Source organism: Staphylococcus sp. GDB20D11A, from assembly GCF_016893255.1.
Classification (GTDB): Bacteria; Bacillota; Bacilli; order Staphylococcales; family Staphylococcaceae; genus Staphylococcus; species Staphylococcus aureus.
Map to the genome: position 1 here is coordinate 115,343 of NZ_JAFEPJ010000018.1, position 115,343 is coordinate 230,685.

Annotated in this window: 109 protein-coding genes and 4 pseudogenes (2 of these 113 running past the window's edge); 10 read left to right on the forward strand and 103 right to left on the reverse strand. The window is 32.1% G+C overall.

All coding sequences use genetic code 11. The features are described from left to right. Positions 1-119 carry the 3' end of an aspartate kinase gene (locus tag JV528_RS11115; RefSeq protein WP_000868645.1) on the forward strand. The gene continues 1,264 nt to the left of window position 1, outside the view, so 119 of the gene's 1,383 nt are visible here — the last part of the coding sequence; its start codon lies beyond the left edge, outside the window; the stop codon is at positions 117-119. Positions 120-172: 53 nt separating this feature from the next. On the opposite strand, the gene JV528_RS11120 is transcribed toward JV528_RS11115, so the two are convergent. Beyond that, complete coding sequence (locus tag JV528_RS11120; RefSeq protein ID WP_001803470.1) at positions 173-748, reverse strand: hypothetical protein; 576 nt, start codon at positions 746-748, stop codon at positions 173-175. Between the two features lie 330 nt (positions 749-1,078). Here JV528_RS11120 and JV528_RS11125 point away from each other — a divergent pair, with 330 nt between their 5' ends. Continuing rightward, positions 1,079-1,933: a hypothetical protein gene (locus JV528_RS11125; RefSeq protein ID WP_000011829.1), complete on the forward strand. Its 855-nt coding sequence runs from the start codon at positions 1,079-1,081 to the stop codon at positions 1,931-1,933. A 142-nt stretch (positions 1,934-2,075) separates the two neighbouring features. On the opposite strand, the gene nucI is transcribed toward JV528_RS11125, so the two are convergent. Further along, positions 2,076-2,609 carry a thermonuclease NucI gene (nucI, locus tag JV528_RS11130; protein ID WP_000841351.1) on the reverse strand — a complete coding sequence of 178 codons (534 nt, stop codon included), beginning with the start codon at positions 2,607-2,609 and terminating at the stop codon, positions 2,076-2,078. A gap of 138 nt (positions 2,610-2,747) precedes the next feature. Here nucI and JV528_RS11135 point away from each other — a divergent pair, with 138 nt between their 5' ends. Then, on the forward strand, positions 2,748-2,936 hold the full coding sequence (locus JV528_RS11135) for a hypothetical protein (protein WP_001027143.1): 189 nt from the start codon (positions 2,748-2,750) through the stop codon (positions 2,934-2,936). Between the two features lie 112 nt (positions 2,937-3,048). Here the strand turns inward: JV528_RS11135 and JV528_RS11140 are convergent, their stop codons facing one another. The 6 genes from JV528_RS11140 to JV528_RS11165 form a co-directional block, all read right to left on the reverse strand. Continuing rightward, positions 3,049-3,651 carry a response regulator transcription factor gene (locus JV528_RS11140; RefSeq protein ID WP_000623460.1) on the reverse strand — a complete coding sequence of 201 codons (603 nt, stop codon included), beginning with the start codon at positions 3,649-3,651 and terminating at the stop codon, positions 3,049-3,051. Next, entirely contained in the window at positions 3,648-4,739 is a 1,092-nt protein-coding gene (locus JV528_RS11145; RefSeq protein ID WP_065315842.1) for a sensor histidine kinase, read from the reverse strand. The genes JV528_RS11140 and JV528_RS11145 overlap by 4 nt, the downstream gene beginning before the upstream one ends. Positions 4,740-4,742: 3 nt before the next feature. Next, on the reverse strand, positions 4,743-5,474 hold the full coding sequence (locus JV528_RS11150) for an ABC transporter permease (protein WP_000603962.1): 732 nt from the start codon (positions 5,472-5,474) through the stop codon (positions 4,743-4,745). Next, positions 5,443-6,351, reverse strand: coding sequence for an ABC transporter ATP-binding protein (locus JV528_RS11155; RefSeq protein ID WP_078061104.1), 909 nt, complete (start codon positions 6,349-6,351; stop codon positions 5,443-5,445). The genes JV528_RS11150 and JV528_RS11155 overlap by 32 nt, the downstream gene beginning before the upstream one ends. Before the next feature lie 171 nt (positions 6,352-6,522). Then, entirely contained in the window at positions 6,523-8,004 is a 1,482-nt protein-coding gene (gene cls, locus JV528_RS11160) for a cardiolipin synthase (RefSeq protein WP_204254834.1), read from the reverse strand. 56 nt (positions 8,005-8,060) lie between these two features. Continuing rightward, on the reverse strand, positions 8,061-8,258 hold the full coding sequence (locus tag JV528_RS11165) for a hypothetical protein (RefSeq protein WP_001186127.1): 198 nt from the start codon (positions 8,256-8,258) through the stop codon (positions 8,061-8,063). A 270-nt stretch (positions 8,259-8,528) separates the two neighbouring features. Here JV528_RS11165 and JV528_RS11170 point away from each other — a divergent pair, with 270 nt between their 5' ends. Next, a complete protein-coding gene (locus JV528_RS11170) occupies positions 8,529-9,554 on the forward strand; it encodes a threonine aldolase family protein (protein WP_000622710.1) in 1,026 nt (341 codons plus the stop codon). Between the two features lie 552 nt (positions 9,555-10,106). On the opposite strand, the gene JV528_RS11175 is transcribed toward JV528_RS11170, so the two are convergent. The 7 genes and pseudogenes from JV528_RS11175 to JV528_RS14900 form a co-directional block, all read right to left on the reverse strand. After that, positions 10,107-10,298, reverse strand: a complete 192-nt coding sequence (locus tag JV528_RS11175) for a hypothetical protein (protein ID WP_001053371.1) — start codon at positions 10,296-10,298, stop codon at positions 10,107-10,109. 6 nt (positions 10,299-10,304) lie between these two features. Continuing rightward, positions 10,305-10,954: pseudogene (locus JV528_RS14690) on the reverse strand (polymorphic toxin type 50 domain-containing protein); the annotation flags it as partial. 70 nt (positions 10,955-11,024) lie between these two features. Beyond that, entirely contained in the window at positions 11,025-11,147 is a 123-nt protein-coding gene (locus JV528_RS14805) for a hypothetical protein (RefSeq protein ID WP_000027069.1), read from the reverse strand. A 331-nt stretch (positions 11,148-11,478) separates the two neighbouring features. After that, positions 11,479-11,757: a hypothetical protein gene (locus tag JV528_RS11190; RefSeq protein ID WP_000440736.1), complete on the reverse strand. Its 279-nt coding sequence runs from the start codon at positions 11,755-11,757 to the stop codon at positions 11,479-11,481. Continuing rightward, positions 11,724-11,840, reverse strand: a pseudogene (locus tag JV528_RS14695) (hypothetical protein); the annotation flags it as partial. The pseudogene JV528_RS14695 and the gene JV528_RS11190, both read right to left, overlap by 34 nt. Positions 11,841-11,916: 76 nt before the next feature. After that, positions 11,917-12,168: a hypothetical protein gene (locus JV528_RS11195; protein WP_000585096.1), complete on the reverse strand. Its 252-nt coding sequence runs from the start codon at positions 12,166-12,168 to the stop codon at positions 11,917-11,919. Positions 12,169-12,297: 129 nt separating this feature from the next. Continuing rightward, complete coding sequence (locus JV528_RS14900) at positions 12,298-12,381, reverse strand: hypothetical protein (RefSeq protein WP_031774819.1); 84 nt, start codon at positions 12,379-12,381, stop codon at positions 12,298-12,300. A 348-nt stretch (positions 12,382-12,729) separates the two neighbouring features. On the opposite strand from JV528_RS14900, the gene JV528_RS14700 reads away from it, so the two are divergent. The 3 genes from JV528_RS14700 (at position 12,730) to JV528_RS11205 (ending at position 13,803) form a co-directional block, all read left to right on the forward strand. Then, the gene (locus JV528_RS14700) at positions 12,730-13,053 is read left to right on the forward strand and encodes a hypothetical protein (protein WP_224089150.1); all 324 of its coding nucleotides are present in this window, start codon (positions 12,730-12,732) and stop codon (positions 13,051-13,053) included. Between the two features lie 280 nt (positions 13,054-13,333). Further along, on the forward strand, positions 13,334-13,597 hold the full coding sequence (locus JV528_RS14705) for a Mu transposase domain-containing protein (protein ID WP_224089142.1): 264 nt from the start codon (positions 13,334-13,336) through the stop codon (positions 13,595-13,597). Next, entirely contained in the window at positions 13,597-13,803 is a 207-nt protein-coding gene (locus JV528_RS11205) for an ATP-binding protein (protein ID WP_001791412.1), read from the forward strand. The genes JV528_RS14705 and JV528_RS11205 overlap by 1 nt, the downstream gene beginning before the upstream one ends. A 431-nt stretch (positions 13,804-14,234) precedes the next feature. Here JV528_RS11205 and JV528_RS11210 read toward each other — a convergent pair whose 3' ends face one another. The 10 genes from JV528_RS11210 to hflX all read right to left on the reverse strand — a co-directional run bounded on the left by JV528_RS11210 (position 14,235) and on the right by hflX (position 23,155). Then, complete coding sequence (locus tag JV528_RS11210) at positions 14,235-14,651, reverse strand: hypothetical protein (protein ID WP_000477488.1); 417 nt, start codon at positions 14,649-14,651, stop codon at positions 14,235-14,237. A 511-nt stretch (positions 14,652-15,162) separates the two neighbouring features. After that, on the reverse strand, positions 15,163-15,348 hold the full coding sequence (locus JV528_RS11215; protein WP_000006110.1) for a hypothetical protein: 186 nt from the start codon (positions 15,346-15,348) through the stop codon (positions 15,163-15,165). 430 nt (positions 15,349-15,778) lie between these two features. Then, positions 15,779-15,889, reverse strand: a complete 111-nt coding sequence (locus tag JV528_RS11220; protein ID WP_204254835.1) for a hypothetical protein — start codon at positions 15,887-15,889, stop codon at positions 15,779-15,781. 695 nt (positions 15,890-16,584) lie between these two features. After that, a complete protein-coding gene (locus JV528_RS11225) occupies positions 16,585-16,791 on the reverse strand; it encodes a hypothetical protein (RefSeq protein WP_001002342.1) in 207 nt (68 codons plus the stop codon). A gap of 295 nt (positions 16,792-17,086) precedes the next feature. Further along, entirely contained in the window at positions 17,087-17,311 is a 225-nt protein-coding gene (locus tag JV528_RS11230) for a hypothetical protein (protein WP_078061103.1), read from the reverse strand. 688 nt (positions 17,312-17,999) lie between these two features. Next, positions 18,000-18,197: a helix-turn-helix domain-containing protein gene (locus JV528_RS11235; RefSeq protein WP_001659797.1), complete on the reverse strand. Its 198-nt coding sequence runs from the start codon at positions 18,195-18,197 to the stop codon at positions 18,000-18,002. 492 nt (positions 18,198-18,689) lie between these two features. Continuing rightward, a complete protein-coding gene (gene glnA, locus JV528_RS11240; protein ID WP_001126603.1) occupies positions 18,690-20,030 on the reverse strand; it encodes a type I glutamate--ammonia ligase in 1,341 nt (446 codons plus the stop codon). Between the two features lie 18 nt (positions 20,031-20,048). After that, positions 20,049-20,417 carry a MerR family transcriptional regulator gene (locus JV528_RS11245; protein ID WP_000624945.1) on the reverse strand — a complete coding sequence of 123 codons (369 nt, stop codon included), beginning with the start codon at positions 20,415-20,417 and terminating at the stop codon, positions 20,049-20,051. Between the two features lie 242 nt (positions 20,418-20,659). Then, positions 20,660-21,898, reverse strand: a complete 1,239-nt coding sequence (locus tag JV528_RS11250; RefSeq protein ID WP_065315572.1) for a methionine gamma-lyase family protein — start codon at positions 21,896-21,898, stop codon at positions 20,660-20,662. Between the two features lie 18 nt (positions 21,899-21,916). After that, positions 21,917-23,155 (reverse strand): GTPase HflX, encoded by a 1,239-nt coding sequence (gene hflX / locus JV528_RS11255; protein ID WP_000068615.1) that lies wholly within the window; start codon positions 23,153-23,155, stop codon positions 21,917-21,919. 111 nt (positions 23,156-23,266) lie between these two features. Between hflX and JV528_RS11260 the strand changes: the two genes are divergently transcribed. Then, entirely contained in the window at positions 23,267-23,743 is a 477-nt protein-coding gene (locus JV528_RS11260) for a glutathione peroxidase (RefSeq protein ID WP_000448078.1), read from the forward strand. A 221-nt stretch (positions 23,744-23,964) separates the two neighbouring features. Here the strand turns inward: JV528_RS11260 and hfq are convergent, their stop codons facing one another. The 16 genes from hfq to JV528_RS11340 all read right to left on the reverse strand — a co-directional run bounded on the left by hfq (position 23,965) and on the right by JV528_RS11340 (position 42,985). Continuing rightward, the gene (gene hfq / locus JV528_RS11265) at positions 23,965-24,198 is read right to left on the reverse strand and encodes an RNA chaperone Hfq (protein ID WP_000561359.1); all 234 of its coding nucleotides are present in this window, start codon (positions 24,196-24,198) and stop codon (positions 23,965-23,967) included. 14 nt (positions 24,199-24,212) lie between these two features. Then, positions 24,213-25,148 (reverse strand): tRNA (adenosine(37)-N6)-dimethylallyltransferase MiaA, encoded by a 936-nt coding sequence (gene miaA / locus JV528_RS11270; protein WP_014532618.1) that lies wholly within the window; start codon positions 25,146-25,148, stop codon positions 24,213-24,215. A gap of 17 nt (positions 25,149-25,165) precedes the next feature. Then, positions 25,166-26,080 carry an alpha/beta fold hydrolase gene (locus tag JV528_RS11275; RefSeq protein WP_000136942.1) on the reverse strand — a complete coding sequence of 305 codons (915 nt, stop codon included), beginning with the start codon at positions 26,078-26,080 and terminating at the stop codon, positions 25,166-25,168. A 149-nt stretch (positions 26,081-26,229) separates the two neighbouring features. Next, entirely contained in the window at positions 26,230-27,903 is a 1,674-nt protein-coding gene (locus tag JV528_RS11280; RefSeq protein WP_001218598.1) for a glycerol-3-phosphate dehydrogenase/oxidase, read from the reverse strand. Positions 27,904-28,060: 157 nt separating this feature from the next. Continuing rightward, positions 28,061-29,557 carry a glycerol kinase GlpK gene (gene glpK, locus JV528_RS11285; RefSeq protein ID WP_204254836.1) on the reverse strand — a complete coding sequence of 499 codons (1,497 nt, stop codon included), beginning with the start codon at positions 29,555-29,557 and terminating at the stop codon, positions 28,061-28,063. 129 nt (positions 29,558-29,686) lie between these two features. Then, the gene (locus JV528_RS11290; protein WP_001103747.1) at positions 29,687-30,505 is read right to left on the reverse strand and encodes an MIP/aquaporin family protein; all 819 of its coding nucleotides are present in this window, start codon (positions 30,503-30,505) and stop codon (positions 29,687-29,689) included. 474 nt (positions 30,506-30,979) lie between these two features. Beyond that, positions 30,980-31,522, reverse strand: a complete 543-nt coding sequence (locus tag JV528_RS11295; protein WP_001077635.1) for a glycerol-3-phosphate responsive antiterminator — start codon at positions 31,520-31,522, stop codon at positions 30,980-30,982. A gap of 5 nt (positions 31,523-31,527) precedes the next feature. After that, positions 31,528-33,537 carry a DNA mismatch repair endonuclease MutL gene (gene mutL, locus JV528_RS11300; protein ID WP_204177660.1) on the reverse strand — a complete coding sequence of 670 codons (2,010 nt, stop codon included), beginning with the start codon at positions 33,535-33,537 and terminating at the stop codon, positions 31,528-31,530. Between the two features lie 12 nt (positions 33,538-33,549). Further along, positions 33,550-36,168 carry a DNA mismatch repair protein MutS gene (gene mutS, locus JV528_RS11305; protein WP_000073341.1) on the reverse strand — a complete coding sequence of 873 codons (2,619 nt, stop codon included), beginning with the start codon at positions 36,166-36,168 and terminating at the stop codon, positions 33,550-33,552. A 302-nt stretch (positions 36,169-36,470) separates the two neighbouring features. After that, a complete protein-coding gene (thiW, locus tag JV528_RS11310; protein WP_000842277.1) occupies positions 36,471-36,962 on the reverse strand; it encodes an energy coupling factor transporter S component ThiW in 492 nt (163 codons plus the stop codon). 26 nt (positions 36,963-36,988) lie between these two features. Further along, positions 36,989-37,354: a YlbF/YmcA family competence regulator gene (locus JV528_RS11315; RefSeq protein ID WP_000282386.1), complete on the reverse strand. Its 366-nt coding sequence runs from the start codon at positions 37,352-37,354 to the stop codon at positions 36,989-36,991. Next, positions 37,355-38,899, reverse strand: coding sequence for a tRNA (N6-isopentenyl adenosine(37)-C2)-methylthiotransferase MiaB (miaB, locus tag JV528_RS11320; RefSeq protein WP_001001521.1), 1,545 nt, complete (start codon positions 38,897-38,899; stop codon positions 37,355-37,357). 133 nt (positions 38,900-39,032) lie between these two features. Continuing rightward, positions 39,033-39,326: a thiamine-binding protein gene (locus tag JV528_RS11325; protein ID WP_000655666.1), complete on the reverse strand. Its 294-nt coding sequence runs from the start codon at positions 39,324-39,326 to the stop codon at positions 39,033-39,035. A 94-nt stretch (positions 39,327-39,420) separates the two neighbouring features. Continuing rightward, positions 39,421-40,287, reverse strand: coding sequence for a 2-oxoacid:ferredoxin oxidoreductase subunit beta (locus JV528_RS11330; protein ID WP_000190138.1), 867 nt, complete (start codon positions 40,285-40,287; stop codon positions 39,421-39,423). Next, positions 40,288-42,048, reverse strand: coding sequence for a 2-oxoacid:acceptor oxidoreductase subunit alpha (locus tag JV528_RS11335; protein ID WP_000804326.1), 1,761 nt, complete (start codon positions 42,046-42,048; stop codon positions 40,288-40,290). It abuts the gene before it with no gap. Positions 42,049-42,187: 139 nt separating this feature from the next. Beyond that, on the reverse strand, positions 42,188-42,985 hold the full coding sequence (locus tag JV528_RS11340) for a TIGR00282 family metallophosphoesterase (RefSeq protein ID WP_001222105.1): 798 nt from the start codon (positions 42,983-42,985) through the stop codon (positions 42,188-42,190). Positions 42,986-43,158: 173 nt separating this feature from the next. On the opposite strand from JV528_RS11340, the gene JV528_RS11345 reads away from it, so the two are divergent. Beyond that, entirely contained in the window at positions 43,159-43,374 is a 216-nt protein-coding gene (locus JV528_RS11345) for a hypothetical protein (RefSeq protein ID WP_000026308.1), read from the forward strand. 296 nt (positions 43,375-43,670) lie between these two features. On the opposite strand, the gene rny is transcribed toward JV528_RS11345, so the two are convergent. The 47 genes and pseudogenes from rny to ylqF form a co-directional block, all read right to left on the reverse strand. Then, positions 43,671-45,230, reverse strand: coding sequence for a ribonuclease Y (rny, locus tag JV528_RS11350; RefSeq protein ID WP_001050913.1), 1,560 nt, complete (start codon positions 45,228-45,230; stop codon positions 43,671-43,673). A gap of 353 nt (positions 45,231-45,583) precedes the next feature. After that, on the reverse strand, positions 45,584-46,627 hold the full coding sequence (recA, locus tag JV528_RS11355) for a recombinase RecA (RefSeq protein ID WP_000368166.1): 1,044 nt from the start codon (positions 46,625-46,627) through the stop codon (positions 45,584-45,586). A gap of 165 nt (positions 46,628-46,792) precedes the next feature. Then, on the reverse strand, positions 46,793-47,944 hold the full coding sequence (locus JV528_RS11360) for a CinA family nicotinamide mononucleotide deamidase-related protein (RefSeq protein WP_000020352.1): 1,152 nt from the start codon (positions 47,942-47,944) through the stop codon (positions 46,793-46,795). A gap of 226 nt (positions 47,945-48,170) precedes the next feature. Next, complete coding sequence (gene pgsA, locus JV528_RS11365) at positions 48,171-48,749, reverse strand: CDP-diacylglycerol--glycerol-3-phosphate 3-phosphatidyltransferase (protein ID WP_001025095.1); 579 nt, start codon at positions 48,747-48,749, stop codon at positions 48,171-48,173. Between the two features lie 33 nt (positions 48,750-48,782). Continuing rightward, on the reverse strand, positions 48,783-49,175 hold the full coding sequence (locus JV528_RS11370; RefSeq protein WP_000859443.1) for a helix-turn-helix domain-containing protein: 393 nt from the start codon (positions 49,173-49,175) through the stop codon (positions 48,783-48,785). Between the two features lie 18 nt (positions 49,176-49,193). Continuing rightward, positions 49,194-50,021: a YmfK family protein gene (locus JV528_RS11375; RefSeq protein WP_000214889.1), complete on the reverse strand. Its 828-nt coding sequence runs from the start codon at positions 50,019-50,021 to the stop codon at positions 49,194-49,196. Positions 50,022-50,125: 104 nt separating this feature from the next. Continuing rightward, positions 50,126-50,830 carry an elongation factor P 5-aminopentanone reductase gene (gene ymfI / locus JV528_RS11380; protein WP_000646222.1) on the reverse strand — a complete coding sequence of 235 codons (705 nt, stop codon included), beginning with the start codon at positions 50,828-50,830 and terminating at the stop codon, positions 50,126-50,128. Then, positions 50,830-52,116 (reverse strand): EF-P 5-aminopentanol modification-associated protein YfmH, encoded by a 1,287-nt coding sequence (gene yfmH, locus JV528_RS11385; RefSeq protein ID WP_000664769.1) that lies wholly within the window; start codon positions 52,114-52,116, stop codon positions 50,830-50,832. The genes ymfI and yfmH overlap by 1 nt, the downstream gene beginning before the upstream one ends. Further along, positions 52,116-53,381 (reverse strand): EF-P 5-aminopentanol modification-associated protein YfmF, encoded by a 1,266-nt coding sequence (gene yfmF / locus JV528_RS11390; RefSeq protein ID WP_000089937.1) that lies wholly within the window; start codon positions 53,379-53,381, stop codon positions 52,116-52,118. Before yfmF ends, yfmH begins: the two co-directional genes overlap by 1 nt. Before the next feature lie 30 nt (positions 53,382-53,411). Beyond that, positions 53,412-54,125: a GntR family transcriptional regulator gene (locus JV528_RS11395; protein ID WP_001293306.1), complete on the reverse strand. Its 714-nt coding sequence runs from the start codon at positions 54,123-54,125 to the stop codon at positions 53,412-53,414. A gap of 3 nt (positions 54,126-54,128) precedes the next feature. Continuing rightward, a complete protein-coding gene (locus JV528_RS11400) occupies positions 54,129-56,498 on the reverse strand; it encodes an FtsK/SpoIIIE family DNA translocase (protein WP_000035765.1) in 2,370 nt (789 codons plus the stop codon). A 256-nt stretch (positions 56,499-56,754) separates the two neighbouring features. Then, the gene (gene rnjB, locus JV528_RS11405; RefSeq protein WP_000052590.1) at positions 56,755-58,428 is read right to left on the reverse strand and encodes a ribonuclease J2; all 1,674 of its coding nucleotides are present in this window, start codon (positions 58,426-58,428) and stop codon (positions 56,755-56,757) included. A gap of 236 nt (positions 58,429-58,664) precedes the next feature. Next, entirely contained in the window at positions 58,665-60,761 is a 2,097-nt protein-coding gene (pnp, locus tag JV528_RS11410; RefSeq protein WP_000076685.1) for a polyribonucleotide nucleotidyltransferase, read from the reverse strand. A 367-nt stretch (positions 60,762-61,128) separates the two neighbouring features. Next, positions 61,129-61,398: a 30S ribosomal protein S15 gene (rpsO, locus tag JV528_RS11415; RefSeq protein WP_001018328.1), complete on the reverse strand. Its 270-nt coding sequence runs from the start codon at positions 61,396-61,398 to the stop codon at positions 61,129-61,131. A 114-nt stretch (positions 61,399-61,512) separates the two neighbouring features. After that, the gene (gene ribF / locus JV528_RS11420; RefSeq protein WP_000864178.1) at positions 61,513-62,484 is read right to left on the reverse strand and encodes a riboflavin biosynthesis protein RibF; all 972 of its coding nucleotides are present in this window, start codon (positions 62,482-62,484) and stop codon (positions 61,513-61,515) included. A 14-nt stretch (positions 62,485-62,498) separates the two neighbouring features. Continuing rightward, the gene (gene truB / locus JV528_RS11425) at positions 62,499-63,416 is read right to left on the reverse strand and encodes a tRNA pseudouridine(55) synthase TruB (RefSeq protein ID WP_000282294.1); all 918 of its coding nucleotides are present in this window, start codon (positions 63,414-63,416) and stop codon (positions 62,499-62,501) included. A gap of 169 nt (positions 63,417-63,585) precedes the next feature. Next, positions 63,586-63,936, reverse strand: a complete 351-nt coding sequence (gene rbfA, locus JV528_RS11430; RefSeq protein WP_000097322.1) for a 30S ribosome-binding factor RbfA — start codon at positions 63,934-63,936, stop codon at positions 63,586-63,588. A 385-nt stretch (positions 63,937-64,321) separates the two neighbouring features. Next, the gene (gene infB, locus JV528_RS11435; RefSeq protein WP_000043635.1) at positions 64,322-66,439 is read right to left on the reverse strand and encodes a translation initiation factor IF-2; all 2,118 of its coding nucleotides are present in this window, start codon (positions 66,437-66,439) and stop codon (positions 64,322-64,324) included. 4 nt (positions 66,440-66,443) lie between these two features. Then, positions 66,444-66,761 carry a YlxQ family RNA-binding protein gene (locus JV528_RS11440; protein ID WP_000020854.1) on the reverse strand — a complete coding sequence of 106 codons (318 nt, stop codon included), beginning with the start codon at positions 66,759-66,761 and terminating at the stop codon, positions 66,444-66,446. Next, positions 66,758-67,042: an RNase P modulator RnpM gene (gene rnpM / locus JV528_RS11445; RefSeq protein WP_000727423.1), complete on the reverse strand. Its 285-nt coding sequence runs from the start codon at positions 67,040-67,042 to the stop codon at positions 66,758-66,760. Before rnpM ends, JV528_RS11440 begins: the two co-directional genes overlap by 4 nt. Positions 67,043-67,062: 20 nt before the next feature. Further along, positions 67,063-68,238 (reverse strand): transcription termination factor NusA, encoded by a 1,176-nt coding sequence (gene nusA / locus JV528_RS11450; protein WP_000097463.1) that lies wholly within the window; start codon positions 68,236-68,238, stop codon positions 67,063-67,065. A gap of 20 nt (positions 68,239-68,258) precedes the next feature. Next, positions 68,259-68,726, reverse strand: a complete 468-nt coding sequence (gene rimP / locus JV528_RS11455; protein ID WP_000036631.1) for a ribosome maturation factor RimP — start codon at positions 68,724-68,726, stop codon at positions 68,259-68,261. 289 nt (positions 68,727-69,015) lie between these two features. Further along, on the reverse strand, positions 69,016-73,326 hold the full coding sequence (locus JV528_RS11460) for a PolC-type DNA polymerase III (RefSeq protein WP_014532616.1): 4,311 nt from the start codon (positions 73,324-73,326) through the stop codon (positions 69,016-69,018). A 263-nt stretch (positions 73,327-73,589) separates the two neighbouring features. Continuing rightward, on the reverse strand, positions 73,590-75,293 hold the full coding sequence (locus JV528_RS11465) for a proline--tRNA ligase (protein ID WP_000814107.1): 1,704 nt from the start codon (positions 75,291-75,293) through the stop codon (positions 73,590-73,592). 19 nt (positions 75,294-75,312) lie between these two features. After that, positions 75,313-76,599, reverse strand: a complete 1,287-nt coding sequence (rseP, locus tag JV528_RS11470) for an RIP metalloprotease RseP (protein WP_000121122.1) — start codon at positions 76,597-76,599, stop codon at positions 75,313-75,315. 211 nt (positions 76,600-76,810) lie between these two features. Then, entirely contained in the window at positions 76,811-77,593 is a 783-nt protein-coding gene (locus JV528_RS11475) for a phosphatidate cytidylyltransferase (RefSeq protein WP_000868413.1), read from the reverse strand. A gap of 6 nt (positions 77,594-77,599) precedes the next feature. Continuing rightward, positions 77,600-78,370, reverse strand: a complete 771-nt coding sequence (locus tag JV528_RS11480; RefSeq protein WP_000473705.1) for an isoprenyl transferase — start codon at positions 78,368-78,370, stop codon at positions 77,600-77,602. Positions 78,371-78,742: 372 nt separating this feature from the next. Then, positions 78,743-79,297 carry a ribosome recycling factor gene (gene frr, locus JV528_RS11485; protein ID WP_001280006.1) on the reverse strand — a complete coding sequence of 185 codons (555 nt, stop codon included), beginning with the start codon at positions 79,295-79,297 and terminating at the stop codon, positions 78,743-78,745. Between the two features lie 18 nt (positions 79,298-79,315). After that, the gene (pyrH, locus tag JV528_RS11490) at positions 79,316-80,038 is read right to left on the reverse strand and encodes a UMP kinase (RefSeq protein ID WP_000057330.1); all 723 of its coding nucleotides are present in this window, start codon (positions 80,036-80,038) and stop codon (positions 79,316-79,318) included. Between the two features lie 136 nt (positions 80,039-80,174). Then, positions 80,175-81,056, reverse strand: a complete 882-nt coding sequence (gene tsf / locus JV528_RS11495; protein WP_000201387.1) for a translation elongation factor Ts — start codon at positions 81,054-81,056, stop codon at positions 80,175-80,177. A 34-nt stretch (positions 81,057-81,090) separates the two neighbouring features. Further along, positions 81,091-81,204: a hypothetical protein gene (locus JV528_RS11500; RefSeq protein ID WP_001789890.1), complete on the reverse strand. Its 114-nt coding sequence runs from the start codon at positions 81,202-81,204 to the stop codon at positions 81,091-81,093. Between the two features lie 33 nt (positions 81,205-81,237). After that, positions 81,238-82,005 carry a 30S ribosomal protein S2 gene (gene rpsB / locus JV528_RS11505; protein WP_000268484.1) on the reverse strand — a complete coding sequence of 256 codons (768 nt, stop codon included), beginning with the start codon at positions 82,003-82,005 and terminating at the stop codon, positions 81,238-81,240. 198 nt (positions 82,006-82,203) lie between these two features. Continuing rightward, positions 82,204-82,296 carry a hypothetical protein gene (locus JV528_RS11510; protein ID WP_031788481.1) on the reverse strand — a complete coding sequence of 31 codons (93 nt, stop codon included), beginning with the start codon at positions 82,294-82,296 and terminating at the stop codon, positions 82,204-82,206. Between the two features lie 50 nt (positions 82,297-82,346). Continuing rightward, positions 82,347-83,120: a GTP-sensing pleiotropic transcriptional regulator CodY gene (codY, locus tag JV528_RS11515; protein ID WP_000055337.1), complete on the reverse strand. Its 774-nt coding sequence runs from the start codon at positions 83,118-83,120 to the stop codon at positions 82,347-82,349. A gap of 24 nt (positions 83,121-83,144) precedes the next feature. Beyond that, positions 83,145-84,548 carry an ATP-dependent protease ATPase subunit HslU gene (hslU, locus tag JV528_RS11520; protein WP_054170571.1) on the reverse strand — a complete coding sequence of 468 codons (1,404 nt, stop codon included), beginning with the start codon at positions 84,546-84,548 and terminating at the stop codon, positions 83,145-83,147. Positions 84,549-84,613: 65 nt separating this feature from the next. Next, positions 84,614-85,159, reverse strand: a complete 546-nt coding sequence (hslV, locus tag JV528_RS11525; RefSeq protein ID WP_000072681.1) for an ATP-dependent protease subunit HslV — start codon at positions 85,157-85,159, stop codon at positions 84,614-84,616. Continuing rightward, positions 85,156-86,052 carry a tyrosine recombinase XerC gene (gene xerC, locus JV528_RS11530; protein ID WP_001015609.1) on the reverse strand — a complete coding sequence of 299 codons (897 nt, stop codon included), beginning with the start codon at positions 86,050-86,052 and terminating at the stop codon, positions 85,156-85,158. Before xerC ends, hslV begins: the two co-directional genes overlap by 4 nt. 416 nt (positions 86,053-86,468) lie before the next feature. Further along, the gene (gene trmFO, locus JV528_RS11535) at positions 86,469-87,776 is read right to left on the reverse strand and encodes a methylenetetrahydrofolate--tRNA-(uracil(54)-C(5))-methyltransferase (FADH(2)-oxidizing) TrmFO (protein WP_000195254.1); all 1,308 of its coding nucleotides are present in this window, start codon (positions 87,774-87,776) and stop codon (positions 86,469-86,471) included. A 155-nt stretch (positions 87,777-87,931) separates the two neighbouring features. Next, positions 87,932-90,007, reverse strand: a complete 2,076-nt coding sequence (topA, locus tag JV528_RS11540) for a type I DNA topoisomerase (protein ID WP_204177656.1) — start codon at positions 90,005-90,007, stop codon at positions 87,932-87,934. Positions 90,008-90,180: 173 nt separating this feature from the next. Beyond that, a complete protein-coding gene (gene dprA / locus JV528_RS11545) occupies positions 90,181-91,053 on the reverse strand; it encodes a DNA-processing protein DprA (protein ID WP_000620182.1) in 873 nt (290 codons plus the stop codon). A gap of 171 nt (positions 91,054-91,224) precedes the next feature. Beyond that, a complete protein-coding gene (gene fmhC, locus JV528_RS11550; protein WP_000672856.1) occupies positions 91,225-92,469 on the reverse strand; it encodes a FemA/FemB family glycyltransferase FmhC in 1,245 nt (414 codons plus the stop codon). Between the two features lie 27 nt (positions 92,470-92,496). After that, positions 92,497-92,649, reverse strand: a pseudogene (locus tag JV528_RS11555) (cell wall hydrolase); the annotation flags it as partial. Between the two features lie 3 nt (positions 92,650-92,652). Further along, positions 92,653-92,709 (reverse strand): annotated as a pseudogene (locus JV528_RS14810) (YSIRK-type signal peptide-containing protein); the annotation flags it as partial. 225 nt (positions 92,710-92,934) lie between these two features. After that, positions 92,935-93,843: a succinate--CoA ligase subunit alpha gene (gene sucD / locus JV528_RS11560; RefSeq protein ID WP_000110253.1), complete on the reverse strand. Its 909-nt coding sequence runs from the start codon at positions 93,841-93,843 to the stop codon at positions 92,935-92,937. A 21-nt stretch (positions 93,844-93,864) separates the two neighbouring features. Then, positions 93,865-95,031, reverse strand: coding sequence for an ADP-forming succinate--CoA ligase subunit beta (gene sucC / locus JV528_RS11565; protein ID WP_204177654.1), 1,167 nt, complete (start codon positions 95,029-95,031; stop codon positions 93,865-93,867). A gap of 108 nt (positions 95,032-95,139) precedes the next feature. Then, positions 95,140-95,907, reverse strand: a complete 768-nt coding sequence (locus JV528_RS11570) for a ribonuclease HII (RefSeq protein ID WP_000176392.1) — start codon at positions 95,905-95,907, stop codon at positions 95,140-95,142. Beyond that, a complete protein-coding gene (gene ylqF, locus JV528_RS11575; RefSeq protein ID WP_000236718.1) occupies positions 95,891-96,775 on the reverse strand; it encodes a ribosome biogenesis GTPase YlqF in 885 nt (294 codons plus the stop codon). Before ylqF ends, JV528_RS11570 begins: the two co-directional genes overlap by 17 nt. Before the next feature lie 400 nt (positions 96,776-97,175). Here ylqF and yfhO point away from each other — a divergent pair, with 400 nt between their 5' ends. Beyond that, complete coding sequence (yfhO, locus tag JV528_RS11580; RefSeq protein WP_065315577.1) at positions 97,176-99,782, forward strand: lipoteichoic acid-specific glycosyltransferase YfhO; 2,607 nt, start codon at positions 97,176-97,178, stop codon at positions 99,780-99,782. Between the two features lie 469 nt (positions 99,783-100,251). Here the strand turns inward: yfhO and rplS are convergent, their stop codons facing one another. The 15 genes from rplS to recG all read right to left on the reverse strand — a co-directional run. Continuing rightward, on the reverse strand, positions 100,252-100,602 hold the full coding sequence (rplS, locus tag JV528_RS11585) for a 50S ribosomal protein L19 (protein WP_000181404.1): 351 nt from the start codon (positions 100,600-100,602) through the stop codon (positions 100,252-100,254). A gap of 102 nt (positions 100,603-100,704) precedes the next feature. Beyond that, positions 100,705-101,442 (reverse strand): tRNA (guanosine(37)-N1)-methyltransferase TrmD, encoded by a 738-nt coding sequence (trmD, locus tag JV528_RS11590; RefSeq protein ID WP_000687336.1) that lies wholly within the window; start codon positions 101,440-101,442, stop codon positions 100,705-100,707. Further along, positions 101,442-101,945, reverse strand: a complete 504-nt coding sequence (gene rimM / locus JV528_RS11595; RefSeq protein WP_001261983.1) for a ribosome maturation factor RimM — start codon at positions 101,943-101,945, stop codon at positions 101,442-101,444. The genes trmD and rimM overlap by 1 nt, the downstream gene beginning before the upstream one ends. 187 nt (positions 101,946-102,132) lie before the next feature. Continuing rightward, positions 102,133-102,408, reverse strand: a complete 276-nt coding sequence (gene rpsP / locus JV528_RS11600) for a 30S ribosomal protein S16 (protein WP_000268754.1) — start codon at positions 102,406-102,408, stop codon at positions 102,133-102,135. A 341-nt stretch (positions 102,409-102,749) separates the two neighbouring features. Beyond that, positions 102,750-104,117 carry a signal recognition particle protein gene (gene ffh / locus JV528_RS11605; RefSeq protein WP_124375300.1) on the reverse strand — a complete coding sequence of 456 codons (1,368 nt, stop codon included), beginning with the start codon at positions 104,115-104,117 and terminating at the stop codon, positions 102,750-102,752. Between the two features lie 25 nt (positions 104,118-104,142). Next, positions 104,143-104,475, reverse strand: coding sequence for a putative DNA-binding protein (locus tag JV528_RS11610; protein ID WP_000531319.1), 333 nt, complete (start codon positions 104,473-104,475; stop codon positions 104,143-104,145). Further along, a complete protein-coding gene (gene ftsY / locus JV528_RS11615) occupies positions 104,462-105,712 on the reverse strand; it encodes a signal recognition particle-docking protein FtsY (protein WP_000007686.1) in 1,251 nt (416 codons plus the stop codon). Before ftsY ends, JV528_RS11610 begins: the two co-directional genes overlap by 14 nt. Beyond that, positions 105,712-109,278, reverse strand: a complete 3,567-nt coding sequence (gene smc, locus JV528_RS11620) for a chromosome segregation protein SMC (protein ID WP_086037545.1) — start codon at positions 109,276-109,278, stop codon at positions 105,712-105,714. The genes ftsY and smc overlap by 1 nt, the downstream gene beginning before the upstream one ends. 146 nt (positions 109,279-109,424) lie before the next feature. Next, positions 109,425-110,156, reverse strand: a complete 732-nt coding sequence (rnc, locus tag JV528_RS11625) for a ribonuclease III (RefSeq protein ID WP_000043237.1) — start codon at positions 110,154-110,156, stop codon at positions 109,425-109,427. A gap of 115 nt (positions 110,157-110,271) precedes the next feature. Beyond that, a complete protein-coding gene (locus JV528_RS11630; protein WP_000426914.1) occupies positions 110,272-110,505 on the reverse strand; it encodes an acyl carrier protein in 234 nt (77 codons plus the stop codon). Between the two features lie 369 nt (positions 110,506-110,874). Next, on the reverse strand, positions 110,875-111,609 hold the full coding sequence (gene fabG / locus JV528_RS11635; RefSeq protein ID WP_000167269.1) for a 3-oxoacyl-[acyl-carrier-protein] reductase: 735 nt from the start codon (positions 111,607-111,609) through the stop codon (positions 110,875-110,877). Further along, a complete protein-coding gene (gene fabD / locus JV528_RS11640) occupies positions 111,602-112,528 on the reverse strand; it encodes an ACP S-malonyltransferase (protein ID WP_000047350.1) in 927 nt (308 codons plus the stop codon). Before fabD ends, fabG begins: the two co-directional genes overlap by 8 nt. Beyond that, positions 112,521-113,507: a phosphate acyltransferase PlsX gene (gene plsX, locus JV528_RS11645; protein WP_000239748.1), complete on the reverse strand. Its 987-nt coding sequence runs from the start codon at positions 113,505-113,507 to the stop codon at positions 112,521-112,523. Before plsX ends, fabD begins: the two co-directional genes overlap by 8 nt. 4 nt (positions 113,508-113,511) lie before the next feature. After that, entirely contained in the window at positions 113,512-114,084 is a 573-nt protein-coding gene (gene fapR, locus JV528_RS11650; RefSeq protein ID WP_014532613.1) for a transcription factor FapR, read from the reverse strand. A 202-nt stretch (positions 114,085-114,286) separates the two neighbouring features. After that, positions 114,287-115,343 carry the 3' portion of an ATP-dependent DNA helicase RecG gene (recG, locus tag JV528_RS11655; protein ID WP_001151505.1) on the reverse strand. It continues 1,004 nt past the right edge of the window, so 1,057 of the gene's 2,061 nt are visible here — the last part of the coding sequence; its start codon lies off the right edge, out of view; its stop codon occupies positions 114,287-114,289.

Below are 115,343 nucleotides of genomic sequence, written 5' to 3' on the forward strand. Positions count from 1 at the left end.
CTTCGGAAATATCGATGATGTTTGGAATTCATGTAGATGATGCTGAAAAAGCTGTATTATCTACATATGAGTTTTGCTATCACGGGGTTGCATTAAAAAACTTGTGTGATAAAAACTAATATAAAAGCAATTCGTAACACATGTATTCAACTGCGTTATGAATTGCTTTTTCTTAATTATTTATTGTTCTCTGTATTGCATCCTTAATACGTTGCTCACCTACTACAAATTTTAAAATAAAAAATTGATAGTAGCTTAATGCATCTATGACTCGTTTATAATTGGAATAATGATGATACTGATGGTGTTGCATTAGATCATACATTAGAACGATTTCCGGTTTAATATAATCTACATCCCAATTTAAACTATGGAAGTAAATGTTACTCTTAGGTATACGTATATTCGGATCCAATCTAAAAATCCATTCATCGTTTACAACATCATAAACGAAAATACTCATTATTGTTGTATCATCATATTGCACATAAACTTTTGCAATTTTTGAAAGTGATAAATCTTCTTTAGCTATTGCTTGATCTTGCTTATCTATGTATAGTAACGCATATGATTGCGGAATAACTTTCACAATATCACTTAAACGCTTACGTTCCACGCATATTTCAACAATAGAAGGTAATTTTAATTCATCATTTAAGAAAAGCTGCATGGCAACTTCACCGTGAAATTTAAATAATTGCGATGATGTTTTCATTAAATTGTCCACTAATTGTTCTTTAGCATTCATTTCATTCACTCTCAAATACACCTCCTAAGCAAGCGCTTTCGCAAATATCATTATACATTTTAAAATTAATGAATTCAATCTTCAAAATACTATGAGTGACCTAATTCTGTCATTTAAATGACCGTTATAACATAAATTCGACATAAACTTGAATTCACGAATCTTTCACGTCATATTCATTGAACATCAATATCTGTCAGTTTATAATTTGATTATAACAATGATGAACTAAAATCGACTAATAAAAATGTGGGAAATTGAATAACAATTAATCTTTATTAATTATTATTGTATACAAAGTTAAAGAAGTCAAAAAGGATTGGTGAAAAAATGTCTTTTTATGTTGTACTTATCATTATCATTGTAGCATTAATTGGTATATTAGTTTTAAATCAAAGGTATAGTAATAGTAAAATAGATACCGAAGTTTATGCAAGAAAGCAACTTATTAAAAAGAACAAAGCATTAAGTGCAGAAAATGCTGAATTAAGAAGTCAAATGCTGAGTTCTAATAATGATGTTGGCCACCATGCATACAAAAATGCTAAAAGAGAATTACGCAAGATTTTAGATAGCTATCTCGAAAATGGTAAATTAAAATATTACGATATTATCGTTACAAGCAATTTAGCTACTAAACATCCGTTTTTCGAGTATGCACGTTCATTTGATTTTATCATTGTTTCAGATATCGGTTTAATAAACGTTGATGTAAAAAGCTGGGGTGAAAAAACATTTTATCACTTTGATGTACCTGATGAGCATGATACAGAAGTGAGCAATAGTAATATTGAAAAAGTTGTCGGTCATTACATTAGCCAGCAATATCATGATCAGTTTAATTCATCAAGAAAGTCTATCTATACTTTTACAGAAACAGTTCAACCAAATCGTGTTATTTATGATTTTTATGATTATGATCCGTATCAATTAGCAGCAAATAATGCTAAAGCATTAAAGGATCATATTGAACAAAACTTTAACTTTAAAGTCCAAAGTACCGGTGTTATTTACTTTAGTGATGGTACAGTTAATATCATTCAAGGTTCTGAAGAAAGAGATAAATATGTTGATACAGTTTCAACAAAATCTTCGTTACGACGTATTATTAGCGAAGCCATAGAGCTATCTAAACACCCTTTAAATAAAGATCAGGTTGATCAAATCACAGCTATATTCAAGTAAAATCAAAGGCATAATAATCCATTACGCTCGATACGCACTATGGTTATTATGCCTTTAAATTATTTCTATATATAAATTTATGGTAATAATAAATCGATGCTTCAAGTATATTTTACTTTAATATATATAATCACCTATTTAATTATTTACTCCAAATATTTAATTTCTGTTGTTTAGCTTTATTTTGTGCTTCTATAAATACATTTCTATATTTGCCATTTGGTGAAAAATACTTCTCTCTAGCAAGTCCCTTTTCCACTAATTCCTTATTGTACATACGATCTTTACTTATCCATACATACGCCAATGTTCTACCATAGCGGTCTTGCTTTTCCTTATCATATTCTAAATAAACATCTTGATTTGTTAATGTCTTCTTACTATAATTTGATGCTTCTTTGCCAAATGGTTGTACAGGCGTATTCGGTTTTACCGTTTCTGGCGTATCAACCCCTATAAGCCTAACTTTAATTTCTTTACCATTTTGATTTGCAATAAATGTATCACCATCCACAACTCTTTGAACATGCACTTTATCTTTACCATTTAAATCTTGTACAGTTTCATGATTTGTTCCCTTTTTAAAAGGACCCGTATGATTCATAAATTGAAATGCTAATACACCTACAATAATGATGGCTACCACAATCATAGCAAGCGATTTATTTGACTTCATTTTGCCACCTACTTCTCTTTTTTCATTCCGATTAATCATATAAAAGTTAAGAAATATCGTCAATAGCCATATCTACATATTTCAATATTTTGGAAAGCTATAGCATGATATAATGTTATTGTTAAGGAGTGAAAATGAATGAACATTTCAAATGAAAATACAGTCACATTAATTGCAGTAATTATCGCAATTATCATTGGTATTTTCCTACAAATATTTTTCAAATTACCATTAATAGTGACGGCAGTATTATCTATTTTATTGGGTATCTTTGTAGGTTTTATCGTTTACCTGATTGTTTCGTTTTATAATAAGCGAAAAAATTAGTTAACAAATCTAACTTGAGAGTACCAAAATAAAAGTATTGAGTAAGATTTTGATTATTGACTCACTTTCAAAGTCTCTTAAATCAAAACACTCAATACTTTTTTGTTTGTATTTAGATCCAGCCTTTTTCATTCGCCTTTTTCCAAGCATCAAAACGATTATCTGCAAATAATTTATCAATTATAACAGATGTATAATTTCTAACTGTTCCATCTGTCAAAAATAATTTTTCACTTATTTCTTTACTACTTAAACCATTGCCGATTTCCCTTAATACAATTTGTTCTTTTGGTGTTAATGGGTTTTTATCTGTGAAAAATGAAGTCATAAGAGAAGCACTATATTCTTTCTTACCGTTATACACTTTATAAATTGTTTCCACTAATTCTTCTATAGAACGTTCTTTTAAAACATATGCATCCACATCATTTGCAACAGCTTTTTCAAAATACCCCGGCCTTTTAAAAGTTGTTACAATAATCACTTTAATATTCAAATGCTTCTTTCTAATTTCTGCTAAAACTTCAAGTCCAGTCATGCCTGACATTTCAATATCTAAAATAACTACATCAGGATGGTGTGCCTCAATAATTTTTATTGCATCGAGACCATTATCTACATCGGCTAAAATTTCAAAATCACCATGTAGTTTAATTAATTGAACCATTGCCTGTCGTAACATATTTTGATCTTCTGCAATAATTATAGAAATCATGCTATTCCCCCTGTAGGCATTTCGATAATTAATTTAGTACCTTTATTCGATTCAACTTCTAATGTTCCATTTAAATGTTGTACTCGTTGTGAAATACTCTTTATTTCACAGCCGCTGTCAATACCTTCTCCATTATCCTGTATAATGAACTGTAATTTATGTTCATTCATAGCTCGTAATTGACCATGAACTTTTGAAGCATTTGCATGCTTAATCACATTGTTTATCGCTTCACGAGCAATCATTACTAAAATGGATTGTTTTGTAGGACTCAATAATTGTGCCAATTCTTTATTTTCAAACGTAAACTGAATGTCAGCATCTTTTAAAATTTTACAGATACTCTCAATTTCTTCAATAAATGATGGTAATCTTATATCATCGATAATTTCGCGAACTTTGTTTAATGATTCCCGCGACAACTTATTAATCGCTAACAATTCAGCTTTTGCATTTTCAGTATCAGAATCAATAATTTTATAAGCTAATTCTGATTTTAATGATAAACTTGCAAACACATGACCAAGCGTATCATGTAAATCTTGACCTATTCTATGACGCTCTTGTTCAGTTATTAACGTATTAATATATCGATTTTTTTCTTCTATTTCTTTTTTATATTCACGATCTTTCACTTTTTTTAAATTATCAAACACGATTAACAAAATAACAACATAATAAATCGTCATTGCAACAAAATAGTCGTTATGTACTAAGTAAGTAATTGTTAAACATATAATCATCGTTAAAATGAAAAGATTAGTTGCCATTTTTTTAACATTATTTTTAAAAGTAAATGGAATGGCAAAAGCACTATAAAAGAAAAACAAACTTAGCATTGGATGTACACTGAAAACAAAATAACAAATAATAAAATAATGAATAATAAACAAAATGTAAAACATTAATGTATTAAGTCTATTATTTACTATAACTAATATAAGATACGATAACGAAAAGACAATGACTGATATAATATACAACCATTTGGGACCATATACTTCATTAAAAAATATACCGGCAATAGGAAAAATCAGATAAAGTATAGACGATATTTCAGCAATTGAAGTATCTTTTAAAAATTTCATATTTTATTCCGCCCTTTTAAAATGACTAATACAATATACTGCTATAATACTCCCTAAAGCATACAAGAGTATTATAACAATTGATATTAAACTGATATGATGATTTGAAGCAATATCTACACCTAGTTTACGCAAATGATAGCTCGGTAAAACATGAGCAACATGTTGAAGCCAATTCGGAAATGTGTTTATCGGAAACCACAATCCACCTAATACTGCTAATCCAATTGTTACGATATTGGCTAAAGCACTTGTTTTTTGAATATCATTTAACAAAGAAAATAATATGCCAAAAGTTATTAATAGAGACGCACCTAACCATAAAAATATTCCTGACTCTAACCATTGAACTGCACTCATTTCAACACCTTTATAAAAATGCCCAACCATAAAAATCACTAATATCGCTATTGCAAATTGCAGCATAGTTTTCACTACTTTTGAAATATAATAACTAGTAAAAGTAAATGGTGTTACCATTAATCTTTGGCGCCATCCATTTTGTTTTTCATTAATAATATCTAATGGAAAAGTTAGTAAGCTAAAACTTAACAAACTATAAACCGTCATACTATACATATACTCTTTATAAAATTTAGGTTTAACATCTTCCGGCAAATCCAATATCGAAGTAAATAATATATAGAAAATAACAGGAAATAAAATAGATAATATTAATGTTGTTTTTTTACGCAGTATAACTTTAAATTCGATTTTCAAGTAACTTAGTATCATAATTAGATCCCCTTTGCTTTTTATTGTTGAAGTATGAATCAACAATTGAGACTTTTTGTATTTCAATATCATCCAAATTAATATGAAGTTGTTGAAGATATAAAATCGTATCATTTACATTTGAAGTAATAATTTTGATAGTGCCATTATGATTTTTTTGAATAACTAAATCATCTTTATCTGGTTTTAACTTTCTTTTATATTCATCAGATAACGTAATCTGAGATTGCTGATTGGTTCTAATATGTGACGTTGAATCATTAAGTTTGATTTCTCCATTTTCTATCAAAATAATTTTGTCGGACATGCGCTCTACTTCTTCTATATAGTGCGATGTATAAAGAATCGTCCGATTTTCTTCTTTTAACTTAGCTATTATTGACCAAAAATATTCTCTCATTTCAATATCCATATTTGACGTTGGTTCATCTAACAAAATAAGCTGTGGTTGTCCTATTAAAGATATTACAAAATCAAGTAATCGTTGTTGACCTCCAGATAATTGATTTGCAAATTGATTCAATTGATTAGAATTAAACTTTGTTAGTTCTATTATTACGTCCAATGTTAATGGATTTTCATAAAATGATTGATATAATTTGATAATTTCAATTACCTTCAATTGATCTGGAAATATCGTTTTTTGAAACATTATACTGCGATTTTCACTTTGCAATAAGTTGTCTTTATCAAAAATCACGCCATCATCAGCAATTATTTTATTGCTTAAAATATCAACTAATGTTGATTTTCCAGCACCATTTTTTCCGATTAATGCGACACATGTACCTTTTTCAATATCAAATGAAATGTTTTTTAAAACACGCTTTTTCTTAAATGATTTATTAATATTAGATATTTGAATCAAATGAACCACCTCTTAATATTTTATTAATTTAAGATTAGTAAATTTATTCGATTTAAAATAGGATACTTTGTCATTGGTTCAAAATGACATTTGTCACCTCATTGCTTTACATAATATTGTTATAGTTATTAATTGCAGAAATAAAAAAAGCCTCATTAAAATGAGACTTGAAATTATTCTTTATAAAATTGGCGAAACTAATTTTGCTAACGATTCTTTAAACTTAACAGACAATGGTCTATTAGCATAAGATTCTTCAGTAAGTTGTTTTGATTTTGTAATATCATGTTCATAAGCCGCTCTTAAATCTTTAGCAAGATTTTCATCATATACAAAGGCATTTACTTCAAAATTTAATTCAAAACTTCTAAAGTCCATATTTGCTGTGCCCACTGATACGATTTCATCATCAATTAAACACATTTTAGAATGTATAAATCCATTTTCATACGTATAAATTTTAACACCACTTGATAATAAGTCAGAGGCATTTGAAAATGTCGCCCAATAAACTAAAGGATGATCTGGCTTACATGGAATCATTAGATGAACATCTACCCCTGATTTAGCTGCAATTTTAATGGCATTTATATATGAGTTATCCGGAATGAAATAAGGCGATTGCAAATATACCGACTTCTTAGCGCTCATAATCATTTTTGTATAACCATATTCAATTTGATGCCAGTCACTGGCGGGACCACTTGCAGCAATCTGGATTGGCGCATTACCGAATGATTTATTCTTTTTAGGAAAATATTTTTCATCATATTCAAATTGAGGTCGATGTGCTTGCGAATTCCAGTCTAAAATAAATCGCAACTGCAGTGCATCAACCGCATCCCCTTGTATACGTAAATGCGTATCTCTCCAATACCCTAATTTTCCTAAACCTAGATATTCATCACCAATGTTAAATCCTCCGACATAACCTAGTTGACCATCGATAACGATGATTTTTCTATGATTTCTATTATTCATTCTGAAATTCAATAACGGTAATTTAGAAGCAAAAAATGCTTCAACTTCTCCACCTAACGATTTAAAATGATCAAAATTAGCCATCTTAACTTTCTTTGAACCAACGTCATCATATAAAATTTTCACTTCTAGACCTTGTTTCAATTTCTCTTCTAACGCTTTTAAAATTCTTTGGCCTAAGCCATCTAGAGCGAATGTATAATACTCTAAATGGATGTATTCTTTAGCATTTTTAATATCTTGTAAAACTTGATCATATAAATCATTTCCATCAATAAAATGATCAATTTTATTGTTTTCAGTTAAAAAGCCATCTTGATCCATTAACAACATACGTACCAAATCATGGTGCTTTTGAACTTGTTTATTATCTGTACCATAATTACCTTTATCAAAGCTTTCAATTTGCTGCTTTAAAAGCGCATCAAAATCTGTTAACACGTTCCCATTATTTTTATTTAGTTTACGCGCAGAAACCGTTCTTCCAAAAAATAGATAAAGGATAAAACCAATTAATGGTAATACAAAAAGTACAAATAACCACGCCCATGTTGAACTGGCTGTACGTCTATTTCTTTCTAAAAAAATAATAATAAACGCTAGAACCAAATTAATGATAAAGGCAATTGCTAAAATAATGGTAAAAAGTGTTCCTAAATCATTTGAAAATGAAAATTTCATAGTTTATTTCTCCTATAAAGAAAGGCACAAAAAACTTTTGTACCTTTCGTTCCAGATTATTTATTTACAGATAGAGTTAATATTGCATTAAACTCTTCTTCATTATTTGGAAATGTTCTTTCCTCAATTTCTTTAATTGTAATATTTACTAATTTCAAATTTGCAGCTTCTTCAGAACCTAAAAATTCGTTGATATTTGATTCTAATAATTCTAAAGTCTCAGCTGTAAAAGTTTTAAGTTTAATTTGTTGCATTTAAATCCCCTCTTTTCTCTATTTCCTAAATCATAGAACTTTTAACAGTAAAATTCAATCATTAATATATGTGTTTCGGCACGCAAAGTAATTGTGATAAAAAATTAATTAATTTTCATAATGTATTGTTTGATGTATAATATATTTATTCAACTTCGCGATAATGCGATACAAACTTTAACCATTCATAATACATTTTAAATATCGAACTAGTTTTGAAATTGGTTTATCTTTTTAAAATGTTGATATTAGTTTTAGGGGGGAAATGTAGTGATCTCATTTGAAAATGATTATTTAGAAGGCGCTCATGAAAAAGTATTAAAACGATTAGTAGATACAAATCTCGTACAAGCTTCGGGATATGGCTTTGATCAATTCACAGCTCAGGCAATTGAAAAGATTAAAGATACAATTGATTGTCCAAATGCTACTATTCGTTTTTTAGTAGGTGGAACGCAAACCAATCAGGTTGTTATTAATTCAATGTTAGAAAGTTACGAAGGGGTCATTTCAGCAGACACTGGTCATGTTGCTGTGCATGAGGGCGGTGCAATTGAATATAGTGGACATAAAGTAATTACTATACCCTCTAAGGAAGGAAAAGTTAGTGCTTCAAATGTTGAAACTTACATGGAGACATTTAAAAGTGATTTTAAAAAGGACCATATGGTATTCCCAGGAATGGTATATATTTCTCATCCTACAGAATATGGCACTTTATACTCTAAATCAGAATTGGAAGAGTTATGCAAAGTATGTAAGCAATATCAGCTTCCATTATTTATGGATGGTGCACGATTAGGGTATGGATTGATGAGTGACCAATCAGATATGACTATTAAAGACATCGCTAAATATTGTGATGTATTTTATATAGGTGGTACAAAGATAGGTGCATTATGCGGAGAAGCAATTGTTTTTACGAAGAATAATGAACCGAAACAATTTACCACTCGAATCAAACATCACGGTGCACTTTTAGCAAAAGGACGGTTAACAGGCATACAATTTTTAGAATTATTTACGGATAATTTATATTTTAATATAAGCAGACATGCTATCGAAATGGCAAATAAGATGAAAGACGGGTTTATAAATAAAGGCTATCGTCTTTACTTTGATTCTCCAACCAATCAACAATTTTTTATTTTAAGTAACGAGAAAATAGCAGAGTTAGAACAAAAAGTTAAATTTGCTGTTTGGGAAAAATACGATGATCAACATCGTGTTGTTAGATTCGCAACCAGCTGGGCGACAACCGAAGAAAATTTAAATAAACTATTAGAATTAATCTAATAATGCTGTTATATGTCATCGGCCAAATCATTTATTTATTAATTAATCAAGATCAGTTGAGTAGTTGTGTTTATTTATATTTGAAACTGCTCATTTGAAGCCATTGATGATATAAAATTACATTATTCCAAAACAAGGTACTACAGATTATTGAGTATCTTGTTTTATTTTATATATTTAAAAATGTTAATTTGTGCTGTATTTACTTTAATTTGACGACATTTGAGAAGTATTATGACGGTTGTAGTTATTTTATGAAAGTAATGTATTAACAATCGAATTACTAAGTCTATATTGGTAGGAATATCGATGTTTAGTTTAAATGGAATGCACTATTTAAGTTTTTAATATGGAGATGTTTGTGACTTTTCGATGATTAAGATTTTTATAGGTGTGCATCTTTACAAATAAACTTTGTGTTTAAAATTGAGCTTAGGAAATCGATAGGTTTAGATGAGGATATTGTTGAAGGTAAGTGTCTTGTATCCTTAGTTGTTATAAAAGCGCAAAAAATAGCACCGCTTTCTCTTTATCTGTGTAGAAAGGATGCTATTATTGTAAAACAATAGTTTTAATTTTATTTTCTGATATATCATATGTAATTCTACCTGTATCAATTTCTATCGAATTATAACCATCAAAATTATCAACTTTATCATCAAAGTCTATCACTTTTCCAATTAATATTTTATTATTAGTAAGCGTTAATTTGACTAATTTGCCTATGTATGACTGTAAATTCATTTTTAATCACTCCTTTTTAATATACGGAACTACATGAAAACCAGTTTTAGAATAATGAACTTTACCTAATTTCATTTCAATATATTTACCATTCACATAAGATTTACCTATTATCTTTTTGTAATCTATAACTTGTTTTTTTCTAAAATTCCCTTCATCATCAAACAAAACTGGAAAATCAATAAATTCTTTTTTAGTCATCTTTTCAATTTCATTAGAATCTATTGTAATATAACTGGGTAAGAAAGATGAATTATTTTTCTTGTTATTATATTCATTTGTGTTTAAAATATGACGCTGTTGTTTTTCATTATTCAATTGCATCTTTATTTTACCATTACTTATCATATCAAGCATTTCTTTTTTAGCTTTTTCTTGTAATTTTTCTTTTTCATTTTTTTGTTCTCTACCCGATATTTACCTTCACGCTCTTTAAAGAACTTGTCTCGCCAATTGCCGAGATGTGGCACTGTGGTACTTCTACGCCAAGGATGCATAGGTGACGCATTTACACCTGGTATCATACCTTTAACTTTATATATTTTTCCGTTGAGTGAATGACATAATTTAGATGTTTTACTATCTATTTTGGCAACATATTTATATTTGCCATCTTCACCAAGTTCTTTTAAATATGTTAACTTTTGTAATTCTGCTATTTCAGTAAATAGTTAAAAAAGTGTATAAAAATAGCACCACCTTCTCTTTATCTGTGTAGAAAGGATGCTATTGATATTTAGACTTTGATTGATTAATCTCTTTTTCTAATTCTTCTTTCTTCGATAATTCTTCCATATGCTTAAAAAAATCTTCTATAGAAATGTAACCATCTAAATGTTGAATTGACATAATGTATTACTCCTATTTGTACTTTCGTTTTATATTTCTTTTATTATAAAGTTACTTTAGAATATTATCAACTATCGCTTCATTATTTCTCATAATTATAGATTGTTTTATATCTTTCATAATTTTATAAACTTGAGACTGATTATATAATGGAGTTTTACTTATATATTTTACTACAGTATAGTTAGTAACAATAGTCAATGTTCGGATAGATTTATTTTCAATAAACATCTCTAAATCATTCAATGAAAATCCTGACTGTCCAGGATGGTTATGTAACATAACAATTGAATTCGGTTTACTGTTAAATAAATAATAATTCGGTTGCTTTTCACCCTAGCATAAAAGATACACTATCTTGATCACCATATACTTTTGTAACTTTACCATCTTTTAATAAATAAGCTACTTCATTGCTATCATTGCTTTCTTTGGCATCTTTAATACGTTCATCTGATTTTTTGCGTTCTCTAGCTATACGCTCTTTAATCAATTGTGATACTTCTTCTTGAGAAAATGTTTTCTCATTCTGTTGTGATTGTTCATCACTGTTGTCTAGTTGCTCTTCGTTCTGAGTTACGTCAGTAATATTACTTTCATTTCTTTCCATGAGATATACCTCCGTTTATAGTCTGTCGACTGATATTCCATACTTGCTTTTAAAATGTCATCAGCACGTTTTGGACAATAAAAATAACCTTCACATTGGAAGGTTAAAAAATGTATAAAAATAGCACCACTTTCTCTTTATCTGTGTAGAAAGGATGCTTTAATACCATGCATATATATATTCATTTGTAAATTTATTTTCATCAATAAAATTTAATATTGCATGAAATGATTTATCTCTATAAACTAAAATACCTTTTTCATTTTCAACTTTTGATAATTTATAGTCAATTACCTTTGAATCTAATTTATTTACTGTTATTTCGCCTTTCCCTTTTTCTATTTTATCTTGTGGAATATATTCATATACTATAACTTGATTATCTTCTTTTAACTTCCTCATAATAATCAATCAAATCACCCTATTTCTCAATATAATTAGAAAAATTGTATTTTCTTTCTACAATCCCATGTGCTTCTCTATAGTAATAATTATATTTATTCATCAAATAATGTTCAAGTGCCTCCTGACGAAGTAGTATTAAATCTTGTTTTTTATTGTTTTTCCTTCTCTTAAACATTGCCAACTTACTGCAATATTATAATCTGGATAGAAATTATTAATACAGTTATCTAATCTATATTTATTCTCAAACAAATGTTCATAAGCTCTTTTAACTAGGTTTTAATTCAAATTAGTATTTTTAGAAATTATATCTACTTCTATATCCTTATTCCTTTGACGTACTGATTTATAATACATTTTTTTCTTTTTTAAATTATATAATCATGTCTTAACTCAATCTTCGATTGGAGGTTATTTAATTGAGACATGACATTTATGAAGGAGTGCTATTTTACATTATGAAAGGTATTAAACCAAATTATGCTGAGCTTGGTCGACAATATAATTGTGATTCAAGAACAGTTAAAAAAATATTATGAAGCAGGAAAATAAAATGAATTAGAACGATTGAAGAAAAGACAACAAAATAAGAAAGCATCAAAGCTAGATTCATTTAAAGAAATTAATAATAAAAAAATTGAATTAGGATATACAGCTATGGCCATTTTTAAATATATGGAGAAAAAGGGTTATGAAGGTAAATATAATATTTTACAAGAATACTGTAAAAATAAAAAACAAAATGAGGCAAAAAAAGCAACTATACGTGTAGAAACTAATCTCGGTATAGCTGCTCAAGTAGACTGGAAAGAAGATATGGTGATGCATGATAAGTTTGGCAGAACTTATCAATTCAACATCTTCTTTACGTTCTACACTATTCAAAAATGAAGTATATCACATTCACTTGGGATAGAAAACAAGATACCTTATTTGAATGTTCAAAAGACGCTTTTGAATACACCGAAGGGGTTCCATAAGAAATCTGGTTCGACAATATGAGAACTGTAGTTGATCGACCGAGAACACAATAAAAAAAGTCGTCTTTAATAATTTATTTTATCAATTTAGTAAGGATGCTAAATTTGTTGAACAGCATTTAAGACCATACGATTATGAATTTAATGATGCTGTAGAACTTATTGGGCTAGTAAACGATTTATGTCACGAATTGAATCACTTAGAAATTTCACAAGCAACAGAACAACGACCTATCGACGTTTTCAATTATGAAGAAGAAGAACATTTAAATTCTTTTAATGCCAAGTTACTAGTTACTTACATCGAAGATGAGTGTATAAGAATCGTTTCTAAAGAATCGATGATCAACTTTAGAAAAGGTAAATACTCGGTACCTACTAAATACATTGGTGAAGAAGTAAAAGTGATATTCAATAATTCTACTGGTGAATTGCTGATTTATTCTACCAGTTAATGTCACTAAGGTATGAATGGAAATCAACAATAATTACGACTAATATTCCATTTTCGAGTTGGGGAGAGTCATTTAGTAATAAGATTGTATCAGCAGCTATAATTGATCGGTTAGTTCACCATTCAAAAGTATTTAAAATTACTGGAGAATCATATCGATTAAAAGATTATAAAACCGAAAAATCATTAAATATACGACAATCTTAAACCCCTAAAAAACGACATTTTCAAACCTCCATAAAACAGCATTTTTAAACCGCTATTGACATTAAGATTATATAAAAGGCAAATATTAAAGCTAAAATTCCGATTAGATAATTAATAAAGATTATTATTCTAGTTTTAGTTAAGTTTGTCATTTTCATCACCTCGTAATATAATACGTGGGAGGGGATATCCCCCTCTATAAAAAACATTTTATTATTGTGGCAAGTGTTGCAAAGCCTAAAGTGTAGTTGCGGAAGATTTCGCTTTTGGCTTTTGCGATATTTGTCCTTTTTTCTTCTCTTTCCAACCTGTTTTGTATCCAACACTTTTTTTTAAAACTTTTTTCGTTTTTTTACATAAAAAATAACCGCATCAATAAAGGTACGGTTATTACTTATTTAAATTCAGAACAATATGTTTGACCTTTTTACTTAGCTAGTCAAAAGTTCTTTCTCAGTTTTCTTAAGTCTTTCTTTTTTATCTAAACCAAGATGTAATACATATTTATATGTTTTTTCAATAAAATTATTAACTTCTTTTAATGAGTCAAACATTTTATATTCAATATTCTCAAAGTAGAAATTATTAACAAACTTTTTCTTATAACTTTTTAATGATTGATTAGTTTGTTCGAATTCACATTTAAGCCCATCCAAAAACATATTAATAAGTTCTATATTGTCTAATTCATCATCAAATGATAAAATTTTTCTTCTTTGGGTTATAAATTTAATTTCATTCTTATGATAACTTTCTCCTATAATTTCAAATGCCACACCTACAGCTAAATTACTATGGAGATAGATATCTGGATAATAACTTAAAATCGAATAATTCACTTTGAACATAACAAATCACTCCTTGTACAGTGGTGAAGAAAGTATTATTATTAAATTGTAGGAGGGGAAGTCCCTCCTGACTCATTAACGCTCGAATGTCCATTCAATCTTTATAAAGTAGAGATTTATTAAGATTAACAATTTGGTACATTTGAGCTTTTTTATTCCCTTCACTCGCACCTTCTTAAACTTATATGTTCATTATACAAATATAAAAAGCTATAACAATTTAATGGAAATGCCCCCTTCGAAGTAGACATTGAAAAAATGAAAACTTTGAAGGGAGCATTTCAAGACGATCCATTCCAATCTTTTTTATCATTTAAAACTAAACACTTATTTTCCCTTATTCGATGCTAATTTCGTGCAATAAATTCTAAATGAAACGACATACTCCTTTTTCACAAATTGGAATCTACTATTTTTGTATTTTAATTATTATAATATCCATTCACCATATGGTTTTTATTAATAGTTAAATTAAATAAACATAGCTTGATTAATTTATACAGTAGTTAAATTACAAAACTTTATTGGCATATTCATATAATTTTTCTGTTGTATTCAGGGTTAGATTATCTACTTCGCGTTTGCCCTGTCTTAATTGTGAAAGTACATATTGAGAAACTCCAGTTTTTTTAGAAATTTCATATCCTGTTAAATTACTTTCAATTAATTCAATTATCTTTTTCTTGTATTCTGACATTTTTTTCATCTCCATATCTGTACAATGTTTACTACTTTTTTTCGAAATTCTGTGAACTCAACGTATTTTTTTTATTTATAAATGATTTTATTATTTTTCTATTCATTAATGGCTATCATCACTTCATAATAGTTAAATTTCATATTTTCAATTTTTGTTTCTACATATTAATGACTTTTCATCATCAATTACTTTGTCAAAGATAAACGATTTGTCTTGTATACCTTACGCCTTTTACTAAACTTCAATGTTTAGTATTCATTGAAGTTTACAGCCACTTCTAAAGTTTAACCTTTTATGTATTTTTATTAGATTAGTGTCTTTCAATATTCAAACTACTAACTCCAGTAGTCTATTAAATTTGAGATATTGAGATATCTTTAGACTTTAATTTTTTCGAAGTCATATAGACTTCTCAAATACTATACATTTATTTCATAATTTTGAACCCTAATATTACTAAAATAATTATAAACATCCCTATTAAAAATTCTATTTTCTCTTTTTTATTTGTTTTTCGCACTTTAATAGTCTTCTTCATTTTACTAATGGTGAGAAAGTAATATTTTATTCAAAGAATATGACTTCGTATTAAATCAAACCTCACATTCTTATTAGTTTACAAATTCAATAGTCCTTTCAGAATTGAAATCAAAACATTCAAACTATTTTATCGTTTTTACTTCCTCGACCATTTTCACCTCCTTATAATCTATATAAATTATGTTTACCACACGATTCTTTACACTCGATGAATTAATTTTTTTAAGAAACATTTAGCCATGTAACTTTGTAATAAAAACATTTTCAAGTAAATGTACCAAAAACTTTCATGAAATAAAGTATACTTTTCAAATCTATTAATTTTAGAATCATAAAACCAAATGCTATATTACAATATAATTATCACAAATCATCATATATGCCAATTACACAATTTAATATAAAAAATTGTCAATGAAAAATTATGTGCATAAACATTATTACAAAATATGTATAGTATACTGCATTAAAGTTAACTTATTTACTATGTTCAGCCTTTTATATCATCACTTAAAGATCATTTAAATTTTTATGGAAATGATAATATAAAAATGCATACTTTTGATTGTTTAAACATGTACAATTTTAAAAACCTAGAGATAATTTTATTGAGGTGGACAAAGCGTGGACACACAATCATGAAATTATTAGAAATTTAATCTCTTGTCCATCTAATCAAACAAGGTATATTTATTAGCACTCTGAATTATTTTCTAACGACTTTTGATACTCATATAACTTGATTATTGTTTTAAATTTGGCATCCTTTATTTTAGTATTACCTACCTTTAAATCAGTAACTGTTTGACGTGGTACACCTGAGTTTTTTGAAATACTATATGGTGTATTGTTAGTTAATAACTTTTCTATTTCACTTATAATAGTTTCAATCTCATTCATTTTTAATCACGCTCTCTTTCAATTTATAATTATAATAATCCTAATGCAGTAACTACGTTTAGCAATACATAGTTTCTTTCTAGTTGCCAAACTAGTTAATTCATAAACTAATACCTAATAGTATTGGCGTTTTTTATTATATATTGATAAAATTTCTTGTCTCCATCTATTCTATATTATATTATTTGATAATTTTTTATTTATATTCACATTAAGTTATCCATCTTTAATATACTTTAAAATTAGATGATTTAAAAGGCTCATTCCATGATATTTAAAAAGATATGACCATATTTTAATCTTCAATCATTATTTCTAATTGTTTTTGATAATTATAGAGTCTTTCCGCTGTTTCTAAAGTTAAATTATTCACTTTTCTTTTCCCGCTTCTTAATTCACTTATACCACCATAAGACACACCAATGTCTTGATTAATTCTATAATTAGATATTGATTTATCATTTAGTAATTTTTCTATTGTATTATAAATTTCTTTAAACTGGTTCATAATCTTTATCAAAATGAAAGAATAGTTTATTTTTTTCTAGTTAAATTAATAATAAATAATATTAAAGTTGCAATGTTAAGATAGAGAGTTAATTTTTTCCTTAATTCTCTTGTCATAAATACCACCTCCCTATTTAATGTGGTAAAGGTCTTTTGCCCTTTACCTTTTTAAAAGAACGATTTTATAAAATTAAGTACTTGAATTATTATGCTTGTCACAGCTATTCGAAATTTAATTTTGCTATTCGTTCTTTTTCTTTAACCATTCTTATCATTTTTTCTCCTTTCCTCTTTATAGTTATTTAACATTCCACAAATTGGGGTAAGTGATATGTTTGAATTCCCATATCCAATGACAAGATTAATAATTTGTAATTCTAAATTATAATAACCTATATTTTCAAAATCTCTTTGCTTTATGATTAACATCCATCTAAGAGCACCTAAAGGTTTTTATGTAATGTAATAAACATTTCCATTTATACATATACATCTTGTAAAAAAGAAAGAACTCCATATATACTCAAAAGGTATACTGAAGTTCTATATATTATATAAAATTATTATACTATTTCGAAAAACATAAGTAAATCACTAAACATGATTTCTTTCACTTTTAGAAAACTTTTAATACTATAAAAACACCCACTCAGTCACTAGATTGGGCAGTTATTGTATGCCTATTGAACTCAATTCTTATATTATAATACCTTTTTCGCATATTCATATAAGATCTTTGCATTCTTTAAGCTTAAATTTTCTATTCTTCTTTCTCCACGGCGCATAGCATTAATATTACCGTAACTTATCCCAGTATCTTTATTAATTTGATAACTCGTTATCTCTTTGTTTTCTATCAATTTTTTGATTGTATTGTATATTTCATCATAGCAATTCATAATTTAGATGAGGCGAAATTTTTAATTTTTTAGAATATCAATAGTAGTATAACTAAAATGAAAATACCAATCGATAAACAAAAAGATATTTTTTGTTTTGTTTCTCTTTTCATATAGTATTACCCCCTTAATAATGAGTAGTAAGGCCCCTCTTTTCGGGGTCTTATCTTAGAACGTTCTGCAAATGAATTCGATGAGAAGTAATATCAATGTGGCTATTTTCAAGTAATACTCAACGTTTTCGCGACGTTCTTTTATCGCCTCATCTCATCACCTCCAAATATATTAAAATTCATGTGAACTAAAATATAAAATGGTCTTCCCTAGCTTTAAAAAAATAAATACACAAAACATTTACTTGACCAAAAGTTGCCCAATCGTAACAAAAGACACATTTTACACCTCGAAAAGTTGCCCAGTTAAATCAAAAAAGAGCTAAAGCAAAACGCTCTAGCCCTTGATATTACTGATTTCCCATCATTGTTTAGCGTATTAATATTGCTTCATGTACTGATCTCTTTCCCATTCAGATACTTGAGTTCTGTAGTAATCCCATTCAATTGATTTTGAATTAATAAATTGATTATAGATATGATTTCCTAAAGCTTTTTTAATAACTTCATTTTCACGCATTGCTTTTAATGCAGTATAAAGTGTTGAAGGTAAGTCTTGAATGCCTACTGCTTCACGTTCTTCACGGTTCATTTCGTAAATATTTTGGTTAACTGGTTCTGGAACTTTTAATTTATTTTTAATACCATCTAGTCCAGCTTCTAAGATTGCAGCTAACGCCATGTATGGGTTTGCAGCTGGATCTACTGAACGTACTTCGATACGAGTAGATAATCCTCTTGAAGATGGTACACGGATTAATGGTGAACGGTTTTTACCACTCCATGCAATATAACATGGTGCTTCATAACCAGGTACTAAACGTTTATATGAGTTTACTAACGGGTTACATACAGCAGTAAATCCGCGTGCATTTTTAAGCACACCTGCTGTAAATTGATATGCAGTTTCCGTTAAGCCCATTTCAGTATTTGGATCGAAGAATGCATTTTCTTTACCTTTGAATAATGAAACGTTAAAGTGCATACCGCTACCATTCACACCAAATAATGGTTTAGGCATAAATGTTGCGTGTAAATTATGTTTACGTGCGATTGTTTTAACAACCAATTTAAATGTTTGGATGTTATCACATGCTGTAACAGCATCTGCATATTTAAAGTCAATTTCATGTTGACCAGGGGCAACTTCATGGTGACTAGCTTCAATATCGAAGCCCATATCCTCTAATTCTAAAACAATATCACGACGACAGTTTTCACCTAAATCTGTAGGTGCTAAGTCGAAATATCCACCATCATCATTAAGTTCTAAAGTTGGTTCCCCTTTTTCATCCAACTTGAACAAGAAGAATTCTGGTTCAGGCCCTAGGTTAAAGTCTGTGAAGCCTAAATCTTCCATTTCTTTTAATACACGTTTTAAGTTTGCACGAGGATCCCCTTCAAATGGTGTACCATCTGTTTTATATACATCACAAATTAAACGTGCAACTTTACCTTGTCCAGCAGTCCATGGGAAGATTACCCAAGTATCTAAATCTGGATGTAAGTACATATCTGATTCTTCGATACGTACGAAACCTTCGATAGAAGAACCGTCAAACATCATTTCGTTATCAAGTACTTTTTCTAATTGGCTTACAGGCACTTCAACATTTTTAATTGTTCCTAAAATATCAGTGAATTGTAATCTTAAATATCTTACATTTTCCTCTTCTGCAAATTTACGAATGTCGTCTTTAGTGAAAGTACGTTTTGGCATTTTAAAATCCTCCAAATTTTATTTAATAAATCGGGATAAATCACCACGATTTATTGGCAAAGTTTCTCCAATAGGCTTTTGCGTGGCATCTACAATCATCTTTTTTCTTATCTCTTGTTCATCTGTTGTTAAATGCTCTTGTGAGTCATAAATGATTTGTTTAATCCCTTTGATATTAAATCCTTTTTCTAATAATGATTTAATTTCTAGTAATCTTTCCAAATCATTGAGTGAGAACAGACGTTTTTGACCTTCTGTTCTTTCAGGTTTGATGAGTTCATGTGTTTCATAGTAACGTATTTGCCTTGGCGTTAAATCCGTTAACTTACTTACTACACTCATAGAGAAGACAGCCATATTTCGTCTGATTGCATCATTCGATATCATTGTTCCTCTCCTCTACTTTTGAACTTGTTAATAACTTATCATAATTTTTTTAGGATTTCAAAAATATGTCAGGTTTTCTAACATAAAGCTCAAAACATTGATATAACTGCAATTTCGACCTCTAAAACGCCATAAAACGACCTACATCTAAAATATTTTTTCAATTTTTAAAAATAATCTGATAAATCTTCGCAAAAAATTTCACCCAAAACACATTATCATTAAGGGTGAAATTTAATCTATTATATAAGTCCTTGTTCTTTCAACTGCTTAACAGCTCTTGTCACAGCAATTTTAACGTGTTCATATGTTAATCCTCCTTGAACATATGCTTCATAAGGAGGACGAATAGGTCCATCTGCAGATAATTCAATCGATGAACCTTGAATAAACGTACCAGCTGCCATAATAACATCATCTTCATAACCAGGCATATAACTAGGTTCTGGACTAAAATGTGCATTAATTGGGGATGCGTGTTGAATACTTTGACAAAATGAAATCATTTGTTCTTTCGTTTCAAATTTAACTGTTTGAATTAAATCAGTTCGTTTTTCGTAGTACTTCGGCGTTGTGTTCATATTCATTTTTTCTAAAAATAAACTAGTAAACAATGCACCTTTAAGACTCTGACTGACAACGTGTGGTGCTAAAAAGAAACCTTGATACATTTCAAGCAATGCATTTAATGATGCACCCGCTTCTTTACCAATACCAGGTGCTGTCAATCTATAACCACATCGTTCAATTAAATCTTTTCTACCAGCAATGTATCCACCAATCTTAGCTAAACCACCGCCAGGGTTTTTAATTAATGATCCTGCTATTAAATCGGCACCACATTCTATAGGTTCACGTCTTTCAACAAATTCCCCATAACAGTTATCCACAAATATTAAAATATTAGGATGCTCTTCTTTCAACCTAGTAATTACCTGTTCAATTTCATCTAGAGGAATTGAAGGTCTTTGATCATAGCCTTTCGAGCGTTGAATCGCTATTACTTTGGTGCGCTCAGAAACCCCATCTAACACACCTTCAATATCGATCTTACCTTCTTTAAGTGCAATATCTTTATACGATACGCCGTGCTCCATTAAACTTTCAATACCATTTCCGTTTACACCAATGACTTCAAGTAAAGTGTCATATGGACTTCCCGTTATATAAATTAATTCATCACCATGTTTTAATAAACTTTGTAATGCAATAGTAATCGCATGCGTACCTGAAATAATTTGTGGGCGAACAATTGCATCTTCTGCTTTAAATGCCTGCGCATATATTTCTTCTAAATGATCACGTCCAAAATCATCATACCCGTAACCTGTTGACCCTTGCAGATCACTTTCGGTTGCTTTGACATGATGAAATGCATTTAATACTTTTTCTTGGTTAATATATGCAGTTTCTTCAATTTCTTTAAAATATGGTGCTAACGTTGATTCGACGTCAGCTACTATCTTACTTATATCTTTCATTTGAATTTCGTCCTTTTATTATTTTTTAAACCCTTTTATACGATAAACATTTTCAATTTCATCATATTTAAGTTCAGTCACTAATGTATGTTGTTTTAGGAAATATAATCGATCTGCATTATTCGTCGCAATTGCCTCATCATAATAAGTTAATTGCCTTTTTATTTCATCGATAAATAACGTCTTAACAAGTAATTTATCACCATCATTTTTAGAAGAAACAAAAACATTAGGCAAATCACTTGCTGGACGATTTGATGCATGATCACATAAGTCCTTTTTATTAAAAATAACTATTTGAGAAATATGACTCATATCTAATTGTTTGATTAAATCATTAACTGTGTCATACTGCGTACGGTATTCAGGATGGCTACTATCTACGACATGTACTAATAAATCTGCACCTTTAGCCTCTTCTAAAGTTGATTTAAAAGCTGCAATTAACGTCGTAGGTAGTTTCTGTATAAAACCAACAGTATCTGAAATAATTAAATTAAATCCATCATTTATTTGAATTTGTCGTGTTTTAGGATCTAACGTTGCAAATAATTGATCTTTTTCATACGTCTCTTCATTTGCTAAAACATTAAACCATGATGATTTACCAGCGTTTGTATAACCAACTAAAGCTACTTGAAACACCTGATTTTGATTTCTTTTATTTCGATATCTTTCGCGATGTTCTTCTACCGTCCGCAATTGATGTTTAATTTCATTCATACGAGTTCGAATATGTCTACGATCCATCTCTAACTTCGTTTCACCAGGGCCTCTAGTTCCAATACCGCCACCTAAACGAGAAAGGCTTTTACCATGGCCTTGCAATCTAGGTAATAAATAATCAAGTTGTGCTAGCTCTACTTGCAATTTACCTTCTTTACTTCTTGCTCTTAATGCAAATATTTCAAGAATCAACTGGGTTCTATCAATAATTTTTACACCTAAAGCTTCATTTAGTGATTTGGATTGTGCAGTCGTTAATTCATCATTTGTGATGACTACATCAATATCTTTGAACTCAATAAATGCTTGAATTTCTTCAATTTTACCTTTACCAACATAATATTTGCGATCTACACGATCTCTGTTTTGAGTAATTTGACCCAACACTTCAAGTTGGCAAGTCTCTGATAAAGATGATAATTCCTCCATTGTAGACTCAAAATTAAATTGCTTATCATCTTGAGCATGTACACCGACTAAGACAGCTTTTTCTAGTTTATTTTTAGTATCATGAATTTGTTGCTGAGCCATGTTATACATCTCCTTAATAAAATCCTACTCAAAGTATTCTATCATAGAGTTTTAGTAAAGACTATTACACGATTTTATGGTACATTTTAAGTAAATCGAAAGGATGATTCAATGGAGACAATTTATGATTTTGTAGTAGAAACAAATAAAGGTGTTACTTACAAATTAGATGCATATAAGGGTGACGTTATGCTAATTGTCAATACAGCTAGCGAATGTGGCTTTACTTCACAATTTGAAGGTTTGCAATCATTATACGAGAAATACAAAGATCAAGGGTTTGTAATTCTAGGTTTCCCTTGTAATCAATTTGGTGGCCAAGAACCTGGATCAGGCGAAGAAGCAGCTCAAAACTGTAAATTAAACTATGGTGTTACCTTCCCTATGCATCAAAAAATAGACGTAAAAGGGGAACATCAATTACCTTTATTTAGATATTTGACTGCGGCACAACACGGATTCTTTAATGAGAAAATCAAATGGAATTTCACTAAGTTTTTAGTGGATCGTGAAGGTAACGTTGTTAAACGATTTGCACCTCAAAAAAAACCTGTTCAAATCGAAAGAGAAATAGAAAAGTTATTATAAAATATACTAGCTCATAGCAAATAAAACGCTTCATATAAAGTCGTATCATATATTGACCCGGCCTTTACATGAAGCGTTTTTATTACAAACATTCCTCTATTGTATCTTGTCATTTGAACATCATTTGATTGATGTCACATATGACTTTATTTCTATATCTATTTATCATACTTCAAACGTTATGTACACGAGTCATTAAATCGTGCCCATATGATTACAACTTATTCTTCACTTTCAGTAGATTCTTGACCTTCAGTTTCTACTGTGTAAGTGCTGATCGCATGTTTGTAAATCAAGTGTTGTTTGCCTTGAGAATTTAAACTTACGACATACTTGTCGTATTCTTCAATAACACCTTTCATTTGGAAACCGTTTAGAAAGAATACAGTTACTTCAGTTTGGTTTGCTTTAAAATTCTCTAGTGCTTTGTCTTGGATGTTTTCGTTTGCAATCATCTGTCGGACTCCTTTTACTTAATCTGGGTTGTAATCTCATCTAACATCATTTGAAGTGACATATTTTCTTTATCTAACCAATGAACACTCATTTTATTCTTGAACCATGTCATTTGTCGTTTTGCATATTGGCGTGAATGTTGCTTTAAATCATTGACAGCATCTTCATAAATCATTTGTCCGTTAATCACAGGTATTAATTCTTTATATCCAATAGCTTGCATACTTTGGCAAGATTCATAGCCTTGTTCAACAAGTTGTTGCACTTCTCTAAATAATCCGTGATCCAACATAATATCAACACGTTTATTTATTCTTGAATATAATGTTTTACGCGACATTTCAATCCCTATTAATAATGTATCATAATTTTCAGTAAATTGTTGCACTTTCTTACGATTACTTAAAAGTTTTTTTGTTTTAAAATAGTATTCGATAGCGCGCAATACTCTCTGTCGATTGTTTGGATGAATATTTTTGGCAGAAGCCTCGTCAAATTGAGCTAAATATTCGTGTAGTTGCTGATTATCTAAATGTTCTAATGCAGATAACTTTTGTTTAACTACGGATAATTGTGCAGGTGTAACTGTTTCATCTTCTAATTCATAATTATATATTAATGATTGAATATATAAGCCTGTTCCACCTGCTATAATTGGAACTTTACCTCTATTCGTTATATCAGTAATTAAATCTTCTGCTAATCGCTTGAATTCATATGCTGAAAATGTATCATCAGGATTCAAGATATCAATTAAATGATGTGGAATACCATCCATTTCTTCAGGTGTTACTTTTGCAGTTCCAATATTCATATATTTGTAGACTTGCATAGAGTCACCGCTTATGATTTCACCATTGATACGCTTCGCGAGTTCGATGCTAAGCTCTGTTTTACCTGAAGCAGTTGGCCCCACAATTACTACAATAAAAGGCTTATTTTTATTCATATTTAATTCCACTTTCTTTATTTTTTATAAAATTGATTCAACCATTTAAACAAGTCTTCCCAAATTTTGTCATGATCTTTTTCAAATAACACTTCATGACGTTTATGATGATAAAGATTAACTTTAACATTTTTAATGCCGGCTTTTCTATATATATTCGCCAATTTTAAAATCCCTTTACCATAATCACCTAAAGGATCGTCATATCCTGAAACTAATAATATAGGCATGGCATGATTTAACACTTTTATATTTTTTAATTGTGATGTATGTAGCATATAATAGGCTGTTTGATATAATAATTGATTTGACACATTAAATCCACTATATGGATCTTTAATAAAGTTGTCTACTTCAGTTGGATTACTAGAAATCCAATCACTTTGTGTACGTAAAGGACGTATTTTTTTATTAAAACTATTTGATACTAACTGGTTAACCCATTCAACCCGTTTCTCAGCACCATAAATTTTTGTAATCAGTTGTAACACCTTAACGGTTGGTAATCCTTTCCATAATGGATACATACCAGTACCACTTAAAATTAGACCATCAACATATTGCGGATATGTTTCTACAAACAATCTAGCTATAACGGATCCCATTGAATGTCCGATTATAATGTATGGTTTATCAACATTGCCTCTCACTGTTTGCGCTACTTCAAAGGCATCACCGATAACTCGTTTCATATCATCGTAATGGCCTCTTGTTGATTCATCAATATTAATACCATGTCCTCGATGATTATGACGTATCACATCGAAGCCATCCTTTGAAAGTGCATGTGCTAATTTATCGTAACGTTCCATATGTTCAGCCATACCATGAAATATATGAATAATTCCTTTTGAATCTACATCTGTAAAATTCACTTTAACTTCAATATTCGTGTTATCTTGTACAGTTAATTTAAATTGTTTTTCAGTCATCATCTCACACCTTTAATAACAACGTTTTTATATTCGCTTTTATTATTATCATACATTTAGTGATGCATAGTTTCAATTGACTAATGTATCTCATATAAAAAAACTGATGCCCCTAAAACAGGACACCAGTTTATGATTGTACAAATTAATTATTCTTTAACTGCTGGTTGATTATTTCCATGTTGCGCTTCTTTAATTGCTTGCTCAACTTCTTCAGTATAAGCCTCAATTTGAGCTGGTGAGTAGTCTAACATATCAGCCATAATATCGATGATACTATCTTTATAATCTAATACATCTTTAATATTGAAGTACATTTTACCAGAACGACGAACTAAGAAATCGTTAGGTTTGTATACCATTTCTTGTTGAATACTATAAACAAGTTCTACATAAATTTCTAATGGTAACTTGCTATCATGGTATTGAGATGTTTGCGCAATATTGAACAATTCATCAACATTTGAACCATATTTAGATGCTAAACGTCTTGCAACATCTTCATCAATGCCGAATCCTTTAGCTACATCTACTTTTTGCTCTACAAACGCATCAAAGTTCTTGCTACCTCCTACATCGCCACCTGAAATTGCCAGACCTTTTGTATTACATGGACTAAATGTTAAACCGTAGTCTTTTTTCAAGCGTTTAGATACTAAATCAACAATGTCTTGAGCCATGTGACGATAGCCTGTTAATTTACCACCTGCAATAGTTAATAAACCTGATTTACCTTCCCAAATTTCATCCTTACGAGAGATTTCAGAAGGGTCTTTGCCTTCTTCGTAAATTAATGGTCTAATTCCTGCCCATGTTGATTCAATATCTTCATCTGTAACATTAACACTAGGGAACATGTAATTAATCGCATCGATTAAATAGTCTCTGTCTTCTTGTGTAGTTAATGGTGAAGATTTGATATTGTCATAGAATGTATCTGTAGTACCTACATACGCTTTTCCTTCACGCGGGATTGCAAAAATCATTCTTCCATCTTTTTCAGTATCAAAGTATACTGCTTGACCTAATGGGAATTTTGATTGATCAATAACAACATGTACACCTTTAGTTAAACGTAATTTTTTATTATTGCGTGCATAATCACCACTTCTAACATCATCAACCCAAGGACCTGCTGCATTAACCACTTTTTTAGCCTTAATTGTATAATTTTCATTAGTTAATTTATCAATAACTTTAACACCATTTACTTGTTGATTTTTATCATAAGTGAAGTGTTCTGACTTAGTATAGTTGATAATTTCTGCGCCTTTTTCAGCAGCACGCTTCATAACTTCAATAGTTAAACGCGCATCGTCAGTACGATATTCAACATAGTAACCGCCGCCTTTTAGACCTTCTTTTTTAACTAATGGTTCTTTAGCTAAAGTTTCTTTTTTAGATAACATTTTTTTACGTTCAGACTTCTTAACACCTGCTAAACGATCATACATTCCTAAACCAATTGATGTTGAGAATTTACCAAATGTTCCACCTTTATGCATTGGTAAAAGCATCCACTCTGGAGTCGTAACATGAGGCCCATTTTCATAAACAATCGCACGTTCTTTACCAGTTTCGGCAACTACTCCAATTTGGAATTGTTTTAAGTAACGTAAACCACCATGGACTAATTTTGTAGATCTTGAGCTTGTTCCTTGTGCAAAGTCTTGCATTTCAACCAATGCAACTTTCATTCCTCTTTCACTCGCGTCTAGTGCAATACCTGCACCTGTAATACCGCCACCAATAATTACTAAATCATATTCATCATTTCTTAAATTCTTTTTAATATGTTCTCTCTTAAAAGTAGACAATGCCATTCCAAAACGCCTCCTAAAAAATGTAAAAACGAGAGACTTGTCCCACATAAACAATCCTTCAATTGTACATGTTCGAACAAATCTCTCGTTTCTCGATTCAAATATTAACTTAAATTGATTGTATCACAATGTTTATACAAAAGTCTAATCTACAAGTTTATTCTGTTTTAAAAACTTGTGTTGCTTCAACAGCTTTTTTCCAACCTCTATATAATTTTTCTCTTTCGCCTTCATCCATTTTCGGATCGAATTTTTCTTCTAATTTCCAGTTTTTAGCGATATCATCTTTACTCTCCCAGAATCCAACTGCTAAACCTGCTAAATATGCAGCACCTAAAGCTGTAGTTTCTTGAATTTCAGGTCTTTCAACAGAAGTATTAACAATGTCTGCTTGGAACTGCATAATAAAGTTATTCTTAACTGCACCACCATCGACACGTAAACTTTGGACATCGATACCAGAGTCTTTTGACATTGCTTCCATAACGTCACGAGTTTGGTAACATAATGATTCTAATGTTGCACGGATAAAGTGCTCTTTTTCAGTTCCACGTGTTAAACCGAAAATCGCACCACGTGCTTCAGAATCCCAATACGGTGTTCCTAAACCTACAAAAGCTGGAACAACATAAACACCCTCAGTAGAGTCAACTCGTGTCGCATAACTTTCTGATTGTGGTGCTGAATTAATCATTCTTAATCCATCACGTAACCATTGGATTGCTGAACCCGAAACAAAGATTGAACCTTCAAGCGCATAATTTACTTTTCCATCAATACCATAAGCAATTGTTGTTAATAAACCACTTTCAGATTTAACCGCTTTGTTACCTGTATTCATTAACATGAAACCACCAGTTCCATATGTGTTTTTCACGTCACCACGTTCGAAGCAAGCTTGTCCAAATAATGCTGCTTGTTGATCACCAGCTACACCAGCAATTGGTACTTCTTGACCATAGAAGTGGTAATCAATTGTCTTACCATATACTTCACTTGAAGGTTTAACTTCTGGCAACATATTTTTAGGTACTGTAAGTAGTTCTAATAACTCATCGTCCCATTCTAAATCATGGATATTAAACATTAATGTACGACTCGCATTTGAATAATCAGTAATATGCGCAGCTTTTCCTGATAATTTCCATACTAACCAAGTATCAATCGTTCCAAATAATAGATCGCCATTTTCTGCTTTTTCTCGTGCACCTTCAACATTGTCTAGAATCCATTTAACTTTTGTACCTGCAAAATACGGATCTAAAAGCAATCCTGTCTTATCTCTAAATGTTTGTTCATATCCTTGTTGTTTTAATTCTGAACAAATTGATTGTGTTTGACGTGATTGCCAAACAATTGCGTGATAAATTGGGCGGCCAGTATGTTTGTCCCAAACAACCGTTGTTTCACGTTGGTTTGTAATACCGATACCTGCAATTTGATCAGCTCTAACATCATTTTCATTAATTACTTCCGTCATTACAGCTAACACAGATGTCCAAATTTCATTTGCATCATGTTCAACCCAACCTGATTGTGGAAAATGTTGCTTAAACTCACGTTGTGCTATCCCTGCAATTTCCCCTTTTTGATTGAATAAAATCGCTCTTGAGCTTGTTGTTCCTTGGTCTATAGATAAAATATATTTTTCCATTAGTAGTATCTCCTTTATTAAAAAAATAATCGCTAACCCATTGTACAAAATCTGTTAAATTTTGGCGAAAAAATAGCATAATCCATGAATCAAACATGTTAAATTATGCTATTTACGTTTCTTTTTATTTTAGTAAATTGATTCGATATCACCTTTTTTTGATGATTTATTTAAAATGTAACCTAAAATCAAAGTAATAATAACTACAACAATTGCAATTGCACAACCAATATTAAATGTATGTTTATAAAATACAGCGTATACTACCGCGCCTAATAAACCACCGGCTATTGGTCCTAAGATAGGAACGATTGCATATGACCAATTTGAACCACCTTTACCAGCTATTGGTAAAATCGCATGTGCAATTCTCGGACCTAAATCACGTGCTGGGTTGATTGCATAACCAGTAGCACCGCCTAAACTTAATCCGATTGCAACAATTAATGCTCCGACAATTAAAGGATTTAAACCATCGGCAATTTTGTTTACACCGATAAATAAAATACCTAAAGTTAATGCCATTGTTCCGATAATCTCACTTAAAAAGTTGGCAAAGTAATTCTTAATAGCCGGTGCTGTAGAGAAAACACCTAATTTCGCGCCAGCTTCTTCTGTCGCTTTCCAGTGTGGCAAGTACATTAACCATACAATTGTTGCTCCGACAATTGCACCTAACATTTGAGCAACAATATAACCAGGAACTAATGACCAATCAAAACTTCCGTCTAATGCAAGTGCTAAAGACACCGCTGGGTTTAAATGTGCACCTGAGAATTGACCGACAGCATACACACCCATTGTAACCGCTAATCCCCATCCAGCTGTGATGACAATCCAATCAGCACCATTCGCAGCACTTCTCTTTAAATTGACATTGGCACAAACGCCACCACCAAAAAGGATTAAGATTGCAGTTCCTAGGAATTCTGCTAAATATACATTCATATTAAATGTCCTTCCAAAAAGACAAAGAGATTCCTACACTAGCAGTTTGGCTCGTAGAAATCTCCCGTCTCTATTCTATGTATTAACTTTTATTATATTTGTTATAATACTATCGATATGAAAGCGTTGTCAATGGTTTTTGTAAAAATATTGTCAAATTTAATTTTTCAAGTCTTTATAAAAGTAGTTTAATTTGAAAACTAGAAATATCAATCCGCACTAAATAGTCTATGTCGTTCAGTTGCTTAAATGACATTCTTCAGCCATATTTTTTATGACTAGTTGCATTTTTTACAAATAAACACCTCTATAACTTTAATGATTTTAATCGTTTTAGAGGTGCTAATTATTTTATTTAATTATTCTTTGTATGATACCTTAAATTCCTTATTACATATCCCATATGAAAACGGCTTTTTTAATATGTTATATGACTAAATCTAGTGAAAAATCTAATTTTTGCAGCCTTATGATTCACCAGAGTTTATCATAACTAGTTGTTACATATTTCGCTCCATTTTTAACAGCTTCATTAACTTCATCTATTGTATTAATTAGGCCACCTGCAATGACTTGTGTGTTTGTTTCTTTCTGAATATGATGAATCGCTTTACTCGCAACACCTGGAAGTACTTCTACAAAATCAGGTTCAACTTTTTTTATCAAATCTATACTGCGTTTCAATGCTTGACTATCAATAATAAACACTCTAAAAATCGTTAAAGTATTTAATGATTTCGCTTTTTTTATTACTTTAGATTTAGTCGATACAATACCTTTTGGCTTGTATTGCTGGATAATAAATTCACTTGCAAATTCATCGTGACTTAAACCTTTTATCAAATCTATATGAATAAAACACTCTATATGATTTTGCTTCAGCAATTCCATAATACTTTTAATATGTCCTATATGCATATCTAGAAGCACACACATTTTATAATCTGTTTTAATCAGTTTCTCTAAATCTTTAATGTTTCTTATGGCAGGCAATATGTTGTTATTCACTTGATTCATCCTCTCTACATCACACGCTTAAATAATTTTTCTAATTCGTATTTTGAAAAATTAATGATAATTGGACGACCATGTGGACATGTAAATGGATCTTCCGCTTCTCTTAATTGATCAATTAAATCAGACATTTCATGTTTTTGTAAATAATGATTCGCTTTAATAGATTTTTTACATGACATCATGATTGCTACATCTTCACGTAATTTTTTGATATCTACTTTTTTCTCTTCCAAAATTAGCTCAATCATATCTTTAATAATTTCTTCTACTTCATCTTTAGGGAACCAAACTGGATAGCTACTTACAATATAATCATGACCACCAAAATGTTCTAACATGATACCTACTTGTTGAAGTTCATTTTTATATTGATCAATGACTAATTGTTCATCTTTTGAAAAATGAAATGTTAACGGGATTAATAAATCTTGTACTTCATTGGTAACTTCACCTATTTTATCTCGAAAATATTCATATTTTATTCTTTCTTGAGCTGCATGCTGGTCAATCATGTACATGCCAAATTCATTTTGAGCAATAATATACGTTCCATGTACTTGGCCAACAATTTCCATATATGGAATTCTTCGTTTAGGGTCTTTACTTTTTGTTCCTTTAATATCGTTTACATCATAATAATCATCGGACGCTTTATTCTCATAATTTTGCACAGATGTATCGTCATTTGAATCAAATGTTTGATCCATTTCTTGTAAAATTTCTTGTTGTTTTTTGAAGTAGTCTTCATCTTTTTCACGTGTATTATTATAACCGGAAGATTCATCACCAGCTATTAAACTTTCAGACGTTTTCGTTACGAATGGATTATATGAATCTTCTTTTATAACTATCTCATCGTTTTGATTTTCTGCCATAAATGGCTTACTGTTACTTTCTTCAGGTGAAAACGTCTTCTCTTGGTTATTCTCTGTGTTTTGTCTTTGTTCAAATTCGATTTTTTGTTGTTCGAATGAATGTAACACTTTATTTTTTTTCGGCACATAATCCAAGTTATTTTTAGGAATTAATATACGGTCTTTAAATGCTTCTTGTATTTTGCTCACTATCAATTGATATAGTTGCTCTTCTTTTGATAAACGCACTTCTAGTTTTGTTGGATGAACATTTACGTCTACTAAGATTGGATCCATTTCAATATTAATATAACAAATCGGGAACCTACCTATTGTTAAGAGTGTATGATAGCCTTCTAAAATCGCTTTATTTAACATAAAGTTTTTAATGTATCGTCCATTAATAAAAATAGAAATATAGTGCTTATTACTTCTAGAATGTTCAGGTTTTGCAACAAAACCTTCAATGTGATAATCACTTGTATCTCCAGATATATGTACTAAATCTCGTGCAACTTTCATCCCATAAATCTCTGCCATCACTTCATTAGTTCGTCCTGAACCATTTGTACTTAACATTGTTTTGCCATCTGAAATGAGTGCTATTCGAATGTCCGGATGGCTCATTGCCATTCTGTTGACAATATCTGTTATTTTACCTAGTTCAGTGTATAAACTTTTAATATATTTTAAACGTGCTGGTGTATTATAAAATAATGATTCTACAAGTATATCTGTTCCTTTTTTCGCTTTTGCAGGCTTATGATTTAATATTTCACCATTTTCTACATATATTTCATTTCCATTAGCATTATCCGTGCAAGTCTTCAATGTTACTTTAGCAACTGATGAAATACTGGCTAGTGCTTCACCACGGAATCCTAATGTCCTAATATGAAATAAATCTTCATCTTGATCTAATTTACTAGTCGCATGTCTATGAAATACTAATCCTAAGTCTTCCGCTTCAATTCCGCTTCCATTATCGACTACGCGAATAGATTGGACGCCAGATTCCTCTACTTCAATGCTTATTTCTGTAGCGCCTGCATCTATAGCATTTTCCAACAGTTCTTTCACAACAGAACTCGGTCTTTCAACTACTTCACCTGCTGCGATTTTATTTGCTAATGAGGTTTGGAGTTCTTTAATTTTCCCCATTTTGCAACACCTCTATTTTAATTGATTTTGTAATTCACTTAACTTCACCAATGCCTCAATTGGTGTCATATTAGATAAATTCAAATTTTTAATTTGTAGTTCAATCTCGCTTTCTTGATCATTTTCAAACAAATCAAATGATGCTTGTTCAAAGTCTTTTTGAGATAACGTATCAGTTGTTTCTTCAACACTTAAGCTTGAATTTTCTTGATTAATTTCAGGTTCATTTTCGACCATTTTTAAATTTGATATCGATGATTTTTTACCAGCAGACGCTTCAAACTCGCTTAGAATCACTTGTGCTCTGCTAATAACTTTTTCAGGTAAATCAGCTAATTTCGCAACTTGAATACCATAACTATCGTCAACTGCACCATCTTTGACTTTATGCAAGAATATAAGTTCACCTTTATATTCATTAGCAGCGACGTGAACATTTTTTAGACTTGGTAATGCTTGATCTAATGTTGTCAATTCATGATAATGTGTTGAAAATAACGTTTTAGCATGTGATGTTTCAGCTACATACTCTATCATTGCCTGCGCTAAAGCTAAACCGTCATACGTTGAAGTACCACGTCCAATTTCATCGAAAATAATCAAACTATCCTCTGTTGCATAAGTTAATGCCTTTTGTGCTTCTAGCATTTCTACCATAAACGTACTCTTACCTGAAACCAAATCATCTGCCGCACCTATTCTAGTGAATATTTGATCAAATATAGGTAACACAGCCTCTTTACAAGGGACATAAGCTCCCATTTGGGCCATTATGCTAATTATGGCAACTTGTCTCATATACGTCGATTTACCAGACATATTCGGACCTGTAATTAAATATATAAATGTTTCATTATCTAATCGACAATTATTAGGCACATAGTCATTATAATCCATTACTCTTTCCACTACTGGGTGCCTAGATTCCACTAATTCTAATGTTTTATTTTCACTAAATGAAGGCCTAGTATAATTATATTTTTGAGCAATTTCTGCAAAGCTCTGTAAACAATCTAACTCTGAAATAATTTTAGCTTGTTGTTGTAAACGTTCAGTATATTTTTTAACTTCTTCACGTAGCTGAACAAATAATTGATATTCTAATTCAATAGCTTTGTCTTCCGCACCTAAAATGATATCTTCTTTTTCTTTAAGTTCATCAGTTATAAATCGTTCCGCATTCGATAACGTTTGCTTCCTCATATAACCAAATTCACTTGGTTCAAAATTTTGCAAGTTGGCACGTGTTATTTCTATAAAATAACCAAACACTTTATTAAAGCTTATTTTCAATGATTTTATTCCTGTACGTTGTCTTTCTTTGGCTTGTAGTTCTGCTAACCATGTTTTTCCGTTTTTTGAAGCTTCAAGATATTCATCTAATTGCATATTAAAACCAACTTTGAATAGTCCACCATCTTTAACTGAAATTGGTGGTTCTTCTACTAAACTCTGTTCTAATATATCAAGTAAATCATCAAGTGGTTCTAGTTGATTAACTTGTACAAGAGTATCCTGATTCATAGAATTTAGTAATGCTTTAATGTTCGGTATTTCAGAAATGGAATGTTTAAGTTGAATTAAATCTCTCGCATTAACATTTCCGTAACTAACACGCCCAACAAGACGTTCAATATCATACACTTGATTAAGATATGTTCTTAAGGTGTCTCTTTCTATGAAATGAGCACTAAATTCATCAACGATATCTAATCGTGCTTCAATTTGTTCTTTACTTATTAGTGGTCTATCTATCCATTGTTTTAATCGACGTGCTCCCATTGGTGTTTTCGTTTCGTCCATCAGCCAAAGTAGCGTTCCTTTTTTGGATTTTAATCGAATGCTTTCCGTTAACTCAAGGTTTCTCTTAGCATAAAAATCCATTTTCATATAATCTATAGCTGCATATTGAACAACATCCTCGATATGCGATAAATCACGTTTTTGTGTATGATGAATATAATCTAGCAATAATTGTGTCGCTTGATACATTAATTTATGTTCAGTTTGATTCACACTATAGATTTCAGATGATAACGTTTCCCTGACTGTTATTGTTTCTGTCACCATATTAATTTGTCTTTTTAAATGATCGGAAATATTGTCATTGATAACAACTTCGTTAGGGTTTATCGTCGTAATTTCATTTAATAAAGTCGCTTCATCATTAAAATGTGTAACCTTTAATTCACCAGTAGAAACATCACAGTAACTAAGCGCAATTTCAGGTTGATTCATAACAAAACTTAAAATATAGTTATTTTGTTTATCATCTACACCACCTTGCTCCATCACAGTTCCTGGAGTCACAATTCTTACTACCTCACGTCTAACCATACCTTTCGTTTGTTTCGGATCTTCCATCTGTTCACAAATAGCTACTTTATATCCATTATTAACAAGTGTATCTATATAACTATCTGCAGAATGATACGGAACACCACACATCGGAATTGGATTTTCTTTTTTAGCATCTCTTTTAGTTAAAGTAATTTCAAGTACACGTGATGCCTCCTTGGCATCTTCATAAAACATTTCATAGAAATCACCTAGTCTAAAAAATAATAAGCAATCTTGGTATTCTGATTTTATTTTTAAATATTGCTGCATCATTGGTGTAACATTAGACATATTATTTCTTCACAACCCTTGTCTCTTTTTAAAATTTTTCTTTACAATATATTCGTTTGTAAGCTTTCTAATTATTAATTATTTAACTTATACATTTTAACATACTTACTTTTACAAACCTATTCATACCATATAATAACGAAGCATCTTAAATGTATAAGAAAACGCCTCAAACCTAATAAAATGTGTTAATAGCATGTTTAGAATTATATTAAAATTCTAACATTCAAGACATTTAATTAAGTAAGGGCGTTCAATATTAAAATGAACAATGACTCTGTTTGAAATCATATATCATAAAATTATTTTATAAACCTTTGAAGAATACCACGTTTTTTTAGAGTAATTAATAAGAAATAACTTATAATAGATCCGATAGCACTTGAGACTATGAACGTAATCATTAACGGTTTAATGAAGAAGTCTTGAAGCCCAAGGAAATATGCTAATGGTATACAAATTAAACTTCCGATGACACCAGTTCCAAGTACTTCACCGACCGCGGCCATGAATATATGTTTACGATATATGTAAAACATACTAGCCAATAAAACTCCAATCATACTACCCGGAAATGCAAAAGCTGTACCAGTTCCAAAAAGAACTCTTAAAATTGATGATATAAGCGCTTGAGCTAATCCATACCAAGGACCTACTATGACCGCACTTAATACATTTACAAAATGCTGTACTGGTGCTGCCTTAACTGGTCCTAGAGGAATGATGATAATACTGCTTAATACAACATTTATTGCAATTAAAAGTGCAGTTATAGCCAGTTTTCTTGATTTCATATGATTGTTCTCCTTTTTGTTTGTAATTAATCACTATGTTTGGCTTTATTATGGTCATTTAAACGTGTTTCCATTGTTGATACAAACATTTTCAATAATTGATTCGCTTCATATTGTGAAGTTTGAAACTGTTCAACTATGGGCAATGTATTTATTTCTGCTTCTATACTTTGAATGGTATGTTCCGACTGTTCTAGCGCATTTTGTTTCCCGTAATTTTGAAAGTTTACTGCTTGTTTTTGATGCTTTTTTAACATATCCATTTTAGTCTTTATCGTTTGGTTCTGATGAATCTGTGCTTCAATTTGTTGATATGTTTTGATAGTATCCAAATTTTTAATTTTATTTGCAATATTATCCGCTTGTTTCAACACGTCATCTTTATTATACATTTATTGAATCACCATTTCCGGCTCTACTTCCTTTACAAAACTGCCATTTAATGAATACTGTTTAGCTTCATCTATTCGTACTTCCACTAGTTTACCAATCATTTCTTTAGGCGCTTTGAAATTAACTAACTTATTTTTATCAGTGTAGCCAGCAAGAACCTGATCATCTTTTTTACTACTACCTTCACAAAGTACTGTTACAGTTTGTCCTTCGTACTTACTCATAGCTATTTGTGAATAATGACCAACTTTTTTATTCAAACGTTGCAATCGTTCCTTTTTGACATCTAAAGGTACATTATCTTTCATTTTAGCAGCAGGCGTACCATCACGTTGTGAATACAAATACGTATATGCATGTTCAAAACCAACTTCATCATACAAAGTTAAAGTTTCTTCAAATTGTTCCTCTGATTCATTTGGATAGCCTACAATAATATCTGTAGTTAATGCTACATTTGGAATTCTATCTTTGATTCGTTTTACTAAATCCAAATAACTTTCTCGTGTATATTTTCTACCCATTATTTTTAATACTGCATTATTTCCAGATTGAACTGGCAAGTGGATATGAGGAACGATATTACCGCCCTCTGAAATAACATCAATCATGTGATCTGTGAAGTCCCAAGGATGACTTGTTGTGAAACGAACTCTTGGAATCGCTATTTTAGAAATTGCTTGTAAAAGATCTCCTAAGTCATATTCTATATCCTGTAAATCTTTACCATATGAATTTACATTTTGACCTAAAAGCGTTATTTCTTTGTAACCTTCACGAGCAAGCTCACGTACTTCATCTATAATATCTTCAGGTCTACGGCTTCGTTCTTTACCTCTTGTAAATGGAACAATGCAATATGTACAAAACTTATCACAACCATACATAATATTGACCCATGCTTTAATGTTGCCTTCACGGACTTTTGGAAGATTTTCAATAACGTCTCCTTCTTTAGACCATACTTCAACAACCATTGCTTTAGATAAGTATGCTTCTTCTAAAATTTCTGGTAAATGATGAATATTATGTGTACCAAAAATCATATCTACATTTTGATACGATTTTAAAATTTTATTCACTACTGACTCTTCTTGTGACATACAACCACAAACTCCGATTAAAATATCAGGTCGTTCTTTCTTCAAATGCTTCAAATTACCAATTTCACTAAACACTTTGTTCTCGGCATTTTCTCTAATCGCACATGTATTAATTAAAATAACATCTGCAGTGTTAATATCAGTCGTTGCTTGATAGCCTAATGCTTCAAGTATACCAGCAATGACCTCAGTGTCATGTGCATTCATTTGACATCCATATGTTTTAATTAAAAATGTACGCTCGTTCCCCATACCGCGATATTTTTCATCAATTTGGAAATCTCTATTATAACGAACTTCTTGTTTACCTCTTTTTTTCGCTTCTTTTAAATTAGGCGGTTGATAAACATGTTCAAAATATTTACTATAATCTTTTTCTGCTTTCTTATCTCTCTCAGCTAAAACATCTACAGAACTTGCTTTTCTTTGTTCTTCGTTCACTTTACAAAATCCTTTCTATTTGCCCGTATCATTTAATAATTATATTAAATTTAACTATAAAGTGCAAAAGCAGTTAAAGTTATACGTCATCTCTAACAAGCCAATTCAAATCCAGTTTACTTCACTTTTAATGTTATTCATCATATTTTTCAGTTAAAGTTTCAATAGTGATGCCATCTGGCACATGATAAAACTTAACTTGGCTAATAATACTTGGACATTCCAGTTCCACCATTCGTTCATTTAATGATTGTATTAAAATTAAACATTCATTCATATTTCCTTGTACTGTCGTTTCTAACGGACCTACTCTAAAATGCAAACCAGATTCGTCAATTATTTTAATCGCCTCGTCTACGTAAGGTATAACATTGTCATTGTTTGGTGTTTTAGGAATTATTTGTATACTCATTAATGTGTCTTTCATTTTTAAAAACTCCTTTATTTTTTGTAATAGTAAAAAAACTGAGTAGCATAAATGGATCTGTTATAAACACATTTATACGACTCAGTTTTAATTATTAAATAAATTGTTCAGTTAATGCATTGAACGTGTCTTCAGTAATTTTGATATCTCTTTTAGCTAGTGGTGTATCATCTAACTCTTTAATTTGAGATTCATATGATGGTGTTTCTTTATCTTGATAAACAATACCAGTTACTAAAGATTCATGTTCAATAACAGTTTTAGTCGCTAATTGTTTATCTGTAGAATCATAATTTTCAATGTCATCAACACTTGTTAAATGTTCTTTAAACCAATCGTATGTGTTAATTTTATTATAAGTCACACATGGTGAAAAGACATTAACGAATGAAAATCCATCATGATTAATTGCATCTTCAATTAGTTTTGTTAATCCTTTAATATCACTTGAAAAACCTTGGGCTACAAATGTGGCACCAGATGATAATGCTAATTCTAAAGGCGCAACATTTTTTTCTATATTACCTTTTGGCGTTGTTTTAGTAACGAATCCTACTGCTGATGACGGCGATGTTTGTCCCTTTGTCAAACCATAAATTTGATTATCCATGACTATATACGTCATGTTCATATTTCTTCTTAAAGCATGGATTGTATGCCCCATACCTATAGCATAACCATCACCATCTCCTCCAGATGCAATAACAGTTAAATCTTTATTCGCCATTTTTACACCTTGAGCTAAAGGTAATGCACGTCCGTGAATAGAATGAACGCCATAAGAATTAATATATCCTGAAAGACGGCCAGAACATCCTATACCGGTGATGATAGCTACTTCTTCAGGTTCTAACCCTATATTTGCGGCTGCTTTTTGAATTGCAGCTTGTACTGAGAAATCGCCACATCCAGGGCACCAGTTAGGCTTAACATTATTTCTAAAATCTTTAAATGTCGCCATCTATACCATCTCCTTTATTTCAGTAGCAATTATTTTTCCTTTTTCTTCGATTTCATGTGGTAGGAAAGGTGTCCCATCATACTTTGTATAATTTTCAATCTTATCATGAATATTGACATTCATTTTTATAATACTAGCCAATTGTCCTTGATAATTGTGCTCCACTACAACGACTTTCTTCGCTTTATTAACTGCATCTTGAATAACGCTTGTAGGGAATGGATGCAATTGTCTAATTTGTATAGTGTTAACTTTTATGCCTTGTTGATTCAAACGGTTACTACCTTCTTGAATTGCACCTTTTGTAGAAATAAAACCGATATAAAGAATATCTGCATCCTCATGTTGTAAGTTAGCTTCTACTGGCGATTCAATTACTAACTGCTCAATTTTACGCATTCGTTTTTCCATTTGTTGTTGTCTATTTGACGCAGATTCACTAGGTTTACCTTCTTCATTGTGTTCCACACCAGTTATATGATGAATACCTCCTTTAACACCGGGGATAGGTCTAGGAGAAACACCATTGGATGTTAACGCATAACGCTTGAAATAACCTTTATCATCTTCTTCACGTTCAATATCAGATTGAATGATTTCACCACGTTTAATTTCAATGCGATTATAATCTAATTTTTCAACAGTTTGTTTACCTAAAGATAATTGCAAATCACTTAAAACTATAACAGGGCATTGATATTGTTCTGCTAAATTAAAGGATTCCATAGTTAAATAAAATGCATCTTCTGCATCAGTTGGTGCTACAACAATTTTTGGAATATCACCATGTGTACCATAAATCATTTGCATTAAATCTGACTGTTCTTGTTTCGTAGGTAATCCAGTAGAAGGTCCACCTCGTTGGGTATTAATAATGACTAATGGCGTTTCAGTCATACCAGATAATCCAATTGCTTCCATCATTAAAGATAAACCTGGACCAGCACTAGCCGTAAACGCTCTGACTCCACCATAATTTGCACCAATAGCCATAGTTACAGCAGCAATTTCATCTTCTGTTTGAATAACCGCTCCGTTTACTTTAGATATATTGGCAATCATATATTCCATAACTTCAGACGCAGGTGTAATAGGATATGCCGCCATAAATTGTGAACCTGCAGCAATTGCACCTAATCCAATGGCATCGTTACCAATCATATATAGATGTGGTAGTGCATCTGTTGACTCTAATTCAAAGTCCCCGTCGATTTCAGGTAAGCGGGATTGCATTAATTGATAACCTTCGTTTAATGCTTGGATATTGACTTCAACTACCTTGTCACCTTTTTTAGAAAACATATTAGTAATAAGTTCTTCAAATGTATTTGTATTCAAATTCATCAATGCGCTAGTAGCACCTATTGCAACCATGTTTTTCATTAATGCTGTACCTAATTCTTTAGCGGTTGCTGTAAAAGGTAATTCAATAAGCTGTGCATGACATCCTTCTGGTTTCACAGGTTTAGCCTTGGCATCAGCTAAAATGATACTGTCTTCTCTCATTTCATGATGGTTAACATCAATTGTTTCTTGGTCAAATGCAATCAAAATATCTAAATCATCACTAATTGCATGAACAGGCGTCGTAGAAACTCTAATTTTATTATTCGTATGTCCACCTTTGATACGACTTGAAAAATGTCTATATCCATATAAATAATATCCTTTTCTATTCATAGCCGTAGCGAAGATTTCCCCAGTTGATTCAATACCTTCGCCTTGTTGACCGCCAACTTTCCACGATAATTGTGGTTTCATAGTTATATGCCTCCTATGGATATATTTCATATTAAATGATAACAAAAAGAACCACCGATTTACTATGTAAACAGTGGTACTATATTAAATTCATACTAATGGACGATAGGGTCCGATTCGAATGTTTACTTACGTAATTTTAAAATGTTGAAAATGGATGGTCATCATTTATCAATATACGTTCGATGTGCTTTGTTTTACCTTCTTTGTCCAAATCAATAACAACACCAGATAATACACTTCTACCTTCATTTGGAACAACATGTCTTTGTGGCAAACTAGTGATAAAACGCTCAATTACCTCTGTTTTATTTATTCCTAAAATGCCGTCATAAAAGCCTGTCATACCAACATCCGTTATATACCCTGTCCCCTTTGGTAAAATACGTTCATCTGCAGTTTGAATGTGTGTATGCGTTCCAACAACAGCGCTAGCTCTACCATCTAAATGCCATCCCATTGCATACTTTTCAGAAGTTGTTTCTGCATGAAAATCAACAAATATAAATGGAGTTTGTTCTTGTGCTTCCTTGACTAATTGATCTGCCTTTTTAAAAGGATCATCAATATCTGGCATAAACGCTCTTCCTTGCAGATTAATAACTGCAAGTTTAATATCATTAATTTGTATAAATCTCATACCAATTCCCGGCGCTTCATCCGGAAAATTCGCTGGTCTTACTAGTCGTTTTGCTTCATCTATAAAATCATAAATTTCACGTTGACCATATGTGTGATTACCCATAGTCATGAAATCTACACCATTTCTTAGTAATTGTTTATATATTTTTTCAGTCAAACCTTTACCATGTGCTGCATTTTCAGCATTTACAATTGTAACTGTTGGTTTATATTTTTGCTTCAGTTGAGGTATGTACGTTTCAATTGCGTCTCGTCCAATTTTACCTACGATATCCCCTATAAACATTATTCTCATGTTTTGTTCATCCTCTCATAAATACTAGTTTAATTCATACGTTCTAATATTTAAAGTAAATATTAAATTCTTTGAATTATTTTTCTTCAATTATAAAGAGACATTACTTTGTCTGAAAACTTCAATATGTTAGTATTAAGACATCAAAATAAATAGGAGTTGTAAATAAATACATGTCTATTAATATTGATCCAGAAAAATTTGCAGAATTAGTGGTTATGTCTAACCCATCAAAATTCGAAGATGCAGAGGATATAGCTAAAGAAAGTTTAAAGCTTTACATTAATGCATATCGTTTAGCAGAGAGATATTCAACAATTGCAACAAATTGTTATGATACTGCAGAAGTTATAAAAGAATTAAAGAAAACAGATTTACAATTAAAATAACTCAACTTAGAAATAAATCCTAATTAATATTACAGAAGAGAAGATGTGTTACATCTTCTCTTCTTTTTTATTGGATAGAAAAGCAATCACCTTTTTAGGTTTACATAATATAAATATAGTAATTACGAAGCCTAAAACATTTTTATTAAAAGCAATAACTTCTTATTTAATATAAGGTCCGTCTTACTTTCAAATAACTACTGTTTAATATAGTTATTACCAATAAAGTGCTGTCTAACTAGATTGAGACTACAACTTAAAAAAGCTCCCTCACTAATTTGTGAGGGAGACAAAAATTATTTCGCATATTCTACTGCTCTAGTCTCTCGAACAACTGTCACCTTGATATGACCAGGATATTGTAATTCATCTTCAATCTGATTTTTAATATCTCTAGCCAATCGATAAGATTTTAAATCATCAATTTCTTCAGGAGATACAATCACTCGGATTTCTCTACCTGCCTGAATCGCAAATGCTTTTTCTACACCATCATAACTTTCTGATAACGTTTCTAAACGTTCTAATCGACGAATATAATTCTCTAATGTTTCTTTTCTTGCACCTGGACGAGCCGCAGACAATGCATCTGCAGCAGCAACAAGGATAGATATAATAGATGTAGGTTCAACATCACCATGGTGAGAATGGATTGCATTAATAACTGTTTCATTTTCACCATATTTTTTCGCTAATTCTACACCGATTTCAACATGACTACCTTCTACTTCATGATCAATTGCTTTACCAACATCATGTAAAAGTCCAGCTCGTTTCGCTAATGTCTCATCTTCGCCTAGCTCAGCAGCTAACATACTAGCAAGATGCGCAACTTCAATTGAATGTTTAAGTACATTTTGACCGTAACTTGTACGATAGTTTAAACGCCCTACAATTTTTACTAAGTCAGGATGCATATTATGTGCGTTCACTTCAAATGTAGCTTGTTCACCTGCTTCTCTAATAATATCGTCTACTTCTTTTCTAGCTTTTTCGACCATATCTTCAATTCTACCTGGATGAATACGTCCATCAGATACTAAGTTAACAAGTGCTGTTCTAGCAATTTCTCTTCTTATTGGATCAAAACCAGATAATATAACTGCTTCTGGTGTGTCATCAATAATTAAATCAATGCCAGTTAAAGTTTCAAGTGTGCGGATGTTTCGTCCTTCTCGTCCAATGATTCGACCTTTCATCTCATCATTAGGTAAGTTAACTACTGATACCGTTGATTCACTTGTGTGATCTGCTGCTAATCTTTGTACTGCTGTAGCTAATAATTCTTTTGCTGTTTTATCAACTTTTTCTTTAGCTTCTTTTTCTTTTTCTTTAACAAGTACTGCAATATCTTGTGACAGTTCTTCCTCTACTCTTTGAAGTTGCTCATTAATAGCTTCTTCTTGAGTGAGACCGGAGATGCGTTCTAATTCTTGTTCATGCTTCATTATTAACGTTTGAACACTACTCTCTTTTGCATCTACTTGTTGTTGTTTTTCTTCAATTTTTGATTCTTTTTGCTCTAAAATCTCATCTTTTTTATCTAATAGATCAGATTTACGCTCTAAGTTTTCTTCTTTTTGAAGAAGTCGGGTTTCTTGTCTTTGAAGTTCGCTACGTCTTTCACGTAGTTCTGCTTCAGTTTGTTCTCTTAGGATTTGGTTTTCTTCTTTTGCCTCAAGTAATTTCTCTTTTTTGATATTGTCAGCTTCTTTATGTGCTTGATTTACAATATCTTCGGCAGTTTGTCTAGCTTGTGATTGCTTTTGAAGCAACAAATTTCGGGCAACAACATACCCTCCAACAACTCCTAGAATGATCCCCAGCAAAATGAGTAGGAGGCTTAATAAATTCACACAAACACCTCCTTTTCTAGGGTTTGCTCTTTATATGAAATTCAATATGACTTTATGAAATTATATATAAATCATACAAATTAATTGTACGGTTTATAGGAGATAAGTGTCAAGTTATCAATTTGCACTTTTGCACTATATTGAATGCTATTTCTACTATTTTCTAAAGTTTTGAAGCTCGATTATAAAACTATTGATAATGTAATAATAAATAAAATAAAAAACCTTATAGTCTCGATTTGAAGTGCATCCCATAAAGTTAGATATTATTCCAGCTTTATGAGATGAATATCACTTTCAATCAATCCTATAAGGAAATTTGCTAAGTTTAACTATAGATATAAATTTGTGTACTATTCTTCGTCAAATAATGACTTTGGTGCATCTTCTGTTTCTTCAACATCACCATCAGATATACCTAATTTTTCTCTCAATTTACGATCAATTTCTTCTTTAATTTGTGGGTTTTCTTTCAAGTACATTTTAACATTTTCCTTACCTTGACCCATTCGTTCGCCATTGTAAGAATACCATGCTCCTGATTTATCAACGATGTCGTTTTCAACACCTAAATCAATAAGTTCACCCTCTTTAGAAATACCTTGTCCATACATAATATCAACTTCAGCTACTCTAAATGGTGGTGCCACTTTATTTTTAACGACTTTAATTTTAGTTCTATTACCTACAATTTCTTGTCCTTGTTTAAGCTGTTCTGCACGACGTACTTCTAGTCTTACTGAACTATAGAATTTTAATGCACGTCCACCTGGTGTAGTCTCTGGATTACCGAACATAACACCAACTTTTTCACGAATTTGGTTGATGAAAATAGCAGTTGTATTTGATTTAGAAATAGCACCTGAAAGTTTACGTAACGCTTGTGACATTAAACGAGCTTGTAAACCAACGTGAGTGTCTCCCATTTCTCCTTCAATTTCAGCTTTAGGTGTTAAAGCAGCAACTGAGTCTACAACTACAATATCAACTGCACCACTTCTAACAAATGCTTCGGCGATTTCAAGACCTTGTTCACCATGATCCGGTTGCGATAAATATAAATTATCGATATCTACGCCTAATGCTTGAGCATATTCTGGATCTAAAGCATGTTCAGCATCGATAAATGCTGCCACCCCGCCATTACTTTGTACTTCAGCAATAGCGTGAAGCGCTACTGTTGTCTTACCAGAACTTTCAGGACCATAAATTTCAATAATTCGTCCTTTAGGATATCCACCTACACCTAGCGCATTATCTAATGTAACTGAACCAGTTGATGTAGTTGAAACTCGGCGACCTATATTGTCACCCAACTTCATTACGGCACCTTTACCGAAAGATTTCTCCATATTTTTAATTACTGTATCTAAAGCTTTTTGACGATCGTTATCCAAAGCGAGACCTCCTAATTGAAATTGCTATCTTTTAATTATCTTACCAATACTATACAAGGATTCAAAATAAAATACAAGTGTTTTGCGAATATTTGTTCGTATAAAGTCTTGGAATCAAAACACAAAAAACGAACAAACGTGCTTATATTTTTATCGATAATACAATTAATTTGTTGTTCTAAGCCAATTTAATAATCTTATAAGCGCATAATTTTGACTTCTGTTCTTTAATAAATTTCTAGATTTAGACATTTTAAATTGCTCAGTTTTAAATTCTAAGTTATTATCATAGCCTATATGGACTACACCATCATACTCTAATAGAATAATTGCTGATGACACATTAAATAATTTATTAACAAATTGCACTGCATCTTTTAATTGCTGCTCAATAGGTTTATTAATATCAACAAATTTTTCATTGTGATTAATCATACCCTTTAGAACATCGTTTAAATCCACTTCTTTCAATCGATGATATAACGCACCATTAGTAATACCATCATATATTACAAAAGGTTCATGAATTTTCTTTATTACAGCTTGCTCAATTAATGTGTCATCTGAACCATAATAATATTCTCCAATACGATCAAGAATTTCTTGCTTAACAGGTTGAATCAATGATTGTGCTTGTTCTTTTGAGTCGGCATTTGCAGTCAATCTAATATATACTTCATGACTTCCTGCCAAAGGCGCAATCGTAGGATTAGTCTGTTTATCGATAAGATCTATTAATACTGTTTCTACTTTAGATTCACCTATTCCCGCAAATCTTAATAGTTCAGAGTGTATAATTCGATTATGGTTTATAAAATGTGACAACAATTCATTTTTTACCATTGGTTGCATTTCTTTCGGTGGACCTGGTAATAAAATAATTTGTTTGTTTTCAAAATTCACCATCATTCCTGGAGCCATGCCATGATGATTTGCTAATACAGTTGAACCTTCAATTACTAAAGCCTGTTGTTTATTATTAGGTGTCATTTCTTGTCCTTGTTCCTCAAAATAGCTTTCAATATATTTTAAAGAAGGCTCATCAATAACTAAATCTTTACCAACAATCTGGGCCACTGTATGCTTCGTTAAGTCATCTTTCGTAGGACCTAAGCCACCTGTTAAAATAACAGTATCATATTTTTCTAACGCATGACGTACACTTGATTCTAAACGTTTTTTATTATCTCCAATAACTTTATGTTCTAATACATTTTGTCCAATTTCATTAAATACTTTAGATAGAAATTGTCCATTGGTATTAGCGATTTGACCTAGCAATAGTTCTGAGCCTACAGCAATAATGGCAATTGACATTTATATCCCCCTTGTATCGTTTAATTCATTTTTTTCATGTATTCCATTTAAAAATTCACATCAATTTTAAATTCAATGTATCAGATGCTACAACACATTTTCCTAAAAAAATGAACAAATATTGTTTTACAATATATCATTATAAACAATTGCGTGGCTAATTTCTAAAATTGGGATTAAAAAAACTAGATTCCATATGAAAACGAAATCTAGTATAAACAAATATTTATTTTTGTTTAAAAACATCTCTACCTTTATAAAAGTATTCAATACCAGATAAGATAGTAAAAATAACGCCAATGTATAATAACATTTGTCCTAATGACAAACCAATCAATGTTGCCAATGGATCACCTAATAACAACCAAGTAATTGCTACCATAGTAACTGCTGTTTTAATTTTACCTAATTGACCAGCTGCACTTACGAATCCTTGTTCAATTTGTAGTAAACGTAAACCAGTTACGGCAAATTCTCTGGCAATAATAATGATTGCTACTACAGAATTTGTTAGTCCTAGTTGTACAAGTACAATTAAAGCACTTGCAACTAATAATTTATCCGCTAATGGATCCAAAAATTTCCCCATATTTGTAACTAAATTCCATTTTCTAGCTAAATAACCATCAACAAAATCGCTAAGGGAAGCCAATATAAAAATAAAACCACTGATTAATAACTCAATTCTTATTTCATATCCTCCTAGAAATGACACATTGCCAAATCCAAAATCAACTAACGCAAACAATATAAAAACTGGTATTAACACTACTCTAAAAACCGTAATCTGGTTCGGAATATTCATTATACATCCTCATTTCTCACTAATTTATTTCTGTTAAAATATTAAAACTAACATGATCCATAACAATAAAGTTATTAAAACTGTAATACCCATGATTACTAATAATTGTATTGGCTCTTTTGATTTACTCTTATAATCTAAGTCTTTATTATTATTGAAAACTGTAATTACTTCGTCCCATTCGGCTTGGTTTGATGGAATTTCATCTTGATGAGCTTGAATTAATTGGTTAGGTTCAATATTTACTACGCTTGCATATTTTCTAATAAATCCTTCGCTGTAATTTTTATTCGGTAGTTGATCGAATTCATTATTTTCAATATGCACTAGCATTTCACGTTTAATTCCAGTACGTTGCTCTAATTCTGTTAAAGTCATTCCTAACCTTTCACGTCTACCTTTTAGCGCTTCACCGACCGTTTTCAATTCATAGCCTCCTTACACTTACTCGAAGAAACCAAAACCACCACCAAATGGATCTCCAAAATCTAAATTATTCTTACTTTGGACTGTCTGTTTCTTCATTTCGTCGTAATGTATTTCTTGATTTTCATTTTCTCTCAATTCGATAATATAGTCAAAATCTTCCATTGTACAAGTACTTGTTTCAACAAATAAATCAGGATGTTCAACGACTTTGATTGATGGTAACGTCATAACTTCGTTAACAAGTTCTTGATGTTTTGGATTAGATTCTCTGGCAGTAACTGCACCATCAATAATATATACATGATTGGCATCATATTCCCCTTTAATTAGAGAGCTACGTACAGTTTGTTTTATTAAAGTAGAACTAATAAATAACCATCTCTTATGTGCACAAACACTTCCCGCAACAATTGATTCAGTTTTACCAACCCGTGGCATACCTCTAATGCCAATCAACTTATGACCTTCTTCTTTGAACAATTCAGCTAAAAAGTCTACTAACAAGCCTAAATCTTCACGCTCAAATCGAAAGGTTTTCTTATCTTTTGCATCTTGCTCAATATATCTACCATGTCTAACTGCAAGACGGTCTCTTAATTCTGGTTTTTTAAGCTTTGTTATTTCAATTTCATTTATACCACGAGCTATTTGCTCAAAACGTTCAACTTTTTCAAGGTTGTCTGTTTTAATTAAAAGGCCTCGTTTACCTTGATCAACACCATTAATTGTAACAATACTTATACCTAACATACCTAATAAACTAGATACATCACCTAAAAGACCCGGTCTATTAATTTCAATTTCGTATTCTAGGTACCATTCTTTTTTCTCTGCAACTGTCATGGTGAACCTCACCCCTTGTTTAATTAACAAATTATGATTCATTGTAATATTCATATTATAACATCAATCATAAAAACATTTGCTCATAAAAATAGTTCTATATTTTAAATATACCAAGCACCATTAACTTTCTGTATAGTTCCAGTAACACTTCTAGCATTTGGGTGATATAAATAGGCGCATGTATGAGCAACCTCACTCGGTAAAACCAATCGCTGTTGTGGTAATTCAGTTATCATTGCTTGAAGTTCATCTTCTTGCCACTCACTTGCCATATTACCAGCTACAAATCCAGGTGCGATAGCATTTACTGTCACTGATGTTAGTGCAAGCTCTTGACTAAGCGCCTTAACGAAACCTAATTGTGCACTTTTCATCGTCGAATAAATAGTTTCCATACTAGCTCCTGTCTCACCCCAAATTGATGAAATTACAATAATTCTTCCATTGTCACTTTGACGTAAAACATCAACGAAATATCTACATAATCGAATTAATTGCAACACATTCAACTGATAACATGCATCAATATCATGGTCTTTCATATCTTGTAAAACACCATATAAAGACTGACCACTTGCATATATTAAACAGTCTAATGATTTAATGTCACCAAATGTTTTGTCAATATCAATTGTTTGAGATAAATCCGCTTGTATAAAATGAACTTTATCATCATTAAATTTGCTAGTTAATTCATTTATATCAGTACGATAATATTGCACATAAACTTCAAATCCATCAGTTAATAATTGTTTGACTATCTCAGAACCAATTGAACCAGAACCACCTAATACTAATGCTTTCATTACTTTTTAATCTCCAAACGACTATCGACTTGCTGATCTAAATTTAAATATAACGATGACGTTTCATTAATACTATCTAACGTGATGTTTTCAACAATGTCTAACATGTCAAACACACTAACACCTTCAAAATACAATTTAGTATATTGATTAGCAATATATTCAGGTGAGTTTAAACTTGATATGAATTCACCTATAAATTGCTTTTTCAAAAGTTCAAATGCTTCTGCATCTTGGAAATTGCCTTTTTTATCACGCAACTCATCTAATAATAATTTTTTTAATTTATCTGGTTCTTCAGTAGCGCTTGTCACGATTGAAAAACTATACGTCGGCTCTAGTACAAATTGATAACCAAATGTATCATCGATAAGTCCTTCGTTTAATAAATTCTGATAAAAATCTGTTTCTTCCCCAAAAATTAACTCAAAGAATAATGACATTTCTAAATCACGTTGTACATATTTTTGAGGCGCTTCTTGTAATGGTTTATTTTTAAAACCAAGCATTAGTCTTGGTGATTGAATTTTCATAGATTCAGTAACAAATGCTTCTTTAACATCCTCCGGTTCATCAACGAGTCCTCGTTCGATTTTGGGTTGGTTAACTTTATTACGCGCATCCTCGTGTTGTTTTACTATTCGACATATTTCTTCTGGATTCACATCACCAACAACAAATAAAACCATATTTGATGGATGATAAAACGTTTCATAACATAGATACAAATCATCTTTTGTAATATCGTATATACTTTCTACACTACCGGCAATATCAACACGTATTGGATGTTGTTGATACATTGCACGCAATGTATTAAACATTAATTTATATCCAGGTTGTTCTTGATACATTTTTATTTCTTCTGCAATAATACCTTTTTCTTTATCAACAGTTTCTTTTGTAAAATAAGGCGTTTCAACCATTGTAAGTAAACGTTTAATGTTGTTTTCAATATTATCAGTTGCACTGAACAAGTAGCTTGTACGATCAAAGCTTGTAAACGCATTTGCTTGTGCATTATCTTCAGCAAACGCAGTAAATAAGTCTTCTTCTTCTTTTTCAAATAATTTATGTTCTAAAAAGTGAGCAACTCCATCAGGTACAGTAACAAATTGGTCTTGTCCAAGGGGTTTGAATTGATTATCTAATGAACCAAATTGTGTAGTGTAAGTGACAAATGTCTTTTGAAAACCTGGTTTGGGGATAATAAATAATCGTAAACCATTTTCTAATTCTTGTTCGAATACTCTTTCGTCTATTAATTCATAATAACGCTCTTTCATTATTTATCCCCTCCTTTTGTCAACACATAGATTGTATCTAAAAATGCTTTTTCAGCAACAGAAACAATATCTTCGCGACTTACCTTCTGTATATCATTTATAAATGTTTCTTTGCTTTGTGGTTGCTCTAATAATATTTGGTTATGCATAATCTCTATAATACTTTTCGGACGATCTTCAGATTCATATCGATGAGAAATAATTACTTTTTTAGCTAACTCTAATTTTTCTTCAGTGAAATCTCCTGCTTTTATTTTTTCAAATTCACTTATAATAGTGTCTTTTGCAGTTTCGTACTTATCACTTGAAACCCCACTCAAAACAAATAAATAGCCATTTTTGCCATCAATTTGTGAATGTATAGAGTACGCTAAACTTTGCTTTTCTCGCACTTCATTAAATAAAACAGATGAAGGATCTCCTCCAAACATCATGTTAAATACAACAAAGGCAGCATATCCACTTTGGCCATATTGTGTTGGAAAACGGTATCCCATATTTAATTTAGCTTGATCCACGTCATCATATTCAACAATATAATCAACTTCTTCATCATGTAAATCATGAGTAGAATGTTGGAATTGATGTTTATCGAATGGTTTAAGTGCAAATTTTTCACGTATTTGTTTCTCAACACTTTCAGGTTCTACATTGCCGACAACATAAACAGAACATTGATCATTATTAATCATTGATTGATATGTATGATATAGTGTTTCAGCAGTAATATGTGGGATTTGTTCTAGTTGTCCTGTAGATAAGTATTTGTATGCTTCATTTTCAAACATATGGTCGAGTAATTTTAAAAACGAATATTGTGCTTTGTTATCTACCATTGCTTCTATTTTTTTGGCTAATAATGTTTTCTCTTGGTTAACAAAATTATCATTGAATGCTTTATTTTCAATTAATGGATTCCAAATGATTTCTTGTAATAAATCTAATCCTTGATTAAATAATGATTCACCGTTTCTTAAATAACGTTCATTAACAATTTCTAATGAAAATGTAATGACATGCTGATCTTTGAATTTTGAAATTGTACTATTCACATACGCACCATATAAATCGGCTAAGTGATTATTAAACGACTTATCAGTTGGCCATTTCTTAGTTGCTCGAACTAATAATTTGCTTAATAATGATCTAGCTGTTATTGTGTCATATTCTAAAGGTGCCATAAATTTAAAAACTATAGTAGTTGTTTTAAATTTAGTTGTTGGTGAAACTTTGATATGTATATTTGGTTGAGATTGTCTACTCAAATATATAGCCTCCTCTATATCTTCTTAAATCTATATTTTTCTAGTGATTTTAAATTGAACTAAGCTATTTTTCATATAATTTAATGAATACAAAATAGGTTCATCTAATTCATTGTAGTGCGTAATTTTTAATAAAATCAAACCTTCGTGTGGCGAAGCATTAAGTACTTCGGATATTCGAGGTTCATAATTTACCGCTTCAATTTCTGTATCAGCGTAACAAATATTATGATTACTTTGTTCTTTTATCGCACTTAGTATCGATCCATTGCTCATTTGATACTCTGTACATGTTAATTCTTTTTTAGCAATTTTATCTAAACAATAGACGACCGGTTCTCCATCGGCAGTTCGTAATCGTTCTATAATGGTTACTGGATATCCTTCTTCAACGCTCAACAAATTTGCATCTAACATAGTTGCTGGTTGCTCATCAAAATTTAAGTATTCAGTTCCGCATTCAAATCCTGCATTTTTAATCATTTGCCCAATACTTATAAGTTCATTCAATGGATAAAAGAAAGGGGGCAGTGACTTAACACTTGTGCCCTCTTCAAAATTATCTTTAATGACTTGTTCAGTAATCAATGCCTGAATTGCTTCATAAACATCGTCGGTTTTTACATTTAATTCTCTGGCAATTGATAAATTACTTGGAAGTTGGTCACCATATTCCAATTTATTTTGCTTAATCAAATTTAAAATGTATTGTTTAACGTTATATACCGCATTCATTTCTGACATTTTTTACACCTCGTCATTATTAAGATCTATTAAAACTTGTCTAGGCTTGCTTCCTTTTTGTGGACCGATTACCTGATTGCGTTCTAAATCATCCATCAACCTAGATGCTCTATTATAACCAATTCTAAATTGGCGTTGTAACAATGATGTACTTGCCTTTTGTTGTTCAACAACAAACAAATACGCTTCATCATATAAAGCATCTTCACTTTTCATTTCCGATTTATCCACTGGTGCATCTGGTTCCATTTCTTTTACATAATTTGCCTGTTGTTGTTCTACTACATAATTTACAACATCTTGCACCTCTTGGTCACTTAAAAACGCCCCTTGAATACGTGTTTGTGATGAGTCACCATTTCCAACGTATAACATGTCACCTTTACCAAGTAACTTTTCTGCGCCGCCAGTACCAATAATAGTTCTTGAATCTGTTTGAGAACTCACAGCAAAAGCAATTCTAGATGGAATATTATTTTTAATGATACCTGTAATTACATCCACAGAAGGTCTTTGTGTCGCTACAATCAAATGTATACCTGCTGCACGTGCCATTTGTGTGATACGTTGAATCGCATTTTCAACTTCTTTACCAGCTACCATCATTAAATCTGCAAGCTCATCTACAATAACAACGATATAAGGTAATTCTGGTTGCTTCTCATCTAATTCTTGATTTTGCTTACGGATTAATTCGTTATAACCTTTAATATTTCTAGTTGATGAATGTTGGAATAAATCATAACGTCTTTCCATCTCAGCTACAATTTTTTCTAAAGCTTGAGCAGCTTTATGAGGATTTGTAACAACCGGAATTAATAAATGTGGAATTCCGTTATAAACATTTAGTTCAACCATTTTCGGATCGATTAACATAAGTTTAACTTCATGCGGCTTAGCATTTAATAAAATACTTGTAATAATACCATTTATACAAACAGATTTACCACTACCCGTCGATCCTGCCACCAATAAGTGTGGCATTTCATTTAGTGGAACAGTAATTGGATCACCTGATATATCTCTTCCTAATCCAACTTCTAGTTTATTATTAGACGGGAATTTTTCATCTAAAACTTCTTTTAGTGAAACTAATGAAATTTTCTCATTTGGCACTTCAATACCTACTGCAGAGCGACCAGGTATTGGCGCTTCGATTCTAACATCTTTTGCTGCTAAAGCTAATGCAATATCATTATGCAAGTTTACAATTTTACTCACTTTAACCCCTTGAGCTGGTTGAATTTCATATTGAGTTACTGCAGGACCAATTTTAATTTGTGTCACTTTTGCATTTACCCCAAAATCTTTTAATGTATTCTCTAGTACTTGTCCTTTACGTTGTACTTCAGCTTTAGATGTTGCTTTTTGTTTTGCAGGTTGATTAAGTAAAGTTAACGGTGGAACAACATACGATACATTCGTAACTTCACCAGCTTCTTCAATAGTATTTTCACTTTCAACACTGTTATGAGTTTGTTCTGTTAATTGCTCTTGCTGATCTGCTTGATGATGATTTACGATGTTATTCGAACTATTCTCTGCATCAAACACTCGCTTTTTTCGACTTGGTTGACTCTGGCTTTTACTTTCATTTTCAGTATGCCCATAAATTGGAATATCTCTTTCTTGAGGCACTTCCGTAAAATCACTCACATCTTTTATTTGTGGCTGTTCATTTTGACGTGCCTTTTGTTCTTCTTTAAGTCTCGCTTTTTCTTCACGCTTCAATTGTTTTTCTTGGTTTCTTTCCGACATTTTTTCATTAAATGAACCAAACCAAGCTTTTATATTTTCCAGTACAACTTTTGCAACATCACGATGTTGATGGTTTGTTAATAAAATAACACTTGAGCATAATAATAAAATAGTAATAATACATACACCAAATAGTGAAATTAAAGGTACGCTTAACTCTAATAAATAAAAGCCTAATACACCGCCACCAAAATTTGGAAAATGACTGTGTTGGTATGACTGATACACATAAGAAAGCACAGGTTCTCTTTCAGCTTTGATACCACTATTAAAATGAAAAACTAACTGTGATACAAATAGCAATGCAATTTGCAATACAATCGAACCAGCCGTTCGTCTAGTTTTAGGAATACGTTTAGAGTATGTAATAAAACCAGTTGCTAAGAGTACTAAAATATATGTTAAATATCTACTGTACCCAAATAAATAATTAAAGAAGCTGTCAATTAGACGACCTATTATTCCTAATTGGAAAACACCCAACACCATTAATACAACTACTAAAATAGCTATGACATAACGTATCGGATTATCATTCTTCTTTTTCCTCGAATTTGTTCTTTTTTTTGATGTTGTTTTTTTCTTAGCTGTCGATTTCTTTTTTGCTTGTGCCAATTGACGCACCTCCTTATGTTACCTTAGTTAAAACGACGTTATTATATATAATTTCCTATTTGATGTTTAGAATATGTAGTCCAAACAGACGATGAAAGAGGTTAGAACAATATCATCTATGTATCAATTTACTTAAGATAACAGATTAATCGTTACCCCTTTCAATTGACCATCATAAAATATAAGTAAATTGTCCATGACAACCATTATATTTCGGTGACTTGTTCTGACCTCTTTTATGTTAATGACTTTTTGATTAAATTTCAGAAATTACTGGAATAATCATAGGACGACGTTTTGTACTTTCGAATAATAGTTTACTAATTTGATCACGCATATTTTGCTTAATTTCAGACCATTCTATGCGTTTTTCTTGTAAACCAGCTTCTACTATTTCACGTACTTTCTCTTCTGCTTCACGTAATAAGTCTTCACTTTCACGTACATATACAAATCCACGAGATTGAATTTCAGGTCCCGCAGCTATACGTCTATTTTTAGGATCTAACGTTACTACAGCAATAAAGATACCATCTTCTGCTAAAAGATGACGGTCTCTCAACACGATATTTCCTACATCCCCAATACCAATACCATCTATTAAAATATTTCCTGAATTTACCTTTTCATTTAATATCATATCTTTACCGTTGTAATTAATGACATCTCCTTTTTCCACAAGGAAAATCTTTTCTGGTGCAACACCTGCTTCAGCTGCTAGCTTCGCATGTGCTATCTGCATTTTAAATTCACCTTGTACAGGAATAAAGTATTCAGGTTTCATAATATTAATCATCATTTTTAATTCTTCCATGCAACCATGACTTGAAGCATGAATCTTCTTGTTATTTGGAATAATATGTGCGCCAGCACGTACAAGCTCATTTAATGTATTCGCAATGATAACTTCCATATTAGCAGAAGCCGTAATTGCTAAAAATACAGAATCGCCTTCTTCGATATTCATAATTTTATGCTTATGTTGCGCCATTTGACTTAAGGCTTCTACAGGTTCTCCTTGCATACCAGTAGCTATAATTATCACTTCATTTTTAGGATAATTATCAACTTCTGTTATAGGAATTAGCAAATCTTTAGGAATGTCGAAATACCCCATTTTACGAGCAATATTAAATGAACTTTCAAGTGATCTTCCTAAAAATGACACTTTACGATTTAGCTTGCTAGCAATATTTAAAACTTGCTGAATACGTATAAAGTTCGAAGCATAACATGAAACTATCAAGCGACCTCGCACTTTTGCAAAAGCATCATACATATGATGTTCAATCACATTTTCCGGAGTATTATATCCAGGTTTCTCTGCCTCAGTAGAATCACTGATTAAGACAAATACGCCTTCTTCACCAATCTCTGCCATACGTTTAATATCTGGTGCATAATGTCCATGTAAACTTTGGTCAAACTTAAATTCACCTGTATACACAATGGCACCATATGAAGTGTGAATACAAACACCTAAACTATCAGGAATACTGTGTGTCGTATTAAAGAAACTAATATTCACGTTTTTGAATCTCATAATTGAATCATTATTAACTGTATAGTAGCGAACTTTTTTATCAATATTACGGGCTTTCATATTTTCTTTAATTAACGCTATTGTCAATTTAGATCCATATACTGGTGCATCTAATTGTTCTAAAACATAACTCACTGCACCAATCGCGTGCTCATGTCCGTGTGTAAGGAATATACCCTTCAATTTATCTTTATTTTCAAGTACGTATGAAATGTCTGGTATAACAATATCAATACCTAGCATTTCGTCTTCTGGAAACATAAGTCCAGCATCTAACATAAACATTTCATCGTCTACTTCAACGATATACATATTTTTAGCAATTTCGCCAACACCGCCTAATGGTATAATGCGAATATCTTTATTCTTTTTCTTTATTAAACTCAAAATCTTACCTCCTAAATTTGTTACCCGTCCATATATAAACTCACTATTCATTATAAGTTAAAAAACACTTGATGTACACTATTAACCACTATACATACAGGATAATTAACAGTTGCACACAAAATAATAAAGCGTTTTAAAATGTTCAATGCAACAAATTCAAAATGGGTCACTTCGTAAAAAATGGCATAAAAAAAATCACATGACGATACATTGTCGTCATATGACTTTAAATATTATTCTTCTAATGCTCTGTGTGATGCATTTACTCGACCTTGTTTATCAATTTCAGTAATCTTAACTTCAATTGTGTCACCGATTTTTAATACATCTTCCACTTTTTCAATTCTATTTTTTGAAATTTGTGAAATGTGAAGCAACGCATCTTTACCCGGGAATAGGCCTACAAACGCACCGTATTTTTCAATACGTTTAACAGTGGCTTGATAAGTTTGACCTACTTCCGCTTCACGTGTAATTTCCTCAATGATTTCACGAGCACGATTTATCATAGCTTGATCAACGGCACCAATAAAGATAGTACCATCTTGTTCAATATCTAATTTAACGCCTGTTTCATCAATAATTTCGTTGATTTTTTTACCACCAGGTCCGATAACATCTCTAATCTTATCTGGTTTAATTGTCATAGTTACAACTTTTGGCGCGTAAGCACTTAATTCAGTACGTGGTTGATCAATTGTTTGTAACATATGATTCATTATTTCTAAACGACCACGTCTCGCTTGTTCTAGAGCCTCTTCGATAATTTCACGTGTTAAACCGTCAATTTTAATATCCATTTGGATTGCTGTAATACCTTCTTTAGTACCAGCGACTTTAAAGTCCATATCACCTAATGCATCTTCCATACCTTGGATATCAGTTAAAATCGTATAGCTATCTTCACGTGTAACAAGGCCCATAGCAATACCAGCAACTGGTGCTTTAATCGGTACGCCCGCATCCATTAAAGCTAATGTTGATCCACAAATTGACGCTTGAGATGATGAACCGTTTGATTCAAGTACCTCACTTACAATACGAATTGTATATGGGAAATCAGCAGTATCAGGAATAATATATTTTAATGCTCTTTCACCTAACGCACCATGTCCAATTTCACGACGACCTGGCGCACGTACTGGACCAGTTTCACCTACTGAAAAATTTGGGAAGTTATAATGATGCATGAATCTTTTTTCTTCTTCAGGTCCTAAACCATCAATTAATTGATAATCGCCTAAAGCACCTAACGTTAAAACTGAAAGTGCTTGAGTCTGACCACGTGTAAATAGACCTGAACCATGCGTTCTAGGTAAAATACCAACTTCAGAATCTAATGGACGGATTTCATCAGGTTTACGGCCGTCTGGTCTAATTTTTTCATCTGCAATTAAACGTCGAACTTCTTCTTTCACTAATTCATTTAAAATTGCATAAACTTCTTTAATAAGTAATTCATTCTCTGGATCTTCTTCATCGATAAATTCATTGACGATTTCTTCTTTTAAGTTATCAAGATTTTCATCTCGTTGTTGTTTATCAAATGTTAAAACTGTTTCTTTAAGTCCTTTTTCTTCGGTTAAAGATTTTATACGTTCAACTAGCGCTTCATCACGCTCTGCTGGAATAAATTCTTGTTTAACAGGTTGAATGTGGTCGACGATTTGTTGTTGGAAATCAACTAAACGTTGAATCTCTTCATGACCAAAGAAAATCGCCTCTAACATTTCTTGTTCAGTAATCTCACTAGCGCCTGCCTCTACCATGTTTACTGCATCTTTATGACCAGCTACTTCAAGGTCTAAACGAGAAACTTCTTTTTCTTCTACTGTTGGGTTAATGATATATTTACCGTCAATATAACCCACATTTACACCGGCGATTGGCCCTTGGAATGGAATATCCGACACACTAAGCGCCATAGATGAACCAATCATTGCAGCCATTTGTGGTGAACAATCAGGATCTGCACTTAATACCATGTTCATAATTTGAACATCATGTTTATATCCTTTAGGGAATAAAGGTCTAATTGGTCTATCAATTAATCGCGCAGTTAATGTTGCATCGTCACCAGGACGTCCTTCTCTCTTTTTAAATCCACCAGGAATTTTACCCGCAGCGTACATTTTTTCTTCATAGTTCACTGTTAATGGGAAGAAATCTCCATCACGAGGTTCTTTTGATGCAGTTGCCGTCGATAACACGACTGTATCTCCATAACGAACCAATACAGCGCCATTTGCTTGTTTAGCTAATTGCCCTGTTTCAATCGTTAAAGATCTTCCTGCCCATTCAGTTTTAAAAACTTTCTTTTCTTGAGACATTATAAATCTCCTCTCTTGAATCTAATAGTTATATCATATCATTTATTATCGTATTTTAATATTAGTTATAAAATATTGAATTGGAAAAAAGAGAGCGGGATATCCATCTATTATTTACAAAATAGACTTATCGTCCCACCCTTATCAGTATAAATATAAGTTATATTTTTTAAAAAACATACTTTATTTTTAATATCTTGATTATTACTCTAGGTGTACTTATATCATCTTTATCTCATTGTAACCTTATTATTCACTCAATATTAGCTTAACATATAATAAATGTTAATATTTGTAAAAAGCTTTTTTAATATAAATTAAGGTTGGAACATAAATATGCCCCAACCTCAAAGACGTCATATTAAGATTAACGACGGATACCAAGTGATTTAATTAATTCACGGTAACGTTGAATATCTTTACTACGTAAGTAGTTTAATAAATGTCTACGACGACCTACCATTTTTAATAATCCACGACGTGAATGGTGGTCTTTTTTGTGTGTACGTAAGTGTTCGTTTACTGCGTTGATTTCTGCAGTAAGTACAGCGATTTGTACTTCTGGTGAACCAGTATCAGTTTCGTGTACACGGTATTCTTTAATGATTTCGTTTTTACGTTCTTGTGAAATTGCCATAATCAATTTCCTCCTTAAAATGTTTGAATACTCCTTAATCCGAGTTAGGCGTTGGAGATTCGACCTACTAAGAAAAAGGTGTGGTATAGATTGTTTATATAACTATACGCAACTCTAAATATTATAAGCTACTTCATCACCAAAATCAACTGCTAATAAATATTTAGCACGCGATTTATCATCGTTCATTTGTTTAACTAATGGGTCGATACCATCAAATTTAATCTCAGGACGTAAGAAATGATGCCAATTCACGTTCACTCGTTCACCATAAATATTATCCTCAAAGTCAAAGATATTCACTTCGATGACAACTTCTGCTTTGTTAGGATCATGAAATGTTGGCTTTACACCTATGTTAGCTACCCCTCGATATAATTTATTTTCAGTGCCGATTTCAATACTAACGGCATAAACACCTTTACGAGGTAACAAATAATCATCACTAGGTTGAATGTTAGCTGTTGGGAAGCCAATAGTTCTTCCCCTTTTTTCACCTTGCACTACAGTGCCTTTAATAGAATAAATATAGCCTAAAGCATCATTCGCTTTTTGCAACTCACCATTGATTAAATCTTGACGAATAGAAGTTGTAGAAATTTTTTCATTTTCAATTTCTTGTTTACTCACAATTGTCGTATTAAACGCATCATATTCTTGAAGAACAGTCATATTACCTTTTCCAAATTTACCAAAAGTAAAATCAAAACCAGCAATGACTTCTTTTACTTTATTTTTAATTATATAATTTTCAACAAAATCTTCAACGCTCACATTAGCAAACCTAGATGAAAAATTAACCACTATACAATAATCAATATCATGTTGGCTAATTTTTTCGATTTTATCTGAAAGTGGTGTTAAATACGTTGTTCGTTTTCTTTTAGGATTCAACACGACAGACGGATGCGGATCAAATGTCATCACCGCTTTTTTTAAACTGCGTGCCTCAGCTATTTCGTTTAATATATCAAAGACTTTGTCATGACCTTTATGCATGCCATCGAAAAATCCGAATGCCATTGCAACATCCTCTGTAATATACTGTTTAGATTGTATAGGATGTGTCACTTCTATGACTTTCATAAATTCTATCTCCTTTAATTAAAGACTTTTTTAGGTTTAATTTCTGATTCTTTTGTAGGGTGTACCATATAAATTGCTAATACTTTTTCTGAATCATCATCAATAAATACAATTTGGTCTTTAATTTTGTTATCAAATTCATTTTTATTAAATTTCTGCCCATTTAAAATACGTTTTTTTATGTGCGAATCTTTAATTTTAATGCTTGGCAAACCCTTTAATCCATATTCTAAAGGAAACAATTTATTTTGCAATGAATCCTGCTCATGAAGTTCTTTTATTTGTTCTAATGTAAGGCTATCTTTCAACACAAATCCACCAGACTCAATTCGCGTTAATTTCGACATATGTGCCGGAAAGCCTAATTTCACACCGATATCAGTCGCTAACGTTCTAATATATGTACCTTTGCCACAGATGACACGTATTTTAAAGTGACACTCATTTTCTTTAAAATCTAATTCAGATATACGCCCAATGTCTTTAATATTAACTTTACGCTTTGGTCTTTCAACTGTTTCATTATTACGCGCATATTCATATAATTTTTTACCATTCACCTTGACTGATGAATACATTGGCGGAATTTGTTCAATAACACCTTTAAAATTTTCTAACAAGCGGTCAATATCGTCATTGTTGAAATCAGCTGAATGTACATCCTTCATTTCCAATGTATCACCCGTTTGATCTTCAGTCGTTGTGCTTCTTCCTATCGATACAGTTGCTTCATAAGCTTTGCCCATATCCATAACATAATCACTAACTCTCGTTGCATTACCTATACATACCGGTAACACGCCTGCAACTTCAGGATCAAGCGTACCAGTGTGCCCTATTTTTTTAGTCTTTAAAATTTTACGCAATTTGAATACGACGTCATGACTTGTTAAACCACGTTCTTTATATACTGGTAATATACCGTTATACATGTTGTCACCTTCTTTTTTAAAAATATATTTTAATAGCGTATTAACTGAATTTATTCATAAAAAAACTGGAAAATGTTAACTATTTCTACACATCTATGTATTAACTGTTTAATGTTAATATACCGATATTAAGAAATTATCAAACATTTTCCAGATACCTAACACTAAATTATCTATCTTGTTTGTGTAAATCTTGAATCATTCGTTCAATTTTATTACCATATTCGATTGATTGATCATATTCATACATTAATTCCGGCATAATACGTAATCGCATTCTAGAACCTAATTCAGACTTAATGAAGCCTTTTGCTTTATCAAGTGCTTTAAATGTATTTTCTACTTCTTTATCGTTACCTAATACAGTTAAAAATACTTTAGCCTGCGATAAATCATTTGTTAAAACAACATCTGTAATTGTAATAAAACCAACTCGAGGATCTTTGACTTTATTGTTGATGATATCCATTAATTCCTTCTTCATTTGTTCACCAACACGTTCTGCTCTCATACTGCTCATTCTTGTCACCTCTTTATCTTTAAGTTCAATTGTTATTTGCATTTTTAGTGTAACAATGCTTAAACAATTATTTTAGCTCACACGTTATTTTAATAAATTAAGCCTATAAAATCAAATAAAGTTTGCCGTAAGATAGGCATTTCAACAGAAAATTTTCCAATAATAGTCGACATTATATTTTGTCATTAAAAAGCATTCTAGGTCACCACAAAATTTTATACAAAAATCATGTCTATATAACGTAACTTTTAATAGGTAATCTATTCTAATAAAAAACCAAAAGCTAGTATCAAATATGCTCCCTATAAAGTAGACACTTAAAAAGTGCAATATTTATAGGGAGCATATCAATCTTAACTATACTTTTAGCTTGTAATTTATTTAATTAACGCTTAATTTCAACCATTTCAAATGCTTCGATAACATCGCCTTCTTTAAGGTCATTGTAGTTTTCAATTGTAATACCACATTCATAACCTTTTGCAACTTCCTTAGCATCATCTTTGAAACGTTTAAGTGTATCTAATTCGCCTTCATATTGAACAATACCATCACGAATAATACGTACACCAGCATTTCGCGTAATTTTACCTTCAGTAACATAACATCCAGCAATAGTACCAACTTTAGAAACTTTGAATGTTTGACGAACTTCAGCTTGTCCGATAACTTGTTCTTCAAATTCTGGATCAAGTAAACCTTTCATCGCTGATTCAATTTCTTCGATAACATTATAAATAACTCTGTGTAAACGCATATCAACATTTTCAGCTTCTGCAGCACGTTTTGCACCACTGTCTGGACGAACATTGAAACCAATGATAATACCATTTGAGGCATTAGCAAGTGTCACGTCTGACTCGTTAATCGCACCAACCGCTGTATGAATGATACGAACATTTACGCCTTCAACATCAATTTTCATTAATGATGCAGCTAAAGCTTCAACAGAACCTTGAACATCACCTTTAATAATAACGTTTAAGTCTTTCATTTCACCTTGTTTCATTTGTTCAAACAGGTTATCTAATGAAACATTTTTACTTTCTTGACGTTGTTGTACAATGCTAGCTTCGTGTCTTGATTCACCAATACGACGAGCTTGTTTTTCATCACTAAATACAACAAAGCGATCCCCAGCTTGTGGCACATCATTAATACCTGTAATTTCAACAGGCGTTGATGGGCCAGCCGTTTTGATTCTTTGACCTAAGTCATTAACCATTGCACGGATACGGCCGTAAGTATTACCAACTACAATCGCATCACCAACATTTAATGTACCGTTTTGTACTAATAATGATGCAGAAGGACCTCGTGATTTATCTAATTCAGCTTCGATAACTGTACCAACAGCACGGTTTTTAGGATTTGCTTTAAGTTCTTGAACTTCTGCAACTAATCCTATCATTTCTAATAAATCGTCGATACCATCACCACTTAATGCAGAAAGTGGAACGAAAATTGTTTCGCCGCCCCAATCTTCGGGAATTAAACCATATTCAGTTAATTCTTGCATAACTCGATCAGGATTTGAAGTTGGTTTATCAATTTTATTTACTGCAACAATAATTGGTACTTCTGCTTCTTTAGCATGGTTAATTGCTTCAATTGTTTGTGGCATAACACCATCGTCAGCTGCTACTACTAAAATTGTAATATCTGTTACTTGTGCACCACGCGCACGCATCGTTGTAAATGCAGCATGTCCCGGTGTATCTAAGAAAGTGATTTTTTTGCCATCGTTTTCAATTTGATATGCACCAATATGTTGAGTGATTCCGCCTGCTTCACCTGCTGTAACTTTTGTATGACGAATTGAATCTAATAAAGTAGTTTTACCATGGTCAACATGTCCCATAATTGTTACAACTGCTGGTCTCTCAATTGCTTCTGGATCATCTTTTTCGTCTTCGAAGTAGATTGATAAATCTTCTTCATTAATCACAACTTCTTCTTCAACCTCAACGCCATAATCATCGGCAATTAATTCGATTGTTTCTTGATTTAATGATTGATTGATATTAGCAACAATACCAAGTAAGAATAATTTTTTGATAATTTCTGATGATTCAACATTTAATTTATCCGCAAATTCGCCTACTGTAATACCTTCTTGATATGTCACTTTTGATGGTATTTCTTTTGGAGCAGCTGGTTGATTTTGTGGTTTATTATTCTTGTTATTTTTCTTATTATTTCTATTATTCTTTTTATTGCCTTTGTTGCCTTTATTATTTTGTTGTTGATTCTTTTTGTTATCTTTTTGTTGCCCTTTATTTTGGTTTTGATTGTTTGATTTTTGGTGATTATTTTGAGTGCTTTGTTTATTGTCGTTCTTTTGTTCTTTTTTGAACTTTTTATCTAATGCTTTAATTTGGTCATCTTCCAAAGCTTGCATATGATTTGAAACCTCAATATTCATGCTTTTTAACTCATCTATAATCTCTTTACTCTTTAGATTTAATTCTTTCGCATATTCGTAAATTCTTTGTTTACTCATATAATCACTCCTTATGATATTCATCTATCATTGATAGCATCTTTTTAGCAAAGCCTGGGTCAGTAATCCCTACATTAACACGCTCACCTTTTCCAAGTGCTATTCCCAATTCATTTCGATTTCCAAACTTTCTGAATGGAACTTTGTAACTCTTACATTTATCTGTAATTAATTTAGCTGTATTATCAGACGCATCATTTGCAACAATAACGAGCTTCAAATTTCCTTTTTTAATTTCATTAACAATGACTGATTCACCTGTTTTTACTTTACCAGCTCTCATTGCTAATCCTAAAAAGTTTAATATTTGATCTATACTCATTTTGGGATCTCTTCTCTATAAATTAATCTAATAATTTCTTTGTAAACAGGATCCAATTGCTCTTTAGATGCTTTAAAATATTTTTCTAAAATTTCTTTTTGTTGTGCTTTTTCAACCATAGCAACATCTTTAGAAACATATGCGCCACGGCCTTGTTTCTTTCCAGTAACATCCGCAAAGATTTCGCCTTCTTTATTAACAACAACACGAATCATATCTTTTTTGGGATGCATTTCATTTGAAAGAATACATTTTCGCATCGGAATTTTTTTCTTTTTCATAGATACTTCACTCCAACCTATTATTCAGATTCTTTCTCTACATTTGTTTCAACTGAAACATCAGTTACCTCTTCGGTTGATTCTGTTGTGTCAGCATCTTCTAAAGCAACATCTTCTTCAGTTACTTTTTCAGCTTCAACTACTGGATAGATACCCGCTTCACGCGCATCTGTTTCTGATTTAATATCAATTTTCCAGCCGGTTAATTTAGCAGCTAGACGTGCGTTTTGTCCTCTTTTACCAATCGCTAATGACAATTGATAATCAGGAACAACAACTACCGTAGATTGATTTGTTTCATCAACAATAACTTCTAAAACTTGAGAAGGGCTTAAAGCATTTTTTACAAATACTTTTGGATCTTCATTCCATTGAACGATGTCGATTTTTTCGCCACCTAGCTCTTCAACAACAGCTTCAACACGCGCGCCTTTGGCACCAACACATGCACCAACAGCATCTATATCATTGTTTTCAGAGAAGACACTAATTTTAGAGCGATCGCCAGCTTCACGTGCTACTGATTTAACAATTACAGTACCATCGTAAATTTCTGGAACTTCTTGTTCAAATAAACGTTTTAATAAACCTGGATGGCTACGAGAAACATAGATTTGAGGACCTTTTGTCGTTTGTTCCACTTTGTTAACATATACTTTGATACGTTCGTTAGGAATATATTTTTCGTTAGGACTTCTTTCTGCTTCAGATAAAACAGCTTCGATACGACCTAAATTCACATATACATAACGATGGTCAACACGGTCAATAATTCCAGTAAGTATGTCTTCTTCTTTGTCTATAAATTCTTCAAATAAAATTTCACGTTCAGCATCACGAAGACGTTGCATTACTGCTTGTTTCGCTGCTTGAGCACCTACACGACCAAAATCTTTAGGTGTTACATCTTCTTCGTATATATCACCAATTTCATATGCAGGGTTTTTAACAAGCGCTGTACTTAAATCCACTTCATCTCTGTCGTCAAATACTTCTTCAACAACATCTTTACGAGCGATAACTTTGAAAGTACCTTGATCCATATTTAATTCCACACGGACATTTCTTGCACTATCATAATTCTTTTTGTATGCAGTAATTAAAGCTGCTTCAATAGCATCAATTAATACTGCTCTAGGAATCTTCTTTTCTTTTTCTAAATACTCAGTAGCTAATAATAATTCATTACTTGACACGTTTTTTCCTCCTCATCACGTTAAATCATAACTGCGTGACGTGCTTTTGCTATTTTGTCTCTCGGTATCTCTATATCTTTCGTTCTTGCTTTGATTTTAACTTGAACTACAATTGTTTCATTATTGACTTCTTGTAAAATGCCTAACCATTCCTTTTCACCTTCAATTGGTACATATAAAGAAACAAATACAGGTTTAGTTATTGCATTTTGGAAATCTTGTTCTTTTTTAATTGGACGTTCTGCACCAGGTGACGCTACGTCTAAATAATACATTTCAGGAATAGGATCATTTGCATCCATAGCTTCACTTATTTTTTCAGAAGCTAGCGTACAATCATTTAAATCTACGCCACCTTCTTTATCAATAGAGATTCTAAGAAAATGATCTCTACCCTCTTTGACATATTCAACGTCTACAAGTTCAAAATTCAAGTCTTCCATAATTGGTTTAACAATCACTTCTACTTGTTCTGTAATTTTACTCATACAGGCCTCCCTTTTTGGCAAATAGAAAAGAGCGGGAATCTCCCACTCTTCTGCCTGAGTTCACTAATTTTTAAGCAACTTAATTATAGCATAAGTTTATGCTTGAAACAAATGACTTCACTATTAATCAGAGATTCTTGTAAAAGTTTGTCCATTTACTTCACCTTTACATTCGAATAGACTCGTAAGACGTTAAAAAGAAATACAGGCATAATTTTGTGTCCAGCAACAATTTTGTATTTCTTTAACTACGCCATACGCATTAAATAAATACCTTGATTATTTCATTTTACATATCGAATATCGAAAGTTGAGCTTTATCTGGTAAATTCGGTAATGAGCCTAACTCATCTAAATACTCAATAATTTTCTGAGATAAACCAGCTTTTTTGTTTAAATCTTCTTTTGATAAAAATGGTCCATCGTCACGAGCTTCAACAATTCGTTTCGCAACGTTTTCACCAAGCCCAGGCACTGATATGAACGGCGGAATAAGTGTATCGCCTTCAATGATAAATTCGAACGCTTGACTCTTTTCTAAACTAATCGGTTGCATTCGATAACCTCGATGCGCCATTTCATTCATAATTTCCAAAACAGTTAATACGTCTTTTTCTTTTTTACCTAGATCCATATAGCGAGAATACATGTCTTTTACAGTATTTCGTATGCTTGTTTTATCTTTAATCATCGTGATTAAATCAAAATCTGACGCACGAATTGTAAAGTAAGATGCATAGTAATAAAGTGGATGATGTACTTTGAAATATGCGATACGTACTGCCATTAAAACGTATGCTGCTGCATGGGCTTTAGGGAACATGTACTTAATTTTAAGACATGAATCTAAATACCAATCCGGCACTTCATTTTCTTTCATCGTTTCAATCATTTCTTCAGTTAAACCTTTACCTTTACGTACTGACTCCATTATTTTAAAAGCCATTGATGGTTCTAAACCAGCATACATTAAATAAACCATGATATCATCACGACAACCAATTACACTTGATAAATCACATATACCTGTTTTAATTAATTCTTGAGCATTACCTAACCACACATCTGTCCCATGAGATAATCCTGAGATTTGAACTAATTCAGAAAATGTTGTTGGCTTTGTATCTTCTAACATTTGACGCACGAATCCTGTACCGAATTCTGGTACCCCAAATGTACCTGTTTTACATAAAATTTCATCTTCAGTAACACCCAAACTTTCAGGTGTACTAAAAATCTGCATAACTTCTTTATCATCTACAGGTATTGTTTTTGGATCAATCCCTGATAAATCTTGAAGCATACGAATCATTGTTGGATCATCGTGTCCAAGTATATCAAGTTTTAATACATTATCATGAATAGAATGGAAATCAAAATGTGTCGTCATCCATGCTGAATTTTGATCATCGGCAGGATATTGTATCGGCGTAAAATCATAAATATCCATGTAATCAGGTACTACAATAATACCCCCTGGATGCTGTCCAGTTGTACGTTTAACACCTGTACATCCTTTAACGAGTCGATCTATTTCAGCGCCTCTTTTGTGGATGCCTTGATCATTCAAATAGCCTTTAACATAACCAAAAGCAGTCTTTTCAGCAACTGTACCAATTGTACCTGCACGGAATACTTTATCCTCACCAAATAATACTTTTGTGTAGTTATGGGCATTCGGTTGATATTCACCACTAAAGTTTAAGTCGATATCAGGAACTTTATCTCCTTTAAATCCTAAAAATGTTTCAAACGGAATATCTTGTCCTTCTTTAATAAGTGGCGCTCCACAAGTTTCGCACGTCTTATCAGGTAAATCGAATCCTGATCCTACTGAACCATCATTGAAAAATTCACTCGTTTTACAGTTCGGACATATATAGTGTGGCGGTAACGGGTTTACTTCAGTAATCTCAGTCATTGTCGCTACAAAACTAGAACCTACTGAACCACGGGAACCAACTAAGTATCCATCATCTAATGATTTTTTAACTAAACGTTGCGAAATTAAGTAAATTACCGCAAATCCATTACCGATAATACTTTTTAATTCTTTTTCTAATCGATCAATTACGATTTGAGGCAGGTCTTCACCATACAGTTTACGCGCATTTGCATAACTTAGTTCTCTAATTTCTTCGTTAGCACCTTCCATACGCGGTGTGTATAATTCATCTTTAATAGGAACAACACGTTCAATTCGATCTGCTAATTCGTTTGTATTTTTCACAACAATTTCATGCGCTTTTTCTTCACCTAAAAAATGAAACTCGTTTAACATTTCATCTGTAGTTCTAAAATGTGCTTCCGGTAAAGTTGAGCGATTAAGTGGATTGCCGGGTTGTGATGCTATTAAAATTTTACGTGCGATACCATCATGTTCAAACAAATAGTGTGCATTTCCTGTCGCAATAACAGGAATACCCGCTGTGTCACCTGCATGTATTAAACGTTGATAAATTTCATGTAATGTTTCAGTATCTCTAATAAGCTCTCTATCAATTAAATCTTGATAAAGTGCCGGTGGTTGAATTTCAATAAAATCATAATATTTGGCAATTTTTTCAACTTGGCTCTGGTCCTTCTGCATAACTGCCGTAAATAATTCACCTTCATCACACGCTGTACCTACCAATAATCCCTCACGATATTCATCTAACAATGAACGTGGAATTCGAGGCGTACGGTAGAAATACTTCACCAATGATGCACTTACAATTTTAAATAGATTTTTAAGACCTTGTTGATTTTGTACAATTAATGTGACATGACTAGGTCTTGCACGTTTATATGCATCTTCATTACTGAGTTTTTTGTTGATTTCGTTATGATTTAATACGCCTAATTCTTTCATTTGTTGAACCATTTTTATGAAAATGTAAGCTGTTGCCTCTGTATCATAAATGGCACGGTGATGTTGCGTTAATTCTACACCGTATTTTTTAGCTAAGAAATTTAAACCATGTTTACCATATTCAGTATTAATCGTACGAGATAATTCTAATGTATCGATAACACCATTCGTAGATGGTCCAAATCCAAGACGTTCATATCCCGTGTCGATGAAGCCCATATCAAACGAAGCATTATGTGCTACGAATATCGCATCGCCAACCCATTCTTTAAATTCTGTAAGTACTTCTTCAATCTCAGGGGCATCTACTAACATATCATCAGTAATATGCGTCAAATTGATAATCGTTTCCGATAATCGTTCATGCGGATTACTAAACCTTTCAAACTTATCGATGATTTCGCCGTTATGAACTTTCACAGCTGCAAGCTCGATGATTTTATCATACTGATTTGATAAACCAGTTGTCTCGACGTCGAATACAACATAAGTAGCATCTTTTAATACGACATCTTGTGGTTTGTATGCAATCGGAACACCATCATCAACTAACATACCTTCCATACCGTATATCATTTTAATACCATGTTTTTCCGCTGCTGCGTGAGCATCTGGAAATGCTTGCACAACATTATGGTCTGTAACCGCAATGGCTGGATGTCCCCAGTCTGCTGCCTGTTTAACATACGCACCAATATTTGGTATACCATCCATTTGACTCATTGCAGTATGCAAGTGGAATTCTACACGCTTTTCTTCAGCCTTATCTTTTTTTGTCGCTTTTTTAATCTCTTCAATATCAGACATCATCATAACTAAATCTCTAATAAATGTATCTTCTTCAATACGACCTTGAGCCCTAACCCATTTACCAACACTTAGCGCTTTAAAATGTTCTAAATCATCTTTGTTTTTACGAGTAAACATTTTTAAAACTAAAGAGTCCGTATAGTCAGTCACTTTAATTTCTACGATATGACGACCACTTTTAAGTTCTTTTAAGTTAATATCAAAAATGACACCCTCTATTGCAACTTTAAACTCTTCCTCAATAATAGATTCAATTGGTTTAATATTTTCAATTTGAATCGGCTTACCAATTTGACACTTATCGACAGCACTTTCGTTGTTATCTTGTTGTTTCGCTTTTTCAGCTTTCATTTTTTCAAGTTTCTCTGTTGCCAATCGTGCACTTTGTTCGTCTTCTTCTTGAATATGTGCTTCTAAAGAAGCTAAGTTTTGTTCTTGATCATTATCATTTGTTTCGAATATGATTTTATCGATATCAAAACCACAATTTCTAAACGCTTTGATAAGACTTCCATTGCAAGCCTTGTCAAAATGATTACGTTCAATGTCATTTGATACCATTACTTTTAATACTTTTCCAGACATAATAAGCTTTTTCTGTTTCAATTGACCTTTAACTTTTGGAGATAAAGCTGTTTGGTCAATACAGTGCCCAAAGTATTTAATTGCATGTTCATCTTGATTCGTGCCATTTGTTACCGTAAAACGACATGTAACGTTGGCGATATCTTTAAACTCTTGCTCTATTGCATGTATAAATAATAAATAATCTTCATGAGCTAAGAATTGTGGTAATGTAATATGAAATTCCCATGTTCTGTTTTTGTTAGAAACATCTATACGTGTCAGTTCACCTGAATTTAAAATTTCAGCATCTAATTGATTTGAAATTTTAATTTGATCAGCAAGCACTTTAAATTTTTGTTGCTCTGTCATTGCCAAGACAATTACCACCTTAAATAGAAATTACTTTTACGTGTTCGAACAATATTTAGATTATGTGAGCATAGTAATGATAGAAAATTAAATGCTTTATATTTGGCTAATCATAATATTGTTAAAACAAATTTATCTTTAATTATACTATGTCTTCAGTCATTTTTCATCGAATAATCATTATATCAAAAATAATAAGAGCAGGACATAAGCATCAGATTTCTTTCAGCTTTTTCCTACTCTTATAATTCATTCGATCTTAATTATTTTAAGTTATCATATTTATTTGTAATGACAGTCATTAAGTCATCAATGTGGACTTCTTCGCTATCACCTGTTAAACGTTCTTTAACTTCTACAATACCTTCCGATGCACGTTTACCAACAACAATTCGCAGTGGTAAACCAATTAAATCGGCATCATTAAATTTGACACCAGCACGTTCCTGACGATCATCGTACAACACATCAAATTTAGTATTAAATTCAGCATATAGTGCATCCGCTAGTTCTCGTTGATCATCTTTCTTAGGATTAATAGAAATTAAATGTAAATCAAATGGAGTAACTGATTTAGGCCAAACAATTCCATTATCATCGTGATTTTGTTCAACAATCGCACTTAGCGTTCTAGAAATTCCAATTCCGTAACAACCCATAATTAAAGGTTGGGCTTTTCCTTGGTTATCTAAGAATGTAGCATTCATTGATTCTGAATACTTAGTACCCAATTTGAATACTTGGCCAACTTCAATACCTTCAGCAAAATGTGCAACGCCTGAACCATCACTTAACTTTTCGCCTTCTAAAATAAAACGGAAATCGCCGTATTCATCAACGTTGAAGTCTCTACCTACATTTACATTAATTAAGTGATAACCATCTTCGTTTGCACCGACAACTAAATTATTTAAATCTTGCACAAAATTATCTGCATAAATTTTGATTTCTTTATCAATTACAGGACCTAGTGAACCAGGATTTGCACCAACTAAATTAACAATTTCGTCTTGTGTTGCTAATTCAATATTATCTGTGCCGAAATAAGATTTTAATTTAATGTCATTAATTTCATGATGTCCACGCACTAAAACCATAATATATTCGCCATCAACTTTGAAAATCATCGTTTTAACGATTTCATCTACTGGTCTACCTAAGAAGTCTGCCAATTCTTGCGCAGTCTTAACATTTGGTGTTTCAATTTTTTCTAAAGATTGCACAGTAGTATGCTTATGATTTGGTTCGTAAACGACTTCTGCTTTTTCGATATTAGCAGCATAGTCACTTTCTTTACTGTAAACGATTGTATCCTCACCGATAGCACTTAATGCCATAAATTCATGTGTATGGCTACCGCCAATAGCACCTGAATCTGCAACTACTGGTCTTGCGTTAATGCCAACTCTCTCAAAAATACGGCTATACGCTTGATACATATCTTGATATGTTTGATCTAATGATGCCTCGTCAGCATGGAATGAATACGCATCTTTCATAATAAATTCACGACCACGAAGTAAACCAAAACGTGGTCTCTTTTCATCACGGAATTTAGATTGAATTTGGAATAATGTCATCGGTAATTGTTTGTATGATTTCAATTCATTTCTTACTATTGATGTAACTAATTCTTCATGTGTTGGACCTAATGCAAATTGTCTTCCATGTCTATCTTGTAAACGCATTAATTCTGGGCCATATGCACCCCAACGTCCTGATTCTTCCCATAATTCAGCTTGTTGTAACGCTGGCATTAAAATTTCAACAGAATCGATACGTTCCATTTCTTGTCGCACAATTGCAGTAATATTATTTAACACACGTGTTGCTAGCGGTAAATAACTATAAATCCCACTTGTACTTTGTTTTATCAAACCCGATTTCAATAATAAACGATGACTTTGTGCTTCTGCTTCTGATGGCACGTCACGCATCGTTGGTATAAAAACTTTGGATTGCTTCATAATTATTTATCCTCCTAAATTATAAGAAATATCGTCGAATATCATTCCACGTTACTAATATCATAATAACGACCATGAAAATGGCACCAATAGCAATAATCGTTGTTTCCGCTTTTTTATTAACTGGTTTTCTGAAAATCGCTTCATATATAACAAATAAAATACGACCACCGTCTAGTGCAGGAATAGGAATTAAATTCATAATACCTAAGTTTACACTTAATAACGCAGTGTATCCAATTAAGCTAATGATACCCGCTTTAACAACTGAGTCGACGTTATGATAAATACCAACCGGACCATTTAACATATCAAATGAGAATCCGCCCGTAAATATACTAGCCAACATACCTACTACAGCTGTAAAAATTAGTGTACTACCTTTCAAAAAGCTTTCAAATCCATATACAATTGGTTTGAAGAGCGTACGTTCACTCGCTGGTTGGAATCCGAGAACATACTTCGTTTCTGAACTTACTTTAGTCAGTTTTCTTTCAGTCTTTTTAGGTGTTAATTCAACTGACTTTGTTTTACCATCACGTTCAAATTTAACAGTTGTCTTATTATCTTTAACTTTATCTAACGCCTTATCAACATCATCAAATTCAGATATTTTATATTTACCAATTTGGACAATTTTATCGCCTTTTTGTAAGCCTGCTTGTTGAGCTGGATACTTATCTGCGACTTGTTCTACAGTAGACGTAGGTGTACCTTGATAATATGCAAGACCAATAAATAGGACTAAAGCTAATATAAAGTTAAATAACGGTCCCGCAAATAATGTTAAAAATTTCGGCCATGGTTTTTTATGTGCAAATTGTCTGTCTCTCGGAGCAATTTGAACTAAGCTACCATTTTCAACAAAGAAAGACTTTCTAGCAATTTTAAAATGATGTCTTTCGTTATCATAAGCAGTGATACCTTCTATGAATAAGTCATCTTTAAAATCACATTTTTTTACTTCGATCGCTTCAATTTGTTGAAACTTATGATGATCATCTAATATGATATGTGTTATTTCATTTTCTTCATTCAGTTTAATTTTAACGTTCATACCAGGCTCGACTGGTGGCTCTTCTAAGCCATCTCCTGCCATACGAACATATCCACCAACAGGCAATAACCTAATAGTGTAAAGTGTTTCATTTTTTCTAAAACTAAAAATTTTTGGCCCCATACCGATCGCAAATTCTGGACACATAATGCCTGCTCTTTTCGCAAAAAACATATGGCCATATTCATGAACAGTTACTAGTACACCAAAAACAATAATAAATGCAATTATTGTAACTAAATAGCTCACTCGCTACACCTCGATTGTTTATAAATTTCTTTTATTTTAAAAATGATTGCTGTATACGTAACATAAGTCATTATAATATGATACTGACAAATCACAAAATATAACGTCTAATTTTCAAAGTTAATATTGCGTATAATTTTCAAAAGGAGTTCTGAGATTCATTAAATTATCTCAGCAACTCCTCTTTACGTTTATTGATTTGTTCTCAGCATTAAGATTGTATTAATAAAATATTTAATAATGGTAACACAAACATAAAGCTGTCAAATCGGTCTAAAATACCACCGTGTCCAGGTAGTATTCGACCTGAGTCTTTAACGCCGAAATGACGCTTAAATCCTGATTCCACTAAATCACCTAATTGACCAAATAAACTTAAAATCAATGTCACTCCAAGTAATATCCATACATTCATATTGAAATCTACAAAATATAACATTGCAAGAGGCACTATCAAACTACAGAACAAGCCACCTATGAATCCTTCGATTGTTTTATTCGGGCTTATTACTGGCCAAAGCTTATGTTTACCCATCATTTTACCAAATAAGTAAGCCCCTGTATCTGTTAGCCAAACAATTAAAAAGGCATATAATATGTAATGTAATCCTTCTGATCTCGTTTCATAAAAGAACATAAAACCAATGCCTACATACGCCACAGACATTAAGCAAAATGCAGCATCCATAAAACTAAATCTGTTTTTAGATAAGACAGTATAACTTAATACAATAAAGCTCATTGCAATTAAACTTTTTAATTGAATTACTTGTACCCATGGCCCTGCATGTTGTGGCAACATAATGATGATAAGACCAACTGCACTAATTAAACCAGGAACTGAAACAAATTTAATCATATTCATATTCAACAATTCTTTTAATGCAATCAATGCTAATATATTAGCAAATATCATTAACACAAGGCCGCCTTTTAACAAGATAGGCAAGAATACGATTAAGGCAATAATAGCTGTCAGCGTTCTAACTTTCATACTATACTACTCCTCACTCAATCCGCCAAAGCGTCTTTGACGTGACTGATAAATTTTAATACATTTAATTAATTCATCTTCGTCAAAGTCAGGCCATAATTTTTGATTAAAGATAAATTCACTATACGAAACTTGCCAAATCAAGAAATTACTTATTCTTTGTTCTCCTGAAGTACGAATTAACAACTCTGGATCAGGATAGTCTTTTGTCATTAAATGATTGTTTATATATGTTTCATCTATGATATCACTATTCAAACCTTGTTGATGAAGCTCGTCAAACATATTTTTAATACTATGAACAAGTTCTGCTCTGCCACCATAATTAATTGCAAATATTAATTTTAAGCCGGTATTATTAGCTGTCTTTTCTTTAGCATTATTTATTGCTTCTATCGTTGATTTTGGCAACTTATCAGTAAATCCAATTGTTTCAACTTTGACATTTTTTTCAATTAGTTCCGGTAAAAATGTCTTTAAGAAATTGACAGGTAAATTCATAATATAATTTACTTCACTTTCAGGTCTTGACCAATTTTCAGTGGAAAAGGCATATAAAGTTAAGTACTTAACACCAATATCACTAGCTACCCTAGTAATTTTTTTTATTGTTTGCATACCTTCGTAATGACCTTTAATTCTAGGCATTTTTCGCTTCTTAGCCCATCGCCCATTACCATCCATAATAATAGCGATATGTTCAGGTATATTAGACGAGTCTAATTCTTCATTATAATTATTTATAGTGTTCTTTTTATTTATTAGCTTTTTAAACATGGTCTTTCCTCCGAGCCTGATCATCTCTGTCATATAGTATAAGTTACTAAACAATCATTATCATTTTATCATACTCATTTAATGCATTGAATAAGCAAATAAAAAAACTGTACCAAAGTCTGACTCGGTACAGTTTACACCAGAAATGTGACATACATACTGAGGTTAAAAATTACATAACTTTATTATAGCAATATACCTGATGCCTATTATTTATAAAGTATATGTTTAATTAACTTGTTTAAACACCATTTTTATGCTCATTGTGAATTTAAATTATCACATGCATTTTTGATTTAATTAAACATGCCCATTTTAAATGTTACATTATCGTTTAATACTGGCATTTTAATATGTCATTGTATATTAGTTTTATACTGACATAATATCTTTTTCTTTATCAGCAATCATTTGATCAATTTCTTTTATTGAATTGTCTGTTGCTTTCTGAACATCTTCAGTACCACTTCTCAACTCATCTTCAGTAATGTCGCCATTTTTTTCATCTTTTTTCAACTGATCATTCATATCACGACGAATATTTCGAACAGATACTTTAGCTTCTTCACCAATTTTCTTAACATCTTTAACGCGCTCTTTTCTACGTTCTTCTGTTAAGGCAGGTACAGCAATACGTATCACTTCACCATCACTTGTTGGGTTGACACCTAAGTTAGCTGCTATTATCGCTTTTTCGATGTCAGCTACAGAAGTTTTGTCGTATGGAGAAATAACAAGTAAACGTGCTTCTGGAACATTGATGCTTGCTAATTGTTGTACAGGTGTTGGTGCACCATAGTAATCAACTGTTACGCCGTTTAATAAATTTGAATTAGCTCTTCCTGCACTGATGTTAGCTAATTCACGTGATAAGCTTTCGATTGATTTTTGCATTCTTGATTTAGTTTCATTAATAATGTCACTCATTATTTTACACCTCTAAATTTATTTTGTAATTAACGTACCTATCTTTTCACCCATAACAGCACGTTTAATATTTCCTTCTTCCATAATAGAGAAAACAGTTAACGGAATGTTATTATCCATACAGAATGAGGATGCTGTTGAATCCATTACTTGTAAACCTTCTTGGAGCATTTGAATATGCGTTAAATGTTCATATTTTACCGCATCTTTGTTTACTTTAGGATCTGCAGAATATACACCATCTACATTATTTTTGCCCATTAAAATAACATCTGCTTCAACTTCTGCAGCACGTAATGCCGCTGTAGTATCTGTAGAAAAGTATGGGTTTCCAATACCTGCAGCAAAAATAACTACACGTTTCTTTTCTAAGTGTCTAATTGCACGACGACGAATATAAGGTTCAGCCACTTGCTTCATTTCAATAGATGTTAATACTCGTGTATCACAATCCAATTGTTCTAAACTATCTTGTAATGCTAAGGCATTCATTACAGTTGCAAGCATACCCATGTAATCAGCAGTTCCACGGTCCATACCTAAGTCACTACCTGTTTTACCTCTCCAAATGTTTCCGCCACCAACGATTACTGCGATTTCACAGTCCATTTTAGCAACTTCAGCCACTTGCTCAGCAACACTTTTAATAATTACTGGATTTATGCCAAATCCTTTTTCTCCAGCTAACGCTTCACCACTTAGTTTCAAAACTACACGTTTATATTTAGAAATTTGAGCCATTTTCTTATCCTCTCTATCGTGAATATATGTAACATATACAAGTAAAGAAGACACAGTTGTTGTTTTATTAGAATGATTTACATTTTAATAAAGCAACATTAAAGGTGTCTTCTTCCTTGTTTTACTTTATGACAGATTATTTCATTTGTCCTTTAACTTCATCCGCAAAGTTTTCTTCGCGTTTTTCCATACCTTCGCCTACTTCATAGCGTACGAAGTCAACAAGTTTTCCACCTTTTGTTTTTAAGAAAGCTTCAACTGTTACATCAGGGTTTTTAACGAAGTCTTGATCTACAGCACAAATTTCTTGTAAGTATTTACGTAAACGTCCTTCCACCATTTTTTCAACGATGTTTTCTGGTTTACCTTCATTTAATGCTTGTTGTTTTAAAACTTCTCTTTCGTGGTTGATTTCTTCTTCGCTAACTTGTTCAGAAGAAACATATTTAGGGTTGATTGCAGCGATATGCATAGCAACGTCTCTTGCTGCTTCTTCGTCAGTTGAACCTTCAACAACTGTTAATACACCAATGCGTCCACCCATGTGTAAGTAAGCGCCGAAAGCATCGTTATCAGTTTTAGTTCTGATAGCAAAACGACGAACACTTAATTTTTCACCGATTGTTGAAATTGCTTCTTTAATTCTTTCATCAACTGATTTACCATTTGGTAAAGTTGTTTCCATTAAAGCTTCAACAGTTTCAGCTTTTGTATCTAATACTTGATTAGCGATTTCTTTAACTAACTCTTGGAAACCTTCGTTACGAGCAACAAAGTCTGTTTCAGAGTTGATTTCAACGATAACTGCGTCGTTACCTTTAGTTTCTACATGTACTAAACCTTCAGCCGCAATACGGTCTGCTTTTTTAGCTGCTTTAGCAATACCTTTTTCACGTAGGTAATCAATCGCTTTATCGATGTCACCATCAGTTTCAGTTAGCGCTTTTTTACAATCCATCATACCCGCGCCAGTTTTTTCACGTAATTCTTTAACAAGTTTTGCTGAAATAGTTGCCATTCATTATTCCTCCAATAAGTTATCATTTTATATATTATGATTTTAGCATTATTATAGGCAAGATTGCCAATACTCTAATTGAATATTTGTAATTTGCCTCGATTTTCTTTTTAAAAAAGGTGATAAGCATTAATATCTTATCACCCATTTAAACTATATCTAAGTCAGATTCAACAGTTGATTATTCTTCAGTTGCTTCTGTTTCTTCTGATTTTTCTTTTTCATCTAAATCGATGTTTTGTTCTGCAGCTACTTCTTCATTAGAAACGCCTTGTTGACCTTCTAAGATTGCATCTGCCATTTTAGCAGTTAATAATTTAACCGCACGGATAGCATCGTCGTTTGCTGGGATAACGTAGTCAATTTCGTCAGGATCACAGTTAGTGTCAACGATACCTACGATAGGAATATTTAATTTACGAGCTTCAGCAATTGCATTACGCTCTTTACGTGGGTCAACTACGAATAATGCTTGAGGCATTGATTTCATATCACGAATTCCGCCTAAGAATTTGATTAAACGGTCGTATTCTTTTTTAAGTTCTACTACTTCTTTTTTAGGTAATACTTCGAATAAACCATCTTCTTCCATTTTTTCAATTTCAGAAATACGTTTGATTCGTTTTGAGATCGTTTTATAGTTAGTTAATAATCCACCTAACCATCTTTGGTTAATGTAGAATTGACCAGCACGTTCTGCTTCAGATTTAACTGATTCTTGTGCTTGTTTTTTAGTTCCTACGAATAAGACTTGTCCACCATCTTCTGAAACTTGTTTCAAGAAGTTGTATGCCTCGTCTACTTTTTTCACTGTTTTTTGTAAGTCGATGATATAAATACCATTTCTCTCAGTGAAGATATATTTTTTCATTTTTGGGTTCCAACGACGTGTTTGGTGACCGAAGTGAACACCCGCTTCTAGTAATTGTTTCATTGAAATTACTGCCATTATAAATTCCTCCTATTGGTTAATTACCTCCATAGCAAACTATTGTAAAGACAATATACAAATATTGCACCCTTTACACAATCACGTTTGATATGTGTGTATTGGCTTTATAGCCGAAAATAAATATAACATAATGCCGTGTCTAAAGCAAATGTTTTTCAAGCATTTTTTCATAAATTTAAAGGTAATTCTATCATGTTAATGTGGAATATCAATTTGATTGAAAATTAGACAAAAATAAAGAAATGACTTCAACATAATCATCAAAGTCATTTCGTTGACTACTGCCAAGATAACATCGTTACGACTAGGACATTGAATTATGTCCCAGACTCATCGACTTACTTACTTTTTTCTAATTCATCTAAGAATTTTTCTTTTTTAACTTTAATGAAAGTACCTTTCATTCCTAAAGAACGTGACTCAATTACACCAGCACTTTCTAATTTACGTAGTGCATTTACAATTACAGATCTAGTAATACCAACTCTATCTGCAACTTTTGATGCGATTAATAGGCCTTCCGTACCGCCAAGTTCTTCAAAGATATGTTCAATTGCTTCTTTTTCAGAATAAGATAATGAATTAATCGCCATTGTAATAGCAGCTTTATCGCGCGCTTCTTTTTCTACTTCACTATGCTTCTCACGTAAGATTTCCATACCAATAACTGTAGCAGCATATTCACCTAGTACCAAATCATTTTCATTAAAATCATCATGTACTCGACCAAGTACTAATGTACCTAATCTTTCTCCTCCACCTAAAATTGGGAAGATAGTTGTACGACTATCTATGAATAATTCTCTGTTTTCAGGCGGGAAAACTGTTAATACATTGTCGATATCAATATTTGATTCTGTTTGTTTAACTTCCATTAATCGTTCTGTATATTCACTTGGAATATGTCTTTCTTCCAACATTTGAATAATTCTTTGACTTTTTAATAATTCATTTAGACTCGATCCTAAAATTTTACCTCGACGCGATACAATAAATACATTTGTTACAGTTACGCTACTAATCGTTTGTGCTACATCTTTAAAATCAACCGCAATACCTTTGTGTTTTTGAAGTAACGTGTTTAACTCTCTCGTTTTAGATAATAAGCTCATGAATTTTTCTCCTTTTGTATATTTTTATAGAATAAATGCACTTAAATCTTTATTTGTTGAAATTGATTTTAATTTATCATCAACATATTGTGGAGTAATATCTACAACTGCATTCGGCATACTTGGTGCTTCGAATGATAAATCTTCTAACATCTTTTCTAAAATTGTATGAAGTCGACGTGCACCAATGTTGTCTGTATCTTGATTTACTTGATAAGCAATCTCAGCTAAGCGAGTAATTGCTTCATCCGTAAAGTTTACAGTAACTTCTTCTGTTTGAAGCAATGCTTCATATTGTTTAATTAATGACAATTTTGGTTCTGTCAAAATTCTTACAAAATCTTCTACCGATAAACTATCAAGTTCCACTCTAATCGGAAAACGACCTTGCAATTCTGGTATCAAGTCACTCGGCTTAGATACATGGAAAGCTCCAGCACCTATAAACAGCATATGTTCAGTATTCACAGTACCATATTTGGTTTGAATAACGCTACCTTCAAGTATAGGTAAAATATCTCTCTGAACACCTTGTCTTGAGACATCTTGACCACTATTATGATTATTCGTCGCAACTTTGTCGATTTCATCTATAAAGATGATACCCATTTGTTCTGCTAATTCAAGCGCTTCTTGGTTAGCGCTTTCTTGATCAATTAGTTCATCCGCATAACTATCAGCTAAGATTTTCCTTGCCGTCTCAACAGCAACTTCTCGCTCAACTTTCTTTTTAGGCATTAATTGATTCATCATCTCTTGCATTTGCTGATTTTGATTTGTACCTAGCATACCTAAAGCACCAGGATCTTGTTCGACTTTAATTCTTACCTTTTCTTTTTCAAGTTTGCCTTCTTCTAATTGTCTCTTAATTTCAGAACGTTTTGTTTTAATTTCCTCAGTAGGTGGTTCTTCTTCATCTTCGTTATTTTGTCCGAAATTTGGAATTGCACCTCCGAAAAGTGACTCTAAAGGATTATTCGTTTGAGACGATTTCTTTTTCATACTTGGAACTAATAACTTAACAAGTTTTTCATTGGCCTTAGCTGTTGCTTCATCTTGTACCAATGATTTTTTCTGCGCCTTGACTAATCTTACTGAAACATCAACAAGATCTCTAACCATACTTTCAACATCTCGTCCTACATAACCTACCTCAGTAAATTTAGTAGCTTCTACTTTTATAAATGGCGCGCCGACAACTTTGGCCATTCTTCTTGCAATTTCAGTTTTACCAACGCCGGTTGGTCCAATCATCAAAATATTTTTAGGTGAAATTTCTTGCTTTGATTCCTCATCTAATAAACTTCTTCTGTATCGATTACGTAGGGCAATTGCCACTTTACGTTTAGCATCATTTTGTCCAACGATGTATTCATTTAATTTAGATACGATTTCTTTTGGAGTTAATCTTATTCCAGCTGTATCCATTAATTTCATTCCTCCGTCTTTTAACTAAAATTAATTGCTCGTAATTATTTATCGTGCTCTGATTATTATAGTGTTTCGACAACAATATTATCGTTGGTAAAGACACAAATATCAGCCGCTACTTTCAAGCTCTCATATGCCATTTCTTCAGCAGACAAATGCGATGCATGGCGCTTCAATGCACGTCCTGCGCTTAATGCGTAGTTGCCTCCTGATCCAATAGCGATAAGGTCATCATCTGGGGCAATAACTTCGCCAGTTCCACTGACAACTAAAATAGCATCTTTATCCATTACAATTAGCATAGCTTCTAATTGACGTAATTGTTTATCGCCTCGCCATTCTTGTGCCAATTCAACAGCAGCTCTTTCTAAGTTACCACTAAACTGTTGTAATTTTGTTTCGAATTTTTCAAATAACGTAAACGCATCTGCTACACTACCTGCGAAACCAGCTAACACTTTACCTTCATATAAACGTCGCACTTTTCTTGCCGTTTGTTTCATGATGACTTGTTGACCAAGCGTTACTTGCCCATCTCCAGCCATAGCTGCTTTCCCATTATGTCTTACAGCATAAATTGTTGTTGCATGTAATGTTGTATTACTCATGTTTCATTCTCCTTTTTCGCTCGAGGATGTGCATTTAGATACACTTTTCTTAATTGTTGGTTAGATACGTGTGTATATTTACCAGTTGTTGACAAATTAACATGACCTAATAACGATTGTACTGTTCTTAGATCTGCACCTTGATTCAATAAATGCGTTGCAAATGTATGTCTGAGCTTGTGGGGATGAATCTCACTTACGCCTGCTGTTCGTTTAACAATATCATTTAAAACATATCGTACACCGCGTTCAGTGATTGCTTCACCCTTCATATTTACAATAAGAAAATCATGATTGCATGACTGAATTGGTTTGAAATGTTCTAAATAATTTTCGATGCTTTGTCTACAATAAGCACCAAACGGTACAAAACGCTCTTTGCTCCCTTTTCCTAATACGGTAACACCATTCGCGTAAAAATCTATATCTTGTTTTTTAATATTAACTAATTCCGAAACACGGATGCCTGTAGCATATAACAATTCAAGAATAACTCGATCCCGTAAACTTTTTGAAGTGTCCTCTTCTACAGTTTTAAATAACGCTTCCATTTCTTCTTCGTAAAAGAATTGCGGAAGATATTTTTCTTTTTTCGGATGTACTAATTGAACAAATGGATTAATAATGTTCTCATCAAGCGTCATCCAATATTCATAGAAAGTTCTTAACGTTGAGATTTTACGAGAAACAGATGTTCTTTTCAAATGATTTGAATATAAATAGCTCAAATAATTTCTAGCATCTCTGTATTCAAAAGTATTCAACTGTAAATGTTCTTGTTCTAAAAATTGATTAAACTGAATTAAGTCATCTTGATATGATTTCAATGTGTGTTCCGAAAAATTCCGTTCAACTTTCAATGTATTTAAAAACGCTTCTTGAATATGATTCAATACATTTACCCTCCATCAATAAGAATTGTAGCATATACAGCAAAGGGCTTACAGTAATTTGATAATCAATTCTAAATCTTTTGAGAATTAAATAATTGTAACTAATCGGAAAACCTGTTAATTAGAATACCTCTTTTTTAAATTAATTATTAAAAGTCTTTATTAATAGCCTTGCCATTTATTATTTCATTGTCTTTTAAATAAAGTTTATTTAAAACATTCTCTTACATGTTACATCAATCAACTTATTGCGTGTTATTTATTTAGATATTTTTTGAATACGAATTCTCAATTGTCAGAAATACGTAACAATTCCAAAATTAAAAAGACTAGGATAAGTATTTTCCATTTAGAAAGTCATTACTTACTCGTTGATGACTTAAGAATGAATAGCATATCTAGTCTTTCTAACTATTTTATAAAGTTTTTTTGAAATTTTCTAAGTAATCCAAAGCTCTATTAGCTTGTGCTTCATAGCGTTCTTTTTTATCTTTAATTCTAGTTTCTAAAGATGGTAATAACCCGAAGTTAGCATTCATAGGTTGGAAATTCTTATTGTTTTTAGCATGAGAAATATAGTAAGCCATACTTCCAATCATAGTTTCTCTCGGAAATACTACCTCACCTTTGCCTAATATTTTATGCGCAAGATTGATGCCTGCAACTAAGCCGCTAGCTGCGCTTTCTACATAACCTTCAACACCAGTCATTTGTCCCGCAAACTGTATGTTTGGTTGTGAAATCAATTCATATTTCTCGTTTAATACGTCCGGTGAGTTAATGAAGGTATTTCTATGCATCACACCATATCTAACAATATCAACATTTTCTAAACCTGGAATTAATTTAATAACTTCTTTTTGAGCTCCCCATTTTAAATGCGTTTGGAAGCCAACAATATTGTAGAGTGTGCCAGCAGCGTCATCTTGTCTTAATTGAACCACTGCATAAGGACGTTTCCCCGTCTTTGGATCTTCTAATCCTACTGGTTTCATTGGTCCAAATAGTAATGTCTTGCGTCCGCGTTCTGCCATTACTTCAAAAGGCATACAACCCTCGAAATATTTTTCTTTTTCAAATGAATTTACAGGCGCAACTTCAGCTTCTAATACTGCATCATAAAAGCGATTAAATTCATCCTCAGTCATAGGACAGTTTAAATATGCAGCTTCACCTTTATCATAACGGGACTTTAAGTAAACTTTATCCATATCAATAGATTCTTTTTCAATAATTGGAGCAGCTGCATCATAGAAATAAAGTTGATCTTTACCAGTAATGTCCACTATTTCTTGAGCAAGCGTTTCTGTAGTAAGTGGTCCTGTTGCGATAATTGTGTATCCATCTGGAATGGCATTAATTTCTTCATTAATAACTGTGATATTTTCATGATTTTTGAGTGTTTCAGTAATATAACCTGAAAAATCGTGTCTATCAACTGCTAATGCACCGCCAGCTGGAACTCGTGCCTTATCAGCCGCTTCAATAATTATAGAATTCAATCTTCTCATTTCTTCTTTTAAAACACCCACACCATTAGTTAAAGCATTTCCGCGTAATGAATTGGAACATACAAGTTCCGCAAATTTATCAGTATGGTGCGCTGGTGTTTGTTTAACAGGTCTCATCTCTATTAGATTAACTTTAATTCCTCTTTCAGCTAATTGATATGCCGCTTCTGAACCGGCAAGACCAGCACCTATTACATTTACAGTTTGAGTCATTTCTATACTCCTTTTATTGTCATTTATGTCTTTTAATTATGTTGTTATGTTTATATTATCCGCACTTATTTAGATTAATCCATTACTATCTTTAAAATAAGATTCACTAATGATTCTATTTAACATTCTTAAAATGTCTCTAGGAAATAAAAATATTATTTCTGCGCCGCCTCTTTATAATCGCAATTTGAACATATTACTTGTGTTGTCTTGCCTTTTTTATTTTCAACAAGATATTGGTTACATTTTGGACAATCTCTTCCAATCGGCTTATCCCAAGAGATAAAGTCGCATTCAGGATATTTCGAACATCCATAAAAGACACGATTCTTTTTAGATTTTCTTTCTACGACGTCGCCATCATTACATTTTGGACATTTAACACCAATAGATTTAACTATCGCTTTTGTATTACGACAATCCGGGAAGTTTGAGCAAGCCATAAACTTACCATAGCGTCCCATTTTTATAACCATAGGAGAACCACAAACTTCACAGTCTTCACCGGCTGGCTCATCTTTGATTTCAATCTTTTCCATCTCTTCTTCAGCACGTTCAACATCTTGTTTAAAGCTACTAAAGAAACCGTCGATTACTTTTCTCCATGTAATGTCGCCTTCTGCAATCTTATCAAGTAACGTTTCCATATTCACTGTGAATTCCACATCAATAATCTCTGGGAAGTATTCTTTCACTTGTTCATGAACTATTTCTCCCAACTCAGTAGGTACAAAACGCTTACTTTCTAATTTGACATAGTTACGCTTTTGAATCGTATCTATTGTCGGTGCATAAGTTGATGGTCGCCCAATTTTCAATTCTTCTAATGTTTTTACTAATCTCGCCTCAGTATATCTTGGAGGTGGTTGTGTATAGTGTTGAGCTGGTTCAATTTGAGTTGCTGTGACTTTATCACCTCGCTCTAATTTAGGCAGTTTATTTTCCTTTTCGCTATCACTATCATCTTTAGTTTCAACATAAAGTGTCATAAATCCTTTAAACTTGATTGTTTGACCATTCGCTCTAAATTTAATGTCACCTTGTGTTATATCTAATGAGACTGTATCAAGTATTGCTGGAGCCATTTGACTAGCAACAAATCGTTCCCAAATTAATTTGTATAATCGATATTGGTCTTTCGTCAAAAATGACTTCATATCATCTGGCGTACGCATAGTACTTGAAGGTCTAATAGCCTCATGGGCATCTTGGTCACCTTGTTTCCCTGATGATTTACGTTTAGAAGTGTAAGATTCACCGTATTTATCAGTTATATACTGTTTTGCTTCAGCTTTGGCAGTATCTGAAATACGTGTAGAATCAGTTCTCATATATGTTATTAAACCAATCGTACCTTGTTTTTTCAAATCTATACCTTCATATAATTGTTGTGCGACCATCATTGTTTTTCTAGCTTTAAAGTTTAATTTACGTGCCGCCTCTTGTTGTAATGTAGAAGTTGTAAATGGATTTGCTGGATTACGCGTTTTTTCTTTTTTAGTCACGTTTGTAATTTCGAATTGATCTCCATCTAATGCAGCTGTAATTTTCTCAACATCTTTTTTCGTTTTTAGTTTAAATGGTTTATTTTTATAATGAAGGAATTTAGCATTGAATTTTGATTTTTTGTATCTAAATTCTCCTTCAATAGTCCAATATTCTTCTGGTTTAAAGTTTCGAATTTCATTTTCACGGTCAATGACTAAACGAAGTGCAACAGATTGAACTCGACCCGCTGACAACCCTTTTTTTACTTTTTTCCAAAGAACTGGCGAGATGTTATAGCCAACTAATCTATCTAATATTCGACGCGCTTGTTGTGCATCGACTAAGTTCATTTCAATTTCTCTAGGATTTTTAAAACTTTCTTTAACAGCGTCTTTAGTTATTTCGTTGAAAACAACGCGATTTTCTTTAGAATCTTCAAGCTCTAAAATTTTTGATAAATGCCAAGCAATTGCTTCACCTTCACGGTCGGGGTCACTTGCGAGAAAGACGTTTTTCGCTTTTTTTGCATGTTTTTTCAATTCTTTTACAACAGGACCTTTTCCGCGTATTGTTATATATTTTGGTTCGTAATTATCTTCAGTGTCGACACCCATTTGACTTCTTGGTAAGTCTCTGACGTGTCCCATTGAAGCTATAACTTTATATTTCTTACCTAAATACTTTTCAATGGTTTTTGCTTTTGCAGGCGATTCAACAATGACTAAATTATCTGCCAATGTCATTTCCCCCTCGCTAATCTAATTACTAAAGATAAATGATAAACGCTTAATTTTGCTTTTGTCAACGTTTTATATCTAAACAAATCATTTTCCCTGTCTATTTTTTATAGATTTTATTAAAAAATAAATTACAAAGGGTAACAAAAGAAATATGAAGCAACTCGTTATTTTTAGTTTTAAATATAGTAGTCTTCAAATATATCATTAGCGTTTAATACTACCTTAGCTCCTTCTTGGATACGTAATAAATTACCTTTTGTCATAGGATTAAACATAGATCCAGGTAAAACATAAACATTTCTATTTTGCTCTAATGCAAAATCTATCGTGATGTGACTGCCACTTTGTTCCTTAGCCTCAGTAATTAAAACCCCTTTTGACAAACCGCTGATAATTCTATTACGCTCAGGAAATCTATATTTAGCAATTGGTGTATGTGGCGGATATTCGGATATAACTAAACCTTTTTCTTCTATTTTATTTCTTAATGCTAATGTACTTTTGGGATAATGTGTTTGATGGCCAAAGGCTAAAACTGCTATTGTAGGGAGATTGTATTTTAAAGCTATTTGATGTGCCATTGCATCAGCTCCTTGAGCAAGGCCGGAAACAATTGTTAAATATTTGCTTTTATCATTTGATAATAAAAATTCTAAAGACTGTTGGGTATAACTCGTAGAATCTCTTGCACCTACTACTGCCAAATGATGCATATTATTTATTAATTTGATGTTCCCTTTATAGAAAAGAAGTAATGGAAATTGATATATTTCTTTTAATAGCACTGGGTATTCAGTATCCATATATGTAATGTAACTTACTTTTAATTTCTGCAGTTCTTTAATAATGTCGTTATGATCAAGTTTTATAAAAGCATAGTATTTACGTAATAAATGAACATTTTCTTCCCTATTCACCCATTCACATAAATAACTATCTTTTTTTCTGCCCCCCTCTTTAATTACATTAGGATATGCCATTAAAAATTGATGAATTTGTTTAGTCGAAAAGTGTGCCCAGTATAACTTAAGCAAAAATAGTCTAATCAATAAATCAACTCCTTTTTTTAATCATACAAAATCATATTCTATTTTTGTTTTACATTTCTAATACAAAAACATTGTCGATGTAATGTTATTTTAAGGAGTAAAATACCGACTTAAAAAGTGAAAAGTATGTTGGAAAGAATTTTAAATTTCAATTTCCAACATACTTTATAATCAAACCTTATAAATAAGTTTTGCAAATTTATATAGAATTGGTCTTACTGGTTTGATGAAATCACCAATTAATTCTTCAACATGTGCATTAAAACCTTTTTTAAATTGTTGTACACCAAAATCATCCGCCTCATTACTAAAGACGCCTGTTATTCCATAAAAATTATACCTATTAATATTATGTGATTTTGCATATTTTATCATATGCCATTGTAGATGATATGCTCCCATATACTGATTATATTTAGGATTTGATCCACTTGATAGATAATAAACTTCATCATCAGTACATATAAATAAAGCAGCAGCTAAATCCAAAACAGGTCCATCTTCTAATATTAGTTCTTCGGTTTTACTAATTCTATTATTAATACTAGATAATTGCATATTTAACTGATTTAATTTTGATTTATTCTTTTTAGAATTTGGATTTTCATTTAATGCTCTGTTCACAGTCATCATTTCATTTTCGATTTTCAATAATTGTATTTTTAATTTATCTTGATATTCATTAAGATCTATACAAGCTATCTTTAACATTGCCTTATCTTTATATATTTCTTGCATTCGTTTAAAATAATCTTCATTCATGAAATGAAAACCATGTTTTTCTTCAGCCATTTGAAACAATTTATAAAATCGATTTGTTTCTTCAATAGATAAATCTTCAACCTTAACACCAATCTCAATAGTCTTTTTTATATTTCTTCTAGTTTGGTATTCCATTTCTTTTAAAAGTTGATTCTCATCTTTATCTTTTAAATCCAATACAGAAATCCACCTAATTTGGCTTTTATTTGAATATCCTGTTGTATAACCTTGATGGAGATACCCAATTTTTCCTAGCATCTTTACTATCACTGAATTATTATAATTCTTTATTATCCTACCGTTTGCATCTCTTAAATTCTCTATTAAATATGGGTCAACAAGAATAAATACTCCTCTATTTTTATAAATGAATTTAGATAATTCTTTAAAAAAGTAACAAACTAATTTAGCATCGAAATAATCAAGTAAAGGACCTCTATGAGAGTAGAAATATTTGTAGAATTTAAAAATACGTGCCTCTGTTAATAAACATGCAGCTATAACTTCATTTTTATCATCCTTCACTCCCACAATATGTGCTTCATGATTTATTTTATTTCTATAATTATATAATTCTATAGACTGTGTATAATGTTTGAAGTGCTTTTTGGTGTAGTTGGTAAATTCTTCTTCACTTAAAGTTGAAAATTTCATATTTCAATGTCCTGCCTTCGATTTAAATTATGCTTTTTTAAATGGTCTAATAAAAATCATATCATTTTCATAATTATGAACAACTTTATGTGCAACCTCTGCTTTACGCCATCCACCATTATTCCAGTTTTGATCTAAACTTTGGAACTTCATTAATTTTCCATCATAATCACCATTTAAAAATGTTCCAATACTAACTTTTCTAATTGAATAGCGTACTTTACTTTGTTGTTTATTCATTATACAATAAACCCACTTTAATATATCGTTATTATAACATAGCGCACTATATATTTTAATAAAAATTTGCTTTGTTATATAAAGCTATTGAAGGAGGTAAAATAATTAACTTGCCTTTCCGAAATATGAAAAGTGTACTAAAATTCATCGCACGACAAATAGCCCATTTCCGATACTTTTATAAAGTACGGAATGGGCTATAGCCATTTATATCATCTTTTAACTTTATTTATTAACTGTTAATAATGATTCATAAATACCTGCTTCTTTAGCAGCTTCAATTAATGTTGAACCAATTTCTGAAGGTGTTGCCGCTGTTTTCACACCACAACTATTTAATGTTTTAATTTTCTCTTCAGCAGTACCTTTACCACCTGAAATGATTGCACCAGCATGTCCCATACGTTTTCCAGGAGGTGCTGTTTGTCCACCGATAAAGCCTACAACTGGTTTTGTCATATTCGCTTTAATCCATTCAGCTGCTTCTTCTTCAGCTGTACCACCGATTTCACCAATCATAACAACTGCTTTCGTTTCGTCATCTTCATTGAATGCTTTTAAAACATCAATAAAGTTTGTTCCGTTGACTGGGTCTCCACCAATACCAACAGCTGTAGTTTGACCAATACCTTCTTCAGTCAATTGGTGCACTGCTTCATATGTTAGTGTACCTGAACGTGATACTACACCAACATGACCTTTTTTGTGAATATAGCCAGGCATAATACCAATTTTACATTCATCTGCTGTAATCACACCTGGACAGTTTGGACCAACTAAACGTGTTTTTCTACCTTGTAAGTAGCGTTTAACTTTAACCATGTCTAATACAGGAATATGTTCAGTGATACAAATAACCATATCTAAGTCTGCATCAGCTGCTTCTAAAATTGAGTCTGCAGCAAATGGTGCTGGAACGTAAATGACTGAAACCGTTGCCCCAGTTTCATTTTTAGCTTCTTCAACAGTGTTGAAAACAGGAACGCCTTCAACAACTTGACCACCTTTACCAGGCGTCACACCTGCTACTATTTTCGTACCATAATCAAGCATTTGTTTTGTATGGAAAAGGGCAGTAGACCCTGTAATACCTTGTACCATTACTTTAGTATTCTTATCTATAAATACACTCATCTTAGTGCTCCCATCCTTTCCTTATGCTTCTTTGACTAGTTTAACAATTTTTTGTGCACCTTCAGCCATTGTTGCTGCTGGTTCAATTGCTAATCCTGAGTCTTTTAAGATTTCTTTACCTAACTCAACATTTGTACCTTCTAAGCGTACAACTAGTGGTAAAGTTAAATCTACTTCTTTTACAGCTTCAACGATACCTTCTGCGATAACATCACATTTCATAATGCCACCGAAAATGTTTACAAAAATACCTTTAACATTTTCATCACCTAAAATGATTTTAAATGCTTCAGTTACTTTTTCTCTAGTAGCGCTTCCGCCTGCATCTAAGAAATTGGCTGGGTTTCCACCGAAATGATTAATCGTATCCATTGTTGCCATGGCTAAACCTGCACCATTAACCATACATCCGATGTCACCATCTAATGCAATGTATGATAAATCATGTTTAGACGCTTCAATCTCTTTTGGATCTTCTTCTTCTAAATCACGTAATTCTACAACATCTTTATGTCTGAATAATGCATTATCATCAAAATTAATTTTAGCATCTAATGCCAATACATCACCATCAGCTGTTGTAACTAATGGGTTGATTTCTACGATTGAACAATCTTTTTCAATGAATACATTATAAAGTGCTAATAAGAATTTAGCAGCTTTGTTAACAGATTCTTTAGGAATATTAATATTAAACGCAATTCGTCTTGCTTGGAATGGTGAAAGTCCGATTACTGGATCGATAGTTTCTTTGAAGATTTTTTCAGGAGTCTTCGCAGCAACTTCTTCAATCTCAGTGCCCCCTTCTTCAGACGCCATCAATGTTACTTGGTCAGTCGCACGATCAATAACGAATCCAACGTAATATTCTTTTTGAATAGTACAACCTTCTTCGATATATAAACGCTTAATTTCTTTACCTTCTGGACCAGTTTGATGTGTCACCAAAGTTTTCCCTAATAATTCTTTTGCATATGTTTCTACCTCAGATAAAGATTTAGCAATTTTTACTCCGCCTGCTTTACCTCTACCTCCAGCATGAATTTGTGCTTTTACAACATATACATCAGAATTTAATTCTTTTGCTTTCTCCACCGCTTCTTCAGCAGTAAATGCTACTCGTCCTTCTGGAACTGCAACGCCCATTGAACGAAATATTTCTTTACCTTGATACTCGTGGATATTCATCTTCCATCCTCCTGTTACTTAGGTTAAGTTCCCTTACAATTATAAAAAATGTAAGCGCTATTGTAAACTTAAATGCTACTTTTTTATCATTTAATTGAATTTTACGATTTACAGTAACGATTTTATAGGTTCAAAGCTTTTTCTATGCTCTTTCATAATGCCAATATCATCGATTGCTAGTAAATGTTGTTTGGTACCGTAACCCGCATTTTTTTCAAAACCATATTCAGGATAATCTTTAGATAACTGTGTCATATAATCATCACGAAAAACCTTTGCCATGATACTTGCAGCTGCAATAGATACACTTCTTGCATCACCCTTGATTAAAGATACTTGAGGCAGTGCATTATCAAGCGTCATCGCGTCTATCAATAAATGCGTTGGTTGTACTGATAATCCATCAATAGCTCGCTGCATGGCGATTTGAGTAGCTTTATAAATATTAAATTCATCTATTTCTTCAGCTGTCGCGATACCATATGCATAAGCAGTAACTTCATTTTTTAGTGCTTCATTTAATTCTAGACGTTTCGTAACAGGTACTTTTTTCGAGTCATCAAGGCCCAAATAATTGTGATTTGAATTTAAAATTGTTGCGCATGCAACGACTGGACCTGCTAAAGGTCCTCTTCCAACTTCATCAATACCACAAATAATAGCATTGGGATTCTCTTTTAATATTTCATTTTCAAAGTAAGTCATTTCAGCATATTTTTCTTTTAAAGCTTGTTCTTTTTCTAACGCTTTTCTTCGTCTGGCTATGGCATTTTGTACACCTTTTCGCTCATCTAAAAAGCATTCATGATTTTCTAATTCTTCTATTGTATTAACCGCATTAATCAACTGCGTTACTTCTTTAATTGTTAGCGTCATTTGCTAATTCCTCAGTCATATCTTTAAAAATATCAAAACAATAATTTCCTATTTTAGCATTTCGAATATCATAAATAATCAGTTCAATGACTGCTTCGTAATCAATTTCATTACCACGTCGAATTAAGCCACGTTTTTTCCCTATCGCATCAAACCACGCTATGATTTCTGCATCTTCAGGAACTTCGATTTTATAATGTGCTTTTAAGCGCGCTAAATCATTTTGAATTAAAAAGTTTAAACCATAGATGGCAACTTCATCTAAGTGCACAATACTATCTTTTATCGCACCTGTTAAACTCAACTTCTTACCTACTTCTTCATCTTCAAATTTAGGCCAAAGTATCCCTGGTGTGTCTAATAGTTGTAATGCATTACCAACCTTAATCCATTGTTGTTGTTTGGTCACACCTGGTTTATTACCAGTCTGTGCAATACTACGCTTTGCCAGTTTATTTATTAATGTGGATTTACCAACATTTGGAATTCCAACAATCATTGCTCTTATCGCTCTAGGTTTAAGTCCTTTCGCTTTTTCGCGTTCAAATTTTTCAGCAGTCGCCTTAATTGCTGCAGCTTCCACTTTCTTTAAATTTTTACCGTGCTTAGCATCCACTGATACAGGATAGTATCCTTTATCAATAAAAAATTGTTCCCATTTTGACATCTCATTTAAATTAGACATATCTTTTTTATTTAATATAACAACACGTGGTTTTTGGTTAATAACTTCATCTATCATAGGGTTTCTTGAACTATATGGAATTCTTGCATCTACTAGTTCAAACACTACATCTACTTTTTTTAATTGTTCACTTACTTCTCTTTTGGCTTTCGCCATATGTCCTGGATACCATTGAATAACCATTCAATTCACCTTACTTTCGTCAATTCTTTTCTCATTATTAAAATCTATAACTTGTTAATTATAGAACAAATTCATTAATTCAACTATATTTATTTTAACATTGTCACACTTCTTAACAATGCTTTAGATTAAGGTATAAGTGATTAATCCAAGTTTTCTATAATTAAAAATTTTCATTTAATAAATCTAAGCTGCTTATTAGGTGATATTCAATTAATACAGTATGACATTTTTATTATTCAATATATTTGTTTAATGATAAACTAAAAATAATCCAAAGTTTAAGTAACTATGATAAGGTATCTGTTCCACAGTCATCTTTGTCTTTACCTATCGAGAACCTCATTAACTTTAGTTTCAGTTAAACTTAATTTTAAATTTGAAAGTTGAGGATAATGTTGTGTTAAAAAAATGGTTAAATTCAAACGTCAAACAATTCTTGGTCATAACTTTCATGAGCGTAATATTAACGCTTATTTTATTTTCTACTCATATCTATGAATATATTGTGAATGGTACTGTTTTTAGTGGGGCTGGAGATGGATTCCGTCAAATGATGCCATTTCAAATGTATTTATATGAGCATCTAAGTAGTTTTTCTAGTTTATATGATGCATCGTTTGGATTAGGTGGCGATTATATGAAAGGACTATCATATTATTATTCGCTGTCACCTTTAATGTGGCTAAATTTTCTATTTATTAAAATAGGAGAAACTGTTGGTATATTTAATCCGACAACAATACATTTTTGGCCGACAAACCAACTTATTATGGCTATGATACGAGCTATCATAACATTTGTCGTGACCTTCTACTTATTTAAAATATTACACTTTAAACGCTCAACAAATATGATCGCTACGATTTTATACGGCATGTCAACTGTCGTTATATACTTTAATTTTACTTGGTCATTTTATGGAAATTTATTATATTTATTGCCATTATCGATTCTTGGTTTGGAAAGATATTTTCAACAACGCAAAATCGGTATTTTCATTGTTGCGATAGCCCTAACACTATTCAGCAATTTTTATTTCAGTTATTATCAAGCTATTATTATAGGTTGCTACTATTTATATCGACTCATTTTCACATACAAATATGACATTGTCTCTAGAACACAAAAATTAATTTGCGTCATATCTGCTACAGTTTTGAGTGTGTTATCAAGTGTATTTGGTTTATTCACTGGCATTTCTGCGTTTTTGGAAAATGACAGAAAGCAAAATCCCAATGTTGATATACCGATTTTGACACCACTTGATTATCATTATTTTTTCTTTAGCGATGGATTTTTCATTACGATTTCAATTCTTACTATCGTTGCATTATTGTCATTCAAACTGTATCGTTTTTACTTTTATAGACTTTTCGCAATAGTAACATGGGTATTATTTATTGGTTCATTATCACAGTATTTCGACAGTGCTTTTAATGGTTTTTCATTTCCAGAAAGGCGTTGGGTGTATATCTTAGCACTATCATCAAGTGCTCTTTGCGGATTGTTTATTCAACATTTATCAACATTAAATATGAAATATTATTTAATCAGAACAATACCAGTAAGCATCATCGCATTACTTTATGTATTACTATCACCGACACACCCACTCGCACTTATAGTAGGTATTATCCTGCTAATGGTGCTTGCCGTTATTTTAAAATTTAGTTTATGGCGTTATAAAAAATTAACCGTTGCAATATTAGTATTAATCGTTATGATTCAACAAATCGTCATTTTAGATAACAACAAAAATATGGCAATCAAACCTTATCAACAATCATTATCAACGTTGAAACAACATGATTACCATAGTAACTATGTAAACCAGCTTATAAAAAAGATAAATCAAAATGCAACAGGCCCATTTAATCGCATTGATTATATGTCAGACTATGCATTAAATTCACCATTTATATATCATTATAATGGCATTTCATTATATTCTAGTATTTTTAATGGAGACATTTTAAAATATTATGACAAGACACTCCAAATTAATATGCCAATTGATAAAAACAGCACTTATAGATTACTTGGCAATCGTCAAAATTTACTATCACTTTGGAATGTTAATGATCGAATTAGAGTGAATCATGATGACAACTTACCATATGGATTTAAAATTAACTCTGAACACAAAGACAATAAAGTTCGTTGGATTCATTCTAAAAATACCATCCATTATCCAAGTGCACATATTACAAATAAGGTCTTTTCCAATAAAGAATTAAAATCTCCATTAGATAAAGAACAAGCAATGTTGCAAGGGATTGTTTCTAACAATACTAAAGATGTTAATACACATTTTAAAGCCAATAAAAATTTACTATCAGATTCAACAATTAAATTAAATAGTGCAGCCTGGCAATCTCCTACAAAACATTTATTACAAGTTAAACAAAATAATGGTGGTCTAACTGTACAGTTGCCAAGATCAGTTTCTAATCAATTTAAAGATTTGTATTTTGAAATGGATTTAGAATTACTTTCGCCGGATAAAGCTCATGATGTTAAAGTGAATGAATATACACAAGAAAGAAATAAACTCACTTATAAATATCGACGCTTTGTAAAACCCGTAACGATACGCATTAAAGCTTCAGATAGGATTAGATTATCATTGCCTAAAGGTAAGTATCGTGTAAATTTAAAAGGGATATACGGCGAAGATTATACCACGCTTAAAGACGCTTCAAATTCATTAGAGGCTGTCAAAGTTAGTAAGACAAAGCAAGGTTATACTATTACTAAAAATAAAAATTCATCTGGGTATATTGTTTTGCCAACAGCATATAATCAAGGTATGGAAGCGACATCAGGTGATCAAAGTCTTAAAGTTGAAAAAGTAAATGGTGTTATGACCGGCATTAAAGCACCTAAAAATATAACAAAGATTCAATTGAGCTATACCCCACCATACTATTATTTACTTATAACAATTACTGTATTTGGCATTATATGTAGTATTATTTTCACGAGATGGGCAAGACAAAAATAATGTTGCTACGCATATATTTAATGGGAGTGGAACAGAAATGATATTTTCGCAAAATTTATTTCGTCGTCCCACCCCAACTTGCACATTATTGTAAGCTGACTTTTCGTCAGCTTCTATGTTGGGGCCCCGCCAACTTGCACATTATTGTAAGCTGACTTTTCGTCAGCTTCTATGTTGGAGCCCCTGACTAGAATTGAAAAAAGCTTGTTACAAGCGCATTTTCGTTCAGTCAACTACTGCCAATATAACTTCGTAGAGCATAGAACATTGATTAATGTCCCAGCCTCATGTTTATATAACCATTTTGAGCAAACACGTTATGAATAAAGAAGGGAAAAACAATTACATTATCAACTTTACATTAACTAAACAGCAAAAAAAGCCATCTATATCACTCCATAAAAGTGACCTAGATGGCTTTGTTGTTTGAGTCGAATATGACTCATACATAGCTTTGTTTAAATGCTGATTAACGAATTTCTTGGATTCTAGCAGCTTTACCACGTAAACTACGTAAGTAATATAATTTAGCACGACGTACTTTACCACGACGTTTAACTTCGATTTTTTCAATTTTTGGTGTGTGTAATGGGAATGTACGTTCCACGCCAACACCTGATGAAATTTTACGAACTGTAAACGTTTCAGAAACGCCACCGCCACGACGTTTAATTACAACGCCTTCGAATACTTGGATACGCTCACGAGTACCCTCAATAATACGTACGTGTACACGTAAAGTATCACCAGGACGGAAACTTGGTAAGTCTGTACGTAATTGTGATTTAGTTACTGCTTCGATTAATTTGTGATTTGTCATTATAAATTCTCCTCTTCAACCTATGTTCTTGCCTCGACAAATATATAGCAGCGGATCATAGTGATTTTTGTGTTTCCACACTCAGATTATGTTAGCACAATACTAACCTTTTTTCAATCCTATTTTATATCTTTCTAATATTTGCTTATCTGCATTAGTTAATGGATATTTTTCAATTAAGTCAGGTCTTTTATTATATGTGCGGATCAACTTTTGCTCATGTCTCCATGCATCAATATTGGCATGATTTCCAGACAATAAAACATCTGGAACTGTTAGACCCTTAAATTCACGCGGACGTGTATATTGCGGAAACTCTAATAACCCATCAGAAAATGAATCATCTTGATGTGACTGCTCATTACCTAAAACACCTGGAATCAGTCTAACAATAGCATCAGTCATGGTCATCGCTGGCAATTCTCCACCTGTTAAAACATAGTCACCCATTGATATTTCATCTGTGACAAGATGTGTTCGGATACGTTCATCGTAACCTTCATAATGTCCGCATATGAAAACCATGTGGTCAGCCTTGCTTAATTCAACAGCTTTCTGATGTGAAAATGGCTCGCCTTGTGGACACATTAAAATAACGCGTGTTTGCTTTGTGACATCTAAGTCTTCCATCGCATTAAATACAGGTTCAGGCTTTAACACCATACCTTGTCCGCCACCATACGGATAATCATCTACTTGGTTGTGCTTGTTAATTGCATAATCTCTAAAATTAACCGTATTGATTTGTAATTTATTGTTTTCTTGGGCACGTTTCATAATTGAATGATTTAAAACACCATCAAACATTTCAGGAAATAAAGTTAAATAATCAATTTTCATTAATCCAACAATCCTTCCATTGGCGTGATGATAATTTTTTTATTTTCAATATCCACTTCTTTTACAACATCAGCAATATAAGGAATCAAATATTCTTTAGATCCTTTAATCACCCACACATCATTCGCACCTGTTTCAAATATATTAATTACACGACCTATTGGTGTTTCTTGATCATCAAAAACTGTACATCCTATAATATCTGAATAATAAAATTCATTTTCCTCAAGTACGATATCTTCATGGTCACGCTCTTGATAAATAGAACTCCCTTTTAAATGCTCAATATCATTAATATTATTAATACCTTCAAATGTGAGCATATGAAGCCCTTTATGCACTCTATGTGACTTAACAGTATATTCAAGGTCGTTATTGTTATGCACAACTGTCAGCACTTGACCGGGTTGAAAACGAACGTCTGTAAAGTCTGAATTGGATTTTACTTTAATTTCACCTTTAATACCATGTGTGTTAACAATTTGACCAACTTCAACTCTCATTCTATTACCTCCAACTCTATGCTTTGAACACTTCTATTTTAATTGAAAATAATTCAAAGAAAAAGGGCACCATTATGGTACCCAATACGTTCTATATTACTAACATGTGATATTCCCAACGTATCATTGAGTAAAAACTGTCAGTGTAAACGAGTTATTCTTATTGTTAGAACAATTTTACGCTAAATTACTTAGCTTTCTTTTGTTCGTCAAATTTTTTCATAATACCTTCTTTTGATAAGATATTGTGAACTGTATCAGTTGGTTTCGCACCATCATTTAACCATTTTAAAGCTAACGCTTCGTCAACTTTAATTTCTGGAGCATTAGCGCTCGTTGGGTTATAAGTACCGATTTGTTCGATGATACGTCCGTCACGTGGAGAACGAGCATCTGCTACTACGATACGATAGAATGGATTTCTTTTTGAACCTAAACGTGTTAAACGAATTTTAACTGCCATTTATAAAATCTCCTTTAAGTCATGTTTTAATTTTTATTTTCTACAAGAAATAATATTAACAGGTGTATGAATGTTTGTAAAGAGTTTTTTCTTTACCTAGAAATTTATTGAATATTTTATCCCAAAATCTAGAAAAATTAAATTAGCTCGATGAAACGCTTAATACTTTTCCTGAATGCATTTACTACCAAGTTATACAAAATGATATAATTAAACATTATATTCACATGAACGGTACTACTACAACTGTACATGTCCCTCTAAATAACTTTAATTACAATATTATTAATGCAAAAACACCAACCTTAAGTTGAAATAAAGATTGGTGTTTATATTAATAATTAAAACGGTAAATTCATACCTTTTAACATATTTTGCATTTGATTGCGTTTACCTTTTTTACCTTTACCGCCACCAGTGAATTGTTTCATCATTTTCTTCATATCGTTAAATTGTTTCATCAAACGATTGACTTCTTGTAATGAACGACCAGAACCTTTAGCAATACGCTTTTTACGTGATACATTCAATGTGTCTGGATTGTTTCTTTCAGCCGGCGTCATTGACTGGATAATCGCTTTAATATGATCAATTTGCTTTTCACTCATATTAAGCTTATCTAGACCTTTCATTTTATTCATACCTGGAATCATTTTCATAATATCATCCAGCGGCCCTAAATTTTTCACCTGATCAAGTTGTTCTAAAAAATCATCTAAAGTAAATGATGACTCACGCATCTTTTTCTCTAAATCTTTTGCTTTTTCTTGATCCACATCTTGTTGCGCTTTTTCAATTAAACTTAACACATCACCCATACCTAAAATACGTGATGCCATACGTTCAGGATGGAATAGCTCTAAACCATCTAACTTTTCACTCATACCAACAAATTTAATTGGTTTTTTTGTCACCGAACGAATAGATAAAGCTGCACCACCACGTGTATCACCATCTAATTTAGTTAAGGTAACACCTGTGACATCAAGTTGATCGTCAAAAGATTCTGCAACATTGACAGCATCTTGACCCGTCATTGAATCGACAACTAACATAATTTCGTTTGGTTTAGCAATGTCTTTTACTTCTTTTAATTCGTTCATCAATGCTTCATCGATGTGTAATCGACCTGCTGTATCAATGATTACAAAGTCTAAATGTTCTTCTTTAGCATGTTTTAATGCATTAGTTACAATTTGTTGTGGCTTTACTTGATCTCCTTCACTGTATACAGGAATATCAATTTGTTTCCCTACTGTTTGTAATTGATTTATCGCTGCTGGACGATAAATATCTGCTGCAACTAACATAGGTTTTTTGTTGTATTTTTTACGCATCAATAATGCTAATTTACCTGCAGTTGTTGTTTTACCAGCACCTTGTAAACCAACCATCATAACAACAGTAGGTGGTTTATTTGACATATTAATCGATGTATTTTCTCCACCCATCAACTTCGTTAATTCATCTTGAACTATTTTAATAACTTGTTGCCCTGGTGTTAATGATTGCATTACATCGGAACCTAATGCGCGTTCTGATACTGTTTTAATAAATTCTTTTACCACTTTAAAGTTTACGTCAGCCTCAAGTAACGCTAATCTTACTTCACGCATCATTATCTTTATATCAGCTTCAGTAAGTTTACCCTTACCACGCATTTTTTGCATCGTCGCTTGCAGGCGTTCTGATAAGCCTTCAAATGCCATATCGATGTCCTCCCTCAATTTATATCTATTCTAAGTCTTCTAATTGTTGAATATAACGTTGTATTTGTTCTGGATTACTTAAATGTTTTTTCATTTCATCATATATTTCTCGGCGTTGCTCAAATTTCTGGTATAATTCCAATTTCTTTTCATAATCTTCAACTAAATCGCCAGTTCTTCTTATATTATCATAAACTGCTTGTCTACTCACATTAAAAGTATCGGCGATTTCACTTAAAGAATAATCTTCGAGATAAAATAATTCCAAATAATTACGTTGTTTATTCGTCAATAAGGATTGATAAAAATCAAACAAATAATTCATTCGTAACGTTTTAACTAAATCATTTTGCCCCATGATTATCGTCCTTTTCTTCTGTTACAATTTGATCATTTTCAACTGTTGTTATTTCTTCATTTTGTTCAATCATATCAGCGAATAAGCCGTAGACATAACTTTCAGGGTTAAATGGTTGTAAGTCATCTAATTGCTCACCTAATCCTACATATTTAACTGGAATGTGCAATTCATTACGAATGGCTAATACGATACCACCTTTGGCTGTACCATCTAATTTCGTTAATACAATACCTGTAACATTTGTTACTTCTTTAAAGTTTCTAGCTTGTGACAACGCATTCTGACCAGTTGTAGCATCTAAACATAGTAATGCTTCATGAGGCGCATCTGGCACTGCTCGATTAATTACACGCTTAACTTTTTCTAATTCTTGCATTAGATTTGTTTTATTTTGTAAACGTCCAGCGGTATCACAGATTAAAATATCAACACCTTTGTTTTTAGCGGCATTAATCGCATCATACATAACAGCAGCTGGATCAGAACCTTCACTTTGGCTAATTACATCTACACCAACACGTTCGCCCCAAACTTTCAATTGATCAATAGCACCCGCTCTAAAAGTATCGCCCGCAGCTAACATTACTTTTTTACCTTCCATTTTATATCGGTAAGCTAATTTTCCAATTGTTGTTGTTTTACCAACACCATTCACACCAACCATTAAAATGACATTTAAACGACCATCTTCTAAGTTCATAGCTTCTGAATTATCATCTTCTTGATGGTAAATCTCTACGATTTTTTCAACAATGACTTCACGCAAATCTTCAGTATCTTGAATATTACGTCGTTGTGCTTCCATACGTAATTCTTCAGTTAACGTCATCACAGTATTAAAACCGACGTCTGCAGTGATTAACATTTCTTCTAAAGCTTCAAAAAAGTCTTCATCTACTTTACGATATCTCGCTATCAAATTATTTAATTGTTCTTGGAAATTTTGACGAGATTTTTCGAGTCCTGCTTTAAATTTAGCACCCATTTTTTGAGCTTCAATTTCTTCAAAATCTTCAATTGATATTAAGCCATCGTCATCAAAATCCGCTTCACTCAACTTGCGTGGCTTCTTTTTCACTTCAGCATTTTCTGCTAAATCATTTACGTCCTGCGTTGAACCTTCAGAATGTGTATCTTCTAATTTATCTTGACCTTGTTCTTCTGTTAAGGATTTAACTTCTTCATTTTCTTTATTTGTTGCAAACTTATCTTTTAAGCGTTTAAAAAAGCTCATTATTGCTCCTCCTTCAACACATCATCTATTGTATTTAAATTCACACTCACAAGTTTAGTAACACCTGATTCTTGCATTGTTACACCGTATAACCTATCTGCAAATTCCATTGTTCCTTTACGGTGTGTAATAACAATGAATTGTGTTTCGTCTGATAACTCATTTAAATATTTTGCGTATCTAATAACATTCGCTTCATCTAATGCAGCTTCAACCTCATCTAATATAACAAAAGGTGCAGATCTTACTTTTAAAATTGCAAATAGTAAAGCAATAGCAGTTAATGCACGCTCACCACCACTTAGTAACGATAAATGTTGCAACTTTTTACCCGGTGGTTGTACCACAATATCAATACCAGCTGTTAAATAATCGGCTTCAGTTAATTGCAATTCTGCATCGCCTCCACCAAACAATTGTTTGAACACAGCTGTAAAATGTCCTTGAATAGCATGGAAAGTTTCTTTAAATCTTTCAGTAACCTCTTGATCCATTTCACTTATAATTTGCTCTAATGTTTCTTTAGCTTTACGAAGATCTGTACGTTGCTCACTTAAAAATGTATAACGCTCATTTAACTCTTCAAATTGTTCAATTGCATTTAAGTTTACAGGACCTAGTTCATCAATCGACATCTTCATTAATTTAACTTTTTTACGTAATGCGTCAATCGATTCATCACTCGTATATTCAGATTTTGCACGTTCAACAGTCAATTGATATTCATCATTTAAATGATCTATCGCATGATGAATTAATACATCTAGTTTTGATTGTTCAGCTTTAATATCTTGGTAGTGATTTTCGATAGCTAAAATATCTTGGTGACAAACTTGTAGTGTAGCTTCTTGCGCATCGATTTGTTCATTCAACTCAATACGTTGTTGTTTCAATTTATCTAATTCATCAGATAAGCGTGTTCTCGTTTCTTGTTGACCATTAATTTGATCTTTAATATTTTGAAAAGCTTGTTCGCCCATCACTTCATCCGAATTAAAGAATGCAATTTTTTCTTTAACATCATTTAATTGATGTTTGGTTTGTTGACTTTGATTATTTAATCGATCTATTGTCTGTTGTTGTGTTTTAATACGCTCTTTAACCACAGCAAGATCAGATTGTTTCTGATGTAACGTTTGTTGTGTTTTAGTTACGCTTTCCTTACCTTCTTTAGAAAGTTTTGTGTAGCGTTCAATTTCATCTTCTAGTCGTTTTAAAGATGCTTTAATACTTTCTAAATGAGTTTCTTTTTCACTCAAAGTTTGTCGACTTTTGTCACTCGTATAACCATCATTTTTTTCAAATTCGAATTCTTCATGATCATTTTTTATTTGTGTTTCTTGTGTAGTTAATCTATCGAGCTCCATTTCAAAATGATGCACTTGCTCTTTAAGTGTATTATGCTTTTGACTTTTTTCAAAATACAGTTCACTTAATTGATCACTTTTTATCTTCAACTCTTTAAATTGTTGTTCAAATGATTCTGTTTGACGCAAGTAATCTTCTAATTGGTGTCTCATTGTTGTCAACTCGTCTTTTTGAGACAGAATACTTTTTGACTTACGAGCGCCACCACCAGTCATAGAACCACCAGGATTTACAATATCACCTTCCAAAGTAACAATACGAGTTCGATATTTAATCGCACGTGCCAATTCATTTGCATGCTTTAAATGATCAACGATAATCGTATTACCTAATAAATTCCCGATAATATTTTGATATTCTGGTGCTACTTTAACTGCTTCCGAAGCAATACTAATAAATCCGTTTGCCTCTTTAGCAATAGACTTAATATCAGTCGCTACCACTCTACTCTGTATAACATTTAATGGTAAAAACGTCGCACGACCTAAATTACGTTCTTTTAAAAATTGAATAGCCTGGCGTCCATCTTTTTCTGAATCTACAATAACATGTTGTAATGAAGCACCTAATGCTGTTTCAATTGCCTGAGTTAATTTAGATGGCACATCAATAATTTCCGCAACTGCACCATGAATACCCTTTAATTCTTTATTTTTAGCTTTCAAAATATGTTTGACGCCATTGAAAAAATAAGTATATTCTTCCTCTTGCGTTGTCAAACTATCAATACGTGTTTTCATTTTTTCGGTATATCGATATGCTTGATACAATTTCTCTTCGTATTCGTTTTGTGCTTTTTTTGTATCAGTGAGGTCTTTTTCTATATTTTTAATTTCTTTATCTACAGCAGAAAGTTCTTTGTTGGTCTGTTGATATTCTTTTTTAGTCGTTTTTATTTGACCCTGAATATCTTTCAATTGCTCAAAGACTTCAACTAATCGAGAATCTAGTCTTGATTTTTTAGCCTCATTCTCTTCTATAGTATGCTTTAAAAAACGAATATCATTGTTAACATCTGATTGCTCTGACATTAATGTATAGTATTCGTTTTTAATTTCTTCCAATTTTTCATCGTGCGCTTCGTCTGAAACATATAGTTGTTCTTCTAATTCACGAATGACAGCGTTGAGTTCTTTTTGTTTACTTTTCAGAGACTTATAAGTATCTTGAGCTTCAGAAATCTCATTTGATATATTTTCTAAAAGCTCAATTAAATTTTCTTGTTCTTCTTCATATCGTGCATTTGTTTCAGATTGATTTTTCTTACGTTCTTCTAAAACATTTAATTGTCCCGTATATTTTTCAAAGGCTTCCGTAGCTTTTACTAATTGATAATTAAGCGATTCAACATCATTATCAAGTTGATGACGTTTACCTTTATATTGTTGAATTTGTTGGCTTAAACGTTGCTTGTCAGCTTCTTTATTTGCTTGTTGACCTTGTAAATCATTTAAACGTTGATCTAATTGTCTATTGTCATTTGTATATTGATCAATATCGTGCACTGTAACTACAATGTCACTATGTTTCATTTGGTGCGAAAGTGTCTTATATTCTTTAGCTATAGCTGCCTCCTCTTTTAGAGGTTCTACGCGACCTTCCAAATCATATAAAATGTCTTCTACTCTCGTTAAATTATCTTCTGTTTGGTCAAGTTTATTTAATGATTCAGCTTTACGTTTTTTATATTTAAGTACACCAGCCGATTCTTCAATAATTTGACGTCTATCAATTGGTTTAGCATTTAGTATTTCATCAACTCTACCTTGCGAGATAATGCTATATGCTTCTTTCCCCAATCCAGAATCTAAAAATAAATCGGCAATATCTTTTAATCTTGCACGGTCATTATTTATGTAGTACTCACTTTCACCACTTCGATACAATCTTCTTGTTACAATAACTTCGTTTTCATCAACACTGAGCTTTTTAGAATGATTATCTAATCTTAACTGTACTTCAGCATAATTTTGAGCTTTGCGATGTTCTGCACCTGAGAAGATAATATCTTCCATTTTTGAGCCACGTAATGATTTAGCCGATTGTTCACCCAACACCCATTTAATAGCATCTGTAATATTACTTTTACCGCTTCCATTTGGACCAACAATTGCAGTTACACCTTTATCGAATTGAACATTGGTTTGATCTGCAAAAGACTTAAATCCAATGGCATCTATTGATTTTAAATAAACCATCCTAAACTCCTTATCACAATTTTAAAGAACATACGTATACGATATTTTAGTATTTGTATATTAAATTTCGAGGTTGTTCCATAAAATATTAAAAATTCTTCCATAAATCCTAAATCGAACACCTATATGTCGTATCATATAAATTTCTATTTAATTTGCTTTAATTGCTTATAGGCACTTTCAGCAGCACGTTGTTCTGATTCTTTTTTCGTTTTCCCTTTACCTTCAGCTATTGCTTCCCCTTGCAGAATAACTTCTGAAGTGAATAGACGATGATGTGCCGGTCCTTCTTCTTTTATTAAATTATATGTTACATCACCTTTATTTTGCTGGTGCACATATTCTTGGAATTGTGTTTTAAAATCTACCACGCCTAATAACTCATTTTGTTCTACATGTGGGAAAATGACTTTCTCAGCAAATTTCCAAACTATATCTAGTCCTTGATCCAAATACAATGCCCCAATAAATGCTTCGAATGCATCTGATATTAATGATGGTCTTGTACGTCCCCCTGTTTTCTCTTCACCTTTACCAAGTAAAATCATTTCGTTCAATCCAATTTTATTCGCAAATATTACAAGTGAGGGCTCACATACAATAGTGGCACGCATTTTTGTTAAATTCCCTTCTGGCAAGTTGGGATGTTTATCAAATAAATATCGTGAAACCGTCAATTCTAATACCGCATCACCCAAAAACTCTAAACGCTCATTATGGTCTAAACGATTCATATTAAAATCATTAATAAAACTCGAATGCGAAAATGCTTGTTGGTATAAATCAATATTTTGATAAGTAAAGCCTAACTCTGTCATTTTAGTATCAAAGCGCTTTCTAAAACGATTAACTATCTCACTTTTCTTTTGTTTAGACATTATTTTATCTCCTTTATGTGTTGCTCTTGAATCATCTTTAATTTTACGTTAAAACTATTGATAATTAAAGAAAAAAACTGAGTCGACAATACTGACGACCCAGATGTAAGATTTATTATTTTTCAAGACTGTTAATAAATTTAACAGCATCACCAACAGTGTTGATTTTTTCAGCTTCTTCATCAGGAATTTCAGTACCAAACTCGTCTTCTAATTCCATTACTAATTCAGCGATATCAAGTGAGTCAGCGCCTAAATCATCTTTGAAAGATGCATCTTCAGTTACTTTATCAGCGTCTACACCTAAACGGTCAACGATGATATCTTTTACTTTATCGAAATTTTCCACGTCGATTCACCTCCTTTAAAAATGCCTATACATAGACTATTATATTTTCCCATTTTAAATTCTAAAAAACAAGTAGAAATTTTAGAAACAGTTATCAATTTATTGATTACTGTTTCTTAGGCATGAGCTTTAGCTCAGGCGTTCCGCTTATTAGTTATCAATTTATTGATTACTACGTCTTTATCTTGAGCTTTAGCTCAAGTGTTCCTCTAATCTACTTATCAATTTATTGATTACTGTTTCTTAGGGAGAAATTCTGGAACCTTATCTAGGTTGCTTAGAATTTCCCCCGCAAAGTTGACTAGGTCAGGCAATTCTCCATTGGATGACCAGTCAACCACTGCGTCAATGAGCTTTAGCTCAAATATATTACATGTACATTCCACCATTTACATGGATTGTTTGACCTGTAATATATTTTGCTTTGTCTGATGCTAAGAACGCTACTGTATTAGCAATATCTGTGTCTTGACCAAAACGTGCTAACGGAATTTGAGTCAACATTTGTTCTTTAAGCTCATCACTTAAAGCATCTGTCATATCAGAAACAATAAAACCAGGTGCAACTGCATTTACAGTGATACCACGAGATGCTAATTCACGTGCCGCAGATTTAGTTAAACCAATAACACCTGCTTTTGTTGCAACATAGTTTGCTTGTCCCGGATTACCTACTGCTCCAACAACACTTGATAAATTAATGATAGCACCACTACGTTGTCTTAACATTTGTGGTGTTGCTTTTTGGATACAGTTAAATACACCTTTTAAGTTTGTGTCAATAACATCATCCCATTCTTGTTCTTTCATACGCATTAATAAATTATCGCGAGTAATACCTGCATTATTTACTAAAACATCTAAAGAACCAAATTGGCTAACTACTTCTTTAATCATTGCTTTAACTTCATCAGCATCGGCAACATTTGCTTGAATCGCAAAACTGTCAACACCTTTAGCTTTGATTTCTTCGACTACTGCTTCAGCTTTCTCTTTGCTGCCTGCATAGTTTACTGCTACATTATATCCTTCTTCTGCTAATTGTAACGCAATACTACGTCCAATTCCTCTTGATGCACCTGTTACTAAAGCGCTCTTAGTCATTTGCATTCCATCCTTTCACATCTTCTAAAGTTTGAATTGATGTTAACTTAACATCTCTATTTATTTTTTTAATTAAGCCAGACAAAACTTTTCCAGGACCAATTTCAATAAAATGATCAACACCTTGGTCTATTAGCCATTCTGTTGAGTTAATGAATTGTACTGGTGAATATAATTGTTTGACCATATTAGATTTAATTACTTCTTTGTCAGTTTCACCTTGCGCATTTACATTTTGAACTACAGGAAACTTAGCATCATGCCATTCAAATTGATTAATATAACTTGAAAAATCTTCTTCAATCACTTTCATTAGCGATGAATGGAATGGGCCAGATACTGCTAAAGGCATGACACGTTTTGCACCTAATGATTTACCTTTTTCTACTAGCTCATCAATTAAAGCTTTGTGACCTGAAACAACAATTTGACCTGGGCAATTAATGTTTGCTGGTTCAATTATTTTGTCATCAGATGATAATGACTTACAAATTTCATCGACTTTATCAAAATCTAAGCCCAATACTGCAGCCATGCTTCCTACACCAGTAGGAAATGCTTGCGCCATTAATTGACCACGTTTTCTAACAATTTTAACTGCATCTTCAAATGATAATACGTCAGCTGCAACTAAACTTGAATATTCACCTAAACTATGCCCCATAGTAAAATCGGGATTCAAATTTTTTAGCGCCGCTAATAACGCCGAGCTATGCGTCAATAAAGCTGGTTGCGTGTTTTCAGTTTCACCCAATTTGCCGTCTTCGTCAGTAAACATTGTCTCTAAAATATCAAAGTCTAACGTGTTTGCTGCTGAAGTTAAAATTTCAGTTGCTTGATCGTTGTTGTTATATAAATCTTGTGCCATACCAACTTTTTGGGCACCTTGTCCCGGAAAAATAATTGCTGTTTTACTCATTTGATTCACCTACAGTCTCTTTCATTGTTTGTACAATATTTTGCTCTCCTGCGATTTTCGCTTGTCTAATTGCAGAATAAAAAGCTTTAGCATTTGAACTACCGTGTGCTTTAACTACGGTACCTTCCAATCCTAATAATACGGAACCACCGTATTCTGAGTAATCCATCTTTTTAGCGAATTCGGCTAAATCTTTCTTCAATATTGCACCTGCTAATTTATTTTTAGTACTACTCATAATCGTATCTTTTAACATTTTACCGATTGATTTTGCAGTACCTTCTAAATTTTTAAGGACCATGTTCCCAGTATAGCCATCGGTAACTACAACATCTGTATCGCCATCCATTAATGTCTTCGCTTCAATATTCCCAACAAAATTCAATGAATGATCTTGATTTAATAACTCATATGATTTTTTCGTTAAACTATTACCTTTAGCTGGCTCGGTACCTATATTTAATAATGAGATTTTCGGATTATCAATACCTCTAATTTTTTGAGCATAAATATCCCCTAGTTGCGCATACTGTAATAAGTGTTCAGGTTTAGCATCTGCATTTGCACCAACGTCTAAAAAGACAAAACCTTTTCCATCAATCGTTGGCAATGTTACTACTAAAGCCGGTCTAGCTACACCTTTAATACGTCCAACAATGAATAAACCAGCTGACATTAAAGCACCAGTATTACCTGCTGACACACATCCATCTGCCTCACCAGATTTCACAGCTTCAGCCATTTTTACCATTGAGCTATCTTTTTTACGTTTAATCGCTCTAACAGGCTCATCTTCCATTTCAATCTTTTCAGAACAATGTCTAAATTCGATTCGTTCATGGTTCAGATTATACTTTTTTTCGTCACCGAAAAGTATAATTTCTAGATCTTTAAAGTCTTCAACAGCCTTTTGTACGGCTTCTAATACGATATCAGGCGCATTGTCGCCACCCATCATATCAATTGCTAATTTAACCATAATTTTATCCTCGCTTATCATAAAACATTTTAAAATTTCCTTTGAAAACTAATGTATGTTTAACATATGACTTTACTTCGACGTAATAATGTTTTGCAGTTTGATTTACAACTCGTGCTTCTGCTCTTACCGTATCATTTAATTTTACTTTTTCAATAAATTGAATGCTACTCTCATGAGTTAAAACTGTTGGTTGCTTAATTAGCGCAACACATAATGAATTTGCCTGAGCAAACAGCACATGACCACGCGCAATTCCAGTTTTATAAAAAACAGAATCCGATGTAATATCTAAAATTGATTGCGCTTTAACATTTGGATTGACTTGAATCAAATCACCAATAAATTCTTGTTCTTCAATAGAACTTATTTGGTCATAATTCTTTTCAGCAACTAATTTAATACGCTTCCTTAATTCTGGTATGTTTAAATAAGTGCGATCTAAACGAATTGTTTGTATACTCACTTGAAATAAGTCGCTTAGTTCATGGTCTGTGATGAAGGGATTGCTATCAATTTGTTGTCTGATTGCTTCTCTACGTTTATCTTTCTTTAGTTTCAACGTCTCACCCCTCATTTTTTAGTACCTAGTCTTAAACATTCCTCACATATCATAACACTTTCTATTTAACCGACTCAACAAATAACTGTATTATTTAGCTATTATTTAGTCGAAAATTTATAAATTTTTAAAATACCACTTTACATTTAAATAGTTCAAGTGTCATATCACTCAATTAACGAAGTGTTGCACTTAAATTGACAAATCAGGATGGCAATTAGTCAAAACTGCGATGTAATAAATTTTCTTCAACAAAATGACGTAAATGTTGATACGTATTTTCAAAGAATACGCCAGATTGAATAAGTTCAGCTGCTTCATCACGAGCAACTTCTAACATACGATAATCTTCAACTAAATTGGCAACTAAGAAATCTGGCAATCCACTTTGTTTAACACCAAAGAAATCTCCAGGACCACGCATTTCTAAGTCTCGTTCACTCAATTCAAATCCATCCGTTGTTTGTGTCATAATTGTCATTCTTTCAATTCCTGTTTCTGTTTTAGGAGATGCAATTAAAACACAGTAACTTTGCTGGTCACTTCTACCCACACGACCGCGTAACTGATGTAAAGTTGATAATCCAAAGCGATCCGCATCATAAATCATCATAAAAGTTGCATTCGGTACATTAACACCTACTTCAACAACAGTAGTAGAAACTAAAACATCTATCTCATGATTGCTAAACTTTTGCATGACTTCATCTTTTTCATCGGCAGACAACTTACCATGCAATAATCCTACACGGGAAACTCCATAATACTGTTGTAAAGACTCGTACAATGCGACAACATTTTGAACGTCTTCGAGATGCTCAGAACTTTCTATAAGTGGGCAAATGACATATGCTTGACGACCTTTTTTCAACTCTGAGGTCATTTGCATCAAAACTTTATCGTATTGCTCATGCTTTGCCCAAGTAGTAATGATAGGTTTACGACCTTTTGGTAATTGTTTAATTGAAGACACATCCATCTCACCAAAAACTGATATTGCTAGTGTTCTTGGTATCGGGGTTGCTGTCATAAATAACACATTCGTCATTGCACCTTTTTCTCTTAAAAGCTGGCGTTGATTCACACCAAATCGATGTTGTTCATCTGTAATTACTAAACCAACATTATGGAAAATCACATCATCTTGAATCAATGCATGGGTTCCAATTAAACAATCAATCGTACCATTTTCAAGTTGTTCTAAAAGTATCTTTCGTTTCTTACCTTTTACTGACCCAGTTAACAACGCAACGTTCATAGAATCTCCAAATAAA

What these genes read in the sequence shown, in the direction of transcription:
- JV528_RS11120 (WP_001803470.1), bottom strand. Translation starts at nt 748, where the DNA reads ATGAATGCTAAAGAACAATTAGTGGACAATTTAATGAAAACATCATCG.
- fmhC (WP_000672856.1), bottom strand. Translation starts at nt 92,469, where the DNA reads ATGAAATTTTCAACTTTAAGTGAAGAAGAATTTACCAACTACACCAAA.
- hfq (WP_000561359.1), bottom strand. Translation starts at nt 24,198, where the DNA reads ATGATTGCAAACGAAAACATCCAAGACAAAGCACTAGAGAATTTTAAA.
- rpsP (WP_000268754.1), bottom strand. Translation starts at nt 102,408, where the DNA reads ATGGCAGTTAAAATTCGTTTAACACGTTTAGGTTCAAAAAGAAATCCA.
- plsX (WP_000239748.1), bottom strand. Translation starts at nt 113,507, where the DNA reads ATGGTTAAATTAGCAATTGATATGATGGGTGGCGACAATGCGCCTGAT.
- JV528_RS11220 (WP_204254835.1), bottom strand. Translation starts at nt 15,889, where the DNA reads ATGAAGAAGACTATTAAAGTGCGAAAAACAAATAAAAAAGAGAAAATA.
- JV528_RS11360 (WP_000020352.1), bottom strand. Translation starts at nt 47,944, where the DNA reads ATGTCAATTGCCATTATTGCTGTAGGCTCAGAACTATTGCTAGGTCAA.
- JV528_RS11475 (WP_000868413.1), bottom strand. Translation starts at nt 77,593, where the DNA reads ATGAAAGTTAGAACGCTGACAGCTATTATTGCCTTAATCGTATTCTTG.
- smc (WP_086037545.1), bottom strand. Translation starts at nt 109,278, where the DNA reads ATGGTTTATTTAAAATCAATAGATGCCATTGGATTTAAGTCTTTTGCA.
- rimM (WP_001261983.1), bottom strand. Translation starts at nt 101,945, where the DNA reads ATGAGAGTTGAAGTTGGTCAAATTGTTAACACACATGGTATTAAAGGT.
- JV528_RS11225 (WP_001002342.1), bottom strand. Translation starts at nt 16,791, where the DNA reads ATGAATGAGATTGAAACTATTATAAGTGAAATAGAAAAGTTATTAACT.
- rplS (WP_000181404.1), bottom strand. Translation starts at nt 100,602, where the DNA reads ATGACAAATCACAAATTAATCGAAGCAGTAACTAAATCACAATTACGT.
- JV528_RS11165 (WP_001186127.1), bottom strand. Translation starts at nt 8,258, where the DNA reads ATGCAACAAATTAAACTTAAAACTTTTACAGCTGAGACTTTAGAATTA.
- topA (WP_204177656.1), bottom strand. Translation starts at nt 90,007, where the DNA reads ATGACATTGGCAGATAATTTAGTCATTGTTGAATCGCCTGCAAAAGCA.
- tsf (WP_000201387.1), bottom strand. Translation starts at nt 81,056, where the DNA reads ATGGCAACTATTTCAGCAAAACTTGTTAAAGAATTACGTGAAAAAACT.
- JV528_RS14805 (WP_000027069.1), bottom strand. Translation starts at nt 11,147, where the DNA reads ATGTCAATTCAACATTTAGATGGTTACATTTCTATAGAAGATTTTTTT.
- glnA (WP_001126603.1), bottom strand. Translation starts at nt 20,030, where the DNA reads ATGCCAAAACGTACTTTCACTAAAGACGACATTCGTAAATTTGCAGAA.
- frr (WP_001280006.1), bottom strand. Translation starts at nt 79,297, where the DNA reads ATGAGTGACATTATTAATGAAACTAAATCAAGAATGCAAAAATCAATC.
- JV528_RS11480 (WP_000473705.1), bottom strand. Translation starts at nt 78,370, where the DNA reads ATGTTTAAAAAGCTAATAAATAAAAAGAACACTATAAATAATTATAAT.
- JV528_RS11315 (WP_000282386.1), bottom strand. Translation starts at nt 37,354, where the DNA reads ATGTATAATAAAGATGACGTGTTGAAACAAGCGGATAATATTGCAAAT.
- thiW (WP_000842277.1), bottom strand. Translation starts at nt 36,962, where the DNA reads ATGAAATCAAGAAAACTGGCTATAACTGCACTTTTAATTGCAATAAAT.
- JV528_RS11140 (WP_000623460.1), bottom strand. Translation starts at nt 3,651, where the DNA reads ATGATTTCTATAATTATTGCAGAAGATCAAAATATGTTACGACAGGCA.
- glpK (WP_204254836.1), bottom strand. Translation starts at nt 29,557, where the DNA reads ATGGAAAAATATATTTTATCTATAGACCAAGGAACAACAAGCTCAAGA.
- ymfI (WP_000646222.1), bottom strand. Translation starts at nt 50,830, where the DNA reads ATGAAAGCATTAGTATTAGGTGGTTCTGGTTCAATTGGTTCTGAGATA.
- JV528_RS11125 (WP_000011829.1), top strand. Translation starts at nt 1,079, where the DNA reads ATGTCTTTTTATGTTGTACTTATCATTATCATTGTAGCATTAATTGGT.
- JV528_RS11570 (WP_000176392.1), bottom strand. Translation starts at nt 95,907, where the DNA reads ATGACGCTAACAATTAAAGAAGTAACGCAGTTGATTAATGCGGTTAAT.
- JV528_RS11330 (WP_000190138.1), bottom strand. Translation starts at nt 40,287, where the DNA reads ATGGCGACATTTAAAGATTTTAGAAATAATGTTAAGCCTAACTGGTGC.
- JV528_RS11150 (WP_000603962.1), bottom strand. Translation starts at nt 5,474, where the DNA reads ATGATACTAAGTTACTTGAAAATCGAATTTAAAGTTATACTGCGTAAA.
- JV528_RS11395 (WP_001293306.1), bottom strand. Translation starts at nt 54,125, where the DNA reads ATGTCAGAAATGAATGCGGTATATAACGTTAAACAATACATTTTAAAT.
- JV528_RS11235 (WP_001659797.1), bottom strand. Translation starts at nt 18,197, where the DNA reads ATGAATTGCTATGATGAAATATACAATACAATCAAAAAATTGATAGAA.
- JV528_RS11135 (WP_001027143.1), top strand. Translation starts at nt 2,748, where the DNA reads ATGAACATTTCAAATGAAAATACAGTCACATTAATTGCAGTAATTATC.
- sucD (WP_000110253.1), bottom strand. Translation starts at nt 93,843, where the DNA reads ATGAGTGTATTTATAGATAAGAATACTAAAGTAATGGTACAAGGTATT.
- ylqF (WP_000236718.1), bottom strand. Translation starts at nt 96,775, where the DNA reads ATGGTTATTCAATGGTATCCAGGACATATGGCGAAAGCCAAAAGAGAA.
- rpsO (WP_001018328.1), bottom strand. Translation starts at nt 61,398, where the DNA reads ATGGCAATTTCACAAGAACGTAAAAACGAAATCATTAAAGAATACCGT.
- infB (WP_000043635.1), bottom strand. Translation starts at nt 66,439, where the DNA reads ATGAGTAAACAAAGAATTTACGAATATGCGAAAGAATTAAATCTAAAG.
- trmD (WP_000687336.1), bottom strand. Translation starts at nt 101,442, where the DNA reads ATGAAAATTGATTATTTAACTTTATTTCCTGAAATGTTTGATGGTGTT.
- ftsY (WP_000007686.1), bottom strand. Translation starts at nt 105,712, where the DNA reads ATGAGCTTTTTTAAACGCTTAAAAGATAAGTTTGCAACAAATAAAGAA.
- JV528_RS11460 (WP_014532616.1), bottom strand. Translation starts at nt 73,326, where the DNA reads ATGACAGAGCAACAAAAATTTAAAGTGCTTGCTGATCAAATTAAAATT.
- rpsB (WP_000268484.1), bottom strand. Translation starts at nt 82,005, where the DNA reads ATGGCAGTAATTTCAATGAAACAATTACTAGAAGCGGGTGTTCACTTC.
- truB (WP_000282294.1), bottom strand. Translation starts at nt 63,416, where the DNA reads ATGTATAACGGTATATTACCAGTATATAAAGAACGTGGTTTAACAAGT.
- JV528_RS11290 (WP_001103747.1), bottom strand. Translation starts at nt 30,505, where the DNA reads ATGAATGTATATTTAGCAGAATTCCTAGGAACTGCAATCTTAATCCTT.
- JV528_RS11465 (WP_000814107.1), bottom strand. Translation starts at nt 75,293, where the DNA reads ATGAAGCAATCCAAAGTTTTTATACCAACGATGCGTGACGTGCCATCA.
- mutS (WP_000073341.1), bottom strand. Translation starts at nt 36,168, where the DNA reads ATGTCTAATGTTACACCAATGATGCAGCAATATTTAAAAATAAAATCA.
- JV528_RS11325 (WP_000655666.1), bottom strand. Translation starts at nt 39,326, where the DNA reads ATGAAAGACACATTAATGAGTATACAAATAATTCCTAAAACACCAAAC.
- JV528_RS11440 (WP_000020854.1), bottom strand. Translation starts at nt 66,761, where the DNA reads ATGAGTATAGATCAAATATTAAACTTTTTAGGATTAGCAATGAGAGCT.
- miaA (WP_014532618.1), bottom strand. Translation starts at nt 25,148, where the DNA reads ATGAATAAAAATAAGCCTTTTATTGTAGTAATTGTGGGGCCAACTGCT.
- hslV (WP_000072681.1), bottom strand. Translation starts at nt 85,159, where the DNA reads ATGAGTAATACAACATTACATGCAACAACAATTTATGCTGTAAGACAT.
- fabG (WP_000167269.1), bottom strand. Translation starts at nt 111,609, where the DNA reads ATGACTAAGAGCGCTTTAGTAACAGGTGCATCAAGAGGAATTGGACGT.
- JV528_RS11190 (WP_000440736.1), bottom strand. Translation starts at nt 11,757, where the DNA reads ATGGAAAGAAATGAAAGTAATATTACTGACGTAACTCAGAACGAAGAG.
- rnpM (WP_000727423.1), bottom strand. Translation starts at nt 67,042, where the DNA reads ATGAAAAAGAAAAAAATTCCGATGCGAAAATGTATTCTTTCAAATGAA.
- trmFO (WP_000195254.1), bottom strand. Translation starts at nt 87,776, where the DNA reads ATGACTCAAACTGTAAATGTAATAGGTGCTGGTCTTGCCGGTTCAGAA.
- JV528_RS11175 (WP_001053371.1), bottom strand. Translation starts at nt 10,298, where the DNA reads ATGAATTTACAGTCATACATAGGCAAATTAGTCAAATTAACGCTTACT.
- hflX (WP_000068615.1), bottom strand. Translation starts at nt 23,155, where the DNA reads ATGGCTCAGCAACAAATTCATGATACTAAAAATAAACTAGAAAAAGCT.
- ribF (WP_000864178.1), bottom strand. Translation starts at nt 62,484, where the DNA reads ATGAAAGTCATAGAAGTGACACATCCTATACAATCTAAACAGTATATT.
- codY (WP_000055337.1), bottom strand. Translation starts at nt 83,120, where the DNA reads ATGAGCTTATTATCTAAAACGAGAGAGTTAAACACGTTACTTCAAAAA.
- sucC (WP_204177654.1), bottom strand. Translation starts at nt 95,031, where the DNA reads ATGAATATCCACGAGTATCAAGGTAAAGAAATATTTCGTTCAATGGGC.
- JV528_RS11610 (WP_000531319.1), bottom strand. Translation starts at nt 104,475, where the DNA reads ATGGGGCAAAATGATTTAGTTAAAACGTTACGAATGAATTATTTGTTT.
- mutL (WP_204177660.1), bottom strand. Translation starts at nt 33,537, where the DNA reads ATGGGGAAAATTAAAGAACTCCAAACCTCATTAGCAAATAAAATCGCA.
- JV528_RS11250 (WP_065315572.1), bottom strand. Translation starts at nt 21,898, where the DNA reads ATGAAAGATATAAGTAAGATAGTAGCTGACGTCGAATCAACGTTAGCA.
- nucI (WP_000841351.1), bottom strand. Translation starts at nt 2,609, where the DNA reads ATGAAGTCAAATAAATCGCTTGCTATGATTGTGGTAGCCATCATTATT.
- JV528_RS11295 (WP_001077635.1), bottom strand. Translation starts at nt 31,522, where the DNA reads ATGAATCAAGTGAATAACAACATATTGCCTGCCATAAGAAACATTAAA.
- rbfA (WP_000097322.1), bottom strand. Translation starts at nt 63,936, where the DNA reads ATGAGCAGTATGAGAGCAGAACGTGTTGGTGAACAAATGAAGAAGGAA.
- JV528_RS11245 (WP_000624945.1), bottom strand. Translation starts at nt 20,417, where the DNA reads ATGATATCGAATGATGCAATCAGACGAAATATGGCTGTCTTCTCTATG.
- rimP (WP_000036631.1), bottom strand. Translation starts at nt 68,726, where the DNA reads ATGAGTAAAATTACAGAACAAGTAGAAGTGATTGTTAAACCAATTATG.
- JV528_RS11500 (WP_001789890.1), bottom strand. Translation starts at nt 81,204, where the DNA reads ATGGGTGATAAGATATTAATGCTTATCACCTTTTTTAAAAAGAAAATC.
- ffh (WP_124375300.1), bottom strand. Translation starts at nt 104,117, where the DNA reads ATGGCATTTGAAGGCTTATCAGAACGCCTGCAAGCGACGATGCAAAAA.
- cls (WP_204254834.1), bottom strand. Translation starts at nt 8,004, where the DNA reads ATGAAATTTTCATTTTCAAATGATTTAGGAACACTTTTTACCATTATT.
- JV528_RS11280 (WP_001218598.1), bottom strand. Translation starts at nt 27,903, where the DNA reads ATGGCATTGTCTACTTTTAAGAGAGAACATATTAAAAAGAATTTAAGA.
- JV528_RS11210 (WP_000477488.1), bottom strand. Translation starts at nt 14,651, where the DNA reads ATGTTCAAAGTGAATTATTCGATTTTAAGTTATTATCCAGATATCTAT.
- JV528_RS11340 (WP_001222105.1), bottom strand. Translation starts at nt 42,985, where the DNA reads ATGAGAATAATGTTTATAGGGGATATCGTAGGTAAAATTGGACGAGAC.
- JV528_RS11275 (WP_000136942.1), bottom strand. Translation starts at nt 26,080, where the DNA reads ATGACTGAAAAACAATTTAAATTAACTGTACAAGATAACACGAATATT.
- JV528_RS11345 (WP_000026308.1), top strand. Translation starts at nt 43,159, where the DNA reads ATGTCTATTAATATTGATCCAGAAAAATTTGCAGAATTAGTGGTTATG.
- rnc (WP_000043237.1), bottom strand. Translation starts at nt 110,156, where the DNA reads ATGTCTAAACAAAAGAAAAGTGAGATAGTTAATCGTTTTAGAAAGCGC.
- pnp (WP_000076685.1), bottom strand. Translation starts at nt 60,761, where the DNA reads ATGTCTCAAGAAAAGAAAGTTTTTAAAACTGAATGGGCAGGAAGATCT.
- pyrH (WP_000057330.1), bottom strand. Translation starts at nt 80,038, where the DNA reads ATGGCTCAAATTTCTAAATATAAACGTGTAGTTTTGAAACTAAGTGGT.
- hslU (WP_054170571.1), bottom strand. Translation starts at nt 84,548, where the DNA reads ATGGATACAGCTGGAATAAGATTAACTCCAAAAGAAATCGTATCTAAA.
- JV528_RS11260 (WP_000448078.1), top strand. Translation starts at nt 23,267, where the DNA reads ATGGAGACAATTTATGATTTTGTAGTAGAAACAAATAAAGGTGTTACT.
- JV528_RS11375 (WP_000214889.1), bottom strand. Translation starts at nt 50,021, where the DNA reads ATGACAGTTGCAGAGAAAAAAGAATGGTACCTAGAATACGAAATTGAA.
- yfmH (WP_000664769.1), bottom strand. Translation starts at nt 52,116, where the DNA reads ATGAAAGAGCGTTATTATGAATTAATAGACGAAAGAGTATTCGAACAA.
- JV528_RS11205 (WP_001791412.1), top strand. Translation starts at nt 13,597, where the DNA reads ATGTCACTAAGGTATGAATGGAAATCAACAATAATTACGACTAATATT.
- JV528_RS11335 (WP_000804326.1), bottom strand. Translation starts at nt 42,048, where the DNA reads ATGAAACCACAATTATCGTGGAAAGTTGGCGGTCAACAAGGCGAAGGT.
- fapR (WP_014532613.1), bottom strand. Translation starts at nt 114,084, where the DNA reads ATGAGGGGTGAGACGTTGAAACTAAAGAAAGATAAACGTAGAGAAGCA.
- pgsA (WP_001025095.1), bottom strand. Translation starts at nt 48,749, where the DNA reads ATGAATATTCCGAACCAGATTACGGTTTTTAGAGTAGTGTTAATACCA.
- JV528_RS11215 (WP_000006110.1), bottom strand. Translation starts at nt 15,348, where the DNA reads ATGTCAGAATACAAGAAAAAGATAATTGAATTAATTGAAAGTAATTTA.
- fabD (WP_000047350.1), bottom strand. Translation starts at nt 112,528, where the DNA reads ATGAGTAAAACAGCAATTATTTTTCCGGGACAAGGTGCCCAAAAAGTT.
- JV528_RS11145 (WP_065315842.1), bottom strand. Translation starts at nt 4,739, where the DNA reads ATGAAATTTTTAAAAGATACTTCAATTGCTGAAATATCGTCTATACTT.